The sequence below is a fragment of the Mammaliicoccus sp. RAM2 genome (genome assembly GCF_045897195.1).
Lineage (GTDB): Bacteria > Bacillota > Bacilli > Staphylococcales > Staphylococcaceae > Mammaliicoccus > Mammaliicoccus sciuri.
The window spans coordinates 173,014-288,356 of sequence record NZ_JBJNWI010000001.1; the positions used below are offsets into that span (position 1 = coordinate 173,014).

Genomic DNA, 115,343 nt, shown 5'->3' on the forward strand with positions numbered 1-115,343 from the left:
TTCAGCTTTTTTGTGTGGACATGAATAATATGGAACTAATTGAGAATATGTAGCGTGAATGTTACTAAATTGAGATGACTTGCAACATACGGAGCTTCTATGTTGCTTGTTCGGGATGTCTTGCAATATTCAGTCCTCCTATGTTGCTAGTCATGCCTCACTTGCAATGTTCAGACCCTCAATGTTGCTAGTCATGCCTCACTTGCAATGTTCAGACCCTCAATGTTGCTAGTCAGCATCGTCTTGCAATATTCAGACCCTCAATGTTGCTAGTCAGCATCGTCTTGCAATATTCAGACTTCCTATGTTGCTAGTCATGCCTCACTTGCAATGTTCAGATCCTCAATGTTGCTAGTCAGCATCGTCTTGCAATATTCAGTCACCCAATGTTGCTAGTCAGCATCGTCTTGCAATATTCAGTCCTCCTATGTTGCTAGTCATGCCTCACTTGCAATGTTCAGATCCTCAATGTTGCTAGTCAGCATCGTCTTGCAATATTCAGACCCTCAATGTTGCTAGTCAGCATCGTCTTGCAATATTCAGTCACCCAATGTTGCTAGTCGGCATCGTCTTGCAATATTCAGTCACCCAATGTTGCTAGTCGGCATCGTCTTGCAATATTGGTGATGTCTATTTATCTTGTTTAGTCAGTCTTGATAAATACAACGTCCCTATTTATCTTGTTTGATCAGTCTTGATAAATACAACGTCCCTATTTATCTTGTTTGATCAGTCTTGATAAATACAACGTCTCTATTTATCTAGTTTTGTCTGTCTTGATAAATACAGCGTCCCTATTTATCTTGTTTAGTCAGTCTTGATAAATACAGCGTCCCTATTTATCTTGTTTGATCAGTCTTGATAAATACACCCCTATATTTACCAACTATTTATTATTTCTTGAGTTTTTAATTTACTACACCAATTAGAATAAACATAATGTATAATAAACTGAATCAAAACTATGGAGGTTTCACAATGATTAAAATTGCAGAAAGCCAAAAAGACATACAAGATGGGTTAAATATTAGAAAAACTGTATTCGTTGAAGAACAAGGTGTTTCTATAGATGCAGAGATAGATGAATTTGAAAATGTTTCTAAGCATGTTGTTCTATATCACAATGATAAACCAGCTGCGGTAGGTCGTTTTAGAAATTATAAAAATGGCTATGCGAAAGTAGAGAGAGTTGCCGTTTTAAAACCTTATAGAGAATTTGGTTACGGTAAAGATGTGATGAATTTTATTAATCAAAAAGCTAGCGAATATGGATATAAAGGTACAGTACTTAATGGACAATCACACGCTAAAGGTTTCTATGAAAAATTAGGTTATAAAACTGAAGGTGAAGAATTCTTAGAAGAAAACATTCCTCACTATTTTATGAAATTAACTTTTTAGATAAATTATTAATATCTCAAATATTAAAGTTACATTACATTTCTAAAAAAGTTCATCTTTTAACATCAAAAAGCCTTATACTGATTATAAATAAATACCTATACAAAAGGAGATTGTTTATGGATAAAAAATTCTATTACAAAACACCCGCACTTGTAGCAATGACTTTAGCAGGTACTACCCTTGTATCACATCAAGTAAATGCAGAAGAACAAACCACAAACAAAGAAAATAAAAACATCATTGAACAACATGATAATGCTAGTCAGATTCAAGATGAACAAAAAGAATTAAAAAGCCAATCTTTAAACGTTTCAGGTACTAAAGAATATAAAGATCCATCTATAATTGATGAGCCTAACCAAAAAGTAGAAAATACAACTAATGAATCAGTACAGCCTATTTCTAATGAAGTAGAACAAGATACTGATGTAGCTTCTACTGAAGATAATTCTGAAGTTACGAATAACGACGAAGTTTCTGAAGATACTACTCAACCTACTTCTAAAGAAGAAGACCAAAACACAGATGTAACTTCTACTGATGCTAACTCTGAAGTTACGAACAACGACGAAGTTTCTGAAGATACTACTCAATCTACTTCTAACGAAGAAGATCAAGATACTGATGTAGCTTCTACTGAAGATAATTCTGAAGTTACGAATAACGACGAAGTTTCTGAAGATACTACTCAACCTACTTCTAACGAAGAAAACCAAAACTCTGATGTAGCTTCTACTGATGATAATTCTGAAGTTACGAATAGCGACGAAGTTTCTGAAGATACTACTCAACCTACTTCTAACGAAGAAGATCAAGATACTGATGTAGCTTCTACTGATGCTAACTCTGAAGTTACGAACAACGACGAAGTTTCTGAAGATACTACTCAATCTACTTCTAACGAAGAAGATCAAGATACTGATGTAGCTTCTACTGAAGATAATTCTGAAGTTACGAATAACGACGAAGTTTCTGAAGATACTACTCAACCTACTTCTAACGAAGAAGATCAAGATACTGATGTAGCTTCTACTGATGATAATTCTGAAGTTACGAATAACGACGAGGTTTCTGAAGATACTGCTCAATCTACTTCTAACGAAGAAGATCAAAAAACTGAAGTAGCTTCTTCTGAAGATAATACGGAAGTTAATAACAACCAAGAAGTTTCTGAAGATACAACTCAACCTACTTCTAATGAAGTAAATCAAGGTACTGATTTAACTTCTACTGATGATAATTCTGAAGTTACGAATAACAACGAGGTTTCTGATGACTTAGCTCAGCCTACTTCTAACGAAGAAGATCAAAAAACTGATGTAGCTTCTACTGAAGATAATTCTGAAGTTACGAATAACGACGAGGTTTCTGAAGATACTGCTCAATCTACTTCTAACGAAGAAGATCAAGATACTGATGTAACTTCTACTGATGATAATTCTGAAGTTACGAATAACAACGAGGTTTCTGATGACTTAGCTCAGCCTACTTCTAACGAAGAAGATCAAAAAACTGAAGCGGCTAATAGTACGCAAAATGCCAAAGTTCAATTAGAAACTGCTAGTGTTCAACCACAAGTTAGCACTTTTGCATTTAGATCTGTAAGTAGTGCGCCTGTTGTTAAAAAAGCTGTCTCTACTACATCTAGTTCTTATAGTCCTACAGTAAGTTCGTCAATAAATAATCAAATTAGAAATAATAATTATGCAGTTCCGACATATGTTGAAGATTTTTCAAGTCATATTCCAAAAATTCCATATCGTAATGGTGTTGGTAAACCTGAAGGTATTATTGCACATGAAACTGCAAATCCTAATTCAACAATTCAAGGCGAAATTGCATATATGAAAAACAACTATGAAAGTGCATTTGTACATGCCTTTGTAGATGATAATAATATTATTGAAGTTGCGCCAACTGATTACTTAGCTTGGGGTGCTGGTGGCGTCGCAAATGAACGATTCATACATGTAGAATTAGTTCGTGTTTATGGCGGAGATCGTTTTGCTCGCTCTATTAACAATTATGCAGATTATATCGCAACTAATTTATCATATTACGGCTTACCATTTGATAGTGCTGAAAATGATGGTACTGGTACTTTATGGTCTCATGATGCTGTTTCAAAATATTTAGGAGGCACGGATCATAGTGACCCATATGGTTGGTTTGCTGAAAATAATTATACTTTTAATGAACTTATAGATTTAGTGCGAGAGAAATATTTATATAAAACAGGTAGTGTAACTCAACCCACTACACCTGTAGTTTCTAAGCCTAAGCCGACTACACCTGTTGTGTCTAAACCTAAACCTACTAAACCTGTAGTCTCTAAACCTAAACCTACTAAACCTGTAGTCTCTAAACCTAAACCTACTAAACCTGTAGTGTCTAAACCTAAACCTACTAAACCTGTAGTGTCTAAACCTAAACCGTCTACGCCTGTAGCGAGTCCTGCAAAAACAATAGTTGTTAACTATAAAGGTAAAGTTAATACAAATGCATCAGGTGTCTATAGTTCAGTTTATGATACTAAAACTAAATCAGCTGCTAACAAAGTTGGTAAAACATTTAATATTGGTAAACAATCTAACTATAACAACCAAGTATATTATTTATTACAAGATAATAACGGCACTCCTTTAGGTTGGGTGAAATCTAGTGACATTCAACTGCAAAACAATACTAAAGCAACGCCGAAACCTGTTGCTTCTAACACTGTGAAACCTAAAGCAACGCCGAAACCTGTTGCTTCTAACACAGCGAAACCTAAAGCAACTCCGAAACCTGTTGCTTCTAACACAGCGAAACCTAAAGCAACTCCGAAACCTGTTGCTTCTAACACAGCGAAACCTAAAGCAACTCCGAAACCTGTTGCTTCTAACACAGCGAAACCTAAGGCAACTCCGAAACCTGTTGCTTCTAACACAGCGAAACCTAAGGCAACTCCGAAACCTGTTGCTTCTAACACAACAAAAACAAATGCAGTTGCTAAAACGGTTCGTGTTAACTATTTAGGTAAAGTTAATAAAAATATCTCTGGTGTATATACTTCTGTATATGACCAAAAAACTGTACCTGCAATCAACAAAGCAGGAAAAACATTCAAGATTGGTAAACAATCTACTTATAATAATCAAACATATTATCTACTTCAAGATAATAATGCCATTCCATTAGGATGGGTGAATGCTAAAGACATTCAATTACAAAAAGTAGCAACACAACCAAAAGTTGTTAATAAACCAACTGTCGCTCAACCTAAAAAGACAAATGCTATAAAATCAAGTGCTGTTAACAATCAGCCTATTGCTTTAAAAGAAAACTATCAAAACTACTTAATTTTTGATAACAGTGGATATTTCTATAGTGAACCTTCAGTATCTAAAAAAACATTACTAGGTTCATTACAAAACTACCAATATTCATACTTTAAAGTTATTTCATCTCAAAAAGTTGGTAATGAATTATGGTATAAAGGTTTATTAAATGGTAAAACTGTATGGATTAATGCTAAGTATTTACAACTCGCTACAGAATCAACAAATGTTTCAACTAGCCCATATACGTTAGATCAAGCTGTCGATATTCAAATGGCATTAAGAAATGGTTCTGAACCTAAAAAAGTATTAGCAAGTGGTATTAGAAATGCTACGAGAGCTGAAGTTAAAGATGCTATGGATACAAGTAAATATGTAAATGACCCAGTTCAAAAATATCAATTTTTAGACCTAAACAAGTCTCAAAATATTTCAGCAACTAAATTAAATGAATTGTTACGTGGTAAAGGGATTCTTGAAAATCAAGGTAATGCCTTTAGCCAAGCAGCAAAAGCAGTAGGCATTAATGAAATATATTTAATTTCACATGCGTTATTAGAAACTGGTAATGGTACAAGTGATTTAGCTAATGGCGGATCAATCGACCAAAATGGTAATGTTGATTTAAATGCTCAAACAAAATATTATAATATGTTTGGGGTTGGCGCTATTGATAAAAATGCATTATATGGTGGTATTAAATATGCACAACAAGCAGGATGGAACACACCTGAAAAAGCAATCTTAGGTGGTGCTCAATTTATAGCTAATAATTACATTAAATCTGGACAAAACACACTCTATAAAATGAGATTTAATCCGCAAAATCCTGGCGTTCATCAATATGCTACAGGCATAGACTTTGCTAAGTCTAATGCAAAACGAATTAGCGACTTCTATCAACAGATTCAAACAGATGGCCAATATTACGATGTTGATCAGTATAAAGCATAATACTAAAGTTCAAACGAATGCCTTTCATAAGGCATTCGTTTGATTTTATAGTATTAACAAAATAAAATTATTTGTACTTTTGAAAAATTTAATTTATAATCTACATTTCAAGCAAATTGTAGATTATCGTTTTAGGGGAGCACTTTTCATGGCAAACGAAAAAGAAAGAGACCATTATTTTGATAACGCACGATTTTTCTTAATTGTGCTAGTTGTATTCGGTCATTTAACAAGATCTTATGTTAATGAAAGTCATATTTTCAAAGCACTATATATGTTTATTTATAGTTTCCATATGCCAGCATTTGTACTGATATCAGGATTCTTTGCTAAAGGTGTAGGAAAACCAGGTTACATAAAAAAAATTACAATCAAACTCTTATTACCTTATTTAATATTCCAATTATTTTATGGTTTATATTACTACTATATTGATAGAGACGATACATTAAATATTAGTCCCTTCGATCCACAGTGGGCAATGTGGTTCTTAGTAAGTTTATTCTCATGGCATATTATTTTGCATTTTGTGAGAAACTTCAATCCATATATCACATTCACAGTAGCAATATTATTTGGTTTAGTTGTCGGTTATTTTGACTTTATTAATGCAAAACTTAGTCTATCAAGAACATTTGTATTCTTCCCAATTTTCTTATTAGGCTATTACATTAATAAAGAACAGTCATTTATTTTAAGAAATAAAAAACATATGTGGTTATCTTCCATTAGTTTAATCGTTATCTTTATCGCTTATTTACTAACTGACTATAACTTTGAATGGTTATTTGGTAGCAAACCATATTCAGCACTTGAAGGCGATGTAGATGTTTATAGTGCATTTAAAAGATTATTCATATATGTTGTCATTTTCGTTTCAACATTTAGTTTCTTAAATTTAATACCAGAGCGTAAGTTACCATTAACTTATATTGGCTCTCGAACAATGTTTATTTATTTACTACATGGTCTTTTCGTAGGTCTATTTCGTTCAAAAGAATGGGATCAAATGTTATTAGACCAACCCTATGTTTGGGTTGCTATTATTCTTATAACAATTGCTATTGTGTACTTCTTTAGTAGCGACATTGTAAGACATTATGCAAATCCTGTTGTTAACATTAAAAAGCCACCAAAAAAGAAAAAATAAGCATTTAAAAACCAATCCTTTGAGTACTTAACTTAAGGATTGGCTTTTTTTGTTTATCTAATTAATGTTTCATACGATATCGTACCTATAAATTTATCTTCACTATTTAATAAATATGCTGGTATTTGTACATGTTTATGTGTAATAGGTGCTAGCTTATGATTATTATTATAAAGATTTTCTAATACTTCATAACTCGCGCTTAATAAATATGTTAAATAATCTACCCACTCTTGCGTATAAGGTGTATCTGACTGAATAAATAATATTGGATTTTCTTTTTTAGATGTTGGTTGCATAAAGTCTGAAACAAATTTCCTTTCGTCTAATGATAGTTCTTCTTTCATTTTAAATTTGATATGAAATTGCGCATTCTTAATAAGTCGATTATCTTGCCCGAAATAATATCGATGAAAATGTGGTAATTGAGCTTCTGCTCTACAAATATGTATTGAATCTTCTTCAAATGAAATCATCCACTGTTCGTCATTATTTTGTATTAATACAAAGGTTGGATGTGGTAACCAATCAAAAATATTTAAAGATAGTAGTAACTTTAATCGTTGATTCATATTAGCTAAATTCACCATATAAACATCCCCTATTATTGTAATGTTTCCCTTATTGTAATACGTTTTCTAAATTTTTGCTATATTCATTTATTTGTATGCTTTTTAAAGTTATAATTAAACTATCGTTTTGAAGAGGTGAAAAAAATGCAATTACCATTAAATAAATTTGCATCTCAACTTCAAGTGTCTGGAATTAGAGCGATATCTAACCGTATACCTGAAATTGATGATGTGATTAACTTAACAGTTGGTCAACCCGATTTTCCTGTACCAACAAGTGTTAAAGATGCAATGAAACAAGCAATTGATCATAACTTTACATCTTATTCTCATAATGCTGGGTTACCAGAATTGAGAAAAATCGTTGCACAATATTATAAAAATCGCTTTAATGCTTCATTTGAAACAGATGAAATCCTTATCACAAATGGTGCAAGCGAAGCGTTAGACACAACATTAAGAGGTATTCTTGAACATGGCGATGAAGTATTAATTCCTTCACCAGTATATGCTGGGTATGTCCCACTTATTGAATTGTTAGGTGCTAAACCTATATACATAGATACTACCCAAACTGGCCTCAAAATAACGCCTGAATTAGTTAAATCTCATATAACTGATAAAACAAAAGCTATCTTGCTGAATTATCCTAATAACCCTACTGGAATTACGTTGAATCAACATGAAGTAGAAGCACTTGTTGATGCATTTAAAGACTACCCTATTTATGTTGTCAGCGATGAGATATATGCAGAGAATACATTTAATCAGACTCATACATCTTTCGCTTCGTATGACGCAATCAAAGATCAATGTATTTTACTAGGTGGTTTGAGTAAATCACATTCAATGACTGGTCTAAGAATCGGATTCTTATTAGGACCACAATATGTTATGAAACAATTAACTTTTGTACATGCCTATAATTGTATTTGTGCGAATGTGCCGAGTCAATACGCTGCAATTGAAGCACTAACAAATGCAATTGATTCGCCTATGGAAATGAATAAAGCATATATAGAACGTAGAGATTATGTATACAAGCGATTGATTGACATAGGCTTTAAATTAAATGAAAAACCTCAAGGTGCATTTTACATCTTTCCACAAATTTCACATTTCGGAATGGATGATTATGAATTCTGTATGAAAGCACTTGAAGATTACCATGTCGCGATTGTACCAGGTTCAGCTTTCACCCATATTGGTAAGGGCTATATTAGAATTTCATATGCTTATAATTTAGAAGCACTCGAAGAAGGACTAAATAGATTAGAAAGAATGATTCAAGAACTATTTTAAAGGGGCTGGAACACAATGGATTTATTATGGCAAACGTTTGAAGATAGAAGTCATTTACTTAAAAGTTTAGTCAGACATCAATCTATTACACATTCAGAAGGAGAAAAGACTTTTCCTTACTTTTTAAGAGATCAATACTTAAAGTTAGATTATTTTAAGCGTAATGCTCATCAAGTTATGCTGCAACCGACCGGGGATGGTCGTCATGCAGTTCTTGCATATTACAAAGCACCACAATCTAAAAAAACGCTCGTTTGTATAAGTCATTTTGATACTGTTGGTATCGATGATTATAGCGAATATAAAGATGATGCTTTCGATATGGATAAAATCACAGAAATATTTAGACAAGATATGAAATACTTAACGCCTGATGCTAAAAAAGATATCCAAACGCACAATTATTTATTTGGACGTGGTTCAATGGATATGAAACCAGGTCTTATGATACATATGTCTATGATAGAAAAAGCAATCCAAGAATCATGGGATATTAACATAATCGTTGTTTCAGTACCTGATGAAGAAGTTGAGTCTAAAGGTATGCATGCAGCCGTTCAAAAGCTCAATCAAATTCGTAAGGAAGATCATTTAGATATAGCTTTACATTTAAACAGTGAACCTACTTTTTCACAAGCAGAAAATGACCCAAATCATTATGTATATTCAGGGACAATAGGCAAAATTATGCCTTCAGTATTATGCTATGGTAAAGAAACACATGTTGGACAACCATTGAATGGTATTAGTTCGAATTTCATACAAAGTTTTATTAATAGCAAAATGGAATACTGTACTTTGTTTAAGGAAACATACAAAGATGAAACGACGCCGCTTCCAGTTTCTCTCATGAGTAGAGATATTAAAGATCATTATGACGTTCAAACACCATTTAGAACTGTTTCATTATATAATGTATTTTTATTTAACAGAAATGCAGAACAAGCTTTTAAAATTTTTAACGATGTAGTTAAAGATGCCATTCACAATTGTGAAAAAGCATATCAAGAAACATTAAAATCCGAGGGTTTTCATAAAACATTATCAATTAACCTCTTAACCTTCAAAGAATTAAAAGCACGCGCAATAGAAGAATATGGTAAAAGTAAAATCAATCAAATTATTGAACAAACGGTTCATGAAATTCATGATGAAAGAGCACAATCTATAGAAATTACAGATCGTTTTATGCATATGTTGAAAGGTTTAGGACCAAGTGTCGTAACATTTTTTGCGCCACCTTATTATCCAGCTGCGCACTCTTCTGAAGATGCATTTATTGATGAAATTGTTCAAACTGTTAGTGATACATCTTTAAGTCAGTTTGATAGAGTTTCAAAAAGACAATATTTCTTTAATGGCATTAGTGATCTGAGTTACGCAAAATATAGACAAGACGATTTAGGATTTGAAAGTTATATTGAACAAACACCTGTGTTTAATCAATCATACTTTATACCATTTAAAGATATACAAGAAATAAGTGCACCAGTTATTAATATTGGACCTATCGGTAAAGATGCTCATCAAGTAACAGAACGCATCAATATGAAAAGTGCGTTTGAAGAAATACCTGCAATTATTGAGCAAGTCATAAGAAAACATTTATTATAACGAAAAAAGAGAGGTTGAGACATTATGAAATGTCTCAACCTCTTGTTTTTATTTGTATCAATATTAAGGAAACTTAGGAAATTGATCGAAGTCTGGTTGACGTTTTTCTTTGAAAGCGTCTCTTCCTTCTTTTGCTTCGTCTGAAGTGTAATATAATAATGTTGCATCACCAGCGAATTGTTGTAAACCAGCTAATCCATCAGTGTCAGCGTTCATAGCAGCTTTTAAGAAACGTAATGCAGTTGGTGAATGTTGCATCATTTCTTTACACCATTGAACAGTTTCATCTTCTATTTTATCTAATGGTACAACTGTATTTACAAGACCCATATCAATAGCTTCTTTTGCATCGTATTGGCGACATAAGAACCAAATTTCACGTGCTTTTTTATGTCCAACAATTCTTGCTAAATATCCTGAACCATAACCAGCATCGAATGAACCTACTTTAGGTCCAGTTTGACCGAATCTTGCATTTTCAGCGGCAATTGTTAAGTCACATACGATATGTAGTACGTGTCCACCACCAATAGCATATCCTCTAACCATAGCTACTACGGGTTTAGGAATAACACGGATAAGACGTTGTAAATCTAGTACATTTAATCTTGGAATTTGGTCATCGCCAACGTAACCACCATGTCCACGAACAGATTGGTCTCCACCTGAACAGAATGCTAAGTCGCCTTCACCAGTTAAGATGATAGAACCTACTCTCTCATCATCTCTAGCTCTAGAGAAAGCATCGATCATTTCTTGAACTGTTAAAGGTGTGAATGCATTACGTACTTCTGGACGGTTGATTGTAATTTTAGCAATACCTTCGAAAAATTCATATTTAATTTCTTTATATTCTTTTATAGTTTCCCATTGTCTTGACATAATTTGCCTCCTAAAATAAATTCTATTATTATTGTATCAAATTTTGAGGGTTGTTCCACATGAATTGTGTGCCCAGCATCATTAACAATATAAAATTTACTATTTTTTATACTTTCGTTCATTTGTTTACCTATTTGAATAAACTTTTCATCTTTTTGACCGACGATAATACAAGTTGGTACATTCATTGTATTCAAATGATGCCAATTGGATGGTTGTGAACCTGTACCATAATCTTTAAGTGCTTTACTTAACCCATTAGGATTTTGAGAAAGTCTCATCTGTTTAATACGTTCTCTTTCTCCAGTAGAAAGTATAGACTGACTATTAAATAATGGTAGTTTTGACCATTCCTCGACAAACTGTTGTAATCCAATTTCTTGAATGCGCGTTGCTCTGTTATAATCGACTTCAATTCTATTCTGTTTATCTGATGAATCTTTAAGTCCAGGACTAGCACTTTCTAAGATCAAGCCGCTTAATAACTCTGGGTATTGCACTGCAAAGCTTAACGCAACACGTCCACCCATAGAATATCCATGCAAATAAATCTTATCAAGTTCTAAATAATCAATGACTTCTTTAATCTTTGAGACAATAAAATCCATTGACCATATTTCATCATAACTTGATTCATCATGTCCATGTCCAGGTAAATCAATGGTTATTACATTTAAGCCTTTGTTTCTCAAGGTACTCTCAACTATATGAAATGATGTATGATCACTGATGAAGCCATGTAACAAAATAATAGACGGTTTATGTTCATCATATGACTTAACGTGGTGATTTAACATATTGAATACCTTTCATTTGTTCAAAGAGTTGTCTATGTGTTGCGGTATTTTCTTCTCTATTCGTTAGAATTTCGTATAAATAAGAACCGAATTGCGGTAATGTTTGTTTTTTATAATCAGAAACACTTTCGAATTTTTCGTAACCTAACTCATATAGATGCGCAACATGTTGAAAATCTAAATCAAGTGGTGTACCGAATAATTTCTCAAAATGTTCAGGTGCTTCTTCTTTAGGTGCTAAGTAATTGAAGATGCCACCACCATTATTGTTTAAGCATACAATTGTAATATCTAAATCATGAAGTTTACTCATAATCAAGCCATTCATATCATGAAAGAATGAAACATCACCTATGATAAGTGTAACTTTTTTATATACAGACATGCCAAGTGCAGTCGACACGACACCATCAATACCATTCGCACCTCTATTAGCTGCTATTTCAGCTTTTGAGTTTAAATTAAATGTATCGACATCTCTTATCGGCATACTATTACCAACAAATACAGTATCTTTAGAAGTCATTTTTTTCAATAAACTACCTACTGCAGCACCTTCATCTGTTTCTTCATCGATATATTTTTCAATCAATGCACTCGCTTCTTTATCCATTGTTATCCATTTTTCTAACCAATTCTTGTTTTGAGTGGGTGTTACATCTTGAGCTTGTCTGAAGAAATCATTTGGACTTAGTTCCACTGAAATCGTTGGTACTTTAGGATAGGCATCAGGTGTATCATTATTTTGCACAAGAATTTGTGGACATTTAATTTCTTTTAACCAATTGTTTAAATGTTTAGAAACGACTGGTTGCCCCACTCTGATGATAAATTGCGGTTCTATACTTAATCCGCCTTTGAAAAGTGCATCATAAGTAGAAATCACATTTGGATGATTTAATTTTCTCAAATTACTTAATGGATCAGCTAATATAGGAATATTATGAATAGCTGAATAAGTTAATATTTGAGATAAATCCTGACCTTGTGTATCTCCTACAATAACGACACCTCTTGGTTTTTCGATATATGTTTGAATACTCGTAAAATCAATCGATTTTTGATATTTTGTTTCTAATTTTCTTTTAGAGGACAAATATCTTCTTAATTTCACATTAGGGATTAATGGTTCTCTAAATGGAAAATTAAAATGTACAGGTCCTCTTTGTGGACCAACAAAATGTTTCTCAGCTTTAATCATATTCATATTAATTGCATTTAATGTACCTTCTGAGTCATCAGCTATAGGCATATCAAATTGAAACTTCGTGAAGTTTTGGAACATATTCACTTGATTGATTGCTTGAGGTGCACCAACATTACGTAATTCATGTGGTCTATCACTTGTAACAACGACAAGTGGTAATCGACTAATAAATGCTTCAGATACAGCTGGCATATAATTAGATGCTGCTGTTCCTGAAGTACAGATAATTGCGACAGGCTTTTGACTTGCTTTGATTATGCCAAGTGCAAAAAATGCTGCGCTTCTTTCATCTGGATGAACCCATGTTTTTAAATGTGGATGTCGTTCACAAGCTATCGCTAATGGTGTAGATCTTGATCCAGGACTAATAACAACATCATCGACACCATATTCATATAATTTAGAAACAAATGTAAATACTTGTTTAGTGAGACTTTCAATATGTGTACTCAATTCTACATCACTCCTAGTGCTTTCAACATTGGTTTAAATTTTAAGTCTGTTTCTTCAAACTCAGATATTGCTTCAGAATCTTTTACAATACCACAACCTGAATATAATGTTGCAGTATGATTATTCACTAACATAGAACGAATAGATACAACAAATTCACCATTATTTTCTAAATCTATATAACCTAATGGTGCACCGTAAAACCCTCTTGTTCCGAACTCTTCATGTTCTATAAATTTTATAGCTTCAACTTTAGGAAATCCTCCTAATGCTGGCGTCGGATGCAATTGATTAACAATTTCTAATACATTTTCAGATAGTAAATCTGCTTGTATTTTCGTATATAAATGATATAAATGTTTGTTTGTGAGTATGGTTGGCTTTTTATCGTATTCAATGTGTTTCGTAAATGATTGAATGTCATGAATGATACTATCCACTACATAACGATGTTCAAATTGATTTTTAGAATCATTTAGAAGTTCATCTTTTAATTCATCATTCTTTGATTCATCTTCTGTTCTTAAAATCGTACCAGCAATTGCATTTGTATATAGTTTACCATCTTCTATTTGGCAAAGTTGTTCAGGTGTTTGTGAAATAAATTGGGAATTACCTGATTCAAATAGCAATAAATAGCTTGATTCATTAGAATCTAATGATCTTTGTAATGCATCTTCAACATTAACATGATTTTCAAATTCGATTTGTCTTCTTCTAGATAGTACGACTTTTTGTAGGGCTACAGATTCATTCATTTGTGAAACAACTTTAGTAACTAATGCTTTCCATTCTTCACTTTGAATATCTTTATTATCCACTACTACAGGTTCACTCGATTCGATTTTTTCATTTTCTGTTTCTAAAATACTTATAACTTCGTGAATATTATCGATATCGAATTTGTTACCATGATCCGTATAAGTAAGATAATAATGACCATTTTCTTTTGTCACCAAATATTTAGGCAATACAAAATGACTCATCCCGTAATCTTTCCATTCATTCGTTAATGAATGCTCTGAAAATTGAAAGCCACCAAAGAACTTTAGATGGTGCTTTTCTTCATGTAACTTAATTGTATTTAATTGTTCTTTAATATTTTGCCAGTATTCATATATATCATCATGTTCTAAATGTGAATACCTAGCTTCTAATAAATATCCAATTCCACACATTTCTAATTTAGAATCCTTAGATTTGTAATAAAAATGTTGTCCTGTATAATTGATTTCTTCCCTTAATAAATGGATTAAATCTGGTTGATATTGAAGCTCAATTTCAACTGAAATATAATTTTTATTTCCATCGATTTCAGAAATTATCTGTTGCTTCAAATCCGTCCTCAAGGCCATTTCACTTCCACTTCTTTCCGAAAAATATCTATCTACTCATTTTATCATTTTTTAAGTCAACATGCGTTAATATTGTACTTTAAATACAGAATATAAATTAAAATTTTACACAATTACAGTGATTGACCAATTGATAGCGAAAGCATATACTAATACTGTCAAAAATATAAATTTAAGAGGTAAATACATGTCACAAAATTTATCACAGCATTCAGGCTTGAAAAAATATTATCATTTGATGAGACCACATACACTTACAGCGTCATTTGTTCCTGTCCTATTGGGTACCGCTTCATCAAAGATTTTTTTAACAGGCGCTGAAGCATCCATTAAAATTTCAGTCGTATTAGCAATGTTACTCGCAAGTATTTTAATACAAGCAGCAACTAATATGTTTAATGAATACTTTGATTATAAGCGAGGATTAGATGACCATACTTCTGTCGGTATCGGAGGCGCAATTGTAAGAAATGGTATGTCTCCTAAATCCGTTTATAATTTAGCAATAGCATTCTATGTTATAGCTGTCATATTAGGTATTTACATATGCATACAAAGTACATGGCTATTAATACCAATAGGATTAGTTTGTATGGCAATCGGTTATTTTTATACAGGTGGACCAATCCCTATTTCATGGACGCCATTCGGTGAAATATTCGCTGGATTCTTCATGGGATTTGTAATTGTCATGATTTCATTCTATATACAAACAGGTACTTTAAGTTTTTATCCAGCATTATTAAGTATCCCTGTTTCTATTACAATCGGACTTATCAACTTGGCAAATAACATTAGAGACCGTGAAAAAGACAAACAAAGTGGTAGAAAGACTTACGCGATTTTAGTCGGTAAAAGACTATCTATCATGACTATGGCAATTCTTTATATTTTCGCATATGTCATTGTTATTTACTTAGCATTATTTAAACCATACGGCTCTCTATTATGGTTGCTTGTCTTAATATCTGCACCATTCCCAATCAAAGCCGTACGTCGATTCAATAAAAATGACACACCACAAACTATGATGCCAGCAATGGCAGCTACAGGTAAAGCGAACACGATCTTCGGATTGTTATTAGCACTTGGTGTATATATTAGTGGTTTATTAGGTGGATTATAAAACACCATCAAAAAAGAGGCTTGGACAATGTCCAGCCTCTTTTTTGATTTATATAAGTTGGTTTAAATATTCAAAAGCTGTAATACCATATATTTTCTTGAAATTTTTATTTAAATGCGATAAATCTACAAATCCACAATTTGTTACAGCAGCATAAATATCTTTAGTTATTTCTAAATTTAATTTAGCTTGCTCTACCTTTCTATTCAAATAATATTGATAAGGTGTAAAACCAGTATACTTTTTGAAATAGCGAATAAATTGATATTGAGTCATATTTAATTCTAGACTGATCATTTCTACATTTAATGTATCAAACAAGTGGCTCTCTATAATATTCTTCGCCATGTTTATGAGCCTGTTATCTTTAGGCGCTACATTTATATCATTATTCAACAAAGCATCATTAACTTGCAGCAATTGTTCTAATACATAAGCATCTTCTTGATTCGTTAAAATGGCATTAGAGAGATGGATAATTTTGTTTTTTAAATTTTGATCATTTGATATAGGTTTATTGAAAATTACATTTTGCGGTATGTTATCATTTCCAAGAATATGTTCTCTCTCTAAATAAATCATTGTGTATTTAAGGTCTTTCTTGTCAAAAGAACTACCATCATGAATTTGTTCTGGATTAAAGAACATAACATTATTAGGATATGATAAATATTGGTCACCATCTAAAGTATAGTGTTGTATACCATCTAACGTAACACCAAGTGCATATTCTTTATGCGCATGTTTTTTATATTTAAACTCGCTCATTTGAGCTAATAATGCTGTAACACCTATACGCTTTTTATACAAAAAATTATCCATATAACCCCTCCTTATCTATAACCAAATTAATAATGTCGCCATAACAAGTGCCAATGACATAATGACATTAAAAACTTTCAAATGTTGATCTATAAATTTTTTCAGAACTGTGCCGAATAAAAGCCAAGACGCAAATGCTAAAAACCCAATAATCGTTATTATAGTTACATTAAGAAACACATCGTTAAAAGTAGAGTCTGCTTTTAAAACAAAGCTTGGTAAGACCGTTAAACAGAATAAGACAACTTTAGGATTTAGAAATTGCATGACAAACCCAGAAGTAAAGTTACCGTAATTTGTATCATTATGTGATTTAGAAGCATTTAAAATCTGATATGCCAAATATAACATATAAATCGTTCCAATTATTTTCATCGTAAATATAATATTCGGCATTATGTTTACGAGTACTGTATTAAATATTGCAGATAACAACAAAATTAAAAAGAATGCTACCGTTGAACCGTACGTATACTGCAAAGCTTTTTTAGTACCGTAATTTTGAGTTGTTGTTAATATTACGATATTTGTAGGTCCAGGTGTGAAAGTAATTATAAAACAGTAAAATAAAAATGATAATGTACTCATCGAATCCCTCCAGTATCTTTGTATTCTCTCAATAATGTCAAAATTGATATAGTACAAAATTGCATTCACATAAAAATAAGACCACGCCAACATTTTGTTGGCATGATCTTATTTTTTTAAGAACTCAAGTATATCTTTTTCAATTTGTTCTTTATCTTCACTTCTTGTCATTAAATGTGTTGCATTTTTATAAGCTGTTAATTCTTTATGTTCTGATGCTATATCATGATATATTATCTCCGCACTATCTTGATAAAATGTTTGATCTAATTCTCCATACTTTATAGAGATAGGTATTTTTACTGCGTCTAAATGATTCATAATATCCTCTATAAATGATGTAAATATATGTGCACCTTCATCATAATCATCAATGAGTGCAAGTTGGCGTTTGCTTTCTTCTTCATCTAAACCTTGGATCTGATTAATTCTTTCTCCATAATGATAGAGTCTTCTTTTAATATCTTTATTTGTTCTATTATGAGGTGTAGACATTGCTATACATTTCTTCACATCAAATGTTTCGACAAGTTTTAAAGACATAAGAGCACCTAATGAAACACCGAGCACATGAATGCTTTCATATCCACTATCCTTTAAATAGTGATAACTCTCTTGTACTTGCTTCCACCAATCATTTGTTGTATAGGCTAATAAACCTTCTAAACTTAATCCATGCCCTTTATAAGCTGGAATATAGCAAGTGTATCCCGCTTCGTTTAGAAACTCTGCTAAAGCTTTTACATCTCTTACTGTACCTGTAAATGAATGCAATAATATAACCGCTTCATCTCCACCTTTTAAAAATACATTTTGAGATTCTTTCAATTTCAACAATCAAATCACTCCGATTTCAATTTCGATATCACTATTATAACGCTTTTTCCATATAATAGTTTGTCGTTTCAAATCCCATTTTTTTATATAACTCATATGCAATTTGATTATGACCGAAAACATGGAGTCGAATACTTTTAATGTCATGTTCCTTGCAATACTCATCTAAAGCTTGCATCGTCATTTTACCTAAACCTTTACCTCTATCAAATTCGTTAATTTTAATATCATAAATAAAACTTTTTAATACATGATCTTTCTCGAACACATGTAGCCATAAAATACCAACCTTATCCCCTTCATTAAAGATATTAAAAATTTTATGACCTTCCGTATGTAAACCATCAGGTAGAAGTTTCTTAAAATATACTCTACTTCTCTCATCCGCTTCTTCAACAGACCAAGAACCACTTTTCACTTGTTCATCAGCAAATTCTTTCAAAGAAACCTCATAAAAATCATTAAAGTCCTGCATTTCTATTAATTTTAATTCAACAGTCATATAATCCCCACCAATCTCTATATTTAGGTTCATTATACACTTCTAAAAATTAGAAACAAAAATACAATTATTTGTTTAACCACTTAATAAACGTAATCCCCAAAATTAAAATACTCACAGCAACAAGTGATTCAATCTTCTCCTTCTTCGTAGTCTTACGAATACTTATACTTGCTTTCATATCAAACACCCCCCTTAATCATTAATTTTTCACAATAGACAAATATTGACAAATTGTGTTATAACTTCTTTGAAAAAGGACAACGTGTTGCTGCACGTTGCGCGATGAGCCCGTTTTAAAGACGGTGACCGTATTTAAATATGATAAAATAAATCATCTCTATTCAGTCAAAAGTTGTAAGAGATGGTTTATTTTTTTACTTTTGTTCTTTATCAAAAATATCTTTCTTAATGATATATTCAAAAATAATTTTTATTATTACTACACCTATTGGTAATAATACATAGTGTGTATTATTGACATGGTTGCTAACGTGCTGATCATACATACTTAATATAAAATACATAACAAAACAGTAAATAAGACATACTAAAATCCCCGTTTTATTTATTTTTCTTTTCAACTTTTCTTCTCCTTTCTATAAAACGAAAATTATCTCTTTTTATTTATTATAATTTTTGGTTGTAATTTGTAAATATATTTTACATAAATCGGTTATAATAAAGTGTATGGATAAGATTATATATAATGTAATATTATCTTATTGGAGGGGTGTATGATGACGAATACGATAGACGAAGTTATCGAATTAAGATCAAAGAAAGAATATATAAAAGCAAAAGAAAAAATGGAAGATATATTAACTGAAGATCCTAACAATGCATATTACAATTATCAAATGGCATGGTGTCTAGATAATTTAGGATTAGAACACGAGGCTATAAATTATTATCATAAAGCTATTAATAACAATTTAGACCTAATATATCTAAAAGATGCTTATATAGGTTTAGGAAGCACTTATAGAAGTATTGGCAAATACAAAGAAGCTGAGCATATTTTAAATGAAGGATTAACAAAATTTGATGACAGCCCTGTATTAAAAATATTCCTTGCTATTACACATTATAATATGAATAATAATCAGAAGTCTGTTTCTCTATTAATTGATACATTGCTAACAAATGTTGAAAATACTGAGATTCACGAATATAAAACTGCTTTGAAATTTTACAATGAAAATCTAGATAAAATATTCAACTGATATTTAGAAAGTCACCCGTAATAATCCGACTACAAAATAGACAAATTCTACCAAATTATGTTATAATCCAATTGAAGAAAGGACAACGTGCTGTAACACGTTGTCCTATGAGCCCGTTTTAAAGACGGTGGCTTTTCATAGAAAAATTATAAAAATAACCTTCCATTACTCGTCAAAGTTGGAGAAGGTTATTTTTTATGGTCTTGATTACTGATTAATAGTAAACCAATGATTGTCAATACAACCATTAGCATTTCAAAATCAGACATGCTATTCCTTTCTAGGAGTAACAACTATAACCATAGGCATCACCCCTTTATTAAGAGATTAGCCACCATCTATCCAACTTGCTCTGTTATATTATACCAAATTCCCAGTATTTGTTATATATATTATTATTCATTATAGACAAAATATGCCAAATTATGATATTATACAAACGAAAAAACAACGTGCTGTAACACGTTGTCCAATGAACCCGTTTTAAAGACGGTGACTAATTTAATGCAAATAAACCTTCTCAAACTAGTCTAAAGTTGTAAGAGATGATTATTTTTTTTATGATTTAAATCATTACTAGGAGTGAAACTATGAAGCATCCAAAGTACATATTATTATCTACATTACCTATCTACATATTGTTCTTTATTCAAGGATTCTATGTAGTTATATATAAAGAAAACCCTATCGCTAGAGTAATTGCTGTAATTAGCATGATAATCTTCACAATTATGCTCACACTTCTCGTTTTAAAGGTATTAGATTCTGGTAAACAAAATAAAAATAGAAAAATAACATAGTAATATTTATAGACATAAAAACAAGCTATCACAACATTGTGATAGCTTGTTTTTATGTCTATAAATAGCTCATCAATCATTAATTCTTTGTTAGGTGTTTAATCTAATGTTTCAATCGACTTTATTTCACTTTCATCGAAGTCATATATTTGTATTCCAGTATCTAAATATATAGAATATTCGCCACTTTCATTATCCATTTCATCATCATAACTTATAACTTTACCTGTAAATATTTGACATCAGCTTCAATTAATACCATTTTTCCCACATAAGTCCACAGTTTCATAACTTACCACCATGCTACAAGATCAGTTTCAGGGAACTCATTATTTTTGATATATTTCTTGATTCTATAAATCGCATGACCTAAATAATTACTTGTATCTTGATCATATTCTGATTTTTTTGTATAGAGTATTTCACAATCATCAATACTTATAATAATTCTCCCTGACACTTTTTCGTTTTCGGGATAATAATCATAAGTCACGCTTTTATCGTCTTTACTTACTAATTTTAAATCTAACATTGCTCACTACCTCCATTTTCTATTTAACCCTTCTAGTGTTTTAATTCTTTTCTCTTTTTGTATGTCGTTGTTTTAGTTGTTCTTTTTCTTATCTTTCAGCTCTTTGAGCTTTTTCAGCTATTTTTTTGAATGCTTCAGCCGCATCTTTAGGTGACATATAAGCGTCTAGTGTCGTTTCATATTTCTTCAATCTTATCATCTCACTTATTCATTAATATTTACTATATTATATAATTTTTTCAAAATTCTTACAATAAAACAAAAAATAATAAAACATTGTGAGCAACATCAATCATGATCACAAACTAAAAAAGCCCACCTATTTCATTTAGGTAAGCTTTTGTGTATTCATATGTAGTGTTAGCTATTTCATTTTTCATATATAAATTCCGAGTCTATTTTTATTTGGTTAACATATAATAAATTAAGGAAATGCAACAAATAATGATAATTATATTGATAGTAATCATAAAAATATCTTTAGCTTTATTTGTCATTGTAATCACCTCATATTATTATAAAGCTACACAGAGCTTATCCCCATGCAACTAATTGTGTTTTAGGTAATTCTTCTAAATCAACAATATTTCTCATTCTACTAGCAGCATGTACGAAATATAATGACCTATATTTTTCAACATCTGTTTTAGTAAAATCTATTATTTCTTTATCTTTTCTTCGCATTGTTATTTGACCAGGCGTTAGTTCTTTATTATCTTCAGGATAATAATTATAAGTCACAATTTTATCATTGAATTCAATTAACTCCATTGTTAACATCTTAATCACTCCATTTAAGACTTAAATGACTTTGGTATTATTGCTATTACGCTTTTATATCAAATATTATAATTTTTCATTAAATCATGTTCAAGAGCTTTTTTATAACTAGAATAAATAATCATAATGGTCACATGATTAAAACTATAGTGCTAATGTGACCACGTTGTGACACAAAATATTAAATCCGCCTAAATAAAAAAAGAAAAAACCTTGAGTTATCAAGGTTTTTTCTTTTCACTATACGTGATTAATTAAACTGAGCGGAGATGGAGGGATTCGAACCCTCGCGCCGCAGAACGACCTACACCCTTAGCAGGGGCGCCTCTTCAGCCAACTTGAGTACATCTCCATGGCTCCACAGGTAGGACTCGAACCTACGACCGATCGGTTAACAGCCGATAGCTCTACCACTGAGCTACTGTGGAATAATTAAATTTTTATCAAGCACAAATACTATTATATCAAGCATCTTAATATTTTCAAGAGAAAACCTAAAAAAATTAACGGAACATTTACACTTTAGTTGCACTTGTTCCGTTAATATTTATTTTAGTATGCTAATATTGATTTTTCAAATACATCTTTATAACATCAAGTACACTATATCCATCTTGAGTTAAATCTATATTTGGTGTATTTAGCTGTTTAATAAAGATATTATTTCGGTGATTTCTATAGTACAAACATAAACAGTTTAAGTATTGGTGATTAATTACGTGGTATGAGATTGGAAAAACGAGGATTTGATCTTGTTCTAAAAATATCTTGGTCTTATTGCCATTATATTCTTTAAAATCTTTAACGTAGAGTATATTTATCCAAGTGTTGTCTATTGACCTTTCGGAACCTGTGCAGAAAAAATAAGTAGAAGTTACTGCGGATACTAAAATCGGGGGTTTGCTCGTGATTCTGGTTAACCTTTTTGTAAAAAGCTTTCTTTCATTGAAGTGTTCGCCATAAAAGCGACATGACTGATTCATAATTTCTTGAGGTTTCTGTTTAACGATGAACGGTTCTTTACCCGCTTCAGACACCTCAGTATGAATAGTGTGATCATCTACTTTGACTCCTCTAATATACATAGTGTTTTGTTTAATAACATACTTACTCATAGCATGCTCCTTTCAAATTTTTATGTAATTACAACGAATATATTTACATTTATTGTAATTACATAAAATATAATACCTATTTAAATATAAGTCAATACTTTTCAAAATAAATTCTATTGTTTTTCTATAAATTCCAATCGATTTCCAAAAGGATCTAATAAATGGATTCTATTTGCGCCAGGAAAACGTTTATCTGCTTTGTACTCTATTTTTTCATTCGTTAAATGTTCTTTTAAATCTTCTAGATTTTCAACATTAATAGCAGGATGTGCTTTTTTTAATGGTTCGAACTCTTCTTCAATACCAATGTGTAAATCATTTTGATTAACATTAAACCAAACGCCTCCGTTACCTCTCAGTGATTCAGGCTTTTCTACTTCATTGAATCCCAATTGATTACAGTAAAAATATCGTGCTTTATCTTCTGATCCTTTAGGTGCTGATAATTGTACATGGTCCCACATTTTTAATTGATACATTATGATTCTCCTTTAGTATTTTTATTAAATATGATTCGATTACTCAAATCTTTCACAACCGTATTCTGAATTGTGAGCAAAATAATTTGAAATTAGATTATAGTAACATATAATGAATTTATAGAGTAAGTTTATCACTGATTTCGAATTATAAATTTACTTTTTAAAATTTCTGAATATTCATTGCATTTAGAAAATAAATACGCTATAATTTTAACAAATAAAGTCAAGGGGTTGTTTAAAATGAAACAATATTCTCAAGTTAAGCACCAGAGTTTAGAAACTTTTGTTAATAACTTAAATGATTTATCAGTTGAGCTTGTGATTGACTCTGCTTTACGTGAAAATCGTAAAAGAGAATTAATGGTTTTAATTGATGAAGCACTTGCGAATCGTAATAATACTTTATTTGAACAATACAGTGAAGAATTAATTCAGTTGGAGGATTTGCAATCGTGAGTTGTCATTTAAAATTTAACACATAATGAGAGACTACTTTTGAAAACATTCAAAAATAGTCTCTTTTATTTGTTTATAGCATTAAATTAATAATTTCTTCTTTAGCGATATCTCCAAAATAGTGATAAACATCAATATCTTTTAATGCTTCTTGAATTGATGATTTTTGATGTTGAACACCTATTAATGCTTCTTCAATATCTTTTACGTCTCCGACACCAAAGAAATCACCGAATATTGCTGCGTGTTCTATTTTACCTTTTTTAACATCTAATTTAATTTGGACAAGTCCTCTATCAAATTTATGACTTCTTTCAAAATTGTATTTAGGATTCTTACCATAATTCCATTCCCATTTTTGGTATTTATTTTTACTTAGTTCATTTATGTTATCCCAATCTTCATCAGTTAAGTGATATTCTTCAACATCTTCACTACCCTGTTGTTTAAAGATAGATGTAAGTATACGTTGTTTAAATGTTTCAATATCCATTGGCTCTTCTAAAAACTCTTGTATGTTTGCGACACGTGATCTTATAGATTTGATACCTTTAGATTTTATTTTCGCTTCGCTAACGCGAAGTGCATTTACAACCTCTTCGATTTCACTATTTAACATCAATGTTCCATGTGAGAACATACGATCTTTTTGTTTAACCATTGCATTACCTGATATTTTTCTTTCCCCGACTTGTATATCATTTCTACCAGATAATTCTGCTTTAAGACCCATTTCATTTAAAGCATCAACAATTGGTTGCGTAAATTTTGCAAAGTTATGGAAACTGTCTTCATCATCTTTTGTAACAAAGCTAAAGTTTAAATTACCTAAATCATGATATACAGCTCCACCACCAGAAATTCTTCTTACAACTTTGATATTATTTTTCTCAACATACTCTTGGTTAACTTCTTCGATTGTATTTTGATTTTTTCCTACAATAATGGATGGTTGATTAATATAGAATAGGAAATAACTATCATCTTTAGGAAGAGAAGTTAAGACATATTCCTCCATAGCTAAATTAATCATAGGATCATTAATACCATTATTACTTACAAATTTCATTATATTTCCTCCTTCTTTTCTCCCCAAATAGCCTCAAGTATATAGTACCATATGTTTGATTAATCATATGTATGATATGTTTATGTTAAAATAAAGTATATTTGTTAATACTTTATAAACTGAGCATTATTTAGTATAATGTTTCATAGTATTATTTAGGAGGAATAAGATGACAATCGCAGAAGTTGGAAATATCATAGAGTTTCAAGATGGATTAAGAGGTAGAGTTGAAAAAATTAATGAAAACTCAGTTATCGTAGATATCACAATTATGGATAACTTTGAAAGTTTAGAGTTACCTGAAAAAACTGTAGTGAATCATAAGCGTTATACAATAATTTCTGAAGAGGGATAATAGTGAAGAGACAAATTAATCCTCAATTAATATGGTTCATATCTAGTTTCATTATTTTTCACATTATTTTATTCATTATGCAAGGTGAAAAAGAAGTATTCTGGTACTTATATACTGGTATTATGCTGATTGCGGGCATTAGCTATGTCTTTTATCAACGTGACATCAAATCTAAACGATTACTTCAATCAATTGGATATGGTCTCATTGGTGCCATTATATTAGTTCTACTTCAGCTATTATTATCACAAATTTATAATGGCTTGTCATATGCATCCTTATTAAAAGAATTAATGCATGCTGGCGTATTTTATAAGTGGCAAATGCTAGTAACAATTGTAATTGCAATACCTTGTCATGAGTTATATATTAGAACAATATTACAAAATCAGTTGCAACTGAAATTCTCACAACCTATTATTGCAATCGTTGTGAGTGCCCTTGCATCTAGTTCACTATTTTTATATTTAGATAATTTAGCTATATTTATGTTTATATTTTTAGCACAACTCATATTATCTACACTGTATTTCTATACGAAAAGAATCGTAACATCTTATGTTGCTCAAATTGCAGCAATCATCATACTCGTTATAATTTTTAGTTAATACATTTACTAAAAAATAACCCCAAAAAAGTTTAGCAATTATGCTAAATTTTTTTGGGTTATTTTATACTAGATAACTTTAAAATGATGTTCTAAATCATATTTACCCTTTGATTCTGTTAGTTCTTCAATCATATATTCAATGACTGTCTTCTTCGCTCTCTCATACGTGGATTCAGAAATAATTTTATTTACGTGTCTAAATAAATAATCTGTCATAATAACTGAATATGAATCTTCTAAATCAATATTATCTATGTTAACTCTACTGCCTACAGGTTTACTCAAATCAATCGTATATTCAAAGCCTTTCCATACAGTCATAAGTGTCGGTTCTAAAATATGGTCATTATATTTAACCGTGTCCCCTTCTTTATACAGTGCTGTAGCTGTTCTTTCTATAATGCGCTTTATTTCAGCACCAGATAAATTAATTTTGACCGGTTTATCAGTATGTACATATGATTGATAGACATCTTTAACTTGTAGCTCGCCACGTAAACCATTACCTGTCGGATTCCCAATTTGCGCACAAACAAAATCAGATTCTTTAAATGCTCTCGTCATACTCTGTTGAATACATTCTATAAACTTATGCGGTTTAATAAATAAGTCCGTTAAATGTTTATAATCTAGCACAACAGGTACGTCAACGACGCTTTGTTCAGACCAATGTTGGACAGCTTTTTGGTCGAAATACGTTAACTCTAATAAATCTCTATCTTCAGGATAACTTGAGATTTCTACGTGCTTAATAGACGTATCGATAATTTCTACTGAATTAGCTCTTTTCTTGAATTGAATTGACATGTCTACAATATTTGTAGCATCTTTACCTGGTTGTATAAACTGTGTTTCTTCAACTTTTAGATCAACAATATGTTCTTGATGTCCAGTAATAATAACATTTACACCTTCCGTACTTTTCGTCATACTTTCTGCATTATTACTATAATATGATCTATAATTATTTTTATCTGTATAAGTGTGCAAACCACCATGGTATAACATAATTAAGAAGTCAGGGCTTTCTTTTTCATGTAAATATCTCACCCATTTTTTAGCTGTCGTCATGGACTCACCAACAAGCACTTCGTCTTCAAACTCAACATTTTTGTTTTCCATAAGGCCACTAGATGTAAATCCTATGATACCTATTTTTATACCCTCTACATATTTAATCGTATAAGGTGTTGTAAAATATGGTTCACGTGTTTTACTATGTTCAATATTTGCTGCTAACCAAGGAAATCTACTTAATGCAATAGATTTATTTAAGAAGTCTAACCCAAAGTTGAATTCGTCAGGGCTAACACCACTTGCATCAAATTGCATTTCATTCATCACTTTAATCATTGGATTTCTCTTATATGGGGCAATTTGAGCATAATAAAAAGCAAACATTGAACCTGATAACATGCCACCATTATCTAACAATAAGACATGGTGATTTGTTTTGCGTTTATGTTTAACGTAAGTGGCCATCTTTAGAATGTTACCACTAATACCACTTTTTCCTATTTGTCCATGTAAGTCAGAAGTAGCTAATAAATCAATTGTTATGGTTTCATTCATATTCAATGCTATCCCCACCTTTTTTATTTATTTTACCATTTTTAAATACTGTTAGGGCAGTATATGAACATTTGGATGGAAAATTTATTTAATATGTATTGGCAATAATTGTTAATCATAATATACTCTATTAGTAATCAATAAACTTGGAGGCAATAATGAAATCATTTAATAAATTAATTATCATTAATTTTGCTATCGCTTTAGTCATTTCATTAATGATTGGTATTATTATAAGTAAAAATTATACAAATAGAGTTAATCAAAGATTAGAAACGACAAAAGAAATTGTAAACTTAAAAATTAATACCTTTATAAATGAATCAAATAGCATTTCTGAATCTTTAACAACCATTTTATCTAACAGCCGAAACGAAAAATTTATTAATCAGTTTTTAGAGGATAATCACGCAAGGTATACTTGGATTGACCATATTTATATTTTGAATGATCAAAAACAAATCGTTTATGATTCTAAAGGAACTGATTATACCTCTCTTAAAGATTTTAACAAATATAAATTTCATTTTCCTTTTACAGCTAATTCAAGTTTAAGTAGTGAAAAAGTTTCATTAAAAAATGCCAATACATTATTATTAACCAATCATTTAAAAGTACAAAACAAAGACTACACTGTTGCTTCAGAAATAAATATGTCATCATTTAAAAATGAAATTAATTTAATCTCTAAAAGATATCATATTCAAGTCAATGGTATCGATGGTACTGAAATTTATCAAGTTGGAAAAAAATATAAGCATTCTAAATCCATAAATTATTTATATGATCAATTACCTATCTCATTAACAATTAGCGGACAATATAACTTTATGACGCGCATTATTTTACCGAGTATTTTTATATTTTTAGTTGTATTTTTATTATTATCTATTGTTACACTTATATTTAAAAATAGATCCGAACGATTAGAACATGAAAAAGTAATTGAACAAGCAAATAGTGAAAAGCTTAGACTAATTGGTACACTCGCTGCTAATACAGCACATGAAATTAAAAATCCACTTACTAGCATTAATGGATTTATTGAACTAACTAGAATGAAATATGATAGAGATAAACAAGACTATCATTTTAATATTATTTCAGAAGAACTAGATAGAATTAATAATATCGTTACACAATTTTTATTTTTAGGAAAGCCAACCAACCTTACCTATTCAAATGTAGACATTAATCAATCTATCAAAGAAGTTTCACAATTTTTGAAGTATGAGCTTGAACAACATAACATTAATATTACTTTAACATTACCAGGTTCTCCTATTGTTGCATTTATTTCAGAAGATCAATTAAAACAAATTCTCATCAATCTTATTCAAAATGCTAAAGATGCCTTATTAGATATAAAACAACCAGAAATTGAAATTCAATTACAACGTACACATGCAAACCAAGCTACTATTATATTTAAAGATAACGGTGCCGGTATGTCTAAAGAAACACAACAAAAGATATTTGATCCTTTCTTTACAACGAAAGAATCTGGTAGTGGCCTCGGTTTATACTTAAGTAAGAAACTCATTGAAGATTGGGAAGGCGAAATTAGCGTATTTACGAATATGACTAAAGGTACTACGTTTATAATCACCATACCTACTATTAATCCATAATAAAAAGCAAGCGGCATAGTCGCTTGCTTTTTATATTTAACCTATTTGTATACGTTCTTTAGGATAATGGAATTTATCAGGTGTTGATTTTCCACCTAACATGACGACGAAACATAATAGTCCTACCCGACCTATAAACATCAACATCATGATAACGATTTTAGATCCTAATTGTAAGCCATCTGTAATGCCCATTGATAAACCACATGTCCCAAATGCTGACATCGTTTCAAAGAATATAGATAACAAATCATGTTTACCATTTTCAAACCGAACGACAGATAGTACACCAACAAACGTTATCGCTAATGCAAGTGAAATAACTGCAAATGATCTTTGGATATCAATTGGATGTATTTCTCTATTGAAAGCTTTTATCGTTGTTCGACCATTACTAAAGTTCACTAAATATAATATCAGTATCGTAAATGTTGTCGTTCTTATACCGCCACCTACTGAACTTGGTGAAGACCCTATAAACATTAGCCCGCCTAAAAAGAAGTTTGTTGCTTCAGTAAAATGACTTAAATCTATAGTTGAAAGTCCAGCACTTCTTGTAGATGAAGATTGGAACATTGCATAGAATAAAGCTTTATGCCACGACACATCTTTAAATGCATTTGAAAACTCAAATAAATAAATCACGATTGTGCCTAGTAAAAATAAAAACAAATAAGTGGCACTCGCTATTTTTGTGAAAAGCGAGAACCTAAAGTTTGGAATTGTATTTTTCATGTATGTTTTGACTTCAATCAACACAGGGAACCCTATTGCACCTAACATAATAAGTAACATAATGATTGTTTGAACGAAATAATCATTAGCATAAGGTGCTAATGATTCGCCCGTAATATCAAGACCACCATTTGTAGTTGCAGAAACAGATGCAAAGATACCGTGATGTATCGCTTCTTTCACCGATCCAATATCTTTATAGAAATAAAATGATAACAATATCGCACCAATGACTTCAATCATTAAAATTGTTCTCACAATATCTAATATTAACTTAACAACACCATTCATAGCATTTGAATTGCTATCTAACATAATTAATTGGCGTTCACGTAAGCCGATATGTTTACCTAAAATGACCCAAAGTAATGTACCAATTGCCATTACACCTATGCCACCGATATTAAGAATAATAAGGATGATAGCTTGTCCAAATGTGGTAAATGTATCTTCAATTGTAACAGGCGTTAACCCCGTTACACTGACACCAGATACAGCAACAAATAATGTATCAACTGGTGCGATTTTAACACCAGGTTTAACAACATAAGGTAAATTTAATAATAAAAAGGCGACAATAATTGCGCCCAAATAATATAATACAATACCCTGCTGTGGAGTCATTTTTTGAAAAAAGTATTTTATAATGGACACAAATTGTCACCTCTTATTATTTCAATGTTAATTTTTTCGTTATTTCTTTTCCATCTCGGATAAGCTTCAAGTTAACACTGTCGCCTTTTTTATGATTATTATATAATTCTTTTCTAAATTCAAGATTATTTTCAATTTTTGTATCGTTAATACCAACGATTACATCATTAAATTTAACGCCAGCTTTGTCCGCATTACCGTCTTTTGTAACACCAGTAATGGTCATTCCTGATTTATATTTATCGGGTAAAGATATTTGTGACTTTTCACTATCACTCATTTTAGAATAGTTTTGAGCCATGATACCTAATTCTGGACGTTCAATTTTACCGTTTTTCTCTAATTTATTAATGTAGTCAGTAGTGTCATTAGAAGGAATTGCAAAAGCCATACCTTCTACATTAGGCATATCGATTTTCAACGATACGATACCTATTAAATTACCTTGTGAGTCTAATATAGGTCCACCTGAGTTACCAGGATTGACTGCAGCATCTGTTTGGATAGCTTTAATTTCCCAATCATACTCGTCATCACCATTAAAATCAACAGGAACTTTTCTGTCTAGACCTGAAACAACGCCTGTAGAAATACTATTTTGGAATTCAGAACCTAACGGACTACCTATTACAATAGCTGTTTCACCTAAAATCAAATTGTCTGAGTCCTCAAATTTAATTGGTTTAAAATCTTCAGTTTTTTCGATTGGAATCGTTAAGACTGCAATATCAGACCATTGATCTGAACCTAATACTTTACCGTCATACTTTTTACCATTTGCTGTTGTAATAATTGGTTTCTTATCAGTTGATACAACATGTGCGTTTGTTACTATGTATGCTTTTTTATTTTCAACTTTATAAACGACGCCTGAACCGACGCCGCTATTTTCTTCTTTTTCCTTAGCTGAAGATTCTTTCTTACTAGATACATCTGAATCTTCATGAGATACACCCACGACTGAGTTTTTAGATTTCTCTACAGCTTCCATAACATTCGTAATAGGTTTTTGGAATCCTTTTTGAGATTGCTTTTCTTCAATTGTTTTTCTACTTTCGTTAGGAGGATTTACATTTTGGAATATACTCCACACTAAAATAAATATTAATATGATTGCTAAAATGATTGCAATGATTGGCCAATGTTTTTCTATTTTAGTTAAAAATGTATTGAGAAAACTATTTTTATTTTGAGATTTTTGTTCTACTTTTTCATCATGTTTAGCACCGAGCTGTTTATTTATTTCAAAGTCATTATCGTTAGAAAAAGTTTTACCCGTCTCTGCCTGTTTTTGTTCACTTACTTTTTCATATCTAATCACTTCAGGTTCTTCTTCAGAGTCTATTCCGTGGTGTTCATCATCTGTTTGAACTTCATCTTTATGTAATACTTCATCTTGTTCACTATATTCTTGATGTGATTCAGCAAGTCGGTCATCATCTAAATCAATTGTTGGATGCAATTTAGATTCTTCTTCTTGTTTTTTGATTTCTTCTTTTGTTAATTTTTCAATACGTGCTTTTTGCATATTTTCCTTAACACGTAATTCATTTTTCTTTTGAAGTTCTCGTTCATTCGCTTTTTTTATTTCATTTTCTTTTTTCTCTTGTTCGATTCTTTTTTCACGTTCTTCATTATGAAAAAATTCACGTCGCTGTCTCTTATATTCATTTCTAGGAATGACATGCTTTTTTCGTGACATTTATTGCCCTCCTCAATCTAAACACTTAATGTATCTATTATGCCATATAATACTAAATTTATTAACATAAAACCATTGTAATTCTCAATATTATACACCTATTTTTACATATATTTGCAAATTCATTCAATATGAATTATTCATTTTAAAAAAACATAAAAAACACCAACAAAGTCAACTATAAACTTTGTTGGTGTTTTGTCTAATAAATATTAATTTGTTGTCTTTTTATTATTACGTACTGAAGTGATCCAGCCAATAATAACGAGTAATAATAATACTGACCAGAATATTGATTGCCATAATATGCCATGTGGGAAATCATGAGGTAATACACCAATTTCATCATGTGCCAATACAATCACAAACAGTTTAATACCTACCCAACCTACAATAGCAAATGCTGCCGCTTCTAAATTTGGATATTTGTTTAATAATTCAACAAAGTATGTTGCTGCAAATCTCATAATAACAACACCAATAATACCACCAACAAACATAACACCAAACTGACCAGCATCCATACCACCAAAGTGTATACCTAGTGCTGGTAGTGTCACCGCGATAGCGAAAGCTGCTAACATTGAGTCAATTGCAAATGCTATATCCGCAAATTCTACTTTTAATACCGTCATCCAGAAGTTCTTTTTCAATTTATGATGACCGTGTCCATCTGAAGGAAATTCTGATTCAGAGAAATCATCTTTAGCTTCTACGTCGTCTGGCGTCTTGAGCTCTTCACCTTTATGCTTTCTAAAGTCTATCAAATTCTTAATAGACATATAAATTAAATATAATGCCCCTGCCGCTTGAATTGGCCAGAAGTTAGCTAAGAAACTAATTAAGAATAATGATAAAAATCTAAACACAAACGCTCCTAATAAGCCATAGAACAATGCTTTTTTCCTTAAATCTTCTGGTAAATGTTTGACCATTACGGCCATAACAACAGCATTATCTGCAGCTAATAATCCTTCCAGAAATATTAATACAACTAATACCCAACCGTAACTAATTAACAAACTCGGATCCATCTATTCACACTCCATTCTTTTTTTTGTAAAAAACAAAAGAGACCATGCCTAATAAAAGGCAAAGGTCTCACTTAACATTTATATGATGTCCATATTACCGGAAACTTACGTTTCGTAATGACGATAATATGCTAGAATTTTTAAGTTCTAAAGTTACTCCCCTTCGACAAAGTCGTAGGTCTATTTAGTTTTACTTAATTATTATACAATGTTTTGTTCATTATAACAAACTAAATAATTTAATTTCTGGGAATTTATCTTCAAACCATCTAGTTGCAAATTCATTTTCAAACAAGAATACATATTGATCATATCGGTCTTTAACTAATATAGATCGACTTGAATTCATATTGTCCGTAATATCTTTTTCATTTTCAATCCATCTTGCTATTTTCTTACCAACTTGTTCCATAACAACATCAACATTATATTCATTTTTCATACGATGCTCGAACACTTCAAATTGTAATTGTCCAACTGCACCCAATATGATTTGATTCGTGTGCAAAGTTTTATAAAGTTGAATCGCTCCTTCTTGAACTAATTGTTCAATCCCTTTATGGAAATGCTTTTGTTTCATGACATTTTTAGCGCTAACTTTCATAAATATTTCAGGGGTAAATTGAGGTAAGGATTCAAAATGGAATTTTTGATTTCCGCCTACAAGCGTGTCACCAATTTGATAATTTCCAGTGTCATATAACCCTATAATATCACCACTAACAGCATGGTTTACAGTTTGTGTATCATCTGCCATAAATGAAGTTGAACGTGTGATTTTTTGTTTTTTCTTATTACGTTGAAGTGTAACATCCATGCCTCTTTCGAATGCACCACTCACGACTCTCATAAATGCGATTCTATCTCTATGTCTTGGATCCATGTTAGCTTGTATCTTAAAGATAAATCCTGAGAAGTCTGGATCGAACGGATCAACAACATCTCCTTCTTCAGTCTTGCGGCCACTTGGCATTGGCGCATAATCAACATACGCATTAAGGAAATTTTGAACACCGAAATTCGCTAATGCTGAGCCGAAAAATACCGGTGTTAACTCTCCAGCTAACAATAATTCTTCATCAAATTGTTCACCGACTTCATCTACAAGCATTAACTCATCGATTGCCTGTGCAAATTGTGAATCATTTTTGATTGGATGATCTTCTTCTAATTCATAGTCGTCATTTAAATGTAAGATATTCTCTTCATCTCTGAATGGCTCAATTGTCTTATCGGATCTATCGATAATTCCAAAGAAATTCTGTCCCATTCCAATTGGCCAATTCATAGGATAAGTTTCAATTTCTAATGTTTTCTCAATTTCTTCTAAAAGTTCAAAAGGCTCTTTACCCATTCTGTCTAATTTGTTAATAAATGTAAAAATAGGAATACCTCTCATTTTACATACTTTAAACAATTTCAACGTTTGCGGTTCGATACCTTTCGCACAGTCAATAACCATTACAGCACTATCTACAGCCATTAATGTTCTATACGTATCTTCAGAAAAGTCTTCATGTCCTGGTGTATCTAATATATTTATGTTGTAATGATCATAATCAAATTGCATAACTGAACTTGTAACAGAAATACCACGTTCTTGTTCTACTTTCATCCAGTCACTTGTCGCAAACTTCCCTGTCTTTTTACCTTTAACGGTACCTGCTTGTCTAATCGCACCACCAAAAAGTAATAATTTTTCAGTCAATGTTGTTTTACCAGCATCTGGGTGGGATATTATCGCAAATGTCTTTCTACTTTCTACTTCTTGTTTAATCGTCACAATTCATTTCTCCTTATAATTCGGATGTCCATTGGCTAATTCTATTTGCTAATTCATTTGCTTCATCTTCATCAAGTACATTAAACAAATGCAAGTACAAATGCTCAATTAAAGATTCTCCGTATAAATCGTAATCTACTTCAATAGACCAAAATAAATCCGGAATCGAAATCACAAAATATTCTTCTTTTTTATTTTCATATATATAAACTTTACAATTTAAGTTTTGCGAATGACTTTCTCTAATCTTCACTTGGCTTTCCTCCATATTTTTCATATGCTGCCTCTAAACCGATTAAATCATCTCTATGAGGCACTTTAATATGTCCAGGCATGATTTGATATGGTTCTCTCCCTTTAGATGCGAGAACAACTGTATCACCTGGCTCAGAAATTTCTATTGCATGTTTAATGCCTTCTGCTCTATCTTCAAATTCTACATAATTATTATGTGTCGCTCCTTTAGCTAATTCTGCTGTTAACATTTTAGGATCATCATTTGCAGGATTATCTGGCGTAAATATCACATAATCTGCTCGACAACTTATTTTACCCATTTCTGGTGTTTTTGTTAAGTCTCTTTCTCCTGCCATGCCAACTAAGAATATTAATTTTTGTTTTACAAATGGTTTCACTGCATCTATTAATTTATCCATTCCATCTGGTGTATGTGCATAATCAATAATTAAATCTATTGGTAAGTTTCTATCTAATACTTCTAAACGCCCTTCAACTGCAGGCATATTTCCAACTGCTTTAGTAATATCGTTTAATTCATAACCTTGTGCCCACAAACCTATAATGCTCGCTAATAAATTAAGGACATTAAATTTACCTAAATAAGGTGACTGTACCTTGTAAGAACCAAATGGTGTTACAAGTGTAAAGCGCACACCCCTTATAGATTCTTCTATATCTTTAGCCATAAAATCCGCTTCGTTATCAATGCCATATGTAAATATTTCGTACGGTGATACAGGTATTAATTCTTTTATAAATGGATCATCTGCATTCAATATGACATATTTGTCTTTTCTGTAGTCTTGACCTAATTGGCTAAATAATAATGATTTAGCATGTCCGTAAGCTTCCATCGTACCATGAAAATCTAAATGATCTTGTGTTAAATTTGAAAAAATAGCGATATCAAATTCTAACCCTCGAAGTCTACCGATAACTAACCCGTGACTTGAGACTTCAAATGTCATACTCTCACATTCTTTATCAACCGCTTCAACGATATGTTTCGTTAAAGTAACGGTTTCTGGAGTTGTATTGACACCTTTTGTAACTGTTTCATTAATTTGAAAACCGTTTGTTCCTAAATATGCACTATTTTTACCTAAACCTCTCGTTAAATGATGAATCATTGTCGCAATTGTCGTCTTACCATTTGTACCAGTTACGCCAATTGTCGTTAATTTTTGACTAGGAAAATCAAATAATACATGACTAAAGATACTTGCCACTTTCAATGTATCCTTAACCACAATTAATAATACCTCATCATTTAATTCTACATAACGATCACTCACAATGACACTACATCCTTGCTCAACCACATTCGGTATAAATTTATGACTATCTACCGTATATCCTTTTGATGCCACAAATATAGAGCTTTCTTGAGCATTTCTTGAATCTGTCGTAATATCATGAACTTCTTGGTCAATTTGACCGTAAGTTTGTTTAATTTTTATTTTATTTAATAACGTTTTAACATTCATCGTTATTGCTCCTTTATTTTCAATAGGTTTATTATACACTTTCTTATGTTGATTTTATAGCTTAGACTATAACTATAAACAATTATAAAATAAGTGAGCGTTTACTTTTAAATAAAGGGGTGCTTTTATGATTAATATTCAATCCATATCCAAATCTTATGGAAAAGCAGTTATTTTAAAAGATGTAACAACTCAATTTGAACCTGGTTTAATAACAGGTTTAATTGGCCCATCAGGTGCAGGCAAGACGACTTTAATCAAATGTATTTTAGGCATGACAACTATGGATTCTGGTACAATTACGATCAATGGCAATCGTATTCCTAACAGAGAAATTTTAAGGTCTATTGGTTACATGTCTCAAAGTGATGCTTTATTTGATGATTTAACAGCTGTTGAAAATTTGAAATTCTTTGCGAAATTATATATTCATAAAGCACTTAAATTAGATATCAACGAACAAATCGAACGCACGCTGGAAATTGTCAACTTAACACACGAAAAACATAAAAAAGTTAAAGCATTTTCTGGAGGTATGAAACGCAGATTATCTCTTGCAATTAGTATGATTCAAAATCCAGACATATTGATTTTAGATGAGCCAACAGTTGGCATCGACCCTAGATTAAGAAAATCAATATGGAATGATTTGTTTCAATTTAGAGATGAAGGCAAGACAATTCTTATTACAACACATGTATTAGATGAGGCTGATAAATGTGATCGTTTATTACTAATGAGAGAAGGCCAAATTATTTCTTATGGTACGCCAAATGAAATTAAATCATCATATAACGTAAATACGATTGAAGATGTCTTTCTAGCGTTAGGAGATGGTGTACATGATTAATATTGCCACGCGAATTTTCAAACAAGTCATAAGAGATAAACGTACCCTTATGCTCTTACTCGTTGCACCGTTATTAATAATGACGTTGATTTATTTTTTATTTAACTATTCAGATGAGTCAACTGATCTAAAAGTGGGTACATATCAAGTAAACGATCAAATCATTTCAACCCTCAAAAACCAAGATATTAACATTCAGACTTATTCAAATCAACTAGATTTAAAACATAAATTTAAAGCTGATCATTTAGACGGTTTTCTATCATTAGACGATAACAAACTAAATATTACTTACGAAAATACTGATCCAAGCAAAACGAGTCAATTAAAGTTAACCATCAATAAATTGATCATCATGCAAAGCACAAAACAATTGTCATCTGTCGTTAATCAACAAGGGAAAATCATTCAGTCTATAACTCAACAACTACCAAAAGCCGAAAAGTCTCAAGTTTCGGCTAAATACCCAAATCATATAACAAAGTTAGATGCCAAAGAGTATTATTTACATGGTGATAAAGATACAAATTATTTTGATACTATAAGTCCTATTTTAATCGCATTTTTCGTATTCTTCTTTACATTCTTAATTTCAGGTATTTCATTACTCAAAGAAAGAACATCTGGAACTTTAGAAAGAACATTATCATCACCTATTAAAAAACATGAAATTATTTTAGGTTATATAATAGGTTATGGTACATTTGCCATCATACAAACAACTTTGATTGTTTTATATGCTATTTATGTATTACAAATGGTTACTGAAGGCAACATATTATTAGTATTTATTACGAATGTACTCATGTCATTTATAGCACTTACACTTGGTTTATTGTTATCGACATTCGCATCATCAGAATTTCAAATGATTCAATTTATTCCTTTAGTTGTGATTCCTCAAGTCTTTTTTGCAGGAATCATACCAGTGGAAAGCATGCATAAAGTACTCGTATATATAGCACATATCATGCCGTTATATTATGCAGGTGATACCATTCAAAATGTTATGTTAAGAGGCTATCACTTATCAGATATTTATATGAATTGGATAATACTATTAGGTATATTCTTCTTACTGTTAGTATTAAATATGATTGGTATGAATCGATACAGAAAAGTTTAACCAAATCACATGCATAATCACGTATAATTTGTTAAATATCTCCAACTAAAACATTGATATAGTATAAAGTTTTTATATTAATTTTGTAATTATATGCAATATCTTTTCACAAAATAGCTAAAATGCGTTAAACTATCATAGAAATTAAATACAAATACGGAGTGTGGCTAATGGTTTCTCAAAACAAAAAATTATTGATTATTACAGGTTCTTTCGGTAATGGTCATCTACAAGTTACGAATAGTATTGTGAAACAATTTGGTGAAATGAATTTAAATCATTTAACTGTTATTGAGCATGATTTATTTTTGGAAGCACACCCTATTATGACTTCAATTGCGAAACAATGGTATATAAACAGCTTTAAGTATTTCAGAAATATGTATAAGTTCTTCTACTATAGTAGACCTGAACAAATTGATAAATGTTTCTACAAATACTATGGATTAAATAAATTATTGAATTTACTTATAAAAGAAAAGCCTGATTTGATTTTGTTAACTTTTCCGACACCAGTTGTATCAGTTTTAACGGAACAATTCAATTTAAATATACCTATTGCTACAGTTATGACAGACTATCGTTTACACAAGAACTGGGTAACACCACACTCAAATAGATACTATGTAGCAACGAAAGATTTGAAAAATGAAATTGAATCTATCGGTGTAGAAAGCGATGCAATCAAAGTAACAGGCATACCTATTTCTAAACAATTTGAGCAACCAATCGATCGATATCACTGGTTAACGAAACACAAACTAGATCCAGACAAGAAAGTTATTTTAATGTCTGCTGGTGCTTTCGGTGTATCAACAGGTTTCTCAACTATGATTAGTAAAATAGATATGTATGCTAAAGACACTCAAGTTGTCATGATATGTGGTAATAGTAAAAGCTTGAAAAATGAACTTAGACATCATTTTAAAGATAATGATAATGTGCTGATACTCGGCTATACGAAACATATGAATGAATGGATGGCATCTAGCCAACTTATGATTACTAAACCAGGTGGTATCACTATTTCAGAGGCGTTCTCTAGACATTTACCACTTATATTCTTAAATCCAGCACCTGGACAAGAGTTAGAAAATGCTGAGTATTTTAGACAAAAAGGATACGGTAAAATAGCACACACGCCAGAAGAAGCGACTAAACTCGTTATTTCACTCATGAATCAACCATCTAGACTTAAAGAAATGACACAACTACTAGAAGAAAATTATATTGAAAAATCAACAGAAAATATTTGCAAAGACTTACTTTCATTATTAAGTGATTCACTTTCTTATAATGAAGTTTATGGAAAGGTTCCTATGTATGCCAAATACTTCATCAGATAAAACATTTCACAAAAAAGATTTTCGGTTAATGCTCATCATATTATTTATGATGGAATTTGCGAGAGGAATGTACATTTTAAGTTATTTACCAATTCTACCAACAACCACTGCTAAAGTGACTGTTGGTATTACTTCTTTAGCTATTTCTTTACACTTTATTAGTGATGCATTAACGAATTTCGTAATAGGTTTTCTTCTAAAACGATTTGGTCCAACAGTTATATTAACGTGTGGATTTATATTAGCATTTACGAGTTTAGCACTCATTATTTTCATACCATCACCTATCGTATTTATTTTAAGTGCCATATTATTAGGTATCGCAGTTAGTCCAATTTGGGTCATTATGTTATCCAGTGTTGACGAAGTATCTAGAGGTAAACAAATGGGATATGTTTATTTCAGTTGGTTAGTTGGATTATTATCAGGTATGATTTTCATGAATTTACTATTTAAACTACATCCTACGAGATTTACATTTATGATGGCTTTATGTGTACTTGTTGCATGGATATTATTCTATTTTGTTAAAGTACAGCTCACAAATTACGAAAGTAAATCTGTTAAAAAACAACTACGTGAAATCGTACAAGTAACAAGAAGACATTTATTGCTATTTCCAGGTATCTTTTTACAAGGATCTGCAATCGGCATGCTTGTCCCTATATTGCCAACATACGCAACAAAACATATGGGTGTTACGACACTAGAATATACACTTTTACTCATTGTTGGCGGTATTGGATGTACCATTTCGATGTTATTCTTTTCTAAATTGATGGACAAACATTCTAAAGCATTTACACACCTTGTGATTTTTATAGGATTTTTAGCATATAGCTCATTTATATTTGGATTAACCGTATTAACACAATTATTTATCGTTCTATTGATTGCTTTACTCATTGGTACGATTTATGGGCTACTCTTACCAGCATGGAACACATTTATGGCTGGTCAAATTCATAATAAAGTGCAAGAAGAAACATGGGGTGTCTTCAATAGTGTTCAAGGATTTGGAACAATGATTGGCCCCGTATTAGGTGGGTTAATATCTGAAGTATTTAGAGATGTATATTATACAATTTATGCTTCAAGTATTATGTTCTTATTCTTAGCATTATTCTACGGCACATTCTTTATTATAAATTATAGAAAAAGAAAATCTGCATAAAATAAAAGGAAGCAGAAGGGATTAAATTAATACCTTCTGCTTCCTTTTTTATATAAGATAAATTGAAATTTATCCTAAAGTATATGAAGCTTCTTCAGACCAAGTTTCGTCTTCATTTTGCTTCATAAGTTTAATTGTATCAATTGTTTCTGAATGATCTATACCAGCCATTCTTACTTGACCATAAATATCTTCAAATTCTTGGCTTGAAAGCCCTTGTGCAATTGTAAAGTGTGGTACGAATGGATGTGTACTCTCACCATAGAATGCTTCATTATTAAATTTACTAAATAAAGATTCTAATTCATCCGTTTTAGTCACTTTAAAATAAATAACGTTTTTAGTAGGTGCAAAGCTAGATGCCTTAGACACTTGAATATTTAATGGTTCAAATTCCTTAGCTGTTGTTTCTAATTGTGATTTCACTTCATTTAATTTACTATCTTCAATTTCAAATTTCTCTTTAATTGTAATATGCGGTGCAATTAACGCATAGTGTTTGTCATATCTCTTACGATATGCATTCACTTTTTCTTGGAATGGTTTAGACGGAATAAGTACGATGCCTAATTTCATAATGATACTTCCTCCTTTGTTTTTCTACATTATTATTATATCAAATTTTTTTGATTTTGATGACTTAAAAAGTAACTTAACATATTTGGTAATTCAGGCTTCCATGTTTTCCATGTATGTCCACCATCTAATTCAGTGTATTCATATGTTAAATCTTCCTGTTTAACTCGTTCACTGAATGATCGATTCGGTGTTAAAAAGTCTGCCATATCTCCACTAATAAGTTTGAAAGAATCTTCTTCTTTACCTATATAATGTTTGATTGTTAATAGATGTTTAGATGAGCAATTATTAAATGCTTCTATTACTGTATCGTTGATTAGTGGACTGAACAGTCCTGCTTGACTAAAATGATGCGGGTATTCTAAACATGTCATTAAAGCGATACTTGCTGCTAGACTATCGCCTAGTAACATTCTTGCATTACCTACTTTCAAAGTTGAGAATGTTTTATCAATATAAGGACATAGCTCTTTAACCACAAATTGTGACGTTTCTTTTCGATATTCTCCATCGGGATGAAATTCTGTTCTTCTCTTATCTACATCTTCATAGTGAACACCGACAATAATTGCCCTTTCTATCTCATCATTTGTTCTTAATTTCTCGTATGCCCGATGAATTTGACCAAATTGGAAAAAGTCCCTACCGTCAAATGTAATAATCACATGATGTTTATATAGATCTGTATAGTCTTTAGGTAAGTAAATTGAGATTGTCACTTCCCTTTTCAAAAATTTACTTTCAAGTTTTATTTGGTCAACAAGACCTATTTTTTTATCCATAAAGAACGCTCCCAACTGTACATATAATTTTATTGTACAGTAGAGAGCGTATATTTGAAAGCGTTTGATATTGTTTAATTATTTATCATCCAAGTTATATTCTTTTAAACGTTTAGGATAATCTTCATGCCAGAATTTTGCTGTTGGCACTTCATCTGGTTCTGGTCTATATATCGCATAATAACCTGACCCTTTTTGTTTTTTCTGAATTTCAAAGTCACGTAATGCTCTTAAGGCTGGTTTATGGAGTATCCAAATTGCAATGATATTTAACCATGCCATCATACCTACACCTAAGTCACCCATTGCCCACGCTACATCAGCTGTTTTAACACATCCGTATATTGTAGCACCTATGAGAACTAACCGTACTAATATAATCCATATCTTCTGTTTATCGGACGGTATGATATAACTTACGTTAGTCTCTGCGATATAGTAATATGCCAGTATCGTTGTAAATGCGAAGAAGAACAATGCTAACGCAATAAAGTAAGAACCGAAACCTGAGTATGCTGGATCAAACGTGTAGTTGTCTCCAGAGAATGCTTTATCAATCCCTGCTTGAGCATACATCGCTGTACCTGATACGTCCTTACTACCATCTGGACCTTGAACATAAATACCATTGTCTTGAATTAAATGTGGCGAACCATCTTTATTTGTTTCACCGTCTGTCGTATTAAATGTACCTGACATTAAAATCATTAATGCTGTTGCTGTACATACTAATAAAGTATCTACATAAACTGAGAATGCTTGTACAAGTCCTTGTTTCGCTGGATGTGATACTTCTGCAGCGGCAGCAGCATGTGGTCCAGTACCTTGACCTGCTTCGTTTGAATAAAGTCCACGTTTAACACCAATTTCAATCATCGCACCGAAAATCCCACCAAAAGCAGCTTCTACACCAAATGCAGATTTGAAAATTAATGCGATTAAACCTGGAACTGCTTCAATATTTAATATAATAATAACAACTGCTAAACCTATGTAAACAATAGCCATAAAAGGTACAACGGCTGTCGCAACATTTGCAATTGCTTTGATACCACCGAAAATGATAAGTGCTAATAATACAGCTAATACTATAGCAATAACCCAAGGATTTAATCCAAATGCATTTTTCATTGAAGAGGCAATGGCATTTGATTGAACACCCGGAAGCAATAGACCTACAGATAGTACTGTAACAAGTGCAAATATAATTGCATATATTTTACCAGCTTTACCTTTTATACCTGATTCTATGTAGTATGCTGGTCCACCACGATATTGACCATTTATTTCTCTTTTATAAATTTGACCAAGTGTTGATTCGATAAATGCCGAACTCGCACCTAGAAATGCTGTAGCCCACATCCAGAATACTGCACCAGGACCACCGATAAAGATTGCTGTTGAAACACCAACAATATTACCTGTACCAACACGACCTGCTAATGATACTGCAATTGCTTGGAAAGAAGAAATACCAGTTGGTGACTTTTCCCCTTGAAACATTAAACGAATCATTTCTTTAAAGTGCCTGACTTGGAAGAACCTCATCATAAATGAAAATAAAACACCAGTCAGTAAAAGACCATACACTAACGCTTTACTCCATACAATCTCATTCGCAAAGCTAACAATAGATTCCATAATTAATCTCCCCTTTGTTGTAAGCCTTAAGATAACTTCATGTTCAGAAAATTTTGAAATTACCTTGTTATGATTATACCATGTATAAATACACAATCAATATTTTTTTGAAATGCTCTTAACACAAATTGTAAGCGCTTACTATATTGTTAAAAAAGCTTTTTAGAAATAGTAAGTATAAATGCACACAAATTCATATATTCACAAATACGTTATAATTATTCTAATCCGTACAACTTAAAATAATATATAAAAATATAAACTTTTAAACATTACACGAATTCTAGAAACTATTTTATTTATCATTGTTAATTCTGTAATTTCGCTTATAATATAAAAGTATGAGAAAGTTTGATAAGGAGGACTTCTATTGTTAAATAAAGCATGGTTTCGTACAGGAATAGCTATTCTCCTTACGTTTCTAATTATAAAAATCTTTATGGAAATAAATGAAATATTTTATCCAATCATCATTATCGTAAAATCCATATTACTACCATTATTATTAGGTGGATTCTTATTCTATATTTGTTTACCTTTTCAAAAAATGTTAGAGAAAAGAAAAGTACCCAGATGGGGAAGTATTTCGATCATCATCGTTGCATTAATACTGATTGTTGTATTATTTATCTCAATCATTGCACCAGTTCTAACAAATCAAATTAATAATTTAATCAAGAATATTCCCTATATACAACGTGAAATTCAGCATGTTGTAGATTATGCTTTACAACAAAGAGATCGATTACCAGAAAATATATCACAAAAAATTAATGATTCAATCGAAAGTATAAGCGGTATCGTAACAGATATGTTAACAAACCTATTTAGTTATATATCATCATTTGTTTCAACAATGTTCTTATTAATCTTAGTGCCTTTCTTCTTAATATATATGTTAAAAGATCACGAAAGATTTATTCCATTTATAGCTAGACCTTTCAAAGGTCGTACAAAATGGTTTGTCGTTAATTTAAGTAAAGACATTAATCAAACATTGCAATCATATATACAAGGTCAAGTTACAGTTAGTGTTATATTAGGTGTACTATTGTACTTAGGTTATACATTTGTAGGTTTGGATTATGCATTACTTTTAGCTTTATTGGCACTCATCACAAACATGATTCCATTCCTAGGACCATGGTTAGCATTTATACCAGCAGCAACAATCGCACTCATACAAGATCCTATGATGCTCGTTTGGGTAAGTATTATCACATTAATTTGTCAGCAACTTGAAGGGAACGTGATTACACCAAACATTATGGGTAAATCATTAAACATTCACCCACTTACAATCATTACTGTTATATTAGCTGCAGGTAATTTAGGCGGTTTCGTAGCTATCTTAATAGCCGTACCAACATACGCAGTACTTAAGACAATCGTTCGAAATGTATACACACATAGACAATCTATTAGTTCAAGTGCGAACCGTACAGTTGAAGACGATCCAATACATGATAACAACTTAAAATAAACAAAAAACTGAAACCAATGCGGTTTCAGTTTTTTGTTTGGTGTGGAAGATATGTAGTGTATGTAATTATGGCCGCTCTAAGTTACAATTCCGCCAAGTTTTGTTAATATAGACGTCCTTAGTTAAAATTCCCCACCTTTTTGTCACTACATATACAAAAAACCAACAAAATCATAGATTTTGTTGGTTCTCTAAATTATCTTACAACATGGTAACCTGAGTCTACATGAATATTCTCACCTGTTACACCGCTTGAGTAGTCACTTAATAGATAAGCTGCTGTTTTACCTACTTCTATAATATCTACATTACGTTTTAATGGTGAACGTTCTTCAATTTCTTTAAGGATCGCATTGAATCCACCTACACCTTTTGCACTTAATGTACGGATTGGACCTGCAGAGATAGCATTTACTCGAATGTTATCTTCTCCTAAGTCACGTGCTAAATATTTAACGTTTGCTTCTAAACTTGCTTTAGCTACACCCATTACATTGTAGTTAGGTACTGCATATTCTCCGCCTAAATAAGTTGTTGCAACGATGCTGCCACCTTCTGGCATTAATTTTTTAGCTTCTCTTGCAACGATTGTTAATGAATAAGAACTAATATCTTGTGCTAATAAGAAACCTTCACGAGATGTATCAGTAAATCTTCCTCTTAAGTCTTCCATATTAGCAAAAGCGATTGAATGGTAAACACCATCTATATAACCAAATTTTTCTCCAATTTGTTCAAAAGCATTTACAACGTGATCGTCTTTTTGAACATCACATTCAAAAATATGTTGTCCTTTTTGATTTTTTAATTCTTCAAATAATTTAACAAGTTGATCTTTACTACGTTCTTTTCTGTATGTGAATACTAAGTTAGCACCTAGTTCGTCTAACACTTTAGCTACACCAAAGCCAATACTTCTTTTGTTCGCAATACCCATGATTACATATGTTTTACCTTCTAAATTAAACATTCACTATACTCCTTTAATATGTATATTATACTAAACATTCACTCGTTATAATAACACTGGTCAGACCACCTGACAAGCATTATACTTTTATTTTATATTGAATAAAAAGTAAAAATGAGGTCTATAGTACAACCTCATTTTTACAAAGTTTATTAAATAAATTCCATATCTTGTTTTAATTGTGAAACATATTCTTTTGATCCTGTCACAATTAACTTATCTCCATATTGTAATTCAGTATCACCATGAGGTACGATTGAATCTTTGCCTCTAATAATACGTACAAAGATTACGTCCCCAGCAAATGGGAATGATCTTAACAATACATTATGATAACTATGGTTCTTCATCTCTATCTCATATAGAGAAGTTTCTACGTTACTTAATAAGTTCAGCATATTTGGAGATTCAATTAATCCTTTAAGTAAGATTTTATTACTTAAGAAACTACTAAAGAATTCAATATTTTTACCTTCAAATGCTTCATCTTCACTACCATTTTCTTGTTTACAAATAATTCTTTTAACGCCATGATTATGCGCCATTAAAGCAACTTGTTTGTTGATTTGATCATCATTTGCTGAACATACAATGATATCTGAATCAAATAAGCCTAATTCTAATAGTTCCTCTTCAATATAATCATCTAACTCAAATGTTTTAATACTTTCATCTAACTTTCTATTATCTGAAAGATCTTTTCTAAAGAACATTGAAGTTTGATAAATGTGAGAATGTATACTTTGAGCAACTGGGATCGATAATTGGTTTTTACCAATAAAGCTCACTTTAACAATTTTCTTAGTTTCTTCAGGCATTGGGAACATCTTCTTAAATACAATCGGTACAAAGACACATGTGATAACTGCACTTAGAATAAGTATGCCAGATATTTCTGAACTGATTGTTCCAAGTTGTTCAGCGATTTTTGCTGCTGCGATTACAAGTGACAATGTTGAAGTTAATAGGAATGCCGAAGAAATTGTCGTTTTACGGTCATACCATTTACCTATAAATGCTACTGGAATCAGCTTAGAAATTAAAAAGGCAATAAACAGTAAAGGTATGATAATTAATAAACCTGGCTCTTGCACAAGTGACGGAATGTTTAAATTCACACCTACCATAATGAAGAATATTGGAATAAAAAAACCATATCCAAATGAGTCTAATTTCTCTACCATATCTTGGTCAGGCCCTAATAACGATACGATAACTCCTGCTAGGAAGGCACCTAATATATTTTCAGCGCCTACTCCTTCAGCTAAACCAACGAGTAGAATAATGAGTGCAAACACTGCACGAATACCTATTTGAGTTGTACCTGAAGTTAATTTTTTTAAGAATGGTGATTTTTTAAATAAACCACCCATAATATAAAAGATAAAACTAAAGACGATTAGAATACCTATAAGCCATAACGGTGAATCACCTTTAGCATTTATTGTACCGTAAACTGTTAATAGTAACATTGTTGCTAAATCTGCTACAACTGCAACTAACAAGATAAACTGTCCGATGCTTGTATGCATAATATTCATTTCTTTTATTGTTGGTACAACTACGCCCAAACTAATTGTCGAGATGATGATAACCATCAATAATACGTCGTCTATTAAACCAGTCCATTTGAATATAAAGGCTAATAAAATAGATAAAACCATAATTAAAGAAAATACGACGCCCGTTAAATATAAATTACTTGGAATATTATTTCCTTCTTGTTCATCAGAAGTTTGTTTCGTCTTAAACGCGTTAAAATCAATTTCTAAACCACTTAAGAACATTAAAAATATAAAACCTAACGTCGATAAGATAGATAACCATGCGTCTTCTTTTACTAATCCAAATAAAGAGTCACCTATGATTATCCCCATTATGATTTCAGCAACGACAACAGGTAAGAAAGAAATTTTCAACCTATTTACAAGTATAGGTGTTAAAAATGCAGCAATAACAACAATAACTAGAGATGTAAAACTAGAATGCTCCATATTATTCTCCTTATATTAGATAAGACATAAATGCTGTTGCTAAACCAAAGTAGATTAACATACTGACAATGTCGTTTATTGTCGTAATGAATGGTCCACTTGCAACTGCAGGGTCAATATTCATTTTATTCATAAACATCGGTATAATTGCACCCATTAAAGTACCTACAGTCATCGCTATTGTTAAACTAACTGAAACGATAAGCGCCAATACAGGTTCACGATATAATAAGACAATTATAATGAATAAACTTATTGCACAGAAGAAACCAGTCAGTAGTCCTGAACCAGATTCACGAAGTGCGAGCTTAAATTTGCTTTGTTCATTTATTTCACCTGTTGATATATTACGTACAGATACGGCAAGAGATTGTGTACCTGAGTTACCACTCATACCACTAATGATAGGTATAAATGCTGCAAGAAGTGCAACTTGTGAAAGTGTATCTTCAAATTGTCCTAGTATGGATGCTGTGATCATGCCTAAAACCGTTAATATTAATAACCAAGGTAAACGTTTCATAGCTGTTTGGAAGACTGAATCATTTGTAGAGTCGATGTCAGATACACCCGCTAATTTAGAGTAGTCTTCACTTGCTTCTTCATCCATAACGTCCAAGATATCATCAATTGTAATGATACCTAATAAATGATCTTGATAGTCGATTACAGGTAACGCAATCAAGTCATAATCTCGCATTGTTTGTGCGACGTCTTCTTGGTCATCAGCTACATTAGAACTGATAACACGTTCACTCATAATTTCTTCAATATATGCATCATTTTCAGCGACAATTAAGTCTCTTAATGAGATAACGCCTGCTAATTTTTTATTTTCGTCTACAACGAAAATAACATATATTGTTTCCGCTTCAGGTGCTTGTTCTTTAACATAGAACATCGCTTCTTTAACAGACATTGTTGAATATACTGAAATAAACTCAGTGGTCATAATACCACCGGCAGTATCTTCTTCATAATGAAGTAATGCTTTAATTTCTCTAGCATCTTCACGATTCATGAGTGTGAGTAAAGTGGCTATTTTACTTTTAGATAATACATTCAAAATATCAACTGCGTTATCGTATGACATGTCACTTAACATTTGACTTGCATAATTAGCATTCATATTTTGAAAAATTTCTTCGTATTCTTCATCATCTAACTCAGTCGTTTCAAAGAAGTCAGCTACTTCTAACGGTGAAAGGAATTGATATATTTTTTGTTTGAGCTCATTATCACATATTTCAAAGTATTCACCTTGGTCATATGTATGCATATTTAAAAATTCTTCTCTAAATTGGTCTATTTCATCATTTGCTAATAGTTCGTCTAACTTTTCTTTATCAAAAGCTTCGTCTTCGATGTAATTTTCATTATTTTCATTAACCAACTTTGCCACCTCCTCATAAAAATACAATTTATTATATCATACCTACACCGCTTAGGTTATAGTGCATTTCATCAACAATATGCAATTGTTTCAAAGTGATTGGATGTATAAATTCTATATGATTGCACTGCAGTAATTGATGATCATATTGACCATCTTCATATCCATATAAACTATCACCTATAATTGGATAACCAATATATGCAAGATGTACTCTTATTTGATGTGTTCTACCTGTAAAAAGTTGTAATTTAAGCATGCTATTTTCAGAATCACCATCTAAATATTCATATTCTGTATGTGCAAACTTACCTTCTTCAGAAACTTCTCTTTCTATAATAGAATGTTTAGCACGTGCAATTGGTGCTTTAATAACACCTTTCTTCGGTGCAACAACACCATGTACAAGTGCAACATAGTATTTACTTATTGTCGTATTTGAAACCATGTGATGTAATAATTGATGCTTCGCAAATATAACTATACCACTTGTACCGCGATCTAAACGTGTCACTATATGTGGAATTGTTCGTTCACCATTCATTAGCATATAGCTTAACACCGCTTCAACTAAACTATTATGAGGATGTTCTCTAGAAGGCGCTGTATTCATCATGGCAGGTTTAGAAACGATGATAAACCATTCATCTTCAAACAAAATATTTAAATCAAACGTAAATGGTTCTAAATTATGACTAGGAGATTCATTTGGTAAGTGAATCTCAATTTCGTCACCTTCATGAATTTCTTTTCTAACGGTAGCGTGTTCTTTATTCACTAATAAAGCGCCATTCTGCTTAATGGCGCTTAAACTCTTTTTAGAAATGCCTTTATCATATAAGAATGTCTTCAAAATCATTGAAGAAGCTGCTCGATATTGTAATACTTTCATGTTTAATCCTCATTTGAAATAAATGAATCATGTACTCTTTTCCAGAAAGGAAATGGTCTAAATCTTGCAAAGCGGACTTTTTCATTTGCTACTCTATATTGAATAGATTCAATATTTTTATGTTTAACATTTACATGATCAATCGTAACTTGTAATGTATCGTGATTTACTGGATGTATATGACAAACGTGATGTTTAGGTAATACAAGCGGAGAACCAACCGTTCTAAAGACACGGTTATTAATAGAAGCTATTTCAGCTATTTGCATAGCTTCTAGTGATGGATGTATAAGTGCCCCACCTAAAGCTTTATTATAAGCCGTTGAACCAGATGGTGTTGAAACACATAAACCATCACCTCTAAATCTTTCAAACTGCTCGCCTCTTAATACTAAATCTACAACTAGTGTTGCGCCATTATCAGTTTTAATAGTTGCTTCATTTAAAGCTAAATATCTCGTTTCATATCCGCCTTTTTTGTAGCGAATTATAACTTCTAATAATGGATATTCTATAACTTGATAAGTTGAATTGTTAATTTCAATAATGAGTTTTTCAACTTCATGTGGCAACCAATCAGCATAGAAACCTAAATGTCCAGTATGTACACCTACGAAACTGACATCTCCTAGCATATGACTATATTGGTGAAATGCTTGTAATAAAGTACCATCTCCACCAACAGAAATTACGATATCGGGTGATTCTTTGTCTTCAACCATATTAAAGTCATTCATATGATTTTTCATTTTATACATTAAAGCATTCGATTTTGAATCACCTTTTGATAATATATTATATTTCAAAGCATTCACCCCTAATCGTGTTTGTGTTTATTACTTTTCTGTCTGGAATAATATTTCTGTGCTTCTTGAATTTCTTCACGTATTTCAGACATTTCTTCATCTAATAAAAATGCTGCCTCAGCTGCTCTCTCAAGTCTATTTCTTATTTCAGGAGGATAATCACCATCATACTTATATCTTAAGGTATGTTCAATCGTCGCCCAGAAATTCATCGCTAATGTTCTAATTTGAATTTCTGCCAAAATATTCGTTTGACCATGTAACGTTTCAATTGGATAACTGATAATTACATGATACGAACGATATCCACTTTCTTTTGTATATTCGATATAATTTCGTTCTTCTACAACTTCAAAATCTTGTCGTTGTCTTAATAGTTCTACAACGATATCTATATCATCAACAAACTGACACATCATTCTTAAACCCGCAATATCATACATTTCCTCTCTTAATCGATCAAAAGGAATATCACGTTGATTTGCTTTATCTATAATACTTGAGATGGGTTTAACACGACCTGTAACAAACTCAATTGGCGAAGGTTTATCTGAAGATTCATATTGTTTACGTAACCCCTTCAATTTAATCTTTAATTCGTCAATTGCTTGTTTATATGGTGCCAAAAATTCTTCCCATTGATTCATAACCATCACTCCGCTTTGTTTAATTCAAATGCTTCCTCTACCGAAGCTACAAACGCTTTACCATAGTTGTGATTATCTGCGATGTTATCTAATAAAAATTCCATTTCTTCTTTAAATGAAGTTAATACTAAATGATCATTGACGATGACCTCTTTGTCGAAGTGTTCATGAATCATTGACCATGTTTCCTCTACAAATAATAAATAATGGTATTGTTCACCGCTATCAAGCATATATACAAATGCATGATTATCGCTATCTACAATCATATGCTCTGCTGGTTCTAATCCCTCAGTTGGTTGGTCTGTATAACATTTGATTTGATTGTCATTTATTTTAATTTCATTTACATAAATACGCATTGTTGTTCCTCCTTATTCCAATCTATTTTAACACATTTTAATTTAAACATTCATATCATCAAGTCAATTTTGTATAATTACTTGTTTATCCGTAAATCTTCTATAATAATAGTGTAAAAGGAAGTGTATATCAAAATGGGACAAGAACTCGAAATTGAATTCAAGAATATGCTCACGCTTGAAGATTATGAATTAATCAAACAATATTATTTTAAACAAAGTGAGCCTTTTAAACAAACAAATTACTATATAGATACAAATAATCATGATATTATGTCACAAAAAATGGCACTACGAATACGTGAAAAGAATCATAATTATGAAATGACTTTAAAAGTCCCACAAGAAGTTGGTCTTCTAGAATATAACGAAATAGTTGAGGATATTCCTAAACAAGGTGAACGTTTAAACAAACAATATCTTCCAGAAAACATTACTGAAATATTAAATAAGTTTAATATTCCACTAAATGACCTGAGACAACTTGGTGATTTAACGACTTATAGGTTAGAAAAAGATATTGGCACAGGACTTTTAGTATTGGATCATAGTATTTATTTAGGTATTGAAGATTATGAATTAGAATTCGAAGTTAAGGACTATGATAAAGGCGAAATAGCTTTTAATAAAATTTTGAATGACTTGAATATAGAAAGAAATATTCCAAATAATAAAGTGGTACGCTTTTTCAATGCAGATCGCAAAAGAACATGAATTTACTTTCGTTACAAGTCGAAATACTTTTAAAAATTTAAGAACATGTTATATTAATATTATCGATAATGAAATAAGCAAGAAAAGGTGAAATTATGACCCCATATGAAGTAATCGACCCCCAAGATTTGTACGACATGATTGATCACTTTTATTATCTCGTAGAACGCGATAATCGTATTAATCATCTTTTCCCTGGTGACTTTGCAGAAACGAGTCGTAAACAGAAACAGTTTTTAACGCAGTTTTTGGGTGGTCCAGCATTATATACAGAAGAACACGGTCATCCGATGTTACGACAACGTCATTTACCTTTCAGAATTACGAATAAAGAAAGAGATGCCTGGCTAGAGAATATGCTTGAAGCCCTTACCCAATCTCGATTAAATAAAGATATACAAGAATATTTATATGAAAGACTCAAGCTAACTGCAAACCACATGGTTAACGCTTAATATAGTTGAAGGTGGATAATATGGCCGAAGAATTAAGACTAATCCATGCTAATGAACAAAATAATATAGATTTAACACCTGTAAGCAAAATCGAAATTTATTCATTTTTTGATCCATTTTGCGAAGATTGTTTTAATCTATCAGCTACATTAGCAAAGTTAAAAATTGAATATCAAAAATATGTTAAAATTCGTCAGATTTTGAATCCCTCTCTAAAAGTTTTGACTAAATGTCAGGCTCAAAGCACATGTGAATTTGATAATGTAGCTTTAGCATTTAAAGCAGCAGAATTACAAGGACATAATAGAGCGAGCAGATTTCTAAACTTAATTCAGAATGAAATTATACCTCATGAAAAAATCATTACAACTGAGCTGATTAGAAAGTGTGCGTACAAATCTGGAATTGATTTATCTGTATTTATTAAAGACTTGAAAGAGCAGTCATTGACTGATAGTTTACAAACAGATTTGCATATTTCGCGTGAGATGGATATCAATATGACACCATCACTTGTGTTCTTTAATGAAGATGTACATTCTGAAGGACTTAAAGTAGAAGGTTTATACCCATATCATATTTATACGTATATCATTCAAGAACTTATTGGAACAGAAGTTGAGAAGCAACTTCCTCCAAAATTACTCGACTATATACAATCGCAATCAATTATTTCTGAACAAGAAATTGCGACAATATATGAATGGCCAGAGAAAATTGTCAAACGCGAATTAAAAAAATTACAACTCCAAAATTATATAGAACAACAAGATTCTGTACACGGAGATTTTTGGAAATTTAAGAAAAGTAAATAATGATAAGTATTAGGATCTGTATCCTTACTTAAATTAATTAGCATCTCATTTCACTGGTTCATCCAGTTAAAAATGAGATGTTATTTTTATGTTTTAGAATAAAGTCGTAAAATAAAAAAACAGCAGTCATCCATCATTAAAGATGAATAACTGCTGTTTTTTTGGACTTTTATGCCCTACTCAATTTTTAGCATGAAAATTAAGATTCATACTTTATGGTTAAATATACGTCCTTATAACTTATACTCACCACTTAATAGATAACTTTTGGGATGTTAACTATGAATGAACAAATAAATAAAAAACACCGTGTCTGATTACACGGTGCTTAAACAAAGGGGATGGGAGAAATTTTTCACTTCAAACAAAGGGGTATGTTTGTTATGTGATTAATTTCATGTATGTAATATAACATGCTCTGTACACTAAATTCAACAAAAAACATCGGTTTTTTTAATTTGTCACACAGTTGTCATATTGGAAACGTCTACATACATTTATTTCTCTTTTACAAGCTTTTCAAAGGCATTTAGTTTCTGTTCAAAGACTTCCATTGCCTCTTCTATTGGTTGTTTAGATGTCATATCGACACCAGCTTTTTTCAATACTTCTATCGGATAATCTGAGCTACCTGCTTTTAAGAATTCATTAATATATCTCTCAACTGCTGGTTCGCCTTCTTCTAATATTTGTTTACTTAATGCTTGTGCTGCACTATAACCTGTAGCATATTGATAAACATAGAAATTATAATAGAAATGAGGAATACGTGACCATTCTTTGGCAATATTCTCATCTGTCACAACAGCATCGCCGAAATATTTTTTATTAAGTTCTGCATACTCAGAGTTTAAACGATCTGCAGTTAATGGTTCACCATCTTCTACAATTTTATGAATAAGATATTCAAACTCAGCGAACATTGTTTGTCTAAATAATGTTGCTCTAAATCTTTCTAACTCTTGGTTTAGTAAATATTTACGCTTTTCAGGATCTTCTAAGTTCTTATCCATATATTCACTTAACAATGCTTCGTTAGTTGTTGAAGCAACTTCTGCCACAAAGATTGAATAATCACTTTCATTTGATTGTTGATGTTTTCTACTGAAATAACTGTGTGCAGAATGTCCAAATTCATGAATTAACGTAAATAAATCAGAAATAGAATCTGTCCAGTTAAGTAAAATAAATGGATTTGTTAAGTGAGCGCCTGAAGAATAGCCACCAGAGCGTTTACCTTTATTCTCATAAACATCTACCCATCTATTATTTAAACCTTCTTCAACTACATCTATGTACGTTTGACCCATAGGTTGTAACGCTTTAACCATCCAGTCTTTAGCTTCTTCATATGGCATCTCAAATGAAGAGTTTTTAACTAGTGGTGTATACATATCATACATATGCATTTCATCTAAACCAAGTAACTCTTTTCTTAAAGCAGTATAACGATGTAACAATGGTAAATGCTTATGTACAGTCGCAATTAAGTTATCGTATACTTCTTCTGGAATAAAGTTATTTGATAGCGCTTGTTCACGAGCTGAGTTATACTTGCGAACTTTTGAACTAAATATAGCAGTCTTAACTTTCCCACTTAACGTTGCAGTTAATGTATTGTTATGACTTCCATATGCTTCATAAACATTATCATAAGCAGATTTTCTTAAAACGCGATCTTCAGATTCTAACAATTTAGTATATGTGCCTTGTGTCAGTTCATGTTCATTACCATCTTTATCGACAGCTGGTTTAAATGTTAAGTCAGCATTATTAAACATACCAAATACATTACTAGGTGTTTGTAATGCTTCCCCTGCTTCAGCTAGAATCTTTTCTTCTTTATCACTTAAAATGTGAGGTCTTTTCTTATTCAGTTTCTCAATATCAAATTGATATCTTTTTAAATCATCGTTTGATTCAACAAATTCATTTAATGTTGCTTCATCAATAGACATTAATTCAGGCAAAATGAAGCTCCATGCACTCGCAAATTTATTAGCAAGTGTTGCTGCCTTCGCTTCATATCCAGCGTATTTATCATTTGCTGTGTCTTGATCATGTTTCAAATGAGCATAAACATAAACCTTACCTAGTTTCTCATCTATTTCACTATCAAGTAATAACGCTTTATACAATGTTTCTGCACTATCTTTCAAGTGACCTTTGAATTGTTCTTCTTTACCTAAATAGCCTTCTAACTCTTTAAAAGCTTCTTCATATGCTTCGTCAGAAGAAAAGATAGTTGTTAAGTCCCATGTATATTGTTCTTGTTGTTCTTCCCTTGTAATTAACTTCGCCATCTTAATAGCCTCCTTAATATTTCATATTTATAATTTTCTCATTAATTAGTCCATTTTGCACGTGAAATAGCCTTTCGTTTTATAATTGAAATATATGAGTAAAAGGCGCTCAATAGGATTTCTTTCTTAGAATAATGACAATCATAAAATGATCTAAATTCTATGAACTGATAAAATTTTTCAAAAGTAAATGTCTTATTTTTCATTTCTAAAAATAAGTATGATTGCCATGTAATACAATGTGTTAAAAAATATATTTGTTCAGGTACAATAATGCCAATAATCGGGCGTCTCTTCTTATGTATTAAGCGAGCATTATATAATAACGATAGCGTCGGTTCTAATACATTCTTCTGTTTCCTACATTTAGTTAAATATTCTTGGTAAGCCATATCCGTTAATGCTAAATTTGGTATTTTCTTTAACGGGTAATCTTCTAATAAATGGTCCCATTGAATTTCCCGTCTATAACCGATAAATCTATGTTTATCAATTGATTGTAAACATTCATATCTTATTAATAAACGCTCTTCAGGATTATAAGTTATAAGTGTTCTTTCTTTATGATTAATGAGTGCTGCTTCAAAATAACTGAGGGTTAATATACCATTCAGATATTTAATATTTTTACCAATCCAAATCACTTTTATATTCATTAATCGAAATCCTTCACTCCTATCCATTAATAAATCAAAGCTAATAGGTGAATATTGAAATTCGACAACAATATTTTTATTAATCATAATGTCGGGAATTTGTTCAATTTCAGATATATAATATTCCATATCTATGTTAACTTTCCCATTTAAGCATGCATAAATATGATGTTTAGATGATATGTGATCAAGAGATTCTTTCTTATAACTATTTCTTAAACAATAACTATCTACTTTATGAGCAAAGTGCGCTACAGTATGTTTTCCTTTCTTGATAACGAGTTCAGATAAACAATCCGGGCACCTATAAATTTCATTGGTCTTAGCGTGTTGTGCATATATTAACTGATTATGTTGATTAAGTCCCATTAACATAAAAAACACCTCTTTACTATATAAAACGTAAAGAGGTACTAAAATTACTTATTTAATTTTTAGGTTCAAAATATCTTCTCACTTGACCCGTAACATTATAACTCATGACAACTTTCGCATAATCATCTAGATATAATTTAGACACTTGAGTTGGATTTGCATATTCAAGTAATTGTCCGTAGAAGTCATTAATAATGTCTTCACTATCTATTTGATCAAATTGTACATAATAATAATATTTGTTATCTAACATGTATAATAAGTCTGTAAATACAATATCTTTATGTTCATTATAATGTGCATATTCAATAATATCTTCTAACTCTTCGAATCTTACAAGTAAGCCTATGTCTTTAGGGACAAATTGTTTTTCAGCTTCTTTCTCATCATTCAAGAGATCTCCAATATTCTGATCAGAATCGAGTGCTTGAGATAAGAAATCATTGACTTGATACTCTAATTGATCATTAGATTCCTCGTCAGTCATATTTAACAGTTCGTCACCTTTAGATTTAGAAACTGTTACTTCAACACCCTTTTCAAATGCATGCACTTGGATCCACAAAGGTCCTTCAACGACAAATTCTTCCTCATCATTGATTTCATCCATCATAGACCAGAAAAATTCTTCGCCACGTTTACGATTTGTCCATAAATCTTCACGTTTGAAACCTCTTGCTTCGATATCTTGATAAGTTATAAATAATTTTACCGTTGTTTCATCAATTCGTTCTATTCTCATAATGTCACACTCCCTTACTCTAGGAATAGTACATTCATTGTATTATAAACAAGTACATTTTAACAGTAATTTGTTCGAACTATTCACAATTAATTTACTATACAAAAATAGCCCCTGTAAACAGGAGCTATAATGTTAATATTAGACTAAATTAGTCAACCATACGTTGTGCTTCCATTAATTGGAATGTACGCACTTTTCTTGGTAAGAAACGACGAATTTCATCTTCGTTATAACCAACTTGTAAACGTTTATCATCTAAAATAATAGGTCGACGTAATAAACCTGGGTTGTCTTGTATAATTGTATATAATTCTTGTAGAGGTAATGCATCGATATCTACATTTAATTTTTGATATGTTTTAGAACGAGTTGAAATAATTTCGTCTGTTCCATCTTCTGTCATCTTTAAGATTGATTTAATTTCATCTAATGTTAAGTGTTCTGAAAAAATATTACGCTCCGTATACGGAATGTCATGTTCTTGTAACCATGCTTTCGCTTTACGGCAAGATGTGCAACTTGGTGAAGTAAATAATGTTACCATACATCTCACTCTCCTAATTGAATATTATTTATGTTAAACGTCAGTGAACTTATAAGATAAAATACACTTAATTATATATACCCTATATATTACTAGGTTAAACATATATTGCTCACTTGGTTTAATCTTTATCTAATTGCTATAAATATATTATATAACTCAAAGATTAAAATTAAATGAGAAACTGCTAATAATTCATTAAAAAGCACATAAATTATAGATGAATATGTTTATGACGACATATTTATCTAGTTACTAGAATAACACAACTTACAAATGAATAAAATACTGTTATAATGATATAAAGAAATTTTGTAGAAAAGAGGCAATTTTAATGGAAACTTTATTTTCAGGTATCCAACCAAGTGGTATCCCTACTTTAGGCAACTACATTGGCGCATTAAAACAATTTAATGAGATTCAACACGACTATGACTGCTTTTTTTGCATCGTAGATCAGCATGCAATTACAGTACCTCAAGATAGACTTAAATTAAGAGAAAACACTCGTAAATTAGCTGCGATTTACTTAGCATCTGGACTAGACCCAGAAAAAGTAACGCTATTCATCCAATCAGAAGTACCAGCACACATTCAAGCAGGTTGGATTTTAACAACAATCAGTTCAATTGGTGAACTTGAAAGAATGACGCAATATAAAGATAAAGCACAAAAACAATCTCAAGGTATTCCAGCAGGTCTATTAACTTATCCACCATTAATGGCAGCAGATATTGTACTATATAATACGAATATCGTACCTGTCGGTGATGACCAAAAACAACATATTGAATTAACACGTAATGTTGTTGATCGCTTTAATACGAAATATAATGATGTTTTAATTAAGCCAGAAATTCACATGCCTAAGTTTGGTGCTAGAATTATGAGCTTACAGGACCCAACTAAGAAAATGAGTAAAAGTGATGACAATCAAAAAAACTTCATCTCATTATTAGATGAGCCAAACGTTGCAGCTAAGAAAATTAAAAGTGCTGTTACAGATTCTGATGGCATCGTTAAATATGATAAAGAAAACAAACCAGGTATCAGTAATTTACTCGTGATATACTCTAGCCTATCAGGTCAATCAATTGAAGAATTAGAAGCACAATATGCTGATAAAGGATATGGCGATTTCAAAGGAGACTTAGCTGAAGAAGTTAAGAAATTCCTTGTAGAATTCCAAGAAAAATTCAATTATTATTATGAAAACAAAGAAGTATTAGATGAAATACTTGATAAAGGAAGAGATAAAGCAAGTTTCGTAGCCAATAAAACATTGAAAAAGATGGAAAACGCTATAGGATTAGGTAGAAAAAGAAAATAATTATAAAAAGAGATGGTCGTGACCATCTCTTTTTTTATGCTAGATTATATTTGATTATTATAACGCACGATATCTCTCAGTCTTCGTGCGTTACACCCCTTTTTCACCCTATAACGCACGATATCTCTCAGTCTTCGTGCGTTACACCCTTTTTTCACCCTATAACGCATGATATCTCCTAGTCTTCGTGCGTTACACCCTGATTTTGTACCCTAGCGCACGATATTTCTCAGTCTTCGTGCGTGCCAAACTACCAGATTCATCTCCAATATAAAAAGCAGTAGAAACTCACATTTAAGTGAATTTCTACTGCTTTTTTAATGTCCTATTTTTCAATATAAGCTTCTTTTAATGTAGAAACGCCTCCGAATTGGTGGTTCACTACGTTTTTAACGTTAGGTTTTTGAAGTTGTGCTACACCGACTTGATAAAGTGGTACAATACCCGCTTCATTTAATAACATACCTTCAGCTCTTTGTAATTCTGAAAGTCGTTTGTCAGGATTGCTTGCTAATGATGAGTCTGCTGCTTTAATAATACTATCATATTCTTTATTAGACCAGCCAGTATTATTATGAGAACCGTCTGTAACATAAAGTTCTAAGAATGTCATTGGATCTGGATAATCTGGAATCCAGTTTTCTAGTGACATTTCATATTCACCTTTTGATACAAGATCAAGTTTTTGTTTAAATGGTTGTTGTTTAATTTTAATCGTAACACCATCTAAATTCTTCTCTAATTGTTCTTTAAAGTATTCAGCATCTCGTTTAGCTGTATCTTTATCATAAGTCATAAGCTCAATTGTAAATTTATCTTTACCTAATGCTTTTTTAGCTTTTTCATAATGTTCTTTTGCTTCTTTAACATTATATTGGTTCGTATTTTTCACGCCATCTTGATATTCCTTACCTTTACTATCTTTAACAAAATCTTTTGGTACAAAGTTATCTGTTGGAATAGAACCGTTGTTCAAGTTATTTTTTACGTATGCTTCTTTATCAATTGCTTTAGCAAATGCTAGTCTAAAGTCTTCATTCTTGAATTCAGGTACTGTATCTTCATTTAATTTGAAGTAATACGTTACGGTATCTAATTCTGTATTAAATGCTTTGTCATCTTTATATTTCTTAACTTGCTCTGCTGGTAAATCTACAATATCCAATTTATTAGTTTCATATAAATTTACAGCTGTTGAAGCTTCTTTAACGACTTTGTAGTTAACTTTATTTAATTTAACTTTATCTTTATCCCAGTAATCATCATTTTTTTCTAACGTAACTTTATCATCTGTTTTCCAGTCAGTCATTTTGAATGGTCCATTATATAATGTTGTTTTGACTGTTGTACCATACTTGTCACCTTGTTTTTTAACGAATTTTTCATTTTGTGGCATAAATGTACCGAATGACAATAATTCTTTATAGTATGGTAATGATTTCGTTAGTTCAAATTCTAATGTATGATCATCTACTGCTTTAACACCAAGTTCTTCAGGCTTTTTATCTCCTGAATTAATTTCTTCTGCATTTTTAATATCGTATAAGATATATGCATATTCAGATGCAGTATCTGGATCTACAACTTTTCTCCAAGCAAAGACAAAATCATGTGCCGTTACTGGATCGCCATTTGACCATTTTGCATCATCTCTTAATTTAATCGTCCACTTCTTACCATCGTTCATAATTTTCGGGTCACCTTTTGCTACTGCTGGTATTGCTTTATCATCTTTATCTAATGTGTAGAGACCTTCCATTGTTTGGAAGAACATATCAAATGATAAACCATCTGTTGCCATAGCTGAATCCATCGTGGGTACATCACCATTAATTTGTAAGTCTAGCGTTTCATCACTCTTACCCTTACTACCGCCACCCGACGAACATGCACTCAATATGAGTACCGCTACTAACATCATTGTTAAAACTTTTAATATTTTAGACATGTAACTCATCCCCTTAGTTTATATTTAGTTAAACTACAGATTTGTTACTTTTGAACATAGGCATGTTTTAAATCTGTATCTCCACCAAACTTATGTCTTTCAATATCTTTCACATAACTTTGCGTTAATCTTGCATTCCCTTGTTGATAAATAGGTACAATAACCGCTTCATCTAACAATAATGATTCAGCATCTTGCATAGCTTCAACACGTTCTTGTTCTTTATCTAACAATTTATCTCCCGCATCGTTAATTTTGCTATCATATTCTTTATTCTTCCAACCAGTTTCATTCATCACATTATCACTTGTAAATAATTCTAAGAATGTCATAGCATCTGGGTAATCTGGGCCCCATCTACCGAATGAAATTTGATAATCCATGTTTGCTTCTAATTTTAATTTTTGCTTATAAGGCTGTTGTTTAACTTTGATTGTTACACCTGGTAAGTTTTGCTCAATTTGCTCTTTAAAGTATTCAGCATCTTTTTTAGCGTTGTCTTGGTCATAAGTTAATAATTCAAAAGTAAATTCATCTTTACCAAGTTCTTTCTTAGCAGCTTCTAAATGTTTCTTAGCTTCTGCTTTATTGAATTTATTATCTGTTTTAACACCTTTTGTATAGTCTTCTCCTTTAGTATCCTTTACAAATTCTGTAGGTACTAATGAGTTTGCTGCTTTAGAACCATTGTTTAAATTACTCTTAACATATTGTTCTCTATCAATTGATTGTGCGATTGCCATTCTTAAATCTTTATTTTTGAATTCAGGTACATCTTTTTGATTCATTCTCATAAAGTAAACTCTTGATTCAAGTTCTGTGTTATAAGCTTTATCATTTTTATATTTCTTAACATTTTCTGCTGGGATAAGTGCTTCATCTACATCCCCTGCGTTATACATATTTAGAGCTGTTTGAGGCTCTTTAACAACTTTAAAATTCACACTATTTAATTTCACATTACCTTTATCCCAATATTCTTTGTTCTTAGTTAAAGTATAATTATCTTCTGTCTTCCAGTCAGATAACGTAAACGGTCCATTGTATAGAGTATCTTCAGCAGTTGTACCGTATTTATCGCCTTTTTCTTTTACGAATTTTTCATTTTGCGGTAAAAATGAACCGAATGACAATAATTCTTGGTAATAAGGTAATTCACGATTAAGTTTAATTTCTAATGTTTTGTCATCAATCGCTTTAACACCTAATTCTTCAGGCTTCTTATCACCTTTGTTAATATCTTCGGCATTTTCAATATCAAACATAATAAATGCATACTCAGAAGCAGTCTTTGGATCAACTAATTTACGCCAAGCATATACGAAATCATCTGCAGTAACTTTATCGCCATTCGACCACTTTGCATCTCTTAATTCAATCGTCCATGTCAAACCGTCTTTAGATTTTTTAGGATCACCCTTTGCAATACCCGGAATCGCTTTGTCATTTTTGTCTAACTTATACAACCCTTCCATCGTATTATTTAATGCATCAAAAGACACAGCATCAGTTGCTAAAGATGAATCCATTGATGGAATATCCGAAATAGAAATTAATCGTAACTTTTTGCCATCCCCTGCAGAACTGTCACTTTTATCCTTTCCGTTTCCACCACTACATGCCGATAAAAGTAAAATTATCGACAGAAATACTAAAAAGCTCCACCTTGCATGTTTGTTTTTCATAAACATTTCCCCTTATTCAATTTTTGAAAATTCAGTCATTTCTGAACTTTCTTCAATTATAATGTTAATTTGTTTGTGTCGCAACATAAGTTATCAAGAAATACAATTTTTAGGATTTAATAAAGATTATGAAATAATATTATAAAATAAACCTTACAAATATTGTGTATTTGTAAGGTTTATTCCTAGTGTTTATTTTGCGCCTTCTATTTCAACGCCTTTTAATGTGTAATCTCCACCGTATTTATGGTTTTGCCAATTTTTAATATATGGCTGTCTTAATCTTGCAGAACCTGTTTGGAATAATGGAGATATAGATGCTGAATCTAAAAATTCTGATTCTGCATCTTGTAATGCTTTAATACGTTTATCGCTATTTTCTGGTTTCAACATTTCATCTGAATTGGCTTCTTCTAACGCTTTATCATATGCTTTGTTAGCATACCCTGTTTGGTTATGCGGTGAATCTGATGTAAATAAATCTAAGAATGTTGTTGGATCTGGATAATCTGGGAACCAACCTGCAAATGAAATATCAAAGTCTTTTTTAGACTCAAGTGCGAGTTTTTGTTTAAATGGTTGTTGTTTAATTTTTAACGTTACACCAGGTAAATTTTTCTCAACTTGTTCTTTTACAAATTCTCCTGCTTTTTTAGATTCGTCTTCATCATACGTTAGCAATTCAATTGTAAATTTATCTTTACTTAAGTCTTTTTTCGCTTTTTCAAGATGTTCTTTTGCATCTTTTTTGTTATAGCTTAGAGACGACTTCACACCTTCTGTATAATCTTTATCGTCGCTATCTTTCACGAAGTCTTTAATCATTAATGTATCTAACGGTTTAGAACCATTATTCAACAACGAATTCACATAAGATTTCTTATCTATTGATTTCGCGATTGCTTTTCTTAAATCTTCATTTTTTAAGTTCTCATTTTTCTCTTTATTAATTCTGAAGAAGTAACTACCTGATGTTGCTTCAGTAGAAAAATCTTCTCTGTCTTTATATTTTTTAATGTTTTGTGCATCTAACCCAACCATGTCTAACTTACCTGTTTGATACATATTAATGGCCGTTTGCGTATTTTTAACAACTTTAACGTTCACGTCTTTAACTTTTACTTTATCTTTATCCCAATATTCGTCATTCTTTTCAAGCTTCCATTTATCTTCTGGTTTCCACTCTGTTAATTTATATGGTCCATTAGATAATGTCGTCTTAGCTGTTGTTCCAAATTTGTCACCTTGCTTTTCAACAAATTTTTCATTTTGAGGCATATATGAACCGAATGCTAATAAACTTTCCATCCAAGGCACATCTTTAATGAGTTTAATTTGAAGTGTGTGATCATCAATCGCTTTAACACCTAATTCTTCAGGCTTTTTATTACCTTGTGTAATCCCTTTTGCATTCTTTATATTTTCAAACATATATGCAAATTCTGCAGCTGTATCTGGGTCCACTGACCTTTGCCATGCATATACAAAATCATGTGCAGTTACTGGATCTCCGTTAGACCATTTAGCATTATCTCTTAATTGAATCGTCCATGTTTTCCCATCGCTAGACTTTTTAGGTTTATCTTTTGCAACACCTGGTATAGGTTTATCATTTTTATCTAATACGTATAAGCCTTCTAATGTTTGAGCAAAAGTTGTAAATGATACTTGGTCAGCCGCTAATGATGGGTCCATAGTTGGTATATCATCACCTGATGATAAATTCAGCTCATTTTTAGATTTGGATTGTTTAATATTGCTACCTTTTTCATCTTTATCATTACTACACGCTGACAAAATAAGCATTAATGAGACAACTATCATAAATATGACTTTATACTTTTTCATTTTTAATGCGCCTCCTCATTATTGTGTCAAACATCGTGAAAATATAAAGAAAAGCAACCAATGTTTCCATTGATTGCTTTCATTCACTTTTATTTAGCTCCAGCGATTTCTACTTCTTTAAGTGAGTAGTCTCCACCGAATTTATGTGGTTGCCAGTTTTTAACGTAAGGTTGACGTAAACGTGCGACACCTTGTTGGTAAAGTGGTCCAATTGAAGCTGAGTCTAAGAATTTAGTTTCTGCATCTTGTAATAATTTAGTACGTTTTTCACTATTTTCATCTTTTAACATTTCATCAGAATTAGCTTCTTCTAATGCTTTATCGTACTCAGCATTTGCATATCCTGTTTGGTTATGTGGACTATTTTTCTTAAATAAATCTAAGAACGTAGTTGAGTCTGGATAGTCAGGACCCCAACCAGCGAATGAAATGTCATAATCGCCTTTAGATTCTAATGCTAATTTTTGTTTGAACGGTTGTTGTTTAATTTTTAATGTTACACCTGGTAAGTTTTTCTCAACTTGCTCTTTAACGAATTCAGCTGCTTTTTTAGATTCATCAGCATCATAAGTTAATAATTCGATGTTGAATTTATCTTTACCAGTTGCTTTTTTAGCTTTTTCTAATAATTTCTTAGCTTCTTCTTTGTCGTAACCTAACGGAGATTTAACGCCATCGATGTAGTCTTTACCATCTTCATCTTTAACGAAATCTTTAACCATTAATTTATCTGAAGGAACAGAACCATTGTTTAATAATGATTTAACATATTGTTCCTTATCAATAGATTTTGCGAATGCTTTTCTTAAATCTTGATTTTCTAAATCTTTGTTTTTAGTTTTGTTAATTCTAAAGAAGAAATTAGATGAGTTTAATTGAGTAGAGAAGTCTTCTCTATCTTTATATTTGTTTACATTAGATGAATCTAATGACACAGTATCTAATTTACCAGTTTGGTACATATTAACTGCTGTTTGTACTTCTTTTACAACTTTATAGTTAACTTCTTTAAGTTTAACTTTGTCTTTATCCCAATATTCTTTGTTTGGTACAAGCTTCCAGTTATCTTCAGTTTTCCATTCTTTCATAATGAATGGACCGTTTGATAATGTAGCATCAGCTGTAGTCCCGAATTTCTTACCTTGCTTCTCAACGAATTTTTCATTTTGAGGCATGAATGAACCGAAAGCAAATAGACTTTGCATCCAAGGAACGTCTTTAATTAATTTAATTTCTAAAGTTTTATCATCAATTGCTTTAACACCTAATTCTTCAGGTTTTTTCTTACCTGCAGTGATGTCTTTAGCATTCTCGATATTTTCAAACATATATGCATATTCAGCTGCTGTGTCTGGATCTACAGTTCTTTGCCAAGCATAAACGAAGTCATGCGCTGTTACTGGATCACCATTTGACCATTTTGCATTGTCTCTTAATTTAATCGTCCAAGTTTTGCCGTCTGCAGATTTTTCTGGATCTGCTTCTGCTACACCTGGTGCAGGATTATCATCTTTATCTAATACATATAATCCTTCTAAAGTTTGGTTAAATGTAAAGAATGATACTTGGTCTGTAGCTAAAGATGAATCCATAGTTGGAATATCTGATGTTGAAGCTAAGTTTAAGACGTTTTCAGACTTTTCGCTCTTAACGCCGCCTTTACCACCTTCGTCACTTTTAGAACCGCCACCACTACATGCTGCTAACGTTAAAACAGCTGCAACGAGTATTGACAATAAAACCGAAATCTTTTTCCTCATATAGCTTTTCCCCCTTGTTTTCTTTCTCCTGAATTATTCAGAAGATTTGTAATTTTATTATATTTTAAAAATGTATGAAAAACAATAGTAATCCATACAATTTTCAAACAATTGAAATAATGCAAAATAAAACCTTCAAAAACCTTATAAATCTAAAAAATGAATATAATATTATTTTTAATATAAAGTTATGCTTCTGTTAAATCGAAGTCTTTATTATAGTTGGCTTTCTTCTCAGCAAATTCTTTTTCAGAACAATATACAAAGTGATCCGGACCTACTTCTCTTAATTCTAGTTTGTCGTCGTCTTCATATTTATGTATATCTGGATTATACGAAGATCTTGTTCTTGTTCGTTCCGAATCAGGGTCTGGTAACGGAATCGCTGATAATAATGATTTTGTATATTCATGTTGAGGATGCTTATAAATTTGGTCAGATGGTCCAAGTTCAACCAATTTACCAAAGTACATCACACCAATTCTATCTGAAATATATTTAACCATTGATAAATCATGGGCGATGAATAAGAACGTAATGCCTTTTTCATCTTGTAGCTTTTGCATTAAGTTAACAACTTGTGCTTGAATCGAAACATCAAGTGCAGAGATTGGTTCATCTGCAATAATGAATTCTGGTTCAACAGCTAATGCACGCGCAATTCCTAACCTTTGTCTTTGTCCACCAGAGAACTCATGTGGATATCTATTAGCATGCTCTTTATTTAAACCAACTGTTTCAAGCAACTCGTAAACACGTTTTTTTCTTTCTTCTTTACTTGAAACTAGTTTGTGAACATCTAATCCTTCAGCAATAATATCCATAACTTTAAGACGTGGATTTAATGATGCATATGGATCTTGAAAAATCATTTGCATACGACGATTAAATCGTAATAAGTCTTTACGCTTTTTGATATTTTGTATATCAACGTTATCAAAGATGACTTTCCCGTCAGTTGCATCATATAGTTTAATAAGTGTGCGCCCCGTTGTAGATTTACCACAACCAGACTCGCCAACTAAACCTAATGTTTCACCTTTAAATATTTGAAATGATATATCATCTACTGCTTTTACCTCATTTTTCTTCCCTACGTTGAAATATTGCTTTAAATTTTGAACATCAATGAGTACTTCTTTTTTATCAGCCATTAGAACGTCACCCTTTCTACACGTTTTGGCTTGTCAAATTGATCTGGTGTTGCTTTTTGTTTTAATTTAACAGCTTCTGGTAATTCTACTTTAGGTGCTCTTTCATCTAACAACCATGACTTCACAAAGTGTGTAGGTGAAATTTGGAACCAAGGTGGCTCTTCCTTAAAGTCAATATCTAAGGCATATTCACTACGTCTAGCAAATGCATCTCCAACAGGTGGCTTGATTAAATCTGGTGGTGTTCCAGGAATAGCCAAAAGTTCTGTATCATGAGATGTTTCTAAACTTGGCATTGATGATAGTAAACCCCATGTGTATGGATGTTTAGGATTATAGAAAATTTCATCAACTGAACCTGTTTCTACAATTTGTCCACCATACATAACTGCTACTCTATCTGCCACGTTTGCTACTACACCTAAGTCATGTGTAATAAAGATAATAGAAGTATCTATTTTATGTTGTAATTCTTTCATCAATTCTAAAATTTGTGCTTGAATGGTTACGTCTAATGCTGTTGTAGGTTCATCTGCAATTAAGATTTTAGGGTCACAAGCTAATGCTGTTGCAATAACAATCCTTTGTCTTTGACCACCTGAAAATTGGTGAGGATAGTTATTAAATCTTTCTTTTGCTTTCGGTAAACCTACTAAATTTAAAATATCTAATGCACGTTTTTTCGCATCTTGTTTAGATAATTTTTGATGCTTAATAAGTGGTTCCATGACTTGCTTACCAATTTTCATTGTTGGGTTGAGTGAAGTCATAGGACCTTGGAATATCATACCAATCTCTTTACCACGAATCTTCTGCATTTCTTTTTCGCTTAATTTTGCAATATCTTTCCCGTCAAACAAAATGGAACCGTCTTTAATTCTACCTACTTTTTTCGGCAATAAACGTGTTAATGCTTTAGTCGTAACAGATTTACCAGAACCTGATTCTCCAACTATTGCTAGTGTTTCCCCTTTATCTAAATAAAAGTCTACACCTCTTACTGCTTGTACTTCCCCCGCGTCAATGTCGAAGGAAACATGTAAGTTATTTACTTCTAATATTCTCTTAGCCATAATTAATTTCCTCCTTATTTACGCATTTTAGGGTCAAACGCATCTCTTAAACCATCACTGAATAAGTAGAAGAATAAGATTAATAAACTTAATACTGTTGCTGGTACGAATAATTCATGTGGGTAAATCAGCAACATTTTTCTACCTGTATCAACTAATGAACCTAGTGATGCTTGTGGTGCAGGAATACCTAATCCAATGAAGCTTAAGAATGCTTCGAAGAAAATTGCACTTGGAACAGTAAACATAGATGTTACAATAATTGGGCCAAGTGTATTCGGTAAAATATGTTTAAAGATTAATTTAAAGTTAGAAACCCCTAATGTTCTAGATGCCATTACGAATTCTTGTTCTTTAATTTTCAAGAATTGTCCACGTACAATACGACTCATGCCGAGCCAACCTGTTACAGACATGGCTAAAATAATTGTCCAAATAGATGGATCAAATAGTAATACGAATAAAATTACGACAATTAAGTTTGGAATAGAAGAAAGTATTTCTACAATACGTTGTAAAATATCATCTATTCTTCCCCCGAAGTAACCTGATACAGCACCATAAATAACACCGATAAAGATATCTAAAGCTGCTGCAACAACACCTATGAATAAGGATACTTGTGTACCTCTCCAAGTACGTGTCCATAAGTCACGTCCAAGTTCATCCGTACCGAACCAGTAATTTTCTTGAACGTTTTGACTTTCATATAAGTCAAAGCCATCTCTATCTGTCCCATCAAATGGTAAGAACGGTACTTTATCTAATACTGGTATTTTCGGTGGTAAGTTCGCATGTGAAACGTTTTGATCACTAAACTTATGATCATTCATTAAAGGACCTACTAAAGAAATAACTGTCAGTAAGACAAGGAATATTAAACCAATAATCGCTAGTCTGTTCCCTACAAGTTGTTTCCAAGCATCTTGCCAAAATGTACGACTTTTTCTTTCAAATTTCTCTTCTACTACTTTATCTCTTCCATGTAATACGAAGCTTTCTGCTGGCATACCTTGTGTTGAGTGTGTGACAGAGGCGTTATCATAACCGCTATTATTTAACTTGTTATCATCATTATTAGCCATTATTTTTTACCTCCTTCAACACGGATTCTTGGATCTACTAATCCGTAAAGTACATCAACTAAAAAGATTGAAATAATAAATAAGAAACTGAATAGTAGCGTTAAAGCCATAATGACTGGATAGTCATTTGTTTGTATTGATCGAACGAATTGGTCACCTAAACCAGGAACGCCGAATATATTTTCAATTGTCAAAGTACCTGTTAAGATACCGGCTAGCATTGGCACGATAATTGTAATAATAGGAATTAATCCATTACGTACTGCATGTCCAAAGATAACACGTGCACTTGACATCCCCTTAGCTCTTGCTAATTCTATGTAATCAGAACTTAGGACCTCAATCATTTCAGAACGAATATAACGTGCAATTGTTGCTGTTACACCTGCTGCTAATGCAATTGATGGTAATACAGCAGTCATAAATCCACTCCAACCTGCTACAGGGAATATTTGCCATTCAACAGCAAATACATATTGTAGTAATACAGCTAGAACGAATGATGGAACTGAAATAAATATTACCGATAGGAAGGTGGCCCCATAGTCTACTATTGTATTTTGCCTGATTGCAGCAACTATACCTAATAATAAACCAGTAATAGTTCCTAAAATCATCGCATATGTACCCATTTCTACAGATGGTCCAAGTCTAGGTTTAATTAAACTCCAAACCTCTCTGTTATCGTATTGGAACGAAATACCAAAATCACCTTTCGCGACATTTTTTAAATAGTTTGCGTATTGTACTGGTACAGGATCATTCAGACCATACTTTTCATTTATAATAACCTTCTGCTCTTCTGATAATTTCTCATCGTTGTACGGTGAACCCGGTAACAATTTCATTAAGAAAAATGTTATCGTCATAATTAAAAACAATGATATGAACATATAAATAATACGTTTCAAAGTATACCTAACCATTGTTTTGCCTCCAATCCCCTTATCGAATTCATATTTCTTTTAATATTCAGAAATATTTATATACATTATACAGAATTTATACAATGTAAATCAACACGAATATTCAGAATTTTGAATATGAAACTAATCAAAAAAGCCAATTAATTTATTACGATAAAGCGACAACGCGACAGTAATATTCACTTATAAGGAATAAATATACAGTATATTATTACTTATTACCTATTTTTTCTAATTTTCAGTCATTTACTATGTAGTAGCATACAATAATTATACATAAGTAAAATTACACTTATTTTTTTATTAAGTTCCACAAAACATAAATATTTTTTTCTAATCTGTTATAATACACTTAAATCTAATAATAAGAGGTAGGTAATAATGAAATTTTGGGGTATTTTTACTATAGGTTATATTGGCCTATTCGCTGTCCTTTGTCTTATCTTTTTAAAAGACCTAGATCAAGCAGCTAATATATACTTTTACATCATGACATTTGCTTTTGCGGCAAGTTGGCTTGTTGCGATGAAACAAGATGGCGTTGGAGAAGTTTCTAGACAAGCAGTTCGGAAGTTTAATTTTCATATGAAATCTAAAGCGTCACAAGATTATTTGAAAGACGATGAAATCATGAATCCAAATATGAAAGAACTACATTTAAAAGAAAGAAAAATACATAACTGGGTATTACCTTTTGTCGTATTAAGTACATTATTTTTTATTATCTCAATCTTTCTAGGGTTTATCGTTTAATAATTTTCATAAATAAAAAGCAGAAACACCAACTTTTATTGGTATTTCTGCTTTTTTTATAGTCTATTTTTGATATTTCTTGAATACTAATACTGCATTATGTCCACCAAAGCCTAGACTGTTACTCATAGCGTACTCAATATCTAACTTAGCCGCTTCATTAGGCGTATAGTCTAAATCGATTTCTGGATCTGGTGTATTTGCATTAATTGTCGGAGCAACAATACTATTTTCAATTGATAAAGCCGTTAAGATTGATTCAACTGCACCAGTTGCACCAAGTAAATGACCCATCATTGATTTAGTTGAACTTACTTTTAAGTTCTTAGCTGCATCACCGAAAGTTGATTTAATAGCTAATACTTCATATAAATCACCAATTGGCGTACTTGTTCCGTGTGCATTTAAATATTGGATATCTTCTGGTTTAATACCAGCATCTTTAATGGCTTCTTGCATTGCACGAGCACCGCCTTCTCCATTTGGAGATGGTGCTGTTATATGGAATGCATCCCCAGTTGATCCATAACCTACAACCTCAGCATAAATATGTGCACCACGTGCTTCAGCTGATTCTAATGATTCTAATACGACTACACCAGCACCTTCACCCATGATGAAGCCATCTCTTCCTTCTTGGAAAGGACGACACGCTGTATTTTTATCAGGATTTGTAGATAATGCTTTATTCGCACTGAAACCTGCCATAGCCATTTCTGTTATAGGTGCCTCTGTTCCACCAGCTAACATAACATCAGCATCACCACGTTGGATGATTTTGAATGCATCACCAATAGAGTTTGTACCTGTTGCACAAGCTGTAACTGTACAACCGTTTGGTCCTTTAGCACCTAAATCTATAGATACTTGACCAGTTGCCATATCTGGAATCATCATTGGTACGAAGAAAGGACTTACACGTTTTGGACCACGTTTTAAAAGCATATTGTGTGAGTATTCGAATGTTTCCATACCACCAATACCTGAACCAATCCAAACACCTACACGGTGACTATTTTCATCTGTAATTTCATATTTAGAATCTTTTAGCGCTTCACGAGCGGCCACAATTGCATATTGCGTAAATCTATCCATTTTACGAGCATCTTTTTTCGGAATATGATCATCAATATTGAAATCTTTCAATTCACCCGCTAATTTAGCTGGAAATTCAGAAACATCAATCCTTGTTACTTCGTCTATGCCGTTTTTACCGTTAATTGCATTTTCCCAAGTAGTAGGCACGTCATTTCCTAAAGGATTTAATGTACCTAAACCAGTCATTACAACACGTTTTTTCTCTGTCATTATCCAATTTCCTCCTATTTACCCCAGCGTAACGTTATGGCACCCCAAGTCAGGCCGCCACCAAATCCAACTAGGACTATTGTATCGTTATCTTTTATTTTACCTTGTTCTAATTCATATGCAATACTTAAGGGTATTGAAGCTGCAGATGTATTCCCGTATCTATCTACAGTTACACTCATCTTCTCTTTAGCAATACCTAATCTTTCACGAGCAGATTCCATAATTCTAATATTAGCTTGATGTGGCACAAACATATCGATGTCATCTGATTGTAGACCTGCTTTTTCTACTGCTTTAGTTGAAGCTTCACCCATAATTCTAACTGCAAACTTAAAGACTTCTCGTCCATTCATTTGGATTGTATTAGCATCCATATCTTGATATAGGTATGGTCCACCATTACCATCTGAACCAAGCTCGACACTTAGTATACCTTTACCTTCTGATACTTCGCCAATGATTGCTGCGCCAGCACCATCACCAAATAATATAGCTGTACTTCTGTCATTCATATCTGTAATTTTCGTTAGTTTATCAGCACCAACTACTAATACATTTTTATAAAGACCAGATTGTACAAATTGTTGTGCAGTTACTATACCATAAATAAAACCAGTACATGCAGCAAGTTGATCCATAGAAGGTACTTTATTTAAACCTAATCTCTTCTGTAACGTTGTTGCTACAGTTGGAAATGGTTTATCCCCTGTTGAAGTTGCTACGATGATCATTTCGATTTCTTCTTTATCTATACCTGAATCTTCAATCGCTCTAACCGCAGCTTCATATGCCAAATCACTAGTATCTTCAGTATCATCAGCAAAACGTCTTTCTTTTATTCCTGTCATTTTTGTAATCCATTCATCTGAAGTATCTAAATAACTTTCAAAATATCCATTTTTTACCACTTGTTTAGGCGCATATGCACCAAAACCTTTTATACCAATATCCATTATATTGACACCTTCTTATAATCTGTTGTTATTATCAGGTACTAATTTAACATACTTGTACCATTATACACAAGCACAGACTCACTTTTAAAAATATTTAAATCGTTTTCATCATATAAGGTATACAATTTATAAAAAGTTAATTATAATAAATGATATGACATTAACAGTTACGGAGGATAAAAAATGCAATACATCTTAACTTTTATATGGGCATTCTTATTATCACAAATGATAAACTTTGTTTTACATAGTTTAGGCGGTTCAGATGAAGCGCTAAATTTTGTTAGTCCAACTATTTATGCAATCATTTTTACAGTTGTTATTATTCTTTTAGATGCTTTAGTTGGTAAATCTTCTTCGGACAAACAAAGTACACAACATTCATAAAAAATTTCCCGTCAATTATATGACGGGATTTTTTGTTTGTCATCAACTATATAATTTTTAGCTGATATTCAACGTGTGAACGTGGGCGTTGTGAACACTTCTCGCCAAACTTTTTCATAACGAGGGTCTTGTGAACACTTCTCGCCAAACTTGTTCATAACTGAGGCGTTGTGAACACTTCTTACCAAACTTGTTCATAACGAGGGCGTTATTTACAAAACTTGGCTGAACTGTTACTAAGGGCGGCTATAATTACAAAACTCGGTCGAAGTGTTACTAAGACACTCGTTATTTGCACTTCTCACCAAACTTGCTAATTACTTCTTAACTATCTTATACACATCACCAAAAAAATCCCGCCAATTACATGACGGGATTCTTTATTATGCATTTACTTCAAATTTAACTTCACCATCTACTAAGTGTACGTTTACTATTGTACCTTCTTTTAATTCTTGACCGATCATTAATCTTGCTAAAGGAGTTTCAATTTGTCTTTGTACAAATCGTTTCAATGGTCTTGCACCAAATTGTGGTTCATATGCTTCTTCAGCTATCCACTCTTTCACATCTTGATCTACACTCACTTTGATGTGTTGGTCTACTAATCGAATGTTTAAGTTTGTAATAATATGATCTACGATATGACTCATATCTTTAATAGAAAGTGGTTTGAATAATACAATATCGTCCATTCTGTTTAATATTTCTGGTTTAAAGTATGCATGCAAGCTGTCGTCTACTTGTTTTTTAGCTGATTCTTCAATTTCACCATTTTCAGTAACACCATCTAATAAATATTGTGATCCAATGTTACTTGTCATAATGATAATTGTATTTTTAAAATCAACACTGCGACCTTTTGCATCTGTCAATCTGCCTTCATCTAATAATTGAAGTAGTACATTAAACACATCATTGTGTGCTTTTTCAATTTCATCTAATAAAATAACTGAATATGGTTGTCTTCTAACCGCTTCTGTTAATTGGCCACCTTCTTCATAACCTACATAACCTGGAGGAGCACCAATCAAACGTGCTACAGAGTGTTTTTCCATATATTCACTCATATCTATTCTGATCATATGTTTTTCAGAATCGAATAATGTTGCTGCTAATGTCTTAGCTAATTCAGTTTTACCGACACCAGTAGGACCTAAGAATAAGAAACTACCAATTGGTCTATTCGGATCTTTAATACCTGCTCTTGCTCTTACAACAGCATCTGACACTAAATCTACTGCTTCATCTTGACCGACAACTCTTTCATGTAGAATGTCTGAAAGTTTAAGTAATTTTTCTCTTTCAGTTTCAACAAGTCTTGATACTGGAATACCTGTCCATTGACTGACGATATAACCAATTTCTTCATCTGTTACAACTTCTCTAATAAGTCGGTCATGATCTGAACCTGTTTCTTCAGCAAATGCTTCTTCTAATTCTTTTAATTCTGCTTCTATTTGTGGAATCTTGCCGTGTTTAAGTTCTGCTGCTTTAGCTAAATCATATTGATTTTCTGCATTTTCGAGCGCTTGTTTACTTTCATCTAATTCTGCTCTTTTATCTTGTAATGATTTGATTTGTTCTTTCTCTTGTTCAACTTTACTTTGTAATTGTTGTTGTTTTTCTTTTTCATCGGCTAATTCTTTTTGTAATTCTTCTAGACGAATTTGACTGCTTTGATCAGATTCTGATTTAAGTGCATTTTCTTCAATTTCTAACTGCATCACACGTCTATTTACAGCATCTAATTCAGTTGGATTAGAACCCATTTCTGTACGTATTGTTGCACAAGCTTGGTCTACTAAATCTATCGCTTTGTCTGGTAAGAATCTATCTGTAATATATCTATCTGATAATTCCGTTGCTGCCACTAATGCTCTATCTTGAATACGAACACCATGGTGTACTTCATATCTTTCTTTCAAACCTCTTAAAATTGATATAGTATCTTCTAAGTCAGGTTCTTTAACGTTTACTTTTTGGAAACGTCTTTCTAATGCTGAGTCTTTTTCAATGTATTGACGATATTCATTTAAAGTTGTTGCACCGATACAGTGTAACTCACCTCTTGCTAACATTGGTTTAAGCATGTTACCTGCATCCATTGCACCATCTGTTTTACCTGCGCCAACTAACATATGAATTTCATCAATGAATAATAAAATTCTTCCTTCAGATTCTTTAACTTCTTTTAAGACTGCTTTTAATCTTTCTTCAAATTCACCACGGAATTTGGCACCAGCTACTAGTGCTGATAAATCTAATTCAAAAATTGTTTTATCTAATAGTGATTCAGGAACATCTCTTTTAACAATTCGTTGAGCAAGTCCTTCTACAATGGCTGTTTTACCAACACCAGGCTCGCCTATTAATACTGGGTTATTTTTAGTTTTTCTACTTAATATACGAATCGTATTACGAATTTCCTCATCTCTACCGATTACAGGATCCATTTTCCCTTTTCGAACTTCTTCGACTAAATCTCTACCATATTTAGATAGTGCTTCGTATTGTACTTCAGGATTTTGTGATGTCACACGATTCCCTCCTCTTATTTTATTAATAATTTCATTAACGACTTCTTTTTTATTGCCTACAATATCGATTGTTGTTTGGTCAACTTCGATGGCTGCTTTTAAAATATGCTCCATAGACATATAGTCGTCTTGCATTTCTTCTTTAATTTTATCTGCTTTAATAAATAATTCATTAAGCTTTGGCGAAATATATTGTCCATAATGGACGTTATCACCTTTAACTACAGAATATTGTTTTAGCTTTTGTTCATATTTATCTTTTAAAATTTCTGTATCAATATTTGCTCTTTCAAGCGTTCTTTTATAAATACTTTCATCTTCATTTAATGCTGCTAGTAATACAGCTTCTATTTCAATATTTTGTAGTTGATATGATTGTGATAATTGTTGTGCTTGTTCAATTGCACTTTGTACGGAATATGTCATCTGATTAATATCCAAATGTATCACCTCTTTAAATTTTCAAAGGTCAATAGTTTGACTATCTTTGACCTTAATTTGATTATATACCTTTTGACCTTCTTTGACAAATATAAAGCACCAAAATTACAAACCTTTTTCATGACATTTTATGGTAAACTATAAGTGAAATCATAAGGGGAGTGATCTTTTGCAAACTACATATATAGAGGCAACTTCAATTATTGAGTATATTATTCAACATGGTCAACGACACCATTTTAATGCCCACCATTATATATACCATACTGGAGACTTATGTAATCATATTTATGTAATTGTAGAGGGAAAAGTCATTACACATCGCGTAATGGAAGACGGGAAAGAATTTAATACTAAACTATTAGGCAGGCATAGTATTTTCGGGTCGACAACATTATTTTGTGGAAGAAAGACACATAGCCTTTCAGCAAGAGTAAAAGAAGCAGCTGTCGTATTTAGTATTCCTAAAGTACAATTCGAAGAAGCCATTTTAAACGATGAAGTGCTTAAATATGAATGGTTACTATGGGTACAGAATGAAAACGAAAAAAATGAATATCAAATTAGAGATGTATATACACTTGGGAAAACGGGTGCGTTCTATTCGATATTGATTAAATTAGCAAATACCTATGGCATACAAGATGGTAATAGCATTTTGATCAATGTAGATTTAACTAATCATGAATTAGCCAATTTTTGTAATGTAACAAGAGAAAGTGTTAACCGTATGTTGAGTAATTTAAAGAAAGAGAAAATTGTCTCCATCAATCATAAAAAAATCACCATACACGACTTAGATTATTTAAAGAGAGCCATCAATTGCGAAAATTGTCCTTTATCTATATGTAGGATAGAATAAGTATTAAGATTTTAAAACCTTTATTCAATAAGGAGGATATCAATGAAAAACTTAATCTGGATTATTCTAGGTTTATGTTGTTTAGCCTATTCTATAGATTTATTTTATAATGCCATTTTTAATAACAAGCCTTTGAATCCTGTTACTACTATCATATTGATATTCGTTATATTTTATATCATTTATGCTTTGATTTCAGATAAGTATAAGAAAACAAAGTCTACTAATAATTAATTTCATTCAAGTAACTATAAACAACAAAAGCAGTAGAGATGCATGTTCTAAACATGATGCTCTACTGCTTTTTGATTACTTTTAGCTTACACCTAATGCAATTTTAGCGTAACGTGACATTTTGTCTTTGCCCCATGGTGGATTCCAGACAATGTTAACTTCTGTTTCTTTAATTTCAGGTAATTCTGCTAATGCAGTTTTAACCTGATCTATAATTTGTGGCCCCATTGGACAACCCATAGAAGTTAACGTCATTTCTACTGTGCATAATCCTTCGTCGTCTAAGTCAACGTTATATACAAGACCTAAGTTAACTATGTCAATTCCTAGTTCAGGGTCAATTACATTTTCAAGTGCACCGATAATACTATCTTTCATTGCTTCTTCCATATTTTCACCTCATTCTAAAAGTTACTATATATAATATATCAAATTTAAAGCATGGGTTAAAGAAAATGATATGATATTATTGTATGTATCATAAAGAAAAAATGGTAAGGAGTTATCGATATGGAAAAACATTTAATTTGTTTAGATTTAGATGGCACATTGTTAAACGATGAAAAGCGCATCTCACCTTTTACTAAAAGAGTATTACAGTATTTAAAAAAATCCGGTCATGAAATTATGATTTCAACTGGTAGACCATATCGAGCAAGTGTGGATTATTACAACGCAATGAATATGAATACCCCTATCATTAATTTTAATGGTGCTTATATTCATCATCCAACAGATAATAGGTTCCCAACGAAACATGAGCAATTTGATACTCGTATCGCATACAAAATTTATAAAGATATTAGTCAACTTGATATTAAAAATATTATTGCTGAAGTTAAAGACCAAGTGTATATCAACAACTATGATCAATCACTATTTGAAGGATTTAGCATGGGGAATCCTGAAATAAAATATGGAGAACTTGATCAATTACTTCCTGAATCTCCTACGAGTCTATTAATTCAAGCAGAAGAAAGTGAGATTCCACGTATTAAAAGACATTTAAATAAGCACTATGCTGAATTTATAGAACATCGTCGTTGGGGCGCTCCATTTCCTGTTATTGAAATTGTTAAAAAGGGTATTAACAAAGGTAAAGCGGTAAAATATGTCGCTGAATATTTAGATATAGATTTTGATAATATTATTGCTTTTGGTGATGAAGATAATGATTTTGAAATGATTCAATTTGCCAATTATGGTATCGCAATGGGAAATGCTATTCCAGAACTTAAAGAAATTGCAACAGAAGTTACATACACTAATAATAATGATGGTATCGGAAAATACTTAAACAAACATTTTGACTTAAATATGTAAGGGGGTTTTTACATGAAAATGATCGTAGATAGTGGTTCAGATATAACGTTATCTCAAATTGAAGAAAAAGGATTTTACTTCTTACCTTTCGGAATTGTCATTGATGATCAAAATAAAGTTGATCAATATGAAATCTCAAACGAAGAAGTATTAGCAGCAATCAAAAACAATAAACATCCAAAGACGAATCAAGCTACTATGGAACAAATGACAAAAGTATTTACTGAAGTTGCTGAAAAGAAAGAAAAAGCCATTTACTTAGCTTTTAGTAGTGCTTTAAGCGGGACATATCAAACGGCTTGTTTAGTTAAAGAACAAGTGAAAGAAACATACCCAGACCTTGATTTAACAATATACGACACACTAAGTGCATCAATGGGATGCGGTAAATTAATTCTCGATGTACAAGATAAAATTGAACAGTCATATACTTTTGAAGAGCTTGATGCTTATATTAAAGAACGCATTGATAAAATTAGACACCTATTTACAGTTAAAGATTTAAACTATTTAGCAAGTGGTGGCAGACTTTCTAAAGGACAAGCATTTTTAGGTAACTTATTAAATATCAAGCCACTTCTTCATGTTGAAGAAGGCAAACTTGTTCCGATTGAGAAATTTCGTGGTTCTAAAAAATTATGGCATGCCATTATAGATAAAATGCAAAACGAAAATAGTGATTACTCTGATGATATTATTTATATGACACATGCTGATGATATTGAAGAAGCTGAAAAAATTAAAGCACTGATACAATCATCACTTTCACCTCAAGATGTTGTCATTTCAAATATTGGCCCAGTTATATGTTCACATACTGGTAGTGGCACAGTCGCTATATTCTATTATAAGGAGTGATGGTAAGTGGCTAAAATTATCGTAATCGGTGCAGTTGCTGGAGGCGCAACAGTTGCATCGCAAATTCGACGACTTGACCCGGATAGTGACATAACAGTTTATGAAAAAGATAGAGATATGAGTTTTGCAAACTGTGGCCTTCCCTATTATTTAGGAGAAGTTGTAGAAGATAGAAATATGATGTTATCAACAACACCTGAACAATTTAAAGACAAAAAACATATTACAGTCAAAACGTATCACGAAGCCATTGAATTAAATGATACTAAAAAAACAATCACGATTAAAAATCATGAAACTGGTGAAATTTTTGAAGATTCATATGACAAACTTATTTTAAGTCCGGGTTGTCGTGCAAGACATTTAGGTTTTCAATCTGACCGTGTATTTACATTAAGAAACTTAGTAGATACTGACAAAATAGAAGACTTTATTCAAAGAGAAAATGTCCAATCAGCATTAATTGTCGGTGCTGGTTATGTGAGTCTAGAAATTTTGGAGAATTTATATAATAGAAATATCCAGACAACTTTGATTCATCGTAGCGACCACATTAATAAGAGTATGGATAAAGATTTAAATAAAGTCATATTTGATGAGTTAGAAAAAAGACATATTCCATATAGATTAAATGAAGAAATTGCAGATATTTCAGGACGAGAAGTAACTTTTAAATCAGGGAAAACAGAATCATATGATTTAGTCATAACTGGAGTCGGAATTGAACCGAATAGTGATTGGTTAAAATCATCTTCACTTAAATTAAATGAAAAAGGCTATATCCCAGTAAATGAATATTTCGAAACGAATTTAGAAGATGTATATGCATTAGGTGATGTAATCGAAACATTCTATAGACATACAAAGAAACCAACTAGTGTTACTTTAGCTTGGGGTGCCCATAGAGCAGCAGCATTAATCGCCGAAAACATTACATCAAAATCATCAAGTTCTAAAGCCACTTTCAAAGGTTTACTTGGTACAAATATTGTAAAAATGTTTGATTATGCATTAGGCAGTGTTGGCGTTTCAGAAAGTGAACTCTCAAATTATGATTATGAAGTAGTTGAACAAACTCAAAAACAACATGCTGGCTATTATCCAAGTGCCGAACCACTTACATTACGTGTTTATTTTGATAAAGCAACACGCAAAATATTACGTGCATGTGCAGTCGGTAAAGATGGTGCTGACAAACGAATCGATATCATATCTACAGCAATAATAGGAGACCTAACTGTAGACGAACTACGTGATATCGAGATCGCTTATGCACCACCATTCTCTAGTCCAAAAGATATTGTTAATATGATTGGTTATAAAGCACAATCAAAATAAAAGCATGTGAATATTAGTAGAGCGACCTGAAAATGATGTTTTCAGGTCGCTAATTTATTTTATCGGTCTGATAATCCCGTTTTCGGGTCGATAAATTTTATTATCGGCCTGGTAATCCCGTTTTCGGATCGCTAATTTTATTTATCGGTCCATATTTCCTGTTTCTAGACCGGTAAATTTTTTTATCGGTCCATATTCCTCGTTTCTAGACCGGTAAATTTTTTTATCGGTCCATATTTCTGATTTCTGGACCGGTAATTTATTTTATCGGTCCAGAAACACACCCCCTACTAGCTCTAACAATGAAAAAGCTGGGACACGGATGTCCCAGCTTTACAAATTATTGATTATTCTTTTGTCGTTTACTTCTTCTTGATACTAAGAAGATAAATAATCCAAATAATAGGATTACAAGTACTGCTGCTACTAAATAACTATTATTCAGTCCTCTTTCATTAATTATTGCATATAGTTCACTTTCTTCTCTATCCGTAATTAAGTTATATCGATTATCTTTACCTTTAATATTATCTCCTAATATAAGACCCGATAACATTTTATTTTTTTCAATAAGCTTATCATCTAATGTAACTTTTTTAGACTTACTGCTATCGTTAATATTCAAGATATAATCAATTGTATTTGTGTCATAATAAAACAAGTTTGTGCCTTTGTCATGCGGCAATACTTTCACTTTACCTTCATACAATTCTTGATATTGTTTAAAGGTATCAGCAATTTTTTCTAAATATTTGATAACTTCTTTATCCGTTCTAAAGTTCTGTAGCTGATTGATTGTTTCGATTTTCGAACCGTTTACAGCTATTTCTGTACCATAGTTCATTATAACTGGACCTTTATATCCCCACATATATGTCATTAATTGTTTAATACGTGTTCCAGGGAATTTGTTCTCATCTGCAGCATGTTTTGTGAAACGTTCTGTAAACCAAGTATCTGCAATGAGTACTTCACCTTTCTGATTATAAGTAGGAATTTCCGTATTTTCAGTTTTAAATGCATTTTGAATAGCGGTACGAGTTGCATTTGTCGATAAATGTTTAAAGTTCTTTGCGTTTATACCGTCTTTATTTATGATGCCGTATGTATCCAATCCTTCTGGTAGGAAAGCTTCAGCATCTATACCATCTTGAACGATATTCATCGAAACACCATCGATATAATATTTATCAACAAAATTTTTAACTTTCGCTTTGTAAATACTTTGATTCTCACTATTCTTTAAATCTATGAACTGATCATTCTTGAAATATGATTTTTGAATTTGATTTAAATCACCATCTGTAGATAGCTTAAAATCATCTGTATATGTAACGGGCATATCAACGATGATTTTCATATCTTTATGATGTACTTTATCAACTAATGATTTAAATGCTTTTTCTCCACCTAGAACTTTATCGATATCATCATAGTTTTTTACTTTATATCCTAAAAAATCTTTCTGATCATGTGAAAAGACTGGTGAAATATGTATCGTATTAAATCCCATATCATGAATATAGTCTAGCTTTGATTCAATCCCTTGGAAATCCCCTCCAAGTGGTAAATCATTCGATTGATTATTATTTTTAATCATCTTATTGTTGTCGTTATTTCCATTCATAAAACGATCAACCACTAAACTATAAATTCTAGGGTATTTAACATCCTCGTATTCTTTATCTTTCGCAAAAACATAGCTACTAAAAAGTGGTGCGATTAATATAATCGATATGATTATCTTTGTCCATTTATTCATTTATACAACCCTCTTTATTACCCAATTAATTCTATTATACTAAAACGTTTACTTAACTGATAGAACTACATGAAATTGTCATAAATAAATTCAATAAAAAAATCCAGTCATGTCTTGTAATTACAAAATCATGAATGGATTGTAAAGTGGCTATTAACCAAAGTGTAATACGCCCATTGGTAAATAACTACCTAATAAAATCGTTAATACCATTACAACAATTGTTGCAATGAATAATCCTTGGCTGTTTTTATTCTTTTTCTTCTTAGCAATTGTCACTTCAATTAAACCAAGAACTGCAAGTCCAAGAATAAATTTAATACCATAAAGCATACCGTTAATTCCCATAGCTTGCATGAAAATAACAAAACCAGAAATTAAAGTAAATACCATGAATAATCTTAAGACCATATGCACTGGTTTATTTGTAACTTTCATGTATACAACGAAGAATAAGATAATCGTAACTAACCAGCTAAAAATATGGAAATGTATCATATTTAGTTCCCCCCAAATATTCATATTTCTTTTCCAATAGCATTATAACATAGGAACAATTAGAATAAGCTCATTTTTTAAAAAGCAAATATTAAAGTTAGCGCATAATTCACAATTTATTCAAATGTTCGTCCTACTAAAAAGAATACCCCCTATTCCAAGTTTCTAACACTTGGTTTAGAAGGTACTCTTATATATTACTTTATTTATTTTTCACTAATGAATGTTGTTAATGTTCCGATACCATCAATTGTAACTTTAATTTCATCACCAGGTTGTAAAAATTGTGGTGGGTTCATACCAGCACCAACTCCAGCTGGTGTACCAGTAGCAATGATATCCCCTGGATGCAATGCTACATATTTAGAAATTTCAGCAATTAATTCGTCGATTTTTAAGATCATTTCATTTGTATTACCATCTTGACGAATTTCATTGTTCACTTTAGTTACAATGTTAACATCTTCAGGTAATGGTAACTCATCTTTAGTTACGATATATGGACCCATTGGGCATCCACCTGTTAATGATTTAGAAAGGAATGCTTGATCATGTTCCTTTTGAGCATTTCTATCTGTAATGTCATTGATGATTGTATAACCATATACATAATCTAAAGCTAATCCACGTGGGATTTTTTCTCCATGTTTACCGATTACAACGCCTAATTCACCTTCATAATCTAACTTGTCTGTTACATCTTTATGATTCGGAATTTCTGCGTTATCACCAGTTAAAGATGATGCTGCTTTAGTGAATACATATAATCTATTAACTTTATTATTTAATTCTTCAGCGTGTTTTTTGTAATTACGTCCGAAAGCAATTACATTATTTGTAGGTGTTACAGGTGGTAAAAACTCGATATCCTCAAAGCTATATTTATAATCGTCTTTCTCAGCAGATTCTTCTACTTTAACGACTGCTTTACGAACTGCTTCTTGGAAATCAACATTTATATTTAATTGTAAACCTTCTAATAATGTCTTAGGATTAAAACCTTCTTCTCCAAAGTCTGCAAATACTTTGCGTAGATCCCAAACCGCTTCTTCGCGTTTTACTTTCACACCGTATGAAGTGATATCTTTATGTTTAAAAGTTAAAAATTTCATTCACTCTGTCAACTCCTTCTTATTCTTAATTTCGATTATACCGAATTTTTAGATAAATCGCATGCTTTTCAATCGATTATTTTAAATATGTTACTTTTCTCCATAATTTTTCCAATGGTCCTTGTTTAAATTTTAATAAATACAGATAGCTTAAGATAAGTTGCACGCAATAAATAACAATACCTATGATATAAATGGTTAAGACAGGTAACTTACCGTAGTAATTTAAACCAACACCATAGAATATTAAAATACATATTATGCTTTGTGAAATATAAGTCGTTAAGCTTAGTTTTCCGATAGATTGTAATGGCGTTAAAATTTTTCTAACTGTTTGATCTTCACATAAGATGACAAAGAACATAATATAGCTCAATGCAACAATTGGACCACCAATCATCTGACTCATTAATTGTGATGTTACAGAACCTTCTAACACGATTTGAATCATTTTAATTGCTAAACCTAAAATTAATACAACAACCCCTATCACCATATATAGATTTTTATGTTGTTTAATTTTGTTAAACCAATTAATTTGATGTGCATAAATGCCGAATAGCATAATCGGTAAAATAGAAAATGGTCCTACTAGAATGGCGTTCGCAATATTCATACCAAAATATTTCAAATTAAAGCCAATAATCGATACATAATCAGCACTTGATAATATATTATTAACTCTTTCTAATTCTTGTAATCCTACAAAGCTTTCTATTTGCGTGACATCTTTTAATAAAATCATTGGCAGTAAATATAACAGTACAAATATGCCGATTCCTATTGATAGTGCAACTAATGTATATTGTGGTTTTAAGCGCACAAATATGATTGCTATTAAACCTAACAATGCATATGTTGATAATATATCACCATAAAAAATGAATACGCCATGAATGATACCTAGCAGTAATAAAAATAATAATCTTCTTGTAATCATTGGATAGTAGTTTAATCCCTTATCCAAACTATTTTGATACATGATGGATAAACCGTAACCAAATAGAAATGCAAATATTGGATAAAATGAAGCGATTATAAATAATGAACTGATTTTAAACCATGCACCATCTTGATGTTGAAAAAATTCGAACGGATTGATGATTTGATATGGATATGCAAAGGTTAAAATATTCATAAGTAATATACCTAGTAAACTAAACCCTCTTAATGCATCAATACTAAATATTCTTTGTTTTGCCATTAATGATTCTCCTTGATGTGTTTCGTTCCATATTGAAAGAAGTATAAATAACCTTCAACTGGTTTCTTCAATATTGTTTCTAAAGTATTTTGATAATAACGCATTTGAACGTCATATTTTTGTTTCATCGTTTCTGCTACTTCTTCTTTTGTTTTACCTCTACGAACGATAAATGCATCTGTTTTATAATCTATAAATGATACTTTATCTCCTTCAATAAAAATACAATCTATCATCCCTTGGATAATCGGTTTATTATCTTTTTCAGAAACATCGAAAGATAAACCTTGATCGATATCATCTTGACCAACTACAAAAGGTACCTCTCTCATAACTTTATCCGCATTGACTAACCTTTTGTATAAATCAGACTTTGTAAACACTTCTATTAATGATAAATCTAAATCTTGCATAGCGTCATCAGGTAGTATTTCTTTATCCATCAACTCGTGTACAAGATTTTGTAAATCTTCTACAGTTAAACCTTCTTGTTTTAAAGGAAGATGTTGCATAACTGCATGCATCAAAGTACCAATTTCGGCACTTTGTCTTTTTTGTTTAGTCATAAACTTAGGTCTGTCATATGATTTAGTACCAAGCTGATATTGTCTTACAATTTGATAATCCGTTCCTGCTTCTTCAGTTTCGCGTTGACGTTTAATTTCAGAAACAGATTGTTTTGCTGCAATATTTAACAATTGTTCATCAGGATATTTGTACACCATCTGATTATAAATTTCATCCTTTTTCTCAGAAGGTATATAATTCATGAGTGTATCTAGTGTTGGCTTTTCGTATGAGATATCTTGTTCTTCATCTTGTTCTTCGTCACGTATGATATTGATATTAAAAGATTCACTTCGTTCAGATTTAAATGGCATTGAGTGTGATAGACCATTATCTTTCGATTTAGCAAGAACTGAGGAGATAAGATCAAATGGTGATTTCGCCTTCACTCTATATTCAGATTCAATCATTTCATCTTGATCTGCACTCACAAGCCCTATTTTTTCAAGTGCTTTATCACTTTTAACACGACCAATAAGATATAATCCCTCTTTGGCTCTTGTTAATGCGACATAAATCAATCTCATTTCTTCAGAAATCATTTCTGTTTCATTTATATTTTTAAATATAATAGATGCTAATGTTGGGAATGAGACTTCTTTTTCAATATTGAAATATGATAAAGCTAATCCATATCGATTATTTAAGATAACATGCTCTCTTAACTCAGTACGGTTAAATTCACGTGTAATACCTGAATAAATAACAAATGGAAATTCTAGCCCTTTACTACTATGAATCGTCATCATACGTACAACATCATCATTAGGACCTATCACACTTTCTTGTCCGAAATCTTGGCCACGTTCGATTAATTCATCAATAAATCTAATAAATTGGAAGATACCTCTTAAACTAGATGCTTCAAATTGTATTGCTTTATTTAATAAACCATATAAATTCTGTCTTCTTTGAACACCACCAGTAAGGCCACTAAAGTAAGAAATTAAATAATAGTCATTATATAATTTATCCAACAGTTGCCATACCGGAACAGATTTACTATATGCTTGATAGTTTTTCAATTGCGTTAAAAATTGATTAAGCTTTTCTACTAGTGCTGCATCCGCTTCTGCATTTGAAATATATTTATAAATAGAATCAATATAGTAAATTTCTTGTGGCGCTTTATTTCTAATTTCAGCAAGCTCATCTTCTTTAAACTGAAAAGCGATTGACCGCATAACACCGACTAAATATTTATCTTGCAATGGGTTATCTATCACACGTAAAAATGAAAGCATCAATCTAATTTCATTTTGTTCGAAGTAGCCTTTTTTCGATTCTACATAGAACGGAATATTCACTTCTTTAAATTGTTGTTGCAAGTGCATCGCATTACTATAACTTCTCTCAAGAATTACAATATCTTTGAATGTTGCTAGTCGATAACTTTGCGTTTTTCGATCATATACGCGTTTGTTATCTAATATATATTGCACTTTATCTACAATAGCCTTTGCTTCAATCAGATTATTATCTTCTACTTTAAAAGAATCTTGGACGATAATATCCATTTCTAGTGGCGTATGTTGTGAATCATAATCTGCACCGTAATACAATTTAGCTTCATCGTTATATTCAATTTCACCTACAACTTCATCCATCATATGAGAAAAAATATAATTAGTATTATCGAGCACTTCTTTTCTAGATCTAAAGTTCTTAGATAAATCGATCACTTCACCTGATGCTATTTCCTGATTATTAAATCTTTTATATTTTTCTATAAATAATTCTGGCTCAGCTTGCCTAAATTTATAAATGGATTGCTTCACATCACCAACCATAAATAAGTTACCATTATGCTCTTCTCCGCGTTTAATACAACTGATAATAGCCTCTTGTACTCTATTGGTATCTTGATATTCATCTACTAAAATTTCATCAAAGTAATCTCGATATTGCAAAGCAATTTCTGAAGGGTTGCCATCATCATCTGTCAAAATATCTAAAGCTAAATGTTCATAATCAGAGAAATCAATAATCCTTTTTTGTTGTTTAAGTGATTGGAAATATTTAATGACATCTTTAGTGATATCCGCAATCACTTTCACTCTTGGTCCCATATCTTTCATATCTTGAATTAAATCTTCTCTACTTCTGCTGAGATAACCTTCAGTCAGTTCTTTTAAGTGGTCAAGATAGGCTTTATGATAGTCTTTACCTAGTTCCAGTAATTGCTCTGATCCTTCATTTTCAGACTTAATCTTCGCACTATTTGTCGGTAATTTCTTTGCTGCCATATCTAAATGTATTTGATCAAGTAGCTTACTACCTTCAAATACGCGCTCTAACCAAATGCGTTCACCTTCAAGATACGTCACATGTTTATCGACTTCATTCAAGTGTTGATAGCAATCTATTGACTGATACAAAGCATTTTTAGCACTATCTAATTTACGATAAATAAGTTGGTCAAACATTTTAAAATAAGCGTGATTTTCATCAATTTGATCATATGGTTGAGCCAATTCATTTAACCACGCTAAAGGATCTGCATGTGCAATACTAAATCGATATAGACGGTTCAATAATGCTCTTAAAGGCTCGTCAGAACGGTCATTTGATAGATGCTCAACGATTTCTAAAAATGTCTGTTCATTCTTTTCATAATAGCTTTCTAACACATCATCTATTGCCTGTTCTAATAAAACAATACTCTCAACTTCATTTGCAGTTCTAAAGTTTGGGTCAATATCAATCGTGTCATAATGTGATTTAATTAATGTTAAACAAAAGCTATGAAGTGTAGAAATTTGAGCTTGATGAATTTTAATTCTTTGTGACTTCAAATGTTCATCTTCAGGATATTTAATACTTTCTTTTTGAATCGCAGCATTGACTCTTGCTTTCATTTCTCTCGCACTTGCGTTAGTGAAGGTTACAACAAGCAGCCTATTAACGTCTTGTTTGTTACGCATAATTTTTTGAATTATACGTTCAACAAGCACAGCTGTCTTACCGCTTCCCGCTGCTGCTGCAACAAGGATATCTTTCCCTTCGCTATATATCGCTTTCCATTGATCATCCGTCCACTGTACATCTATCGGTTTTTCTGGCAATGTCATTCTTCCGCCTCCTCTCTCAACATTTCGATGATTTCATCTTTCGTTAATGAATGTTCGATTTCTCTATATTGCTCTGTATCAGTTATAGGATCGATGTGACAAACTGATTTAAATTCACAAAATTGGCATGGTAACCTCTTTTGATATCGCATAGGCGAAACTTCTGTATGCCCATCCATAATTTGTGTAGCTGTTTCAACAAAGTTTTCTCTATTTTTATTCATTAATTTGAAAAATAGTTCTTCATCTAAAGCTTTACTATAACTATTTAATTCACCATTTTTCTTTTTCGTAACAGGGATCATGTCAGATTTTAATTGGTCTATCAATTTATCATCAAGCGCATCGACTACTTCAGGATTTCTATTCACATATCCATCCATTTTGAATTTTTCAATAGTTTGTTGATAAATATCATCTACTTCTGGAATTCCTCCCCAACTTGTTGCTTTAATTTCAGGTTCATGCACATGGAAATACAATAATGCACCAGGTGATACGTTATCTTGTAGATTTAACAAAGTTTTATTTTGGAGTACGACATCTAAATACGTAAACATTTGCATTTGCATACCATACATTACTTTAGTTAAATCTAAGCTTGTCTCCGATGACTTATAGTCAATAATAGACACATAATCTTTATCTTTACATTTATATACATCCAATCTATCAATTTGACCTCTAATATTAATTGGAATTTTTCGTTTCGTTGATAAAGGCGTCGTTTTTAATTGATGTTTAGATGTTGCACCAAAGTTTAATTCAAATTGATAGGCTTTGAATTTTGAATGACTTGTTTGATACTTCATTGCTTCTAATGTAGATTTCAAAATATTTTGGATGCGTAATTTTAAATATCTATAATGAGCAGTACGATGTAGTACATCAAATTGAATTTTAGGCAAGCTTTCATCGATAGCTTCGTTTATTAATTTGGCCATGGATTGTGCTGATAACTTACTAAAGTCACCATTTACTTCATCTGAAATATATTTCAATGTTTGATGGAATATATTACCGATATCGACACTTTGAATTTGATATTTCGTACGTTCGTTTAATTTTAAACCATGTGAAACATAATGTTTAAACGGACATTGATTATACGTTTCAAACCTTGATACACTGGCATTTATTTTCTGACCGTAAAGCGATTCTGATACATCTGTATTTAATTGGACTGTATCATTTTTATACGTTAAAGCTGATGTTAAAAATTGAACAGTATGGTCTAAATGATGAATATCTAATAAAGCATGATACGCATCTAGCCATATATCATTAACAATCTCATCATTCATCCAATCATTTAAATGTTCAAATATATGCATTTGACTTTGATGTTCATGTTCTAATAATTGAATAGGATTATGCTCTATATTTGATTTTAGAGATTGAACTTCAAGATTTGTAAATAATGATTGAATCGTATTGATAAATGGACTCTTTTCTCTAATTTCTCCACCATCGGACATTAAACTATATGTGAATACAACTTCTTTCTTAGCTCGTGTCATCGCAATATAACATACAAACGCTTCATCCATCTGTAAAATATCACTCGTCGGGCTTAATTCTAAACCGCTTGAAGTTGCTAATTCTTTTTTCTCATCGTCTGTTAATAACAACATTTGATTAGATACTTTCGGTAAGACACCGTCATTCATACCAAGCAAGAATACAATTTCTTTATTATCCACTTTGGCTAAATCCATATTACCGACTGTTACTTCATCTAATGTTTGCGGAATCATTGAGAATTCTAATTCATCTAGTCCTCTATCCAATATTTCAATGTATTCATTTAAAGAAAGTGTTACATCACCTAACACTTCTACGATGTCATCAAATATGCGTATTGTACCTTCCCATACTTGGTCAATTTCCTCTGCTTCTTCAAACTGATGCTTTATTTCTAATTCGTCGCGCATCGTCATTAAGTGCGTAGGTAAATCAAACTGTTCGATAACGCCATATAATCGATTCGTAAAGTCTTCCACTGTTTGACTATCAGCTAAAGCTTCGTTCAACTTTTCAATTCGATTCACAACATAATCTTTTAAGTCGATAACACTCTGAATTGTTTTTCTATCTTCTTCTATAAATGTATCTTCTTCTTTTCTTAATGATTTTTTGCCGAGTTTTTCAAAAGATTCAACTGTGAAAAATTCTGGATTCGTCCATCTCTTACCAGATATCCCTCTTTCAAATGCATAGTTTTCTAATATATCAATTAAGTATGACGCATTTGGGATATGGCTTGTTAAGATACCTGTCTTCAACATGCGCATGACAGGTTCAAATCTCCATCCAGTTTGAATAACTTCTAACATTGATCTTAAACATTCAATGAACGGATGATATGCCATTTTCTTTTTCGCGTCATGATTATAAGCAATATTAAAATGCGGTAATACCGTTTCAATCAGCTGCTCATAACCTGGATCACGATAAAGTATCGCTATGTCTTTGTAAGATAAATGTTCTTCTCTCGAACGTCTTAATATCTCTCTCGCAACGTATTGCACTTCGTCTCTCATATTGGATGTTTCAATAATTTTTAAACCTTCACTATCAATAGTATTCGGTAGCAATGCATCAAATTGACTTTCCAAATGCTTTAATACTTTTTGATTATTGAATCGTTCCGTTGTCTTAAAGTGCGTATAATTAATCTTAATTTGTAATGCATCCGCAATGTCTTCAACGTGATTGAGAGATTCCGATGTTTTTCTAAATAAGCTAAATGGATCTTTGTCTCCATCTGTCGTTAAACCGATTGTAACCGACTTACTATATTTAACTAAGGCTTCAATAACGCGATATTCGAGTGTTGAAAAGTTATGAAAACCATCTATATAAATATCTGCTTGTTTGATGTAGTCTGAATTTGGTATTTTCTCAATTAATTTATACAAGACATCTTCTGCTTGTACATAGCGGCCGTTTAATTGATCCTCTAACGCTTTATATATTGTTTCGATATCACTAAGTTTATCTTTCATTCTTTTAGGAATCGTTTCGTTGTATTCAATATAATGTGATAAATCATCAGGACTTACATTATATTTTTTAAAGTCTTTAATCTCATTCATCATTTTATGACTAAATCCATAATGTTGAATAGTAGACTGATATAAATTTAACTGTTTTTTATGTGTATGTAATAAGTGATATGTCAGCATTTCTAATGCTTCATCTGAAATTTGTTGTTCAACAAGACCACCTTCATCACTTAAAACTCTCCAACTTAATCTTTCAAATCCGAATACTGAAGTACGTATACTTCCTTTTAAATTAGGATTTTTAACAAATGCTTGTTCATATTGGAAGGTATTTTGAGTTGGTGTCAAAAATATAATTGGGTCTCCTAATGGATTTTCAATCATAGCTTTAGTCATTTGATTAAGCATTTGATTCGTTTTCCCGGTCCCACTTCGTCCAATCCATACATTTAATTGCATTTATTTCTACCTCCCTTACGTTCTCTTATTCATTTATTTTAACATAAAAAGAACACCTCACTTAATTTCAAAGCAAGGTGTTTAAGATCTTTTATATTAGTTTGTAGATGGATCAAAATTATAATGGAATTGGTTAATTGGCCAGAATCTTAATGCAACTTCACCAACAATGACATCTTTATCAATCAAACCAAATGAACGACCATCTTTACTTACTTCACGATTATCTCCTAAGACTAAATATTCATCTTTAGGAATTTTATTGGCACCATTTGAATTCACTAAATCTTTCACTTCAAAATTCTCTGTCAATAAATCACGTGACTTATTCGCTTTGTTTGCTTTCAAGTATTCTTCAGGTACTTTTTTATCATTTACATATAATTGATCATTTTCATATTTCACTGTATCACCAGGTTTACCGATAACACGTTTCACATAATCATCATTCTTGTTTGCGTGGAATACAATAACATCTCCGTTATCAATATCTCCCACTTTATATCCAATTTTGTTAACGATTACTTTTTCACTATTTTTTAAAGTTGGGTACATAGAATCGCCAGAAACTGTATATGTTACAAATAAGAATTTCTGTATCAGTAATACACATACAACTGCTACTGCAATCGCCACAACCCATTCAAATATTTCTTTTTTCAAAAATGCCACCTCATTATTATTATTTATCAAAATTCACATCTATTTGATTAAATGGATAATATCTTAAATTCACAGTACCAACGATATCATCTTCATGTACAAAACCAATTTCTCTTGAGTCTCTGCTATTGCTACGATTGTCACCTAATACTAGATATTCACCATTAGGAATAACATCACTTTTAGAGCCTTGAATGGTTCTTGTACTAAAATCATCAGTCTTTATATTATCATTTAAATAACGCTCATTTACATGAGTACCATTAATATACAGTTTGTTGTTTTTCATTTCAACTGTGTCGCCTGGCAACCCGATAACTCTTTTAATATAATCAGCATTTTTATTCGCATGAAAAACGATAACATCACCGTTATTAATTTGTCCAAAATTCTTAACAAGCTTATTAACAATTACTCTATCATTATCATGAAAAGTTGGTTTCATTGAGTCTCCGTCTACAACATAACCGATGAATAAAAATGTTCTTACAATAAATAATAATACTAACGCAATTATAATTGCAATTATCCATTCGAATATTTTTTTCATTTTTGACTCCTATTTTTTAAGCGTTTATCAAAATATTTTTCTAAGCCTTTTCCAACTAGCCAGAGCACAAATATAATCACGACTACTATTATACTCTTTTTAGGACTTGCAAAAAAGGAATTTATATCGGCACCAATGAAACTTAATGTAAATATCATAATGGCTTTTGATAAAATTAACGCGATTAAATAGACTTGTTTACTAATGTTTGAAAAGGCACTAACCATATTAACTAAAGCACCTGGCGTAAATGGAAAGCACAACAAAATAAACAGTGGTCCGAATCCATGTTCATCAATCCACTGAATAAATCTTACAACTCTAGGCTGTTCAATAACCCTTTTCATAAAAGGCTTTTTAGAAATTACTCTAAAGATTATAAAGACTATATAACTTCCCGAAACAGTACCAGCCCATGTAATGATAAAACCTAACAATAATCCATAAGCATTTACATTAGCAATTACAAATAGAATGATTGGCAAAAACGGTAAGAATGCCTCAATAAATGGCAATAAAAATGCTATGAATATCCCGAACGATCTAAACGTTTCAATTAATTCAGTAATGTTCTCTTCACTGAACCAATTCATTAAATCTTGTATTAACATGTAACGCAACTTCCTTCTTAAATTTAGATTAATTATACCGATAAATGTGTAAATAGAAAAGTAAATTGACATCATACAAAAGTCGTATCTTTAGGAATGAGAAGGAATTCATTGGTTGGTAGGGGGTAATGATTGCTCAGTAGGAGGAATTTAGTTTATGGAGATAATGCTCCTGTTTTCGGGTCGCTATTTTTATTTATCGCCCTGAAATTCTCGTTTTCAGGTCGATATTTATTCATAAGACATATATTTCGTTGATTTTGCTTTACCAACTCTTTTGAAATTTTTATATAGTATTCTTTTAATCGCGCTATTTGAGACCCCTGTCCACATTTCTGCTTCTTTTACTGAAAATGGTGCGCCTTTTAATAAATATAATTCTTCTAATGATTGAATAATAATATTCGTTCTATTCAATGCTCTCTTACAATGATGACATTTCAAATATTTTCGCTTATTAAATAATTCATCTACTCGAATCAACTTTCGACAGTTTGTACATCGAACGCCTCTTTTTAAATCTTTATATTCTATATTCAAATTTGGTATTTGATTTGTATTTAAAAATGGTTCGTGTAGGCTTTTTAGTTTACAGTATATCCATTTATTCTCTTCATATTTAAAGTTTTGTGATACCATATCTTTTATTTTATGTACCTCACTTTTTAAAATAATATTCATTCGTGATCGTAAATCACCATGTAACGTGAAAGTTGGATGTATAAAAACAACATAGCTTTCTACTTTGCGTTTTAATTTATATTTCTCAACGATTCTTTTCAAGCCTTCTTGAGCGACTTCATATTGATTAATAAGATCTTTAGATACAAAACCTGTACTTCTATATAGTTTGTGATTTTCAAAATAATAGTCACCTGTATAATTTTTAATTTCAAATTGGATGATGGCATCGTCTGTTATGACTACAAAATCAAATTGAATGTGATTATAATTTTTAATCTGTAAATCATACAGCCACCATTCTGCCCCATAGCTTTCAAGTATTTGAGCGAATGCTTTTTCGCCTTCGTACCCTTGCTTTGTGACTTGGTATTGTTCATCTATATTTTCAGGTAACTCATCCACCCTATTTTGCAATGCATCAATATAAGTTAAAAATAAATTTTTACGTATTTTCATAAAATATCACTCATTTCTTCAAAAAATTCAAATTCAAAATAAAAAAAGTCCTCCAAATTAAATTTGGGGACTTTTTTCTAAAATACGTTTCATATTATAGTCTATCTTCTAATTCTTTTTTCAAGTCTTCGAATCCTGGTTTACCAAGTAATGCGAACATATTTTGTTTGTATGCTTCAACACCTGGTTGGTTAAATGGATTCACGCCTAACATATAACCACTCATAGCACATGCTAATTCGAAGAAGTATACAACATAACCGAATGTATATGCATCTAATTGAGGAACTTTAACAACTAAGTTTGGTACGCCACCATCTGTATGTGCTAATAATGTTCCTTGGAATGCTTTCGTATTAACGAAGTCAACTGTTTCACCTGCTAAGAAGTTTAAACCGTCTAAATCGTCTTTATCTTCTTCAATTGTAATATCATGTTTAGGACTTTCAACTTTTACAACTGTTTCAAATAAGAAACGACGGCCTTCTTGTACATATTGACCAAGTGAATGTAAGTCAGAAGTGAAATTAGCACTTGATGGATAAATACCTTTGAAGTCTTTACCTTCAGATTCACCGAATAATTGTTTCCACCATTCACTGAAGTATTGTAAAGCTGGTTCGTAGTTGATTAACATTTCTGTTGAATATCCTTTTGCATATAAGATATTACGAATTGCTGCATATTGATATGCAATATTGTCATCAAGTTCTGAAGATGATAAATCTTCACGCGCAGCTGCAGCACCTTTCATCATATCTTGTATATCAATACCACTTGCTGCGATTGGTAATAAACCAACTGCTGTTAATACTGAATATCTACCACCAACATCATCTGGTACGACAAATGTTTCATAACCTTCACCAGTAGCTAAATCTTTTAAAGCACCTTTTTCTTTATCAGTTGTAGCAAAGATACGGTTTTTAGCTTCTTCTTTACCGTATTTTTCTTCTAAAATTTTCTTAAAGATTCTAAATGCTACTGCAGGTTCTGTCGTTGTACCTGATTTAGAAATAACGTTAATAGAGAAATCTTTACCATCTATATACTCAATTAAATCATGTACATAAGATGAAGATAAATGATGCCCTACAAATATAATTTGAGGATTCTCACCTTTTTCATAATTAGCAAATGTAGAATTTAACATTTCAACTGCTGCACGAGCACCTAAATATGAACCACCAATACCAATTACAAGTAATACTTCAGATTGTTCTTTGATACGTTTAGAAGCAGCTAGAATTCTATCGAACTCTTCTTTGTCATAATCTACAGGAAGGTCAACCCATCCTAAAAAGTCGCTACCTGCTCCAGTCTTTTCATGTATAACATGATGTATATTTTTTACTAGATCACGTGATTGTTCTAACTCATGTTCACCAAAAAATGTTAAAGCTTTTTTATAATCAAATTGAATATGTGACATAATATCCTCCTATGTAATCTATATTTAATTTCAACAACGTCTTTATTTTACTCTAGTTTTCATAGGCTTTCAATTGAAATGCAACGATATACTTTTACATGCATAAATATTTAAAATAACTATTGAACATTCATTCCTAATATGATATTGTATGTTTATCGATTAAATATACAAAATATTAAATATTAATACAAAAGCGAGGTTTTTTTAATGACTAACAAAGTTGTATTGGCATACTCAGGCGGGTTGGATACGAGTGTTGCAGTAAAATGGCTAATTGAAAAAGGATATACAGTAATTGCATGTTGTTTAGATGTTGGTGAAGGTAAAGATTTAGAACTAGTTAAACAAAAAGCATATGATATGGGTGCAGAAAAATCATATGTAATAGACGCAACAAAAGAATTCAGTGAAGATTTTGTTGGTTATGCAATTAAAGGTAATACAATGTATGAAGGTAGTTATCCACTTGTTTCTGCATTGAGTAGACCACTTATATCTAAGAAATTAGTTGAAATCGCTCAAGAAGAAGATGCGATTGCAATAGCACACGGATGTACTGGTAAGGGGAATGACCAAGTACGTTTTGAAGTAGCTATTAAAGCATTAGCGCCTCATATTAAAGTATTAGCGCCAGTACGTGAATGGTCTTGGAGTCGTGAGGAAGAAATTGATTATGCTAAAAAACATAACATTCCAATTCCTATCAATTTAGATTCTCCATATTCAATTGACCAAAATTTATGGGGTCGTAGTAATGAGTGTGGTATTCTTGAAGATCCATTTGCGACACCACCAGAAGATGCTTATGATTTAACGAAACCAATTGAAGAAACACCTGATACATCAGAAGAACTTGAAATTGTATTTGAAAAAGGTTTACCTATTTCAATCAATAATAAATCATATCCGTTAGATGAATTAATCTTACAACTTAATGAAATTGCTGGTTTACATGGTATCGGCAGAATCGATCACGTAGAAAACCGGTTAGTTGGTATTAAATCACGTGAAGTCTATGAAACACCAGGTGCAAAGGTTATAATGGAAGCACATAAAGCATTAGAAACGATTACTTTAACTAAAGACGTTGCACACTTTAAACCTGTAATCGAAAAACAATTAGCTGAACAAATCTATAATGGATTATGGTTCTCTCCATTAACAGATAGCTTAAAACAATTTATCGATTCTACACAAACTCAAGTAACAGGTACAGTACGTGTTAAACTATTTAAAGGAAATGTAATCGTTAATGGACGTAAATCTCCATTTAGTTTATACAATGAAGCACTTGCAACGTACACTAAAGAAGACGCATTTAACCAAGAAGCAGCTGTAGGATTCATTGAAATCTTCGGTTTACCTACTAAGGTTAAAGCATTATTAGAAACAGAGGGTGTTTTAAAATGACAAAAAAAGCATGGGGTGGAAGATTCGAGTCTAACCCTGAATCATGGGTAGATGCATTTAATGCATCTATCCATTTTGATAAAAATTTAATTGATCAAGATATTCAAGGTAGTATTGCACATGCAACAATGTTAGCAGAGCAAAATATTATCAAAACTGAAGAATCAAATCAAATTATTCAAGGTCTAAAAGATATCCAAGCCGACTATTATAACGGTAATCTTGAGCTGTCTGAATCACTTGAAGATATTCATTTAAATATTGAACATGCTTTAATTCAGAAAATTGGTCAAGTAGGCGGTAAATTGCATACTGGTAGAAGTAGAAATGATCAAGTTGCAACGGATATGCACCTTTATACGAAACAACATGTTCAAGAGATTCTTACACTTATAGAATCTCTTCAAAAATCAATTCTTCATATTGCTGATGAACATGTGCATACCATCATGCCCGGTTACACGCACTTACAAAGAGCGCAACCTATATCTTTCGCGCATCATATCATGACTTATTTCTGGATGTTAGAGCGTGATAAATCGAGATTTAATGATAGTTTAAAAAGAATCGACATCAGTCCACTAGGTGCTGCAGCTTTAAGTGGTACAACGCACCCTATTGATAGACATCGTACACAAGAACTTTTAAACTTTAGCAGTTTATATGAAAATAGTCTTGATGCAGTTAGTGACCGTGATTATATCGTTGAAACTTTGCATAATATTTCATTAACGATGGTTCACCTATCAAGATTTGCTGAAGAAATTATTTTCTGGTCTACTGATGAAGCTAAATTTGTTACATTATCAGATAGTTTTTCTACTGGATCATCGATTATGCCGCAGAAGAAAAACCCTGATATGGCAGAATTGATTAGAGGAAAAGTTGGAAGAACAACGGGTCATTTAATGAGTATGCTCGTTACTTTAAAAGGCTTACCATTAGCATATAATAAAGATATGCAAGAAGATAAAGAAGGACTGTTTGATGCCATTCATACGATTAAAGGCTCATTGCGTATTTTCGAAGGTATGATATCTACTATGCAAGTGAATAAAGAGCGTTTAAATGAAACAGTGCATAAAGATTTTTCTAATGCTACTGAGCTAGCTGATTATTTAGTAGAACAAAATATACCTTTTAGAGAAGCACATGAGATTGTAGGTAAAATTGTCTTATGGTGCATTCAAAATGGAAAATATTTATTAGATGTACCATTAGAACAATATCAATCTTACAACGAACGTATACAAGAAAATGTATTTGATTACTTAAAACCTGAAAACTGTTTAAACCGTAGAAAAAGTTATGGTTCAACAGGCCAAGAGTCCGTCCAACATCAAATTAATGTCGCTAAAAAACTCATATAATCAAAAAACACACCATGCAAAATGGTGTGTTTTTATTGGTTAAGGCTTATGCCCAACCTCTATATCTAGCCGCTTCAGCTGTACGTTTAATACCTACAATATAAGCTGCTAATCTCATATCTATTTTTCTATTTTCTGCTAAGTTATAAATTGTATCAAAAGCTTTAACTAATTTTTCACGTAGTTTTTCGTTAACTTCTTCTTCAGTCCAGTAATAACCTTGGTTATTTTGTACCCACTCGAAGTATGAAACTGTTACGCCACCAGCACTTGCTAATACGTCTGGCACAAGAAGAACGCCACGCTCACTTAATATTTTAGTTGCTGCCATTGTAGTTGGACCATTAGCTGCTTCTACTACAATTTCAGCTTTAATATCATTAGCATTATCTTCTGTAATTTGATTTGAAATCGCTGCTGGAACAAGGATATCACAATCAATTTCAAATAATTCTTTATTAGAAATTGTATCATCAAATAAATTTGTAACTGTTCCGAAGCTATCACGACGATCTAATAAATAATCGATATCTAAACCTTCAGGATCATGAAGTGCACCATAAGCATCTGAAATACCTACTATTTTAGCGCCTTGATCATATAAGAATTTCGCTAAAAAGCTTCCTGCGTTACCAAATCCTTGAATAACGACTCTTGAACCTTCGATTGTTTTTCCACGTCTCTTAGCTGCTTCTTCAATTGCAATAACAACACCTAATGCAGTAGAACGATCTCTACCTTGAGAACCACCTAAAACAATAGGTTTACCAGTAATAAATCCTGGAGAATTAAATTCATCCATTTGACTATATTCATCCATCATCCAAGCCATAATTTGTGAGTTTGTAAATACGTCTGGTGCTGGAATATCTTTTGTAGGACCTACTATTTGAGAAATAGCACGAACATATCCACGAGATAATCTTTCTACTTCATGAATACTCATTTGTCTTGGGTCACAGACAATACCACCTTTACCACCACCATATGGTAAATCTACAATTCCACATTTTAACGTCATCCACATAGATAATGCTGTTACTTCTTCAACATCAACATCTGGGTGGAAACGAACCCCACCTTTAGTTGGTCCAACTGCATCATTATGTTGTGCTCGATAACCAGTAAATGTCTTAACAGAACCGTCATCCATTCTAACAGGTATACGCACTGTTAATAATCTCATTGGTTCCTTAATTAAATCGTACATTCCCTCGTCAAAACCTAATTTATTAAGGGCTTCACCAATAATTTCTTGTGTCGATGAAACTAAATTTAAATTTTCGCTCATGATCCTCTTCGCCTCTTTTTTAAATACTTTTAATCTCTAAATAATTGTAACATAATTGATTATTTTTAAAAGGTCTTAAACGTTTTTTTGTAAACGTTATCAGTTTTTTTATTTAAAAACAGACTTAACTTGATCAAGTGCCCAATCTAAATCTTCTTTTTCGATAATAAGTGGTGGTGCAAAACGAATAACTGTATCATGAGTTTCTTTACATAACAGACCTAATTCTTTTAATTTTTCACAATATGGTCTTGCATCTTCAGTTAATTCGATACCAATGAATAAACCTTTACCTCTTACTTCTTTAATTGATGGATGATCAATTTTTTGTAATTCTTCTTTGAAATAAGTTCCTAATTCTAAAGAACGCTCAGATAATTTTTCATCAATTAGTACGTCTAATGCTGCAACAGATACCGCACATGCTAGAGGGTTACCACCAAAAGTAGAACCATGTGAACCTGGGTTAAATACTTCTAGAATTTCTTTATTACCAACAATACATGAAATTGGGAATACGCCTCCACCTAACGCTTTACCTAAGATATACATATCTGGTTGTACATTATCCCAATCTGTTGCGAATAATTTACCTGTTCTACCAAGACCAGCTTGAATTTCATCTGCAATGAATAATACATTGTTTTCATCACAAATTTCTCTAATTTGTTTTAAATAGCCGTCTTCAGGTACATTAATACCCGCTTCACCTTGAATAGGTTCAATTAATACGGCTGCTGTATTTGGTGTAATAGCAGATTTAATTTGTTCAATATCACCGAAATCAACAAGTTTGAATCCACCTAATAATGGACCATAACCTCTTTGGTATTCTTTTTCTGAAGAAAGTGAAACTGCAGCCATTGTACGACCATGGAAGTTACCATTCATCGCAATGATTTCTGCTTTGTTATCTTCTACACCTTTCACATCATAAGCCCAACGTCTTGCAGCTTTAATCGCTGTTTCAACAGCTTCTGCACCTGTGTTCATTGGTAATACCATTTCTTTGTTTGCTAGTTTACAAATTTTTTCATACCAAGGACCTAATTGATCACTATGGAATGCGCGTGAAGTAAGTGTTACACGATCTGCTTGATCTTTTAATGCTTGGATAATTTTCGGATGACGATGACCTTGGTTAACTGCAGAATAAGCAGATAACATATCTAAATAGCGATTGCCCTCTGGATCTTTAACCCAAATACCTTCCGCTTCTGAAATTACAATTGGTAATGGCAAATAGTTCGGCGCACCAAATGTATTTGTTTGTTCAATGATTTCTTGTGACTTTGTCATATTAAATCTCCTCCCATTAAAACAGTAGAGCATATAAACGCCCTACTGTATTTTTATTATTTCAACAATATTATAACATTTCTGATGTCGTACGTCCTTGTAAGTGCAGTACTAAGTAGTCTGGTCCACCTGCTTTAGAATCTGTGCCTGACATTTTAAAGCCACCAAATGGTTGGTAACCTACAATAGCACCTGTACATCCTCTATTGAAGTATAAGTTACCTACCATAAAGTCTCTACGTGCTTGTTCTAATTTAGAGCGGTTATTTGTAATAACGCCACCTGTTAAACCGTATTCTGTATCATTCGCAAATTCAATTGCTTGATCAAAATCTTTTGCTTTGCTGAAACCAACAACTGGTCCGAAGATTTCTTCTTGCATGACTCTGTCGTCATGTTTTAAATCAGCAATGACAGTTGGGTTAACGAAATGTCCTTTTTCTTCGTCAGTTGTACCACCTGCTACTATACGGCCTTCTTTTTTACCGATTTCGATATATTTTTTAATTTTGTTTAATGAGTTTTCGTCAATTACTGGACCCATATAATTAGCTTGATCAGTTGAATCACCGACAGTTAATTTTTCTGTACGTTCAACTACTTTATCTAATAATTCATCATAAATATCTTCAACTGCAATGACACGTGAACATGCTGAACATTTTTGACCTGAGAATCCAAATGCTGATTGTACAATTGAATCAGCTGCTAAATCTAAGTCACCTTCTGAATCAACAATAATTGTATCTTTACCACCCATTTCTGCAATAACGCGTTTAAGGTGTGTTTGGCCTTTTTGAACTTTTGCAGCTCTTTCATAAATAGAAACACCTACATCACGAGAACCAGTGAATGAAATAAGACTTGTATCTTTATGATCAATTAAATAATCACCGATTTCACTTGATGAACCTGGAATGTAGTTTACCACCCCTTTTGGTAAACCTGCTTCTTCTAAAACTTCCATAAATTTATAAGCGATAACTGGCGTTTTAGATGATGGTTTTAATAACACAGTGTTTCCTGTTACGACTGGTGCTACAGTTGTACCAGCCATGATTGCAAATGCGAAGTTCCATGGTGAAATAACAACACTTACACCAACTGGTAAATAATTATATTTATTATATTCTCCTGGACGACTTTCTACTTTTTTACCGTCTTTTAATTCAAGCATTTGACGCGCATAGTATTCCATAAAGTCGATTGCTTCAGCAGTATCTGCATCTGCTTCTTTCCATGGTTTACCACCTTCTTTAGAAAGTAAAGCTGAGAATTCGTGTTTACGACGTCTCGTAATTGCTGCTGCTCTGAATAAAACGTCAGCACGGACACTTGGATCAGTATCTCTCCATGTTTTAAAGGCTTCTTTAGCAGCTTCCATTGCCTTTTCAGCATGTTCTTTGCTTGCTTTAGAAACTAATCCTACTGTTTCTTCAATATTTGATGGATTATATGAACGTGTTTTATCTTCTGTAAATATACGTTCTCCTCCAACAATAATTGGATACTCTTTTCCTAAATATCCTTCAACTGTTTTAAGACCTTCTAAATAAGCAGCCTTATTCTCCTCTTTCGTAAAATCAGTAAATGGTTCGTGTTTGTATGGAATCATTAAAGTAAACCTCCCTATGTTTATACGGGGTATTAAGAAACCCCTTACATTCCTATAATGACACACTTTTATAGATTACTTCAAGCTATTTTTTTCTGAATTTTTACAATAAAAATAAGTTGTAAATTTACTTCAAATAATTATTCAAAAAGCCGTTTAAATGTTCATTCAATGAAGTGATTTTTCGTATAAAAAAAGCCGGATTATCATGTAAGATATCCAGCTTATAAAGACGATAGATCATTTATTCGTCTTCAAAATGTTTATTTGATTGTTTAATCCACTTAGGCAACCTTTCTTCTAAAGGTTGAAACCCGTATTTTTCTGTCTCTCTAATTTCATCTAGAACTGAGCGCTTTTCTTTCTTACGTTCTTGTCTTTTGAAATATTCATTATCTTTAAGTGATAAATTCAACTTGCCATCCGCTTCAACTTTAATTATTTTAGCTTTTACTATCTGGCCAACACTAACAAATTGATTAAGGTTGTGCACGTAATCATTCATCACTTCAGAAATATGAATGAGACCTTCCACATGATCAGGGGTTTCAACAAAGGCGCCATATGGCTGAATGCCAGTCACTTTTACCTTTACAAACTGACCAACTTTATATTGTTTTCTCACTTTTAGAAAACCCCTTGTACTTGAAGTTATTAACTATTTCATCATAGCATAGTTATTTTTATTAAACCATTAATTTGATATATAATTCTGAAAATATTATGCATAAATATAAATCATCTACAAATTCATGAATTTATTATTAGATTAAGAAATAAGTATTCTATGCCGAAAATAGATTAAAGATTCTTTATTTGTTGTAGGATTTGTATTGGGATTTTGTGAGATATGTTGGGCGCTAACGATCTTGTTTTGATTTCTTGAACGTTAGAATTTCTAACGATCTTGTTTTTGAGTCTTGATCGTTAGCGCCCACCCCTCAACTCAACATTACATATAAAAAAGAGACTTCGACATACATATGCCTCAGTCTCTTCCTATATATAGTATTCGTTTGGAATGCTTTATTTACTTCTTATTGTTCTTTTTCTCCTCTTGCTCTAAATGATCCATTACTTGTTTTTCAAATGATTTCATTTTTTCTTCGTCTTTTTTAGATTTTTTACGGAACATCATAAATACGATATACGCCAAAATCATAAATAATATCAACGTAGCAACAGCAGGAATATATTCTAATTTATTATCTGGAAAATAAAGAAATTCCATCATAAGCCGACCACTCCCTTAGCAACTAAATTATACCAAAGATTGAGTCGAATGCATTGATTTTTTTATGACAATTGAATGTCGATTTATTTTATAATTTCAATTGTTTCAATTACTACGTCTTCAACTGGTTTATCGTTAGCGCCAACTTTAACGTTTGCGATTTCTTCAAGAACTGATTCACCTTCAACAATTTGACCAAATACAGAGTGTTTTTGGTCTAACCAAGGTGTACCGCCTTTTTCTGCATAACGATCAACGATTTCTTCAGGCCAACCACCATCTTTAAGTTGAGATAACATATTTGCTGGTACTTCTTTCATTTGTACAATGAAAAATTGTGAACCGTTTGTGTTTGGTCCAGCATTAGCCATAGATAACGCACCGTATAAGTTAAATGCTTGTAATGAGAATTCATCTTCAAAAGCACTTCCATAAATACTTTCGCCACCCATACCTGTACCAGTTGGGTCTCCACCTTGTACCATGAAGTCATTGATAACTCTATGGAAAATGATGCCATCATAATATTTTTTCTCAGCTAAACCGATGAAGTTTTCAACAGTTTTAGGTGCTAATTCAGGAAATAACTTGAATGTCATGTTTCCTTTAGTTGTTTTAATTTCTACAACTCTTTCACCTTCTAATATTTCATTTGTTAATTGAGGATAGTTTGTCATTTAATATTCTCCATTCATGTTAAAATAATTACAATAGTGATATCATAACATAATTTTTTAGAAAGGGGATATCAACATGTATTATCAATTTCCACACAAAACAGGTCAATATGTCGTAGAAATAGTTGAAGAAAAAGGAGACCAGTTTCTTGTTAAAGTATTAGCTGTTCTCAAACATCCTCGACAAGGAGATTTACATAGTCCAAATGAAGTTGAAAATGTTTTTTTCCATGAAAGAAAAGCTTTAAGCCAATTCGAAAAAAGATATACAACTGCACAGTTTTTAAAAGAGTATCCACATGATGTTCCAAATTACATTGATTCATTAAAATCATCATTAGCCGAACTTGAAGAAAAAATGATTAAAAGAAATAATGCATATAGTGAACAAGCTTTGAAGTGTATTGAACAATTAAAAATAGATTATTCACGTCAATACAAGGCAAATTTTTAGCAAACTTAAAAAAAATTATAAAAATTTATAACGTGTTTCTTCATATTTAAAAATAGCCTAAAAATTCTGAAAGATTGACTTGATAGTATTTTCAAGCAATAACTTTATTGTGTATAATAATATTTATAAGATTTTTGGAAGGAGGTTATTAAATGAGTTTGATACATATTATGATTTTGTTACCTTTAATCTTTGCAATCATAATACCAATTTTATACAGATTTTATAAAGGTATACATCTAGGATGGTTTGTACTACCTATTCCGATTATTATATTTAGTTATTTTATGTCATACATAAATGTTCCAGATTCGGAAAAACCATTCATTGTAATATGGGATTTCATGCCTAGATTAGGTATGAACTTCTCCGTTCATTTAGACGGACTAAGTTTATTATTCGCATCATTAATTACAGGGATTGGTGCGCTCGTTGTATTATATTCCATTACATATTTAAGTAAAAATGAATCACTCGGTAATTTTTATTGTTATTTACTTATGTTTATGGGAGCTATGTTAGGTGTTGTATTATCAGATAATCTATTAATGCTTTACCTATTCTGGGAATTAACATCTATTTCAAGTTTCTTACTTATCGCTTATTGGCGCCATAAACAATCGTCAATATATGGTGCGCAAAAGTCATTATTAATTACAGTGTTTGGTGGCTTAATGTTACTAGGTGGATTTATTTGTATCGCAATTGCAGGTAATTCTTGGAGTATTACCTCTTTAGTACAAAATGCCGCTGAAATTCAAAGTTCACCTTACTTTATTTTTGCAATGATTTTAATTTTAATTGGTGCTATGACTAAATCTGCACAATTTCCATTTCATATTTGGTTACCAGATGCAATGGAAGCACCTACACCAGTCAGTGCCTATTTGCACTCAGCAACAATGGTTAAAGCAGGTATATATTTAGTTGCTCGTACAACACCAATTTTTGCAGCAAGTGCTGGATTTGTTTGGGCGGTAACTGCTATCGGATTAATCACATTGTTCTGGGCATCATTTAACGCTGTAAAACAACAAGATTTAAAAGGTATTTTAGCATTCTCAACAGTTTCACAGCTCGGTATGATTATGTCCATGCTTGGAATCGGTGCTGTCAGTTATCATTATTCTGGTGAAGAAAGTCAATTATTCTTAGCTAGTATTATCGCTGCAGTATTCCATTTAATTAACCACGCAACATTTAAAGGTGCATTATTCATGATTACGGGAACAATCGATCATGAAGTTGGTACAAGAGACATTAAAAAATTAGGCGGTTTAATGACCATCATGCCAATTTCTTGTACGTTCACAATTATTACTGCTTTAAGCATGGCGGGTGTTCCACCATTTAATGGTTTCTTATCTAAGGAAATGTTCTTAACAGCAATGTTTGATAGTCATCAAGCTGATATATTTGGTTTATCAACACTTGGGTACTTATTACCGATAGTTGCGATTGTTGGTAGTATCTTTACGTTTGTATATTCATTTAAATATGTACATGAAATATTCTTTGGAGACTATAAACCTGAAGCTTTACCTAAGAAACCACACGAAGCACCGTTACTTATGTTATTGCCGACAGGTATTTTGACATTCTTAGTTGTGTTATTTGGTTTATTCCCAAATATATTAAGCAACAGTATTATTGCACCAGCAGTAAGAGCAATTGCACCATTCGCTGATGCGCCTGATGTTCATATATCTCATTGGCACGGTATAACACCTGCTTTAATAGGTACGTTAATCGTATTTATTATAGGTTTTATATTATTTAAATCAGTAGAAAAATGGTTCAATATTTATAGCATTCAACCTGAATACTTAACGTTTAATTATTATTACGACAGAGGTATTCAATTAAGTTCTTATATTTCAAACAAAATAACGCAAAGCTATATGACTGGATTTATCAGATCATATTTAATGTATATTTTCGCATTCTTTATCATTATGACTGCACTCACGTTATTTACACATCCTGTAAGTGTTGCATTCGATAATATAAGCGAAATTAGACCATATGAAGTCATTTTAATGGGTTTAATTTTAGTAAGTACATTCTGTATCGTATTAGCTAAGTCAAGACTATTTAGCATCATTATGTTAGCTGCAGTTGGTTATTCAGTTGCTTTATTCTTTGTATTCTTTGGTGCGCCAGACTTAGCACTGACACAATTATCAATTGAAACAATTTCAACTGCCCTATTCTTACTATGTTTCTATCATTTACCTAAAATGAGTAGACATGATGAAAATAGAAACTTTAAAATCGGTAACTTTATCATTGCGATTTGTGTTGGAATTGGAGTTATTACAATCGGATTAATTTCATATGGAAATAGACATTTTGATTCTATTTCTCAATATTATATAGATAATGTATACGATCTAGCCGCTGGGAAAAACATGGTAAACGTTATTCTTGTTGACTTCCGTGGATTCGATACATTATTCGAGTCAGCTGTTTTAGGTATTGCAGGATTAGGTATTTACACATTAGTTAAATTAAGAGACAAGGATAAAGATGGAGGTGAAGAACATGAAGAAACAATCAAATGATGTATTCTTTCAGTTTAATGCCATTATCATTTTCCTAATTATTATGATGTATGCTGTTTCTATCTTCTTTGGTGGACACTATACACCAGGCGGCGGTTTTGTAGGTGGATTATTACTTTCATCTGCAGTCATTATTATCGGTATAGCCTTTGATACTAAAACTTTAAAGAAAATGTTCCCATTTGACTTTAAATTAGTAACAGCAACTGGTTTGTTCTTCTGTGTTCTAACACCAATCTTAAGTTGGACATATAACAAAACATTTTTCACACATAAATTTGGAGAATTTCATCTTCCTATCTTTGGTGAAGTTCATTGGCATACAGCAATGCTATTTGATTTAGGTGTATTACTAGCTGTTGTGGGTACTGCCATTACTATCATATTAGCGATTGGAGAGAATGAATAATGGAAATATTAATGATTTTCGTTGCAGGTATTATTATATCCGTATCAGTGTACCTTGTTCTCTCTAAAAGTTTAATTAGGATTATTATTGGTACTACATTACTATCCCATGGCGTACATTTAATGTTACTGACAATGGGCGGATTGAAAAAAGGTGCCTTACCTATTGAAGAAGAAGGTATTAAGAACTATGTTGACCCATTACCACAAGCATTGATCTTAACTGCCATCGTAATAGCTTTCGCTGTTACAGCATTCTTCTTAGTATTAGCTTTTAGAAGTTATAAGGAATTGGGAACTGATAATTTAGAAGAGATGAAGGAGGTACCGAAAGATGAGTAATTTGATTATTGTACCTCTTGTCATTACATTTTTAACTGCCGTTACGTTAATTTTTGTCGGTCACAGACCTTATGTTAAACGTAAAGTGGTATTAACAGGGTTCTCGTTAGCATTATTAGTGAGTTTATACAACCTCTACCACATATATATGAATGGAACACAAACTTTAAACTTAGGTAGCTGGCCCGTTCCATACAGCATTGTTATATATGTGGATATGTTAAGTGCACTACTCGTAACTGTGAGTTTACTGATTACGCTTATCGTACTCATATACTCTCACCAATCAATTGGTCTCCATCGTGAAAGATATTTTTATTACTTTGGTGTTTCAATGATGGTTACAGGTGTTAACGGCGCATTTATGACTGGTGACTTATTTAACTTATTCGTATTTTTCGAAGTATTTTTAATGTCATCATATTTATTACTTGTTATTGGTGGTACTAAAATCCAACTACAAGAAAGTATTAAATATATACTCGTTAATGTATTAACATCTGCATTCTTTGTATTAGGTGTCGGTATGCTTTACTCAATTACTGGCACATTAAATATGGGAGATCTACATGTTAAATTCGCAGAACTTTCAGGAACAAATTTAAATATCGTTGTTATTACATTTATCATGTTTCTATTCGTATTTGCGACTAAAGCAGGTATGTTCCCACTGTATTTCTGGTTACCTGGAGCATATTATGCACCACCAATTCCGATTATCGCACTATTTGGTGCTTTATTAACTAAAGTTGGTGTATATGCAATTATGCGTACGTTTAGCTTATTCTATTCAACGAATAGTGAATTTATTACGCAAACGTTAATTGTTCTGTCAATCCTAACAATCATCATGGGTTGTATTGGTGCTATTGCCTATTACGATGTTAAAAAGATTATCATTTATAATATTATGATCGCGATTGGTGTTATCCTAATTGGCGCTGCAATGATGGATAAAAACGGCATGATGGGAAGTATCTATTACTTGCTACATGACATGATTATCAAAGCTGCTTTATTCTTATTAATTGGGGTCATTATTAAAATAACTGGTACGCCTGATTTAAGAAAGTTCAGTGGATTAATCAATCACTATCCAGTTCTTGGTTGGATTTATTTTATAGCTGCCCTGTCGTTAGCTGGTATACCACCATTAAGTGGATTCTATGGTAAATATATCATCGTAATGTCTACATTTGAAAATGGTTATTACATAAGTGGTATTATCGTTCTTTTATCAAGTTTATGTGTACTCTATTCTGTAATGCGCATTTTCTTAATGGCATTTTGGGGTGAAGAAAAAGGTTATATTTATAACCCTAAACTACCAATCAATAAATTAATGATTGCATCAGTAGCCATTACAATAGTAGCCATTCTATTTGGACTTGGAGCAGACTACTTATATCCATTAGTGGAAAAAGCTGCATTACCATTCTATAACCCAGAAACTTATGTTAATGCGTTAGGAGGCGATTATTAATGGCGATACAAGTACTCATAAATGTTCTTTTAGCTGCATTATGGATGATGCTTTCAGATACTTATACATTTGGTGCATTTGTATTTGGTTATCTATTTGGTATATTGTTCGTCTTAGTAGCCTTACCGCTTCTTCCAGGCAAACATTTATACTTACGTCCTGTTTGGAAATCACTTATTTTAGCAGTTATATTTATGAAAGAATTAATTTTAGCGAATATAGATGTTATTCGAATAGTTATACAAAAAGAAATCCATAATAAGCCGGCATTTTTCGCTTATCCTACAGATTTAGATAAGGATTGGGAAATTAGTTTATTATCACAATTAATCACTTTAACACCAGGAACAATCGTCGTAGCAATTTCAGATGACAAAAAAACACTTTATATTCATTCAATTGATTTTTCAGATATTGATTCTGAAGTTAGTGCGATTAAAGATTCATTTGAAAAAGCTATCAAGGAGGTGAGCATACGATGACAAATATATTCGTTATTATTGCGATTATCATCGTTGCACTCTCTATGATTGGTATGCTGATTCGTGTCATTATTGGTCCTACTCTAGCTGATAGAGTCATTGCGCTCGACGCATTAGGTATTACATTAATGGCCATAATAGCTTTATTCTCAGTATTAACTCATACTAGATATTTATTCGTTATACTTTTATTAATAGGTATATTAGCATTCTTAGGTACTGCAGCATTTGCGAAATTTATGGATAAAGGAGAGATCATTGAAAATGATAGAAACGATTCTTATTAGTATCTCAATTTTTATGATGGTCATAGGTGCTTGCTTTAGCTTTTTCGCAGCGTTAGGTATTCTAAGATTACCAGATGTCTTTTCTCGTGCACACGCCTCTGGAAAAGCTTCTACATTAGGCGTTATGCTTATCTTGTTAGGTGTATTGATATACTTTATCGCTAAAGAAGGACATTTCAATGTTCAACTACTACTAGGTATTATCTTTATATTCATAACAGGTCCGTTAGCAGGTCACTTAGTTTCAAGAAGTGCTTACTATATGGGCGTTAGACCTAGTGAAAGAACAATTCGCGATGATTTAAAAGATGCAAAATAAAAAAGTTGTTGCAGTGATTATTTCACTAGCAACAACTTTTTATTTATATTAATTTATTGGTGCGCCACCAGTTACACCATATACTTGTCCTGTGATATAACTTGCACTATCTGATGCAAGTAAAACATACACTTCTGCTAATTCGACTGGTTGACCTGCTCTTTGTAAAGGCTGATTTTTTCCAAAGTCTGGTATGTTATCCTGTGGTTGACCACCTGATATTTGTAATGGTGTCCATATTGGTCCAGGTGCAACACTATTCACACGAATGCCTTTTTCTCCAAGTTGAGCAGCTAAACTTTTCGTTAATGATATATTGCAACTTTTTGTCATCGCATAATCTACCAAATGGGCACTTGGTTTAAAACCTTGTATAGATGATGTAATAATAATACTACTACCTTCTTTTAAATATT

104 protein-coding genes, 2 tRNA genes and 1 pseudogene (1 of these 107 running past the window's edge) are annotated in these 115,343 nt (G+C 31.8%); 37 read left to right on the plus strand and 70 right to left on the minus strand.

Features of this window, described 5'->3' with window-relative positions; genetic code table 11:
• Positions 1-978: 978 nt before the first annotated feature.
• From ACJTHF_RS00845 to ACJTHF_RS00855, 3 genes are all read left to right on the plus strand, one after another.
• Positions 979-1,401, plus strand: a complete 423-nt coding sequence (locus ACJTHF_RS00845) for a GNAT family N-acetyltransferase (RefSeq protein WP_078355623.1) — start codon at positions 979-981, stop codon at positions 1,399-1,401.
• A gap of 119 nt (positions 1,402-1,520) precedes the next feature.
• Positions 1,521-5,678, plus strand: a complete 4,158-nt coding sequence (locus ACJTHF_RS00850; protein WP_107603341.1) for a GW dipeptide domain-containing protein — start codon at positions 1,521-1,523, stop codon at positions 5,676-5,678.
• A 148-nt stretch (positions 5,679-5,826) separates the two neighbouring features.
• Positions 5,827-6,828, plus strand: a complete 1,002-nt coding sequence (locus ACJTHF_RS00855; protein WP_084754890.1) for an acyltransferase family protein — start codon at positions 5,827-5,829, stop codon at positions 6,826-6,828.
• Between the two features lie 53 nt (positions 6,829-6,881).
• On the opposite strand, the gene ACJTHF_RS00860 is transcribed toward ACJTHF_RS00855, so the two are convergent.
• Positions 6,882-7,418, minus strand: coding sequence for a hypothetical protein (locus ACJTHF_RS00860; RefSeq protein WP_058592423.1), 537 nt, complete (start codon positions 7,416-7,418; stop codon positions 6,882-6,884).
• A 126-nt stretch (positions 7,419-7,544) separates the two neighbouring features.
• On the opposite strand from ACJTHF_RS00860, the gene ACJTHF_RS00865 reads away from it, so the two are divergent.
• Together ACJTHF_RS00865 and ACJTHF_RS00870 are read left to right on the plus strand one after the other, a co-directional pair.
• On the plus strand, positions 7,545-8,702 hold the full coding sequence (locus ACJTHF_RS00865; RefSeq protein ID WP_058592424.1) for an aminotransferase class I/II-fold pyridoxal phosphate-dependent enzyme: 1,158 nt from the start codon (positions 7,545-7,547) through the stop codon (positions 8,700-8,702).
• A 15-nt stretch (positions 8,703-8,717) separates the two neighbouring features.
• Positions 8,718-10,316, plus strand: coding sequence for a M20/M25/M40 family metallo-hydrolase (locus ACJTHF_RS00870; protein WP_058592425.1), 1,599 nt, complete (start codon positions 8,718-8,720; stop codon positions 10,314-10,316).
• A gap of 63 nt (positions 10,317-10,379) precedes the next feature.
• Here ACJTHF_RS00870 and menB read toward each other — a convergent pair whose 3' ends face one another.
• Genes menB through ACJTHF_RS00890 form a run of 4 tightly spaced genes read right to left on the minus strand, consistent with a single transcriptional unit; the run spans position 10,380 to position 14,992 of the window.
• A complete protein-coding gene (gene menB / locus ACJTHF_RS00875) occupies positions 10,380-11,201 on the minus strand; it encodes a 1,4-dihydroxy-2-naphthoyl-CoA synthase (protein WP_171992079.1) in 822 nt (273 codons plus the stop codon).
• Positions 11,174-11,995, minus strand: coding sequence for a 2-succinyl-6-hydroxy-2,4-cyclohexadiene-1-carboxylate synthase (gene menH / locus ACJTHF_RS00880; RefSeq protein ID WP_084754894.1), 822 nt, complete (start codon positions 11,993-11,995; stop codon positions 11,174-11,176). The genes menB and menH overlap by 28 nt, the downstream gene beginning before the upstream one ends.
• Positions 11,976-13,655 (minus strand): 2-succinyl-5-enolpyruvyl-6-hydroxy-3-cyclohexene-1-carboxylic-acid synthase, encoded by a 1,680-nt coding sequence (menD, locus tag ACJTHF_RS00885; RefSeq protein WP_107609138.1) that lies wholly within the window; start codon positions 13,653-13,655, stop codon positions 11,976-11,978. Before menD ends, menH begins: the two co-directional genes overlap by 20 nt.
• Before the next feature lie 2 nt (positions 13,656-13,657).
• Complete coding sequence (locus ACJTHF_RS00890) at positions 13,658-14,992, minus strand: isochorismate synthase MenF (protein WP_229412500.1); 1,335 nt, start codon at positions 14,990-14,992, stop codon at positions 13,658-13,660.
• A 205-nt stretch (positions 14,993-15,197) separates the two neighbouring features.
• Here ACJTHF_RS00890 and ACJTHF_RS00895 point away from each other — a divergent pair, with 205 nt between their 5' ends.
• Positions 15,198-16,136: a 1,4-dihydroxy-2-naphthoate polyprenyltransferase gene (locus tag ACJTHF_RS00895; protein WP_078355618.1), complete on the plus strand. Its 939-nt coding sequence runs from the start codon at positions 15,198-15,200 to the stop codon at positions 16,134-16,136.
• Between the two features lie 48 nt (positions 16,137-16,184).
• Here the strand turns inward: ACJTHF_RS00895 and ACJTHF_RS00900 are convergent, their stop codons facing one another.
• From ACJTHF_RS00900 to ACJTHF_RS00920, 5 genes are all read right to left on the minus strand, one after another.
• Positions 16,185-16,958 carry an AraC family transcriptional regulator gene (locus ACJTHF_RS00900; RefSeq protein WP_048542081.1) on the minus strand — a complete coding sequence of 258 codons (774 nt, stop codon included), beginning with the start codon at positions 16,956-16,958 and terminating at the stop codon, positions 16,185-16,187.
• A 15-nt stretch (positions 16,959-16,973) separates the two neighbouring features.
• On the minus strand, positions 16,974-17,546 hold the full coding sequence (locus ACJTHF_RS00905) for a LysE family translocator (RefSeq protein WP_107609507.1): 573 nt from the start codon (positions 17,544-17,546) through the stop codon (positions 16,974-16,976).
• 108 nt (positions 17,547-17,654) lie between these two features.
• The gene (locus ACJTHF_RS00910; RefSeq protein ID WP_232156524.1) at positions 17,655-18,383 is read right to left on the minus strand and encodes an alpha/beta hydrolase; all 729 of its coding nucleotides are present in this window, start codon (positions 18,381-18,383) and stop codon (positions 17,655-17,657) included.
• A gap of 34 nt (positions 18,384-18,417) precedes the next feature.
• The gene (locus ACJTHF_RS00915; RefSeq protein ID WP_232156526.1) at positions 18,418-18,885 is read right to left on the minus strand and encodes a GNAT family N-acetyltransferase; all 468 of its coding nucleotides are present in this window, start codon (positions 18,883-18,885) and stop codon (positions 18,418-18,420) included.
• A 377-nt stretch (positions 18,886-19,262) separates the two neighbouring features.
• Complete coding sequence (locus ACJTHF_RS00920) at positions 19,263-19,412, minus strand: hypothetical protein (RefSeq protein ID WP_171992067.1); 150 nt, start codon at positions 19,410-19,412, stop codon at positions 19,263-19,265.
• Between the two features lie 213 nt (positions 19,413-19,625).
• Between ACJTHF_RS00920 and ACJTHF_RS00925 the strand changes: the two genes are divergently transcribed.
• On the plus strand, positions 19,626-20,111 hold the full coding sequence (locus tag ACJTHF_RS00925; protein WP_058592432.1) for a tetratricopeptide repeat protein: 486 nt from the start codon (positions 19,626-19,628) through the stop codon (positions 20,109-20,111).
• A 188-nt stretch (positions 20,112-20,299) separates the two neighbouring features.
• On the opposite strand, the gene ACJTHF_RS00930 is transcribed toward ACJTHF_RS00925, so the two are convergent.
• Entirely contained in the window at positions 20,300-20,404 is a 105-nt protein-coding gene (locus tag ACJTHF_RS00930; protein ID WP_088592438.1) for a hypothetical protein, read from the minus strand.
• A gap of 297 nt (positions 20,405-20,701) precedes the next feature.
• Between ACJTHF_RS00930 and ACJTHF_RS00935 the strand changes: the two genes are divergently transcribed.
• Positions 20,702-20,911, plus strand: a complete 210-nt coding sequence (locus ACJTHF_RS00935) for a hypothetical protein (protein ID WP_058592433.1) — start codon at positions 20,702-20,704, stop codon at positions 20,909-20,911.
• A gap of 98 nt (positions 20,912-21,009) precedes the next feature.
• On the opposite strand, the pseudogene ACJTHF_RS00940 reads toward ACJTHF_RS00935, so the two are convergent.
• The 7 genes and pseudogenes from ACJTHF_RS00940 to ACJTHF_RS00970 form a co-directional block, all read right to left on the minus strand.
• Positions 21,010-21,200 (minus strand): annotated as a pseudogene (locus tag ACJTHF_RS00940) (LSM domain protein).
• Positions 21,201-21,203: 3 nt separating this feature from the next.
• The gene (locus ACJTHF_RS00945; RefSeq protein ID WP_058592490.1) at positions 21,204-21,443 is read right to left on the minus strand and encodes a hypothetical protein; all 240 of its coding nucleotides are present in this window, start codon (positions 21,441-21,443) and stop codon (positions 21,204-21,206) included.
• Positions 21,444-21,977: 534 nt separating this feature from the next.
• Entirely contained in the window at positions 21,978-22,223 is a 246-nt protein-coding gene (locus tag ACJTHF_RS00950) for a hypothetical protein (RefSeq protein WP_058592491.1), read from the minus strand.
• A 264-nt stretch (positions 22,224-22,487) separates the two neighbouring features.
• Positions 22,488-22,575: transfer RNA gene (locus ACJTHF_RS00955), tRNA-Ser, on the minus strand.
• Between the two features lies 1 nt (position 22,576).
• Positions 22,577-22,651, minus strand: a tRNA-Asn gene (locus ACJTHF_RS00960).
• A 132-nt stretch (positions 22,652-22,783) separates the two neighbouring features.
• Complete coding sequence (locus tag ACJTHF_RS00965; RefSeq protein ID WP_058592492.1) at positions 22,784-23,338, minus strand: competence protein ComK; 555 nt, start codon at positions 23,336-23,338, stop codon at positions 22,784-22,786.
• A 113-nt stretch (positions 23,339-23,451) separates the two neighbouring features.
• Positions 23,452-23,817: a VOC family protein gene (locus tag ACJTHF_RS00970; RefSeq protein ID WP_232156528.1), complete on the minus strand. Its 366-nt coding sequence runs from the start codon at positions 23,815-23,817 to the stop codon at positions 23,452-23,454.
• A gap of 243 nt (positions 23,818-24,060) precedes the next feature.
• Between ACJTHF_RS00970 and ACJTHF_RS00975 the strand changes: the two genes are divergently transcribed.
• Positions 24,061-24,276 carry an IDEAL domain-containing protein gene (locus tag ACJTHF_RS00975; protein ID WP_016911637.1) on the plus strand — a complete coding sequence of 72 codons (216 nt, stop codon included), beginning with the start codon at positions 24,061-24,063 and terminating at the stop codon, positions 24,274-24,276.
• A 73-nt stretch (positions 24,277-24,349) separates the two neighbouring features.
• Here the strand turns inward: ACJTHF_RS00975 and ACJTHF_RS00980 are convergent, their stop codons facing one another.
• Positions 24,350-25,345: a lipoate--protein ligase gene (locus tag ACJTHF_RS00980; protein WP_232156530.1), complete on the minus strand. Its 996-nt coding sequence runs from the start codon at positions 25,343-25,345 to the stop codon at positions 24,350-24,352.
• Positions 25,346-25,514: 169 nt separating this feature from the next.
• On the opposite strand from ACJTHF_RS00980, the gene ACJTHF_RS00985 reads away from it, so the two are divergent.
• Together ACJTHF_RS00985 and ACJTHF_RS00990 are read left to right on the plus strand one after the other, a co-directional pair.
• On the plus strand, positions 25,515-25,700 hold the full coding sequence (locus tag ACJTHF_RS00985) for a YkvS family protein (protein ID WP_025905642.1): 186 nt from the start codon (positions 25,515-25,517) through the stop codon (positions 25,698-25,700).
• 2 nt (positions 25,701-25,702) lie between these two features.
• The gene (locus ACJTHF_RS00990) at positions 25,703-26,308 is read left to right on the plus strand and encodes a type II CAAX prenyl endopeptidase Rce1 family protein (protein ID WP_025905643.1); all 606 of its coding nucleotides are present in this window, start codon (positions 25,703-25,705) and stop codon (positions 26,306-26,308) included.
• Positions 26,309-26,376: 68 nt separating this feature from the next.
• On the opposite strand, the gene ACJTHF_RS00995 is transcribed toward ACJTHF_RS00990, so the two are convergent.
• Complete coding sequence (locus tag ACJTHF_RS00995; RefSeq protein WP_232156532.1) at positions 26,377-27,882, minus strand: bifunctional metallophosphatase/5'-nucleotidase; 1,506 nt, start codon at positions 27,880-27,882, stop codon at positions 26,377-26,379.
• Positions 27,883-28,040: 158 nt separating this feature from the next.
• Between ACJTHF_RS00995 and ACJTHF_RS01000 the strand changes: the two genes are divergently transcribed.
• A complete protein-coding gene (locus ACJTHF_RS01000) occupies positions 28,041-29,513 on the plus strand; it encodes an ATP-binding protein (RefSeq protein ID WP_058592496.1) in 1,473 nt (490 codons plus the stop codon).
• A 36-nt stretch (positions 29,514-29,549) separates the two neighbouring features.
• Here the strand turns inward: ACJTHF_RS01000 and ACJTHF_RS01005 are convergent, their stop codons facing one another.
• The 6 genes from ACJTHF_RS01005 to ACJTHF_RS01030 all read right to left on the minus strand — a co-directional run bounded on the left by ACJTHF_RS01005 (position 29,550) and on the right by ACJTHF_RS01030 (position 37,148).
• Positions 29,550-30,902 carry a TrkH family potassium uptake protein gene (locus ACJTHF_RS01005; RefSeq protein ID WP_088592442.1) on the minus strand — a complete coding sequence of 451 codons (1,353 nt, stop codon included), beginning with the start codon at positions 30,900-30,902 and terminating at the stop codon, positions 29,550-29,552.
• Between the two features lie 16 nt (positions 30,903-30,918).
• Positions 30,919-32,604, minus strand: coding sequence for a S1C family serine protease (locus tag ACJTHF_RS01010; protein ID WP_232156534.1), 1,686 nt, complete (start codon positions 32,602-32,604; stop codon positions 30,919-30,921).
• A 212-nt stretch (positions 32,605-32,816) separates the two neighbouring features.
• The gene (locus ACJTHF_RS01015; protein ID WP_058592499.1) at positions 32,817-33,638 is read right to left on the minus strand and encodes a TerC family protein; all 822 of its coding nucleotides are present in this window, start codon (positions 33,636-33,638) and stop codon (positions 32,817-32,819) included.
• 220 nt (positions 33,639-33,858) lie between these two features.
• On the minus strand, positions 33,859-35,421 hold the full coding sequence (locus ACJTHF_RS01020) for a peptide chain release factor 3 (protein WP_058592500.1): 1,563 nt from the start codon (positions 35,419-35,421) through the stop codon (positions 33,859-33,861).
• A 13-nt stretch (positions 35,422-35,434) separates the two neighbouring features.
• Positions 35,435-35,674: a YueH family protein gene (locus tag ACJTHF_RS01025; RefSeq protein WP_025905650.1), complete on the minus strand. Its 240-nt coding sequence runs from the start codon at positions 35,672-35,674 to the stop codon at positions 35,435-35,437.
• Entirely contained in the window at positions 35,664-37,148 is a 1,485-nt protein-coding gene (locus tag ACJTHF_RS01030; RefSeq protein WP_078355611.1) for a UDP-N-acetylmuramoyl-L-alanyl-D-glutamate--L-lysine ligase, read from the minus strand. Before ACJTHF_RS01030 ends, ACJTHF_RS01025 begins: the two co-directional genes overlap by 11 nt.
• A 127-nt stretch (positions 37,149-37,275) precedes the next feature.
• Between ACJTHF_RS01030 and ACJTHF_RS01035 the strand changes: the two genes are divergently transcribed.
• From ACJTHF_RS01035 to ltaA, 4 genes are all read left to right on the plus strand, one after another.
• Complete coding sequence (locus ACJTHF_RS01035; RefSeq protein ID WP_232156536.1) at positions 37,276-37,998, plus strand: ABC transporter ATP-binding protein; 723 nt, start codon at positions 37,276-37,278, stop codon at positions 37,996-37,998.
• Entirely contained in the window at positions 37,991-39,124 is a 1,134-nt protein-coding gene (locus ACJTHF_RS01040) for an ABC transporter permease (RefSeq protein WP_232156538.1), read from the plus strand. Before ACJTHF_RS01035 ends, ACJTHF_RS01040 begins: the two co-directional genes overlap by 8 nt.
• A gap of 170 nt (positions 39,125-39,294) precedes the next feature.
• Entirely contained in the window at positions 39,295-40,470 is a 1,176-nt protein-coding gene (locus tag ACJTHF_RS01045) for a diglucosyl diacylglycerol synthase (protein WP_058592504.1), read from the plus strand.
• Complete coding sequence (gene ltaA, locus ACJTHF_RS01050; protein ID WP_119469820.1) at positions 40,448-41,644, plus strand: lipoteichoic acid biosynthesis MFS flippase LtaA; 1,197 nt, start codon at positions 40,448-40,450, stop codon at positions 41,642-41,644. The genes ACJTHF_RS01045 and ltaA overlap by 23 nt, the downstream gene beginning before the upstream one ends.
• A 69-nt stretch (positions 41,645-41,713) precedes the next feature.
• Here the strand turns inward: ltaA and ACJTHF_RS01055 are convergent, their stop codons facing one another.
• The 3 genes from ACJTHF_RS01055 to ACJTHF_RS01065 form a co-directional block, all read right to left on the minus strand.
• Positions 41,714-42,220: a YjcG family protein gene (locus ACJTHF_RS01055; protein WP_048542024.1), complete on the minus strand. Its 507-nt coding sequence runs from the start codon at positions 42,218-42,220 to the stop codon at positions 41,714-41,716.
• Positions 42,221-42,255: 35 nt separating this feature from the next.
• Positions 42,256-43,005 (minus strand): esterase family protein, encoded by a 750-nt coding sequence (locus ACJTHF_RS01060; RefSeq protein WP_078355608.1) that lies wholly within the window; start codon positions 43,003-43,005, stop codon positions 42,256-42,258.
• 78 nt (positions 43,006-43,083) lie between these two features.
• Complete coding sequence (locus ACJTHF_RS01065; RefSeq protein WP_269669227.1) at positions 43,084-44,646, minus strand: alanine/glycine:cation symporter family protein; 1,563 nt, start codon at positions 44,644-44,646, stop codon at positions 43,084-43,086.
• A 370-nt stretch (positions 44,647-45,016) separates the two neighbouring features.
• Here ACJTHF_RS01065 and ACJTHF_RS01070 point away from each other — a divergent pair, with 370 nt between their 5' ends.
• On the plus strand, positions 45,017-46,129 hold the full coding sequence (locus ACJTHF_RS01070; protein WP_048542020.1) for an AI-2E family transporter: 1,113 nt from the start codon (positions 45,017-45,019) through the stop codon (positions 46,127-46,129).
• A 196-nt stretch (positions 46,130-46,325) separates the two neighbouring features.
• On the opposite strand, the gene fabI is transcribed toward ACJTHF_RS01070, so the two are convergent.
• The 7 genes from fabI to ACJTHF_RS01105 form a co-directional block, all read right to left on the minus strand.
• A complete protein-coding gene (fabI, locus tag ACJTHF_RS01075) occupies positions 46,326-47,099 on the minus strand; it encodes an enoyl-ACP reductase FabI (protein WP_106417841.1) in 774 nt (257 codons plus the stop codon).
• Between the two features lie 152 nt (positions 47,100-47,251).
• Complete coding sequence (locus tag ACJTHF_RS01080) at positions 47,252-49,093, minus strand: cation:proton antiporter family protein (protein WP_058592506.1); 1,842 nt, start codon at positions 49,091-49,093, stop codon at positions 47,252-47,254.
• A 10-nt stretch (positions 49,094-49,103) separates the two neighbouring features.
• Complete coding sequence (gene mgtE / locus ACJTHF_RS01085) at positions 49,104-50,486, minus strand: magnesium transporter (RefSeq protein ID WP_025905662.1); 1,383 nt, start codon at positions 50,484-50,486, stop codon at positions 49,104-49,106.
• Positions 50,487-50,517: 31 nt separating this feature from the next.
• Positions 50,518-51,378, minus strand: coding sequence for an RluA family pseudouridine synthase (locus tag ACJTHF_RS01090; protein WP_232156540.1), 861 nt, complete (start codon positions 51,376-51,378; stop codon positions 50,518-50,520).
• Between the two features lie 2 nt (positions 51,379-51,380).
• Positions 51,381-52,184, minus strand: coding sequence for an NAD kinase (locus ACJTHF_RS01095; RefSeq protein WP_048542013.1), 804 nt, complete (start codon positions 52,182-52,184; stop codon positions 51,381-51,383).
• Positions 52,185-52,195: 11 nt separating this feature from the next.
• The gene (locus tag ACJTHF_RS01100; protein ID WP_048542741.1) at positions 52,196-52,831 is read right to left on the minus strand and encodes a GTP pyrophosphokinase family protein; all 636 of its coding nucleotides are present in this window, start codon (positions 52,829-52,831) and stop codon (positions 52,196-52,198) included.
• A 5-nt stretch (positions 52,832-52,836) separates the two neighbouring features.
• The gene (locus ACJTHF_RS01105) at positions 52,837-53,193 is read right to left on the minus strand and encodes a hypothetical protein (RefSeq protein WP_025905666.1); all 357 of its coding nucleotides are present in this window, start codon (positions 53,191-53,193) and stop codon (positions 52,837-52,839) included.
• A gap of 135 nt (positions 53,194-53,328) precedes the next feature.
• Between ACJTHF_RS01105 and ACJTHF_RS01110 the strand changes: the two genes are divergently transcribed.
• From ACJTHF_RS01110 to ACJTHF_RS01120, 3 genes are all read left to right on the plus strand, one after another.
• A complete protein-coding gene (locus ACJTHF_RS01110) occupies positions 53,329-53,907 on the plus strand; it encodes a CYTH domain-containing protein (RefSeq protein WP_048542012.1) in 579 nt (192 codons plus the stop codon).
• A 95-nt stretch (positions 53,908-54,002) separates the two neighbouring features.
• Complete coding sequence (locus ACJTHF_RS01115) at positions 54,003-54,362, plus strand: globin (protein WP_049319860.1); 360 nt, start codon at positions 54,003-54,005, stop codon at positions 54,360-54,362.
• Positions 54,363-54,382: 20 nt separating this feature from the next.
• A complete protein-coding gene (locus ACJTHF_RS01120) occupies positions 54,383-55,177 on the plus strand; it encodes a DsbA family protein (RefSeq protein ID WP_058592510.1) in 795 nt (264 codons plus the stop codon).
• A 497-nt stretch (positions 55,178-55,674) separates the two neighbouring features.
• Here ACJTHF_RS01120 and pepF read toward each other — a convergent pair whose 3' ends face one another.
• The 4 genes from pepF to spxA all read right to left on the minus strand — a co-directional run bounded on the left by pepF (position 55,675) and on the right by spxA (position 59,800).
• Positions 55,675-57,480, minus strand: coding sequence for an oligoendopeptidase F (gene pepF / locus ACJTHF_RS01125; RefSeq protein WP_078355604.1), 1,806 nt, complete (start codon positions 57,478-57,480; stop codon positions 55,675-55,677).
• A gap of 41 nt (positions 57,481-57,521) precedes the next feature.
• On the minus strand, positions 57,522-58,511 hold the full coding sequence (locus tag ACJTHF_RS01130) for a competence protein CoiA (protein ID WP_058592512.1): 990 nt from the start codon (positions 58,509-58,511) through the stop codon (positions 57,522-57,524).
• A 52-nt stretch (positions 58,512-58,563) separates the two neighbouring features.
• A complete protein-coding gene (mecA, locus tag ACJTHF_RS01135; RefSeq protein ID WP_048542004.1) occupies positions 58,564-59,253 on the minus strand; it encodes an adaptor protein MecA in 690 nt (229 codons plus the stop codon).
• 151 nt (positions 59,254-59,404) lie between these two features.
• Positions 59,405-59,800, minus strand: a complete 396-nt coding sequence (gene spxA / locus ACJTHF_RS01140; protein WP_025905673.1) for a transcriptional regulator SpxA — start codon at positions 59,798-59,800, stop codon at positions 59,405-59,407.
• A 334-nt stretch (positions 59,801-60,134) separates the two neighbouring features.
• On the opposite strand from spxA, the gene trpS reads away from it, so the two are divergent.
• A complete protein-coding gene (trpS, locus tag ACJTHF_RS01145) occupies positions 60,135-61,130 on the plus strand; it encodes a tryptophan--tRNA ligase (RefSeq protein ID WP_048542003.1) in 996 nt (331 codons plus the stop codon).
• Between the two features lie 325 nt (positions 61,131-61,455).
• Here trpS and ACJTHF_RS01150 read toward each other — a convergent pair whose 3' ends face one another.
• From ACJTHF_RS01150 to opp3b, 8 genes are all read right to left on the minus strand, one after another.
• Positions 61,456-63,078 (minus strand): peptide ABC transporter substrate-binding protein, encoded by a 1,623-nt coding sequence (locus tag ACJTHF_RS01150; RefSeq protein WP_078355603.1) that lies wholly within the window; start codon positions 63,076-63,078, stop codon positions 61,456-61,458.
• Positions 63,079-63,122: 44 nt separating this feature from the next.
• The gene (locus tag ACJTHF_RS01155; protein WP_107609437.1) at positions 63,123-64,763 is read right to left on the minus strand and encodes a peptide ABC transporter substrate-binding protein; all 1,641 of its coding nucleotides are present in this window, start codon (positions 64,761-64,763) and stop codon (positions 63,123-63,125) included.
• A gap of 192 nt (positions 64,764-64,955) precedes the next feature.
• The gene (locus ACJTHF_RS01160) at positions 64,956-66,611 is read right to left on the minus strand and encodes a peptide ABC transporter substrate-binding protein (RefSeq protein WP_107603551.1); all 1,656 of its coding nucleotides are present in this window, start codon (positions 66,609-66,611) and stop codon (positions 64,956-64,958) included.
• An 89-nt stretch (positions 66,612-66,700) separates the two neighbouring features.
• Positions 66,701-68,371, minus strand: coding sequence for a peptide ABC transporter substrate-binding protein (locus tag ACJTHF_RS01165; protein WP_107603510.1), 1,671 nt, complete (start codon positions 68,369-68,371; stop codon positions 66,701-66,703).
• A 188-nt stretch (positions 68,372-68,559) separates the two neighbouring features.
• On the minus strand, positions 68,560-69,525 hold the full coding sequence (locus ACJTHF_RS01170) for an ABC transporter ATP-binding protein (protein WP_048541993.1): 966 nt from the start codon (positions 69,523-69,525) through the stop codon (positions 68,560-68,562).
• Complete coding sequence (locus ACJTHF_RS01175) at positions 69,525-70,598, minus strand: ABC transporter ATP-binding protein (RefSeq protein ID WP_407812513.1); 1,074 nt, start codon at positions 70,596-70,598, stop codon at positions 69,525-69,527. Before ACJTHF_RS01175 ends, ACJTHF_RS01170 begins: the two co-directional genes overlap by 1 nt.
• A gap of 14 nt (positions 70,599-70,612) precedes the next feature.
• Positions 70,613-71,683, minus strand: coding sequence for an oligopeptide ABC transporter permease (gene opp3C, locus ACJTHF_RS01180; RefSeq protein ID WP_058592519.1), 1,071 nt, complete (start codon positions 71,681-71,683; stop codon positions 70,613-70,615).
• On the minus strand, positions 71,683-72,609 hold the full coding sequence (gene opp3b / locus ACJTHF_RS01185) for an oligopeptide ABC transporter permease (RefSeq protein ID WP_025905684.1): 927 nt from the start codon (positions 72,607-72,609) through the stop codon (positions 71,683-71,685). Before opp3b ends, opp3C begins: the two co-directional genes overlap by 1 nt.
• A gap of 381 nt (positions 72,610-72,990) precedes the next feature.
• Between opp3b and ACJTHF_RS01190 the strand changes: the two genes are divergently transcribed.
• Positions 72,991-73,362 carry a DUF3899 domain-containing protein gene (locus ACJTHF_RS01190; protein ID WP_058592520.1) on the plus strand — a complete coding sequence of 124 codons (372 nt, stop codon included), beginning with the start codon at positions 72,991-72,993 and terminating at the stop codon, positions 73,360-73,362.
• Positions 73,363-73,425: 63 nt separating this feature from the next.
• On the opposite strand, the gene fabF is transcribed toward ACJTHF_RS01190, so the two are convergent.
• Together fabF and ACJTHF_RS01200 are read right to left on the minus strand one after the other, a co-directional pair.
• The gene (fabF, locus tag ACJTHF_RS01195) at positions 73,426-74,670 is read right to left on the minus strand and encodes a beta-ketoacyl-ACP synthase II (RefSeq protein ID WP_058592521.1); all 1,245 of its coding nucleotides are present in this window, start codon (positions 74,668-74,670) and stop codon (positions 73,426-73,428) included.
• Between the two features lie 14 nt (positions 74,671-74,684).
• Positions 74,685-75,626, minus strand: coding sequence for a beta-ketoacyl-ACP synthase III (locus tag ACJTHF_RS01200; protein WP_048541989.1), 942 nt, complete (start codon positions 75,624-75,626; stop codon positions 74,685-74,687).
• Positions 75,627-75,812: 186 nt separating this feature from the next.
• On the opposite strand from ACJTHF_RS01200, the gene ACJTHF_RS01205 reads away from it, so the two are divergent.
• Complete coding sequence (locus ACJTHF_RS01205) at positions 75,813-76,016, plus strand: YjzD family protein (RefSeq protein WP_025905688.1); 204 nt, start codon at positions 75,813-75,815, stop codon at positions 76,014-76,016.
• 383 nt (positions 76,017-76,399) lie between these two features.
• Here ACJTHF_RS01205 and clpB read toward each other — a convergent pair whose 3' ends face one another.
• The gene (gene clpB, locus ACJTHF_RS01210; protein ID WP_153653811.1) at positions 76,400-78,997 is read right to left on the minus strand and encodes an ATP-dependent chaperone ClpB; all 2,598 of its coding nucleotides are present in this window, start codon (positions 78,995-78,997) and stop codon (positions 76,400-76,402) included.
• A 169-nt stretch (positions 78,998-79,166) separates the two neighbouring features.
• On the opposite strand from clpB, the gene ACJTHF_RS01215 reads away from it, so the two are divergent.
• Positions 79,167-79,859, plus strand: a complete 693-nt coding sequence (locus tag ACJTHF_RS01215) for a Crp/Fnr family transcriptional regulator (protein ID WP_058591467.1) — start codon at positions 79,167-79,169, stop codon at positions 79,857-79,859.
• Between the two features lie 315 nt (positions 79,860-80,174).
• Here ACJTHF_RS01215 and ACJTHF_RS01220 read toward each other — a convergent pair whose 3' ends face one another.
• Positions 80,175-80,483 (minus strand): metal-sulfur cluster assembly factor, encoded by a 309-nt coding sequence (locus ACJTHF_RS01220; RefSeq protein ID WP_037588867.1) that lies wholly within the window; start codon positions 80,481-80,483, stop codon positions 80,175-80,177.
• Between the two features lie 120 nt (positions 80,484-80,603).
• Between ACJTHF_RS01220 and ACJTHF_RS01225 the strand changes: the two genes are divergently transcribed.
• Genes ACJTHF_RS01225 through ACJTHF_RS01235 form a run of 3 tightly spaced genes read left to right on the plus strand, consistent with a single transcriptional unit; the run spans position 80,604 to position 83,612 of the window.
• Positions 80,604-81,416, plus strand: coding sequence for a Cof-type HAD-IIB family hydrolase (locus tag ACJTHF_RS01225; RefSeq protein WP_232156541.1), 813 nt, complete (start codon positions 80,604-80,606; stop codon positions 81,414-81,416).
• A gap of 12 nt (positions 81,417-81,428) precedes the next feature.
• Positions 81,429-82,274, plus strand: a complete 846-nt coding sequence (locus ACJTHF_RS01230; RefSeq protein ID WP_088592452.1) for a DegV family protein — start codon at positions 81,429-81,431, stop codon at positions 82,272-82,274.
• Between the two features lie 6 nt (positions 82,275-82,280).
• Positions 82,281-83,612: a CoA-disulfide reductase gene (locus ACJTHF_RS01235; RefSeq protein WP_107609383.1), complete on the plus strand. Its 1,332-nt coding sequence runs from the start codon at positions 82,281-82,283 to the stop codon at positions 83,610-83,612.
• Between the two features lie 340 nt (positions 83,613-83,952).
• Here ACJTHF_RS01235 and ACJTHF_RS01240 read toward each other — a convergent pair whose 3' ends face one another.
• The 11 genes from ACJTHF_RS01240 to ACJTHF_RS01290 all read right to left on the minus strand — a co-directional run bounded on the left by ACJTHF_RS01240 (position 83,953) and on the right by ACJTHF_RS01290 (position 99,689).
• Positions 83,953-85,374 carry an alpha-amylase family glycosyl hydrolase gene (locus tag ACJTHF_RS01240; protein WP_232156542.1) on the minus strand — a complete coding sequence of 474 codons (1,422 nt, stop codon included), beginning with the start codon at positions 85,372-85,374 and terminating at the stop codon, positions 83,953-83,955.
• A 153-nt stretch (positions 85,375-85,527) separates the two neighbouring features.
• Positions 85,528-85,872, minus strand: coding sequence for a YisL family protein (locus ACJTHF_RS01245; RefSeq protein WP_037588863.1), 345 nt, complete (start codon positions 85,870-85,872; stop codon positions 85,528-85,530).
• A 206-nt stretch (positions 85,873-86,078) separates the two neighbouring features.
• Complete coding sequence (locus tag ACJTHF_RS01250) at positions 86,079-86,984, minus strand: fumarylacetoacetate hydrolase family protein (protein WP_037588862.1); 906 nt, start codon at positions 86,982-86,984, stop codon at positions 86,079-86,081.
• Between the two features lie 76 nt (positions 86,985-87,060).
• Positions 87,061-88,188, minus strand: coding sequence for a DUF418 domain-containing protein (locus tag ACJTHF_RS01255; protein ID WP_078355596.1), 1,128 nt, complete (start codon positions 88,186-88,188; stop codon positions 87,061-87,063).
• Positions 88,188-91,826 (minus strand): helicase-exonuclease AddAB subunit AddA, encoded by a 3,639-nt coding sequence (gene addA, locus ACJTHF_RS01260; protein ID WP_217843872.1) that lies wholly within the window; start codon positions 91,824-91,826, stop codon positions 88,188-88,190. The genes ACJTHF_RS01255 and addA overlap by 1 nt, the downstream gene beginning before the upstream one ends.
• Positions 91,823-95,293: a helicase-exonuclease AddAB subunit AddB gene (gene addB, locus ACJTHF_RS01265; protein WP_232156543.1), complete on the minus strand. Its 3,471-nt coding sequence runs from the start codon at positions 95,291-95,293 to the stop codon at positions 91,823-91,825. The genes addA and addB overlap by 4 nt, the downstream gene beginning before the upstream one ends.
• Before the next feature lie 96 nt (positions 95,294-95,389).
• The gene (gene lepB, locus ACJTHF_RS01270) at positions 95,390-95,956 is read right to left on the minus strand and encodes a signal peptidase I (protein WP_048540120.1); all 567 of its coding nucleotides are present in this window, start codon (positions 95,954-95,956) and stop codon (positions 95,390-95,392) included.
• A gap of 19 nt (positions 95,957-95,975) precedes the next feature.
• Positions 95,976-96,506 carry a signal peptidase I gene (gene lepB / locus ACJTHF_RS01275; protein WP_048540121.1) on the minus strand — a complete coding sequence of 177 codons (531 nt, stop codon included), beginning with the start codon at positions 96,504-96,506 and terminating at the stop codon, positions 95,976-95,978.
• Positions 96,503-97,117, minus strand: a complete 615-nt coding sequence (locus ACJTHF_RS01280) for a TVP38/TMEM64 family protein (RefSeq protein ID WP_048540123.1) — start codon at positions 97,115-97,117, stop codon at positions 96,503-96,505. Before ACJTHF_RS01280 ends, lepB (ACJTHF_RS01275) begins: the two co-directional genes overlap by 4 nt.
• Before the next feature lie 231 nt (positions 97,118-97,348).
• Positions 97,349-98,257 carry a nuclease-related domain-containing protein gene (locus tag ACJTHF_RS01285; protein WP_084754932.1) on the minus strand — a complete coding sequence of 303 codons (909 nt, stop codon included), beginning with the start codon at positions 98,255-98,257 and terminating at the stop codon, positions 97,349-97,351.
• A 94-nt stretch (positions 98,258-98,351) separates the two neighbouring features.
• Positions 98,352-99,689, minus strand: coding sequence for a glucose-6-phosphate isomerase (locus ACJTHF_RS01290; protein ID WP_058591476.1), 1,338 nt, complete (start codon positions 99,687-99,689; stop codon positions 98,352-98,354).
• A gap of 210 nt (positions 99,690-99,899) precedes the next feature.
• Here ACJTHF_RS01290 and ACJTHF_RS01295 point away from each other — a divergent pair, with 210 nt between their 5' ends.
• Together ACJTHF_RS01295 and argH are read left to right on the plus strand one after the other, a co-directional pair.
• Positions 99,900-101,102, plus strand: coding sequence for an argininosuccinate synthase (locus ACJTHF_RS01295; RefSeq protein ID WP_058591477.1), 1,203 nt, complete (start codon positions 99,900-99,902; stop codon positions 101,100-101,102).
• Positions 101,099-102,472, plus strand: a complete 1,374-nt coding sequence (gene argH / locus ACJTHF_RS01300; protein ID WP_107603128.1) for an argininosuccinate lyase — start codon at positions 101,099-101,101, stop codon at positions 102,470-102,472. The genes ACJTHF_RS01295 and argH overlap by 4 nt, the downstream gene beginning before the upstream one ends.
• Before the next feature lie 46 nt (positions 102,473-102,518).
• Here argH and ACJTHF_RS01305 read toward each other — a convergent pair whose 3' ends face one another.
• The 6 genes from ACJTHF_RS01305 to ACJTHF_RS01330 all read right to left on the minus strand — a co-directional run bounded on the left by ACJTHF_RS01305 (position 102,519) and on the right by ACJTHF_RS01330 (position 108,588).
• Positions 102,519-103,763, minus strand: a complete 1,245-nt coding sequence (locus ACJTHF_RS01305) for a Glu/Leu/Phe/Val family dehydrogenase (protein ID WP_048540128.1) — start codon at positions 103,761-103,763, stop codon at positions 102,519-102,521.
• A 108-nt stretch (positions 103,764-103,871) separates the two neighbouring features.
• The gene (locus ACJTHF_RS01310; protein ID WP_049319830.1) at positions 103,872-105,062 is read right to left on the minus strand and encodes an ornithine--oxo-acid transaminase; all 1,191 of its coding nucleotides are present in this window, start codon (positions 105,060-105,062) and stop codon (positions 103,872-103,874) included.
• A 70-nt stretch (positions 105,063-105,132) separates the two neighbouring features.
• Entirely contained in the window at positions 105,133-106,677 is a 1,545-nt protein-coding gene (pruA, locus tag ACJTHF_RS01315; protein ID WP_058591479.1) for an L-glutamate gamma-semialdehyde dehydrogenase, read from the minus strand.
• A 244-nt stretch (positions 106,678-106,921) separates the two neighbouring features.
• Positions 106,922-107,302: a S1 domain-containing post-transcriptional regulator Ygs gene (ygs, locus tag ACJTHF_RS01320; RefSeq protein WP_048540132.1), complete on the minus strand. Its 381-nt coding sequence runs from the start codon at positions 107,300-107,302 to the stop codon at positions 106,922-106,924.
• Between the two features lie 405 nt (positions 107,303-107,707).
• On the minus strand, positions 107,708-107,911 hold the full coding sequence (locus tag ACJTHF_RS01325) for a hypothetical protein (protein WP_025904699.1): 204 nt from the start codon (positions 107,909-107,911) through the stop codon (positions 107,708-107,710).
• Between the two features lie 83 nt (positions 107,912-107,994).
• A complete protein-coding gene (locus ACJTHF_RS01330) occupies positions 107,995-108,588 on the minus strand; it encodes a peptidylprolyl isomerase (protein WP_048540134.1) in 594 nt (197 codons plus the stop codon).
• Between the two features lie 76 nt (positions 108,589-108,664).
• Here ACJTHF_RS01330 and kapB point away from each other — a divergent pair, with 76 nt between their 5' ends.
• From kapB to mnhG, 8 genes are all read left to right on the plus strand, one after another.
• Entirely contained in the window at positions 108,665-109,042 is a 378-nt protein-coding gene (gene kapB, locus ACJTHF_RS01335) for a sporulation phosphorelay system protein KapB (RefSeq protein ID WP_058591480.1), read from the plus strand.
• A gap of 152 nt (positions 109,043-109,194) precedes the next feature.
• The gene (locus ACJTHF_RS01340) at positions 109,195-111,606 is read left to right on the plus strand and encodes a Na+/H+ antiporter subunit A (protein ID WP_058591481.1); all 2,412 of its coding nucleotides are present in this window, start codon (positions 109,195-109,197) and stop codon (positions 111,604-111,606) included.
• Positions 111,587-112,015: a Na(+)/H(+) antiporter subunit B gene (locus ACJTHF_RS01345; RefSeq protein ID WP_025904695.1), complete on the plus strand. Its 429-nt coding sequence runs from the start codon at positions 111,587-111,589 to the stop codon at positions 112,013-112,015. Before ACJTHF_RS01340 ends, ACJTHF_RS01345 begins: the two co-directional genes overlap by 20 nt.
• Positions 112,015-112,356 (plus strand): Na(+)/H(+) antiporter subunit C, encoded by a 342-nt coding sequence (locus tag ACJTHF_RS01350; protein ID WP_025904694.1) that lies wholly within the window; start codon positions 112,015-112,017, stop codon positions 112,354-112,356. Before ACJTHF_RS01345 ends, ACJTHF_RS01350 begins: the two co-directional genes overlap by 1 nt.
• Positions 112,349-113,839, plus strand: a complete 1,491-nt coding sequence (locus ACJTHF_RS01355) for a Na+/H+ antiporter subunit D (protein ID WP_048540137.1) — start codon at positions 112,349-112,351, stop codon at positions 113,837-113,839. The genes ACJTHF_RS01350 and ACJTHF_RS01355 overlap by 8 nt, the downstream gene beginning before the upstream one ends.
• Positions 113,839-114,321 (plus strand): Na+/H+ antiporter subunit E, encoded by a 483-nt coding sequence (locus ACJTHF_RS01360; protein WP_025904692.1) that lies wholly within the window; start codon positions 113,839-113,841, stop codon positions 114,319-114,321. Before ACJTHF_RS01355 ends, ACJTHF_RS01360 begins: the two co-directional genes overlap by 1 nt.
• Positions 114,318-114,608 carry a Na(+)/H(+) antiporter subunit F1 gene (locus ACJTHF_RS01365; RefSeq protein ID WP_048540139.1) on the plus strand — a complete coding sequence of 97 codons (291 nt, stop codon included), beginning with the start codon at positions 114,318-114,320 and terminating at the stop codon, positions 114,606-114,608. The genes ACJTHF_RS01360 and ACJTHF_RS01365 overlap by 4 nt, the downstream gene beginning before the upstream one ends.
• Positions 114,586-114,927 carry a monovalent cation/H(+) antiporter subunit G gene (gene mnhG / locus ACJTHF_RS01370; protein WP_025904690.1) on the plus strand — a complete coding sequence of 114 codons (342 nt, stop codon included), beginning with the start codon at positions 114,586-114,588 and terminating at the stop codon, positions 114,925-114,927. Before ACJTHF_RS01365 ends, mnhG begins: the two co-directional genes overlap by 23 nt.
• A gap of 48 nt (positions 114,928-114,975) precedes the next feature.
• Here the strand turns inward: mnhG and ACJTHF_RS01375 are convergent, their stop codons facing one another.
• Positions 114,976-115,343, minus strand: partial view of an SDR family oxidoreductase gene (locus ACJTHF_RS01375; protein ID WP_058591483.1) — the 3' end only. Its footprint extends 514 nt past the window's final position; 368 of the gene's 882 nt are visible here — the last part of the coding sequence; its start codon lies off the right edge, out of view; the stop codon is at positions 114,976-114,978.

Excerpts from the sequence above, each read along its gene's own strand:
- ACJTHF_RS00845 (WP_078355623.1), top strand. The coding sequence starts at position 979 with ATGATTAAAATTGCAGAAAGCCAAAAAGACATACAAGATGGGTTAAAT.
- ACJTHF_RS00850 (WP_107603341.1), top strand. The coding sequence starts at position 1,521 with ATGGATAAAAAATTCTATTACAAAACACCCGCACTTGTAGCAATGACT.
- ACJTHF_RS00855 (WP_084754890.1), top strand. The coding sequence starts at position 5,827 with ATGGCAAACGAAAAAGAAAGAGACCATTATTTTGATAACGCACGATTT.
- ACJTHF_RS00860 (WP_058592423.1), bottom strand. The coding sequence starts at position 7,418 with ATGGTGAATTTAGCTAATATGAATCAACGATTAAAGTTACTACTATCT.
- ACJTHF_RS00865 (WP_058592424.1), top strand. The coding sequence starts at position 7,545 with ATGCAATTACCATTAAATAAATTTGCATCTCAACTTCAAGTGTCTGGA.
- ACJTHF_RS00870 (WP_058592425.1), top strand. The coding sequence starts at position 8,718 with ATGGATTTATTATGGCAAACGTTTGAAGATAGAAGTCATTTACTTAAA.
- menH (WP_084754894.1), bottom strand. The coding sequence starts at position 11,995 with ATGTTAAATCACCACGTTAAGTCATATGATGAACATAAACCGTCTATT.
- ACJTHF_RS00895 (WP_078355618.1), top strand. The coding sequence starts at position 15,198 with ATGTCACAAAATTTATCACAGCATTCAGGCTTGAAAAAATATTATCAT.
- ACJTHF_RS00900 (WP_048542081.1), bottom strand. The coding sequence starts at position 16,958 with ATGGATAATTTTTTGTATAAAAAGCGTATAGGTGTTACAGCATTATTA.
- ACJTHF_RS00905 (WP_107609507.1), bottom strand. The coding sequence starts at position 17,546 with ATGAGTACATTATCATTTTTATTTTACTGTTTTATAATTACTTTCACA.
- ACJTHF_RS00915 (WP_232156526.1), bottom strand. The coding sequence starts at position 18,885 with ATGACTGTTGAATTAAAATTAATAGAAATGCAGGACTTTAATGATTTT.
- ACJTHF_RS00920 (WP_171992067.1), bottom strand. The coding sequence starts at position 19,412 with ATGTATTTTATATTAAGTATGTATGATCAGCACGTTAGCAACCATGTC.
- ACJTHF_RS00925 (WP_058592432.1), top strand. The coding sequence starts at position 19,626 with ATGACGAATACGATAGACGAAGTTATCGAATTAAGATCAAAGAAAGAA.
- ACJTHF_RS00935 (WP_058592433.1), top strand. The coding sequence starts at position 20,702 with ATGAAGCATCCAAAGTACATATTATTATCTACATTACCTATCTACATA.
- ACJTHF_RS00945 (WP_058592490.1), bottom strand. The coding sequence starts at position 21,443 with ATGTTAGATTTAAAATTAGTAAGTAAAGACGATAAAAGCGTGACTTAT.
- ACJTHF_RS00950 (WP_058592491.1), bottom strand. The coding sequence starts at position 22,223 with ATGTTAACAATGGAGTTAATTGAATTCAATGATAAAATTGTGACTTAT.
- ACJTHF_RS00965 (WP_058592492.1), bottom strand. The coding sequence starts at position 23,338 with ATGAGTAAGTATGTTATTAAACAAAACACTATGTATATTAGAGGAGTC.
- ACJTHF_RS00970 (WP_232156528.1), bottom strand. The coding sequence starts at position 23,817 with ATGTATCAATTAAAAATGTGGGACCATGTACAATTATCAGCACCTAAA.
- ACJTHF_RS00975 (WP_016911637.1), top strand. The coding sequence starts at position 24,061 with ATGAAACAATATTCTCAAGTTAAGCACCAGAGTTTAGAAACTTTTGTT.
- ACJTHF_RS00980 (WP_232156530.1), bottom strand. The coding sequence starts at position 25,345 with ATGAAATTTGTAAGTAATAATGGTATTAATGATCCTATGATTAATTTA.
- ACJTHF_RS00985 (WP_025905642.1), top strand. The coding sequence starts at position 25,515 with ATGACAATCGCAGAAGTTGGAAATATCATAGAGTTTCAAGATGGATTA.
- ACJTHF_RS00995 (WP_232156532.1), bottom strand. The coding sequence starts at position 27,882 with ATGAATGAAACCATAACAATTGATTTATTAGCTACTTCTGACTTACAT.
- ACJTHF_RS01000 (WP_058592496.1), top strand. The coding sequence starts at position 28,041 with ATGAAATCATTTAATAAATTAATTATCATTAATTTTGCTATCGCTTTA.
- ACJTHF_RS01010 (WP_232156534.1), bottom strand. The coding sequence starts at position 32,604 with ATGTCACGAAAAAAGCATGTCATTCCTAGAAATGAATATAAGAGACAG.
- ACJTHF_RS01015 (WP_058592499.1), bottom strand. The coding sequence starts at position 33,638 with ATGGATCCGAGTTTGTTAATTAGTTACGGTTGGGTATTAGTTGTATTA.
- ACJTHF_RS01030 (WP_078355611.1), bottom strand. The coding sequence starts at position 37,148 with ATGAATGTTAAAACGTTATTAAATAAAATAAAAATTAAACAAACTTAC.
- ACJTHF_RS01035 (WP_232156536.1), top strand. The coding sequence starts at position 37,276 with ATGATTAATATTCAATCCATATCCAAATCTTATGGAAAAGCAGTTATT.
- ACJTHF_RS01040 (WP_232156538.1), top strand. The coding sequence starts at position 37,991 with ATGATTAATATTGCCACGCGAATTTTCAAACAAGTCATAAGAGATAAA.
- ACJTHF_RS01045 (WP_058592504.1), top strand. The coding sequence starts at position 39,295 with ATGGTTTCTCAAAACAAAAAATTATTGATTATTACAGGTTCTTTCGGT.
- ltaA (WP_119469820.1), top strand. The coding sequence starts at position 40,448 with ATGCCAAATACTTCATCAGATAAAACATTTCACAAAAAAGATTTTCGG.
- ACJTHF_RS01055 (WP_048542024.1), bottom strand. The coding sequence starts at position 42,220 with ATGAAATTAGGCATCGTACTTATTCCGTCTAAACCATTCCAAGAAAAA.
- ACJTHF_RS01060 (WP_078355608.1), bottom strand. The coding sequence starts at position 43,005 with ATGGATAAAAAAATAGGTCTTGTTGACCAAATAAAACTTGAAAGTAAA.
- ACJTHF_RS01065 (WP_269669227.1), bottom strand. The coding sequence starts at position 44,646 with ATGGAATCTATTGTTAGCTTTGCGAATGAGATTGTATGGAGTAAAGCG.
- fabI (WP_106417841.1), bottom strand. The coding sequence starts at position 47,099 with ATGTTTAATTTAGAAGGTAAAACATATGTAATCATGGGTATTGCGAAC.
- ACJTHF_RS01080 (WP_058592506.1), bottom strand. The coding sequence starts at position 49,093 with ATGGAGCATTCTAGTTTTACATCTCTAGTTATTGTTGTTATTGCTGCA.
- ACJTHF_RS01090 (WP_232156540.1), bottom strand. The coding sequence starts at position 51,378 with ATGAAAGTATTACAATATCGAGCAGCTTCTTCAATGATTTTGAAGACA.
- ACJTHF_RS01100 (WP_048542741.1), bottom strand. The coding sequence starts at position 52,831 with ATGAATCAATGGGAAGAATTTTTGGCACCATATAAACAAGCAATTGAC.
- ACJTHF_RS01105 (WP_025905666.1), bottom strand. The coding sequence starts at position 53,193 with ATGCGTATTTATGTAAATGAAATTAAAATAAATGACAATCAAATCAAA.
- ACJTHF_RS01110 (WP_048542012.1), top strand. The coding sequence starts at position 53,329 with ATGGGACAAGAACTCGAAATTGAATTCAAGAATATGCTCACGCTTGAA.
- ACJTHF_RS01115 (WP_049319860.1), top strand. The coding sequence starts at position 54,003 with ATGACCCCATATGAAGTAATCGACCCCCAAGATTTGTACGACATGATT.
- ACJTHF_RS01120 (WP_058592510.1), top strand. The coding sequence starts at position 54,383 with ATGGCCGAAGAATTAAGACTAATCCATGCTAATGAACAAAATAATATA.
- pepF (WP_078355604.1), bottom strand. The coding sequence starts at position 57,480 with ATGGCGAAGTTAATTACAAGGGAAGAACAACAAGAACAATATACATGG.
- ACJTHF_RS01130 (WP_058592512.1), bottom strand. The coding sequence starts at position 58,511 with ATGTTAATGGGACTTAATCAACATAATCAGTTAATATATGCACAACAC.
- mecA (WP_048542004.1), bottom strand. The coding sequence starts at position 59,253 with ATGAGAATAGAACGAATTGATGAAACAACGGTAAAATTATTTATAACT.
- spxA (WP_025905673.1), bottom strand. The coding sequence starts at position 59,800 with ATGGTAACATTATTTACTTCACCAAGTTGCACATCTTGCCGTAAAGCG.
- trpS (WP_048542003.1), top strand. The coding sequence starts at position 60,135 with ATGGAAACTTTATTTTCAGGTATCCAACCAAGTGGTATCCCTACTTTA.
- ACJTHF_RS01150 (WP_078355603.1), bottom strand. The coding sequence starts at position 63,078 with ATGTCTAAAATATTAAAAGTTTTAACAATGATGTTAGTAGCGGTACTC.
- ACJTHF_RS01155 (WP_107609437.1), bottom strand. The coding sequence starts at position 64,763 with ATGAAAAACAAACATGCAAGGTGGAGCTTTTTAGTATTTCTGTCGATA.
- ACJTHF_RS01160 (WP_107603551.1), bottom strand. The coding sequence starts at position 66,611 with ATGAAAAAGTATAAAGTCATATTTATGATAGTTGTCTCATTAATGCTT.
- ACJTHF_RS01165 (WP_107603510.1), bottom strand. The coding sequence starts at position 68,371 with ATGAGGAAAAAGATTTCGGTTTTATTGTCAATACTCGTTGCAGCTGTT.
- ACJTHF_RS01170 (WP_048541993.1), bottom strand. The coding sequence starts at position 69,525 with ATGGCTGATAAAAAAGAAGTACTCATTGATGTTCAAAATTTAAAGCAA.
- ACJTHF_RS01175 (WP_407812513.1), bottom strand. The coding sequence starts at position 70,598 with ATGGCTAAGAGAATATTAGAAGTAAATAACTTACATGTTTCCTTCGAC.
- opp3C (WP_058592519.1), bottom strand. The coding sequence starts at position 71,683 with ATGGCTAATAATGATGATAACAAGTTAAATAATAGCGGTTATGATAAC.
- opp3b (WP_025905684.1), bottom strand. The coding sequence starts at position 72,609 with ATGGTTAGGTATACTTTGAAACGTATTATTTATATGTTCATATCATTG.
- ACJTHF_RS01190 (WP_058592520.1), top strand. The coding sequence starts at position 72,991 with ATGAAATTTTGGGGTATTTTTACTATAGGTTATATTGGCCTATTCGCT.
- fabF (WP_058592521.1), bottom strand. The coding sequence starts at position 74,670 with ATGACAGAGAAAAAACGTGTTGTAATGACTGGTTTAGGTACATTAAAT.
- ACJTHF_RS01200 (WP_048541989.1), bottom strand. The coding sequence starts at position 75,626 with ATGGATATTGGTATAAAAGGTTTTGGTGCATATGCGCCTAAACAAGTG.
- ACJTHF_RS01205 (WP_025905688.1), top strand. The coding sequence starts at position 75,813 with ATGCAATACATCTTAACTTTTATATGGGCATTCTTATTATCACAAATG.
- ACJTHF_RS01220 (WP_037588867.1), bottom strand. The coding sequence starts at position 80,483 with ATGGAAGAAGCAATGAAAGATAGTATTATCGGTGCACTTGAAAATGTA.
- ACJTHF_RS01225 (WP_232156541.1), top strand. The coding sequence starts at position 80,604 with ATGGAAAAACATTTAATTTGTTTAGATTTAGATGGCACATTGTTAAAC.
- ACJTHF_RS01230 (WP_088592452.1), top strand. The coding sequence starts at position 81,429 with ATGAAAATGATCGTAGATAGTGGTTCAGATATAACGTTATCTCAAATT.
- ACJTHF_RS01240 (WP_232156542.1), bottom strand. The coding sequence starts at position 85,374 with ATGAATAAATGGACAAAGATAATCATATCGATTATATTAATCGCACCA.
- ACJTHF_RS01245 (WP_037588863.1), bottom strand. The coding sequence starts at position 85,872 with ATGATACATTTCCATATTTTTAGCTGGTTAGTTACGATTATCTTATTC.
- ACJTHF_RS01250 (WP_037588862.1), bottom strand. The coding sequence starts at position 86,984 with ATGAAATTTTTAACTTTTAAACATAAAGATATCACTTCATACGGTGTG.
- ACJTHF_RS01255 (WP_078355596.1), bottom strand. The coding sequence starts at position 88,188 with ATGGCAAAACAAAGAATATTTAGTATTGATGCATTAAGAGGGTTTAGT.
- addA (WP_217843872.1), bottom strand. The coding sequence starts at position 91,826 with ATGACATTGCCAGAAAAACCGATAGATGTACAGTGGACGGATGATCAA.
- addB (WP_232156543.1), bottom strand. The coding sequence starts at position 95,293 with ATGCAATTAAATGTATGGATTGGACGAAGTGGGACCGGGAAAACGAAT.
- lepB (WP_048540121.1), bottom strand. The coding sequence starts at position 96,506 with ATGAAAAAAATATTCGAATGGATAATTGCAATTATAATTGCGTTAGTA.
- ACJTHF_RS01280 (WP_048540123.1), bottom strand. The coding sequence starts at position 97,117 with ATGTTAATACAAGATTTAATGAATTGGTTCAGTGAAGAGAACATTACT.
- ACJTHF_RS01285 (WP_084754932.1), bottom strand. The coding sequence starts at position 98,257 with ATGAAAATACGTAAAAATTTATTTTTAACTTATATTGATGCATTGCAA.
- ACJTHF_RS01290 (WP_058591476.1), bottom strand. The coding sequence starts at position 99,689 with ATGTCACATATTCAATTTGATTATAAAAAAGCTTTAACATTTTTTGGT.
- ACJTHF_RS01295 (WP_058591477.1), top strand. The coding sequence starts at position 99,900 with ATGACTAACAAAGTTGTATTGGCATACTCAGGCGGGTTGGATACGAGT.
- argH (WP_107603128.1), top strand. The coding sequence starts at position 101,099 with ATGACAAAAAAAGCATGGGGTGGAAGATTCGAGTCTAACCCTGAATCA.
- ACJTHF_RS01305 (WP_048540128.1), bottom strand. The coding sequence starts at position 103,763 with ATGAGCGAAAATTTAAATTTAGTTTCATCGACACAAGAAATTATTGGT.
- ACJTHF_RS01310 (WP_049319830.1), bottom strand. The coding sequence starts at position 105,062 with ATGACAAAGTCACAAGAAATCATTGAACAAACAAATACATTTGGTGCG.
- pruA (WP_058591479.1), bottom strand. The coding sequence starts at position 106,677 with ATGATTCCATACAAACACGAACCATTTACTGATTTTACGAAAGAGGAG.
- ACJTHF_RS01325 (WP_025904699.1), bottom strand. The coding sequence starts at position 107,911 with ATGATGGAATTTCTTTATTTTCCAGATAATAAATTAGAATATATTCCT.
- ACJTHF_RS01330 (WP_048540134.1), bottom strand. The coding sequence starts at position 108,588 with ATGACAAACTATCCTCAATTAACAAATGAAATATTAGAAGGTGAAAGA.
- kapB (WP_058591480.1), top strand. The coding sequence starts at position 108,665 with ATGTATTATCAATTTCCACACAAAACAGGTCAATATGTCGTAGAAATA.
- ACJTHF_RS01340 (WP_058591481.1), top strand. The coding sequence starts at position 109,195 with ATGAGTTTGATACATATTATGATTTTGTTACCTTTAATCTTTGCAATC.
- ACJTHF_RS01345 (WP_025904695.1), top strand. The coding sequence starts at position 111,587 with ATGAAGAAACAATCAAATGATGTATTCTTTCAGTTTAATGCCATTATC.
- ACJTHF_RS01350 (WP_025904694.1), top strand. The coding sequence starts at position 112,015 with ATGGAAATATTAATGATTTTCGTTGCAGGTATTATTATATCCGTATCA.
- ACJTHF_RS01355 (WP_048540137.1), top strand. The coding sequence starts at position 112,349 with ATGAGTAATTTGATTATTGTACCTCTTGTCATTACATTTTTAACTGCC.
- ACJTHF_RS01360 (WP_025904692.1), top strand. The coding sequence starts at position 113,839 with ATGGCGATACAAGTACTCATAAATGTTCTTTTAGCTGCATTATGGATG.
- ACJTHF_RS01365 (WP_048540139.1), top strand. The coding sequence starts at position 114,318 with ATGACAAATATATTCGTTATTATTGCGATTATCATCGTTGCACTCTCT.
- mnhG (WP_025904690.1), top strand. The coding sequence starts at position 114,586 with ATGATAGAAACGATTCTTATTAGTATCTCAATTTTTATGATGGTCATA.